118 protein-coding genes and 1 pseudogene (2 of these 119 running past the window's edge) are annotated in these 115,343 nt (G+C 49.9%); 62 read left to right on the top strand and 57 right to left on the bottom strand.

From position 1 onward, the window contains the following. A protein-coding gene (locus tag AWQ23_RS15685; RefSeq protein ID WP_071884897.1) for a glycosyltransferase crosses the window boundary here: on the bottom strand, positions 1–832 show its 5' portion. The gene continues 344 nt to the left of window position 1, outside the view; 832 of the gene's 1,176 nt are visible here — the first part of the coding sequence; it begins with the start codon at positions 830–832; the stop codon falls past the left edge of the window. A gap of 219 nt (positions 833–1,051) precedes the next feature. Here AWQ23_RS15685 and AWQ23_RS02180 point away from each other — a divergent pair, with 219 nt between their 5' ends. The 9 genes and pseudogenes from AWQ23_RS02180 (at position 1,052) to AWQ23_RS02140 (ending at position 11,400) form a co-directional block, all read left to right on the top strand. Continuing rightward, positions 1,052–2,311, top strand: coding sequence for a folylpolyglutamate synthase/dihydrofolate synthase family protein (locus tag AWQ23_RS02180; protein ID WP_315862679.1), 1,260 nt, complete (start codon positions 1,052–1,054; stop codon positions 2,309–2,311). Beyond that, on the top strand, positions 2,295–2,684 hold the full coding sequence (locus AWQ23_RS02175; RefSeq protein WP_062432073.1) for a hypothetical protein: 390 nt from the start codon (positions 2,295–2,297) through the stop codon (positions 2,682–2,684). The genes AWQ23_RS02180 and AWQ23_RS02175 overlap by 17 nt, the downstream gene beginning before the upstream one ends. Before the next feature lie 6 nt (positions 2,685–2,690). Beyond that, positions 2,691–3,641 carry an ADP-ribosylglycohydrolase family protein gene (locus AWQ23_RS02170; protein WP_062432071.1) on the top strand — a complete coding sequence of 317 codons (951 nt, stop codon included), beginning with the start codon at positions 2,691–2,693 and terminating at the stop codon, positions 3,639–3,641. A gap of 218 nt (positions 3,642–3,859) precedes the next feature. Next, the gene (gene urtA / locus AWQ23_RS02165) at positions 3,860–5,176 is read left to right on the top strand and encodes an urea ABC transporter substrate-binding protein (protein WP_012306032.1); all 1,317 of its coding nucleotides are present in this window, start codon (positions 3,860–3,862) and stop codon (positions 5,174–5,176) included. A gap of 99 nt (positions 5,177–5,275) precedes the next feature. Then, positions 5,276–6,454, top strand: a complete 1,179-nt coding sequence (gene urtB, locus AWQ23_RS02160; protein ID WP_062436464.1) for an urea ABC transporter permease subunit UrtB — start codon at positions 5,276–5,278, stop codon at positions 6,452–6,454. Between the two features lie 36 nt (positions 6,455–6,490). Next, a complete protein-coding gene (gene urtC, locus AWQ23_RS02155; protein WP_062432069.1) occupies positions 6,491–7,660 on the top strand; it encodes an urea ABC transporter permease subunit UrtC in 1,170 nt (389 codons plus the stop codon). A 9-nt stretch (positions 7,661–7,669) separates the two neighbouring features. Continuing rightward, positions 7,670–8,404: pseudogene (urtD, locus tag AWQ23_RS16465) on the top strand (urea ABC transporter ATP-binding protein UrtD); the annotation flags it as partial. Between the two features lie 471 nt (positions 8,405–8,875). Continuing rightward, positions 8,876–9,742: an ATP-dependent sacrificial sulfur transferase LarE gene (larE, locus tag AWQ23_RS02145; RefSeq protein WP_062432065.1), complete on the top strand. Its 867-nt coding sequence runs from the start codon at positions 8,876–8,878 to the stop codon at positions 9,740–9,742. Positions 9,743–9,762: 20 nt separating this feature from the next. Beyond that, positions 9,763–11,400, top strand: coding sequence for an ABC transporter substrate-binding protein (locus AWQ23_RS02140; RefSeq protein ID WP_062432063.1), 1,638 nt, complete (start codon positions 9,763–9,765; stop codon positions 11,398–11,400). A gap of 34 nt (positions 11,401–11,434) precedes the next feature. Here AWQ23_RS02140 and AWQ23_RS02135 read toward each other — a convergent pair whose 3' ends face one another. Together AWQ23_RS02135 and rpsN are read right to left on the bottom strand one after the other, a co-directional pair. Beyond that, complete coding sequence (locus tag AWQ23_RS02135) at positions 11,435–11,683, bottom strand: hypothetical protein (protein ID WP_062432061.1); 249 nt, start codon at positions 11,681–11,683, stop codon at positions 11,435–11,437. 226 nt (positions 11,684–11,909) lie between these two features. Then, positions 11,910–12,212, bottom strand: a complete 303-nt coding sequence (rpsN, locus tag AWQ23_RS02130; protein WP_012306025.1) for a 30S ribosomal protein S14 — start codon at positions 12,210–12,212, stop codon at positions 11,910–11,912. 165 nt (positions 12,213–12,377) lie between these two features. On the opposite strand from rpsN, the gene tsaB reads away from it, so the two are divergent. Together tsaB and AWQ23_RS02120 are read left to right on the top strand one after the other, a co-directional pair. Continuing rightward, positions 12,378–13,037, top strand: a complete 660-nt coding sequence (gene tsaB / locus AWQ23_RS02125; RefSeq protein WP_062432059.1) for a tRNA (adenosine(37)-N6)-threonylcarbamoyltransferase complex dimerization subunit type 1 TsaB — start codon at positions 12,378–12,380, stop codon at positions 13,035–13,037. Next, the gene (locus AWQ23_RS02120) at positions 12,965–13,669 is read left to right on the top strand and encodes a TIGR04282 family arsenosugar biosynthesis glycosyltransferase (RefSeq protein ID WP_232308946.1); all 705 of its coding nucleotides are present in this window, start codon (positions 12,965–12,967) and stop codon (positions 13,667–13,669) included. The genes tsaB and AWQ23_RS02120 overlap by 73 nt, the downstream gene beginning before the upstream one ends. Here the strand turns inward: AWQ23_RS02120 and AWQ23_RS02115 are convergent. From AWQ23_RS02115 to AWQ23_RS02045, 16 genes are all read right to left on the bottom strand, one after another. Continuing rightward, positions 13,650–14,519 (bottom strand): fructosamine kinase family protein, encoded by an 870-nt coding sequence (locus tag AWQ23_RS02115; protein WP_062432055.1) that lies wholly within the window; start codon positions 14,517–14,519, stop codon positions 13,650–13,652. The two genes, AWQ23_RS02120 and AWQ23_RS02115, sit on opposite strands and share 20 nt — an antisense overlap. Before the next feature lie 38 nt (positions 14,520–14,557). Beyond that, the gene (glyQ, locus tag AWQ23_RS02110) at positions 14,558–15,439 is read right to left on the bottom strand and encodes a glycine--tRNA ligase subunit alpha (protein WP_012306021.1); all 882 of its coding nucleotides are present in this window, start codon (positions 15,437–15,439) and stop codon (positions 14,558–14,560) included. Between the two features lie 199 nt (positions 15,440–15,638). After that, positions 15,639–15,917: a DUF1816 domain-containing protein gene (locus AWQ23_RS02105; RefSeq protein WP_062432053.1), complete on the bottom strand. Its 279-nt coding sequence runs from the start codon at positions 15,915–15,917 to the stop codon at positions 15,639–15,641. Positions 15,918–16,047: 130 nt separating this feature from the next. Then, positions 16,048–16,938, bottom strand: coding sequence for a 23S rRNA (guanosine(2251)-2'-O)-methyltransferase RlmB (gene rlmB / locus AWQ23_RS02100; protein WP_062436462.1), 891 nt, complete (start codon positions 16,936–16,938; stop codon positions 16,048–16,050). 497 nt (positions 16,939–17,435) lie between these two features. Continuing rightward, on the bottom strand, positions 17,436–17,831 hold the full coding sequence (locus tag AWQ23_RS02095; protein ID WP_062432052.1) for a Mini-ribonuclease 3: 396 nt from the start codon (positions 17,829–17,831) through the stop codon (positions 17,436–17,438). Between the two features lie 14 nt (positions 17,832–17,845). After that, positions 17,846–18,202 (bottom strand): STAS domain-containing protein, encoded by a 357-nt coding sequence (locus AWQ23_RS02090; protein ID WP_041443323.1) that lies wholly within the window; start codon positions 18,200–18,202, stop codon positions 17,846–17,848. A 151-nt stretch (positions 18,203–18,353) separates the two neighbouring features. After that, the gene (locus AWQ23_RS02085) at positions 18,354–19,412 is read right to left on the bottom strand and encodes a ribonucleotide-diphosphate reductase subunit beta (protein WP_012306016.1); all 1,059 of its coding nucleotides are present in this window, start codon (positions 19,410–19,412) and stop codon (positions 18,354–18,356) included. 219 nt (positions 19,413–19,631) lie between these two features. Continuing rightward, positions 19,632–20,123 carry an IS1 family transposase gene (locus tag AWQ23_RS15835; RefSeq protein WP_397428306.1) on the bottom strand — a complete coding sequence of 164 codons (492 nt, stop codon included), beginning with the start codon at positions 20,121–20,123 and terminating at the stop codon, positions 19,632–19,634. Further along, the gene (locus tag AWQ23_RS16520) at positions 20,042–20,341 is read right to left on the bottom strand and encodes a transposase (RefSeq protein ID WP_071884895.1); all 300 of its coding nucleotides are present in this window, start codon (positions 20,339–20,341) and stop codon (positions 20,042–20,044) included. The genes AWQ23_RS15835 and AWQ23_RS16520 overlap by 82 nt, the downstream gene beginning before the upstream one ends. Before the next feature lie 85 nt (positions 20,342–20,426). Further along, positions 20,427–21,239: a TPM domain-containing protein gene (locus tag AWQ23_RS02075; protein WP_030006154.1), complete on the bottom strand. Its 813-nt coding sequence runs from the start codon at positions 21,237–21,239 to the stop codon at positions 20,427–20,429. 132 nt (positions 21,240–21,371) lie between these two features. Next, positions 21,372–22,178: an aminotransferase class IV gene (locus tag AWQ23_RS02070; protein ID WP_232308944.1), complete on the bottom strand. Its 807-nt coding sequence runs from the start codon at positions 22,176–22,178 to the stop codon at positions 21,372–21,374. Between the two features lie 66 nt (positions 22,179–22,244). Continuing rightward, entirely contained in the window at positions 22,245–22,808 is a 564-nt protein-coding gene (locus tag AWQ23_RS02065; protein ID WP_062432046.1) for a cyclic nucleotide-binding domain-containing protein, read from the bottom strand. Between the two features lie 169 nt (positions 22,809–22,977). Continuing rightward, positions 22,978–23,226, bottom strand: a complete 249-nt coding sequence (locus AWQ23_RS02060) for a DUF3146 family protein (protein WP_012306012.1) — start codon at positions 23,224–23,226, stop codon at positions 22,978–22,980. A 110-nt stretch (positions 23,227–23,336) separates the two neighbouring features. After that, a complete protein-coding gene (locus tag AWQ23_RS02055; protein ID WP_062432044.1) occupies positions 23,337–24,074 on the bottom strand; it encodes an SDR family NAD(P)-dependent oxidoreductase in 738 nt (245 codons plus the stop codon). Beyond that, on the bottom strand, positions 24,074–24,772 hold the full coding sequence (locus AWQ23_RS02050) for a hypothetical protein (RefSeq protein WP_062432041.1): 699 nt from the start codon (positions 24,770–24,772) through the stop codon (positions 24,074–24,076). Before AWQ23_RS02050 ends, AWQ23_RS02055 begins: the two co-directional genes overlap by 1 nt. Positions 24,773–24,826: 54 nt before the next feature. Beyond that, complete coding sequence (locus AWQ23_RS02045) at positions 24,827–25,201, bottom strand: cytochrome c (RefSeq protein ID WP_012306009.1); 375 nt, start codon at positions 25,199–25,201, stop codon at positions 24,827–24,829. Between the two features lie 182 nt (positions 25,202–25,383). Between AWQ23_RS02045 and petG the strand changes: the two genes are divergently transcribed. From petG to nadC, 10 genes are all read left to right on the top strand, one after another. Further along, positions 25,384–25,500, top strand: coding sequence for a cytochrome b6-f complex subunit V (gene petG, locus AWQ23_RS02040; protein ID WP_012306008.1), 117 nt, complete (start codon positions 25,384–25,386; stop codon positions 25,498–25,500). Positions 25,501–25,610: 110 nt separating this feature from the next. Continuing rightward, positions 25,611–25,739 (top strand): hypothetical protein, encoded by a 129-nt coding sequence (locus AWQ23_RS16410; RefSeq protein ID WP_255355995.1) that lies wholly within the window; start codon positions 25,611–25,613, stop codon positions 25,737–25,739. Continuing rightward, positions 25,729–27,669: a transglycosylase domain-containing protein gene (locus AWQ23_RS02035; RefSeq protein WP_062432039.1), complete on the top strand. Its 1,941-nt coding sequence runs from the start codon at positions 25,729–25,731 to the stop codon at positions 27,667–27,669. Before AWQ23_RS16410 ends, AWQ23_RS02035 begins: the two co-directional genes overlap by 11 nt. A 51-nt stretch (positions 27,670–27,720) precedes the next feature. Further along, on the top strand, positions 27,721–28,671 hold the full coding sequence (locus AWQ23_RS02030; protein ID WP_062432037.1) for a glycosyltransferase family 2 protein: 951 nt from the start codon (positions 27,721–27,723) through the stop codon (positions 28,669–28,671). A 325-nt stretch (positions 28,672–28,996) separates the two neighbouring features. Next, positions 28,997–30,382: a GAF domain-containing SpoIIE family protein phosphatase gene (locus tag AWQ23_RS02025; protein WP_339374416.1), complete on the top strand. Its 1,386-nt coding sequence runs from the start codon at positions 28,997–28,999 to the stop codon at positions 30,380–30,382. Beyond that, positions 30,372–30,572: a hypothetical protein gene (locus AWQ23_RS02020; RefSeq protein ID WP_012306004.1), complete on the top strand. Its 201-nt coding sequence runs from the start codon at positions 30,372–30,374 to the stop codon at positions 30,570–30,572. Before AWQ23_RS02025 ends, AWQ23_RS02020 begins: the two co-directional genes overlap by 11 nt. 97 nt (positions 30,573–30,669) lie before the next feature. Continuing rightward, on the top strand, positions 30,670–31,461 hold the full coding sequence (locus AWQ23_RS02015) for a hypothetical protein (protein ID WP_157072182.1): 792 nt from the start codon (positions 30,670–30,672) through the stop codon (positions 31,459–31,461). A gap of 16 nt (positions 31,462–31,477) precedes the next feature. Next, positions 31,478–32,788 (top strand): lipid-A-disaccharide synthase, encoded by a 1,311-nt coding sequence (locus AWQ23_RS02010; RefSeq protein ID WP_045441450.1) that lies wholly within the window; start codon positions 31,478–31,480, stop codon positions 32,786–32,788. 143 nt (positions 32,789–32,931) lie between these two features. After that, the gene (locus AWQ23_RS02005; protein WP_062432033.1) at positions 32,932–33,243 is read left to right on the top strand and encodes a DUF2973 domain-containing protein; all 312 of its coding nucleotides are present in this window, start codon (positions 32,932–32,934) and stop codon (positions 33,241–33,243) included. 5 nt (positions 33,244–33,248) lie between these two features. After that, positions 33,249–34,112, top strand: coding sequence for a carboxylating nicotinate-nucleotide diphosphorylase (gene nadC / locus AWQ23_RS02000; protein ID WP_062432031.1), 864 nt, complete (start codon positions 33,249–33,251; stop codon positions 34,110–34,112). Positions 34,113–34,137: 25 nt separating this feature from the next. Here nadC and priA read toward each other — a convergent pair whose 3' ends face one another. Then, positions 34,138–36,555 (bottom strand): primosomal protein N', encoded by a 2,418-nt coding sequence (gene priA, locus AWQ23_RS01995; RefSeq protein ID WP_062432029.1) that lies wholly within the window; start codon positions 36,553–36,555, stop codon positions 34,138–34,140. Between the two features lie 660 nt (positions 36,556–37,215). Here priA and AWQ23_RS01990 point away from each other — a divergent pair. Then, complete coding sequence (locus AWQ23_RS01990) at positions 37,216–38,313, top strand: RpoD/SigA family RNA polymerase sigma factor (protein ID WP_030006142.1); 1,098 nt, start codon at positions 37,216–37,218, stop codon at positions 38,311–38,313. A 225-nt stretch (positions 38,314–38,538) separates the two neighbouring features. Here the strand turns inward: AWQ23_RS01990 and moeB are convergent, their stop codons facing one another. Continuing rightward, a complete protein-coding gene (moeB, locus tag AWQ23_RS01985; protein ID WP_062432027.1) occupies positions 38,539–39,714 on the bottom strand; it encodes a molybdopterin-synthase adenylyltransferase MoeB in 1,176 nt (391 codons plus the stop codon). Positions 39,715–40,009: 295 nt separating this feature from the next. On the opposite strand from moeB, the gene AWQ23_RS01980 reads away from it, so the two are divergent. Both AWQ23_RS01980 and AWQ23_RS01975 read left to right on the top strand, forming a co-directional pair. Beyond that, positions 40,010–41,425, top strand: coding sequence for an LCP family protein (locus tag AWQ23_RS01980; protein WP_062432025.1), 1,416 nt, complete (start codon positions 40,010–40,012; stop codon positions 41,423–41,425). 46 nt (positions 41,426–41,471) lie between these two features. Then, complete coding sequence (locus AWQ23_RS01975; RefSeq protein ID WP_062432023.1) at positions 41,472–43,196, top strand: FAD-dependent oxidoreductase; 1,725 nt, start codon at positions 41,472–41,474, stop codon at positions 43,194–43,196. 6 nt (positions 43,197–43,202) lie between these two features. Here AWQ23_RS01975 and AWQ23_RS01970 read toward each other — a convergent pair whose 3' ends face one another. Next, positions 43,203–44,732: a YifB family Mg chelatase-like AAA ATPase gene (locus tag AWQ23_RS01970; protein WP_062432021.1), complete on the bottom strand. Its 1,530-nt coding sequence runs from the start codon at positions 44,730–44,732 to the stop codon at positions 43,203–43,205. 78 nt (positions 44,733–44,810) lie between these two features. Here AWQ23_RS01970 and AWQ23_RS01965 point away from each other — a divergent pair, with 78 nt between their 5' ends. After that, complete coding sequence (locus AWQ23_RS01965) at positions 44,811–45,332, top strand: TolB family protein (RefSeq protein ID WP_062432019.1); 522 nt, start codon at positions 44,811–44,813, stop codon at positions 45,330–45,332. A gap of 35 nt (positions 45,333–45,367) precedes the next feature. Here AWQ23_RS01965 and AWQ23_RS01960 read toward each other — a convergent pair whose 3' ends face one another. Next, positions 45,368–45,985, bottom strand: a complete 618-nt coding sequence (locus AWQ23_RS01960; RefSeq protein ID WP_198158681.1) for a hypothetical protein — start codon at positions 45,983–45,985, stop codon at positions 45,368–45,370. Between the two features lie 140 nt (positions 45,986–46,125). On the opposite strand from AWQ23_RS01960, the gene AWQ23_RS01955 reads away from it, so the two are divergent. Further along, positions 46,126–47,538: a DNA cytosine methyltransferase gene (locus AWQ23_RS01955; RefSeq protein ID WP_062432015.1), complete on the top strand. Its 1,413-nt coding sequence runs from the start codon at positions 46,126–46,128 to the stop codon at positions 47,536–47,538. On the opposite strand, the gene AWQ23_RS01950 is transcribed toward AWQ23_RS01955, so the two are convergent. The 8 genes from AWQ23_RS01950 to AWQ23_RS01920 form a co-directional block, all read right to left on the bottom strand. Further along, positions 47,501–48,040: a SinI family restriction endonuclease gene (locus AWQ23_RS01950; protein WP_315862677.1), complete on the bottom strand. Its 540-nt coding sequence runs from the start codon at positions 48,038–48,040 to the stop codon at positions 47,501–47,503. The genes AWQ23_RS01955 and AWQ23_RS01950 overlap by 38 nt on opposite strands. Next, positions 48,031–49,131, bottom strand: a complete 1,101-nt coding sequence (locus AWQ23_RS01945) for an IS4-like element ISSysp2 family transposase (RefSeq protein ID WP_062432013.1) — start codon at positions 49,129–49,131, stop codon at positions 48,031–48,033. Before AWQ23_RS01945 ends, AWQ23_RS01950 begins: the two co-directional genes overlap by 10 nt. After that, positions 49,118–49,441, bottom strand: a complete 324-nt coding sequence (locus AWQ23_RS15970; RefSeq protein WP_157072181.1) for a SinI family restriction endonuclease — start codon at positions 49,439–49,441, stop codon at positions 49,118–49,120. Before AWQ23_RS15970 ends, AWQ23_RS01945 begins: the two co-directional genes overlap by 14 nt. 19 nt (positions 49,442–49,460) lie before the next feature. Next, entirely contained in the window at positions 49,461–49,961 is a 501-nt protein-coding gene (locus AWQ23_RS01940) for a type IIL restriction-modification enzyme MmeI (RefSeq protein WP_062432005.1), read from the bottom strand. 129 nt (positions 49,962–50,090) lie between these two features. Next, positions 50,091–51,278 (bottom strand): GNAT family N-acetyltransferase, encoded by a 1,188-nt coding sequence (locus AWQ23_RS01935; RefSeq protein ID WP_062432002.1) that lies wholly within the window; start codon positions 51,276–51,278, stop codon positions 50,091–50,093. 78 nt (positions 51,279–51,356) lie between these two features. Beyond that, a complete protein-coding gene (locus AWQ23_RS01930; RefSeq protein WP_041443738.1) occupies positions 51,357–51,830 on the bottom strand; it encodes a phosphoribosyltransferase in 474 nt (157 codons plus the stop codon). Between the two features lie 2 nt (positions 51,831–51,832). Further along, entirely contained in the window at positions 51,833–52,411 is a 579-nt protein-coding gene (locus AWQ23_RS01925; RefSeq protein WP_062432000.1) for a metal-binding protein, read from the bottom strand. A gap of 3 nt (positions 52,412–52,414) precedes the next feature. Continuing rightward, a complete protein-coding gene (locus AWQ23_RS01920; protein WP_062431998.1) occupies positions 52,415–54,562 on the bottom strand; it encodes an IMS domain-containing protein in 2,148 nt (715 codons plus the stop codon). A 278-nt stretch (positions 54,563–54,840) separates the two neighbouring features. On the opposite strand from AWQ23_RS01920, the gene pdhA reads away from it, so the two are divergent. From pdhA to gcvH, 4 genes are all read left to right on the top strand, one after another. After that, on the top strand, positions 54,841–55,872 hold the full coding sequence (pdhA, locus tag AWQ23_RS01915; RefSeq protein ID WP_062436458.1) for a pyruvate dehydrogenase (acetyl-transferring) E1 component subunit alpha: 1,032 nt from the start codon (positions 54,841–54,843) through the stop codon (positions 55,870–55,872). A gap of 158 nt (positions 55,873–56,030) precedes the next feature. Next, positions 56,031–57,356: an aminopeptidase P N-terminal domain-containing protein gene (locus AWQ23_RS01910; RefSeq protein WP_062431996.1), complete on the top strand. Its 1,326-nt coding sequence runs from the start codon at positions 56,031–56,033 to the stop codon at positions 57,354–57,356. A gap of 15 nt (positions 57,357–57,371) precedes the next feature. Beyond that, positions 57,372–57,494 (top strand): hypothetical protein, encoded by a 123-nt coding sequence (locus AWQ23_RS16405; RefSeq protein WP_254903472.1) that lies wholly within the window; start codon positions 57,372–57,374, stop codon positions 57,492–57,494. A gap of 179 nt (positions 57,495–57,673) precedes the next feature. Further along, positions 57,674–58,072, top strand: coding sequence for a glycine cleavage system protein GcvH (gcvH, locus tag AWQ23_RS01905; protein WP_012305985.1), 399 nt, complete (start codon positions 57,674–57,676; stop codon positions 58,070–58,072). Here the strand turns inward: gcvH and AWQ23_RS01900 are convergent. After that, positions 58,051–59,088, bottom strand: a complete 1,038-nt coding sequence (locus tag AWQ23_RS01900) for a DMT family transporter (protein ID WP_062431994.1) — start codon at positions 59,086–59,088, stop codon at positions 58,051–58,053. The two genes, gcvH and AWQ23_RS01900, sit on opposite strands and share 22 nt — an antisense overlap. Positions 59,089–59,474: 386 nt before the next feature. On the opposite strand from AWQ23_RS01900, the gene ftsH2 reads away from it, so the two are divergent. Further along, complete coding sequence (gene ftsH2, locus AWQ23_RS01895) at positions 59,475–61,361, top strand: ATP-dependent zinc metalloprotease FtsH2 (protein WP_062431992.1); 1,887 nt, start codon at positions 59,475–59,477, stop codon at positions 61,359–61,361. Between the two features lie 137 nt (positions 61,362–61,498). Continuing rightward, on the top strand, positions 61,499–61,594 hold the full coding sequence (gene petL / locus AWQ23_RS16460; protein ID WP_099240448.1) for a cytochrome b6-f complex subunit PetL: 96 nt from the start codon (positions 61,499–61,501) through the stop codon (positions 61,592–61,594). Positions 61,595–61,768: 174 nt separating this feature from the next. Here petL and nblB read toward each other — a convergent pair whose 3' ends face one another. The 4 genes from nblB to purM form a co-directional block, all read right to left on the bottom strand. Continuing rightward, positions 61,769–62,425: a phycobilisome degradation protein NblB gene (nblB, locus tag AWQ23_RS01890; protein ID WP_062431990.1), complete on the bottom strand. Its 657-nt coding sequence runs from the start codon at positions 62,423–62,425 to the stop codon at positions 61,769–61,771. Between the two features lie 31 nt (positions 62,426–62,456). Next, positions 62,457–62,921: a CBS domain-containing protein gene (locus AWQ23_RS01885; protein ID WP_062436455.1), complete on the bottom strand. Its 465-nt coding sequence runs from the start codon at positions 62,919–62,921 to the stop codon at positions 62,457–62,459. A gap of 87 nt (positions 62,922–63,008) precedes the next feature. Further along, positions 63,009–63,455, bottom strand: coding sequence for a hypothetical protein (locus AWQ23_RS01880; protein ID WP_062431989.1), 447 nt, complete (start codon positions 63,453–63,455; stop codon positions 63,009–63,011). A 52-nt stretch (positions 63,456–63,507) separates the two neighbouring features. Next, on the bottom strand, positions 63,508–64,533 hold the full coding sequence (gene purM / locus AWQ23_RS01875; RefSeq protein WP_062431988.1) for a phosphoribosylformylglycinamidine cyclo-ligase: 1,026 nt from the start codon (positions 64,531–64,533) through the stop codon (positions 63,508–63,510). A gap of 333 nt (positions 64,534–64,866) precedes the next feature. Here purM and AWQ23_RS01870 point away from each other — a divergent pair, with 333 nt between their 5' ends. Continuing rightward, positions 64,867–65,733 (top strand): septal ring lytic transglycosylase RlpA family protein, encoded by an 867-nt coding sequence (locus tag AWQ23_RS01870; RefSeq protein ID WP_062431987.1) that lies wholly within the window; start codon positions 64,867–64,869, stop codon positions 65,731–65,733. Positions 65,734–65,752: 19 nt separating this feature from the next. Next, on the top strand, positions 65,753–67,279 hold the full coding sequence (locus tag AWQ23_RS01865) for a bifunctional pantoate--beta-alanine ligase/(d)CMP kinase (RefSeq protein ID WP_062431986.1): 1,527 nt from the start codon (positions 65,753–65,755) through the stop codon (positions 67,277–67,279). A 3-nt stretch (positions 67,280–67,282) separates the two neighbouring features. Here AWQ23_RS01865 and AWQ23_RS01860 read toward each other — a convergent pair whose 3' ends face one another. Beyond that, positions 67,283–68,032, bottom strand: coding sequence for an RNA methyltransferase (locus AWQ23_RS01860; RefSeq protein ID WP_083500678.1), 750 nt, complete (start codon positions 68,030–68,032; stop codon positions 67,283–67,285). Positions 68,033–68,070: 38 nt separating this feature from the next. On the opposite strand from AWQ23_RS01860, the gene AWQ23_RS16400 reads away from it, so the two are divergent. Further along, a complete protein-coding gene (locus tag AWQ23_RS16400) occupies positions 68,071–68,193 on the top strand; it encodes a hypothetical protein (RefSeq protein WP_255355993.1) in 123 nt (40 codons plus the stop codon). A 291-nt stretch (positions 68,194–68,484) separates the two neighbouring features. After that, a complete protein-coding gene (fusA, locus tag AWQ23_RS01855; protein ID WP_012305975.1) occupies positions 68,485–70,572 on the top strand; it encodes an elongation factor G in 2,088 nt (695 codons plus the stop codon). A gap of 157 nt (positions 70,573–70,729) precedes the next feature. Here the strand turns inward: fusA and AWQ23_RS01850 are convergent, their stop codons facing one another. Continuing rightward, positions 70,730–71,335, bottom strand: coding sequence for a HupE/UreJ family protein (locus AWQ23_RS01850; protein WP_030006116.1), 606 nt, complete (start codon positions 71,333–71,335; stop codon positions 70,730–70,732). A 164-nt stretch (positions 71,336–71,499) separates the two neighbouring features. On the opposite strand from AWQ23_RS01850, the gene pbpC reads away from it, so the two are divergent. The 3 genes from pbpC to gloA all read left to right on the top strand — a co-directional run bounded on the left by pbpC (position 71,500) and on the right by gloA (position 75,992). Then, the gene (gene pbpC / locus AWQ23_RS01845; protein ID WP_083500677.1) at positions 71,500–73,818 is read left to right on the top strand and encodes a penicillin-binding protein 1C; all 2,319 of its coding nucleotides are present in this window, start codon (positions 71,500–71,502) and stop codon (positions 73,816–73,818) included. A 642-nt stretch (positions 73,819–74,460) separates the two neighbouring features. Beyond that, entirely contained in the window at positions 74,461–75,549 is a 1,089-nt protein-coding gene (locus tag AWQ23_RS01840; protein WP_232308942.1) for a transporter substrate-binding domain-containing protein, read from the top strand. 47 nt (positions 75,550–75,596) lie between these two features. Continuing rightward, positions 75,597–75,992, top strand: a complete 396-nt coding sequence (gene gloA, locus AWQ23_RS01835) for a lactoylglutathione lyase (RefSeq protein ID WP_062431983.1) — start codon at positions 75,597–75,599, stop codon at positions 75,990–75,992. Positions 75,993–76,082: 90 nt separating this feature from the next. Here gloA and AWQ23_RS01830 read toward each other — a convergent pair whose 3' ends face one another. After that, positions 76,083–77,012 (bottom strand): putative selenate ABC transporter substrate-binding protein, encoded by a 930-nt coding sequence (locus AWQ23_RS01830; protein ID WP_062431981.1) that lies wholly within the window; start codon positions 77,010–77,012, stop codon positions 76,083–76,085. An 83-nt stretch (positions 77,013–77,095) separates the two neighbouring features. On the opposite strand from AWQ23_RS01830, the gene AWQ23_RS01825 reads away from it, so the two are divergent. Continuing rightward, complete coding sequence (locus AWQ23_RS01825) at positions 77,096–78,736, top strand: rhomboid family intramembrane serine protease (RefSeq protein WP_062431979.1); 1,641 nt, start codon at positions 77,096–77,098, stop codon at positions 78,734–78,736. Here the strand turns inward: AWQ23_RS01825 and AWQ23_RS01820 are convergent. The 5 genes from AWQ23_RS01820 to malQ form a co-directional block, all read right to left on the bottom strand. Then, complete coding sequence (locus AWQ23_RS01820) at positions 78,722–79,639, bottom strand: nuclease-related domain-containing protein (protein ID WP_062431977.1); 918 nt, start codon at positions 79,637–79,639, stop codon at positions 78,722–78,724. The genes AWQ23_RS01825 and AWQ23_RS01820 overlap by 15 nt on opposite strands. Positions 79,640–79,675: 36 nt before the next feature. Beyond that, complete coding sequence (locus tag AWQ23_RS01815; protein WP_062431975.1) at positions 79,676–80,368, bottom strand: Rho termination factor N-terminal domain-containing protein; 693 nt, start codon at positions 80,366–80,368, stop codon at positions 79,676–79,678. Continuing rightward, the gene (locus AWQ23_RS01810) at positions 80,368–81,783 is read right to left on the bottom strand and encodes a ParA family protein (protein ID WP_062431973.1); all 1,416 of its coding nucleotides are present in this window, start codon (positions 81,781–81,783) and stop codon (positions 80,368–80,370) included. Before AWQ23_RS01810 ends, AWQ23_RS01815 begins: the two co-directional genes overlap by 1 nt. A 64-nt stretch (positions 81,784–81,847) precedes the next feature. Next, on the bottom strand, positions 81,848–82,231 hold the full coding sequence (locus AWQ23_RS01805; protein ID WP_062431972.1) for a DUF1818 family protein: 384 nt from the start codon (positions 82,229–82,231) through the stop codon (positions 81,848–81,850). Next, positions 82,232–83,749: a 4-alpha-glucanotransferase gene (malQ, locus tag AWQ23_RS01800; RefSeq protein WP_030006105.1), complete on the bottom strand. Its 1,518-nt coding sequence runs from the start codon at positions 83,747–83,749 to the stop codon at positions 82,232–82,234. A gap of 236 nt (positions 83,750–83,985) precedes the next feature. On the opposite strand from malQ, the gene fbp reads away from it, so the two are divergent. The 3 genes from fbp (at position 83,986) to AWQ23_RS01785 (ending at position 86,988) form a co-directional block, all read left to right on the top strand. Further along, positions 83,986–85,035 carry a class 1 fructose-bisphosphatase gene (fbp, locus tag AWQ23_RS01795; protein WP_012305963.1) on the top strand — a complete coding sequence of 350 codons (1,050 nt, stop codon included), beginning with the start codon at positions 83,986–83,988 and terminating at the stop codon, positions 85,033–85,035. 53 nt (positions 85,036–85,088) lie between these two features. After that, entirely contained in the window at positions 85,089–85,307 is a 219-nt protein-coding gene (locus AWQ23_RS01790) for a DUF5818 domain-containing protein (RefSeq protein ID WP_062431969.1), read from the top strand. A gap of 115 nt (positions 85,308–85,422) precedes the next feature. Next, the gene (locus tag AWQ23_RS01785; RefSeq protein WP_030006102.1) at positions 85,423–86,988 is read left to right on the top strand and encodes a B12-binding domain-containing radical SAM protein; all 1,566 of its coding nucleotides are present in this window, start codon (positions 85,423–85,425) and stop codon (positions 86,986–86,988) included. An 89-nt stretch (positions 86,989–87,077) separates the two neighbouring features. On the opposite strand, the gene AWQ23_RS01780 is transcribed toward AWQ23_RS01785, so the two are convergent. Beyond that, on the bottom strand, positions 87,078–88,334 hold the full coding sequence (locus tag AWQ23_RS01780) for an acetylornithine transaminase (RefSeq protein ID WP_062431967.1): 1,257 nt from the start codon (positions 88,332–88,334) through the stop codon (positions 87,078–87,080). 245 nt (positions 88,335–88,579) lie between these two features. On the opposite strand from AWQ23_RS01780, the gene AWQ23_RS01775 reads away from it, so the two are divergent. The 3 genes from AWQ23_RS01775 (at position 88,580) to AWQ23_RS01765 (ending at position 91,958) form a co-directional block, all read left to right on the top strand. Continuing rightward, positions 88,580–89,581 carry a TrkA family potassium uptake protein gene (locus AWQ23_RS01775; protein WP_045441446.1) on the top strand — a complete coding sequence of 334 codons (1,002 nt, stop codon included), beginning with the start codon at positions 88,580–88,582 and terminating at the stop codon, positions 89,579–89,581. A 120-nt stretch (positions 89,582–89,701) separates the two neighbouring features. After that, positions 89,702–90,391 carry a ribulose-phosphate 3-epimerase gene (rpe, locus tag AWQ23_RS01770; protein ID WP_012305958.1) on the top strand — a complete coding sequence of 230 codons (690 nt, stop codon included), beginning with the start codon at positions 89,702–89,704 and terminating at the stop codon, positions 90,389–90,391. A 154-nt stretch (positions 90,392–90,545) separates the two neighbouring features. Next, positions 90,546–91,958 (top strand): hypothetical protein, encoded by a 1,413-nt coding sequence (locus AWQ23_RS01765; protein ID WP_157072180.1) that lies wholly within the window; start codon positions 90,546–90,548, stop codon positions 91,956–91,958. 108 nt (positions 91,959–92,066) lie between these two features. Here AWQ23_RS01765 and psbU read toward each other — a convergent pair whose 3' ends face one another. Further along, complete coding sequence (gene psbU, locus AWQ23_RS01760; RefSeq protein WP_012305956.1) at positions 92,067–92,483, bottom strand: photosystem II complex extrinsic protein PsbU; 417 nt, start codon at positions 92,481–92,483, stop codon at positions 92,067–92,069. A 130-nt stretch (positions 92,484–92,613) separates the two neighbouring features. On the opposite strand from psbU, the gene AWQ23_RS16125 reads away from it, so the two are divergent. Continuing rightward, entirely contained in the window at positions 92,614–92,787 is a 174-nt protein-coding gene (locus AWQ23_RS16125) for a hypothetical protein (RefSeq protein ID WP_198158680.1), read from the top strand. Positions 92,788–92,790: 3 nt separating this feature from the next. Continuing rightward, a complete protein-coding gene (locus AWQ23_RS01755) occupies positions 92,791–93,426 on the top strand; it encodes a peroxiredoxin (protein WP_030006099.1) in 636 nt (211 codons plus the stop codon). Between the two features lie 118 nt (positions 93,427–93,544). On the opposite strand, the gene lpxC is transcribed toward AWQ23_RS01755, so the two are convergent. From lpxC to purC, 3 genes are all read right to left on the bottom strand, one after another. Beyond that, on the bottom strand, positions 93,545–94,372 hold the full coding sequence (lpxC, locus tag AWQ23_RS01750; RefSeq protein WP_062431963.1) for a UDP-3-O-acyl-N-acetylglucosamine deacetylase: 828 nt from the start codon (positions 94,370–94,372) through the stop codon (positions 93,545–93,547). Between the two features lie 45 nt (positions 94,373–94,417). Continuing rightward, positions 94,418–96,589, bottom strand: coding sequence for a BamA/TamA family outer membrane protein (locus tag AWQ23_RS01745; RefSeq protein ID WP_062436449.1), 2,172 nt, complete (start codon positions 96,587–96,589; stop codon positions 94,418–94,420). A gap of 174 nt (positions 96,590–96,763) precedes the next feature. Further along, entirely contained in the window at positions 96,764–97,516 is a 753-nt protein-coding gene (purC, locus tag AWQ23_RS01740) for a phosphoribosylaminoimidazolesuccinocarboxamide synthase (protein WP_062436447.1), read from the bottom strand. Between the two features lie 127 nt (positions 97,517–97,643). Here purC and coaD point away from each other — a divergent pair, with 127 nt between their 5' ends. Further along, entirely contained in the window at positions 97,644–98,180 is a 537-nt protein-coding gene (gene coaD / locus AWQ23_RS01735; protein ID WP_012305950.1) for a pantetheine-phosphate adenylyltransferase, read from the top strand. Beyond that, a complete protein-coding gene (locus tag AWQ23_RS01730; protein WP_030006094.1) occupies positions 98,105–98,818 on the top strand; it encodes a hypothetical protein in 714 nt (237 codons plus the stop codon). The genes coaD and AWQ23_RS01730 overlap by 76 nt, the downstream gene beginning before the upstream one ends. On the opposite strand, the gene AWQ23_RS01725 is transcribed toward AWQ23_RS01730, so the two are convergent. Then, positions 98,800–99,945 carry a Gfo/Idh/MocA family protein gene (locus AWQ23_RS01725; protein WP_062431961.1) on the bottom strand — a complete coding sequence of 382 codons (1,146 nt, stop codon included), beginning with the start codon at positions 99,943–99,945 and terminating at the stop codon, positions 98,800–98,802. The two genes, AWQ23_RS01730 and AWQ23_RS01725, sit on opposite strands and share 19 nt — an antisense overlap. 73 nt (positions 99,946–100,018) lie before the next feature. Continuing rightward, entirely contained in the window at positions 100,019–101,152 is a 1,134-nt protein-coding gene (locus AWQ23_RS01720; protein ID WP_062431959.1) for an extracellular solute-binding protein, read from the bottom strand. A gap of 222 nt (positions 101,153–101,374) precedes the next feature. On the opposite strand from AWQ23_RS01720, the gene AWQ23_RS01715 reads away from it, so the two are divergent. Next, positions 101,375–101,761 carry a hypothetical protein gene (locus AWQ23_RS01715; RefSeq protein ID WP_030006091.1) on the top strand — a complete coding sequence of 129 codons (387 nt, stop codon included), beginning with the start codon at positions 101,375–101,377 and terminating at the stop codon, positions 101,759–101,761. 54 nt (positions 101,762–101,815) lie between these two features. Here AWQ23_RS01715 and lspA read toward each other — a convergent pair whose 3' ends face one another. The 3 genes from lspA to bioB form a co-directional block, all read right to left on the bottom strand. Continuing rightward, complete coding sequence (lspA, locus tag AWQ23_RS01710) at positions 101,816–102,322, bottom strand: signal peptidase II (protein WP_012305945.1); 507 nt, start codon at positions 102,320–102,322, stop codon at positions 101,816–101,818. A 66-nt stretch (positions 102,323–102,388) separates the two neighbouring features. Continuing rightward, positions 102,389–103,003: a biotin transporter BioY gene (locus tag AWQ23_RS01705; RefSeq protein WP_232308941.1), complete on the bottom strand. Its 615-nt coding sequence runs from the start codon at positions 103,001–103,003 to the stop codon at positions 102,389–102,391. Between the two features lie 30 nt (positions 103,004–103,033). Next, entirely contained in the window at positions 103,034–104,137 is a 1,104-nt protein-coding gene (bioB, locus tag AWQ23_RS01700; protein WP_198158679.1) for a biotin synthase BioB, read from the bottom strand. A 203-nt stretch (positions 104,138–104,340) separates the two neighbouring features. Between bioB and AWQ23_RS01695 the strand changes: the two genes are divergently transcribed. From AWQ23_RS01695 to nadB, 8 genes are all read left to right on the top strand, one after another. Continuing rightward, on the top strand, positions 104,341–105,078 hold the full coding sequence (locus AWQ23_RS01695; protein WP_012305942.1) for an SDR family oxidoreductase: 738 nt from the start codon (positions 104,341–104,343) through the stop codon (positions 105,076–105,078). Next, positions 105,071–105,433, top strand: coding sequence for a dihydroneopterin aldolase (gene folB, locus AWQ23_RS01690; RefSeq protein ID WP_012305941.1), 363 nt, complete (start codon positions 105,071–105,073; stop codon positions 105,431–105,433). Before AWQ23_RS01695 ends, folB begins: the two co-directional genes overlap by 8 nt. A gap of 5 nt (positions 105,434–105,438) precedes the next feature. Continuing rightward, positions 105,439–105,990: a 2-amino-4-hydroxy-6-hydroxymethyldihydropteridine diphosphokinase gene (folK, locus tag AWQ23_RS01685; protein ID WP_062431955.1), complete on the top strand. Its 552-nt coding sequence runs from the start codon at positions 105,439–105,441 to the stop codon at positions 105,988–105,990. Between the two features lie 125 nt (positions 105,991–106,115). Continuing rightward, positions 106,116–106,595, top strand: coding sequence for a DUF4079 domain-containing protein (locus AWQ23_RS01680; RefSeq protein WP_062431953.1), 480 nt, complete (start codon positions 106,116–106,118; stop codon positions 106,593–106,595). A 442-nt stretch (positions 106,596–107,037) separates the two neighbouring features. After that, the gene (locus AWQ23_RS01675) at positions 107,038–107,358 is read left to right on the top strand and encodes a hypothetical protein (protein ID WP_012305938.1); all 321 of its coding nucleotides are present in this window, start codon (positions 107,038–107,040) and stop codon (positions 107,356–107,358) included. A 50-nt stretch (positions 107,359–107,408) separates the two neighbouring features. Beyond that, on the top strand, positions 107,409–108,230 hold the full coding sequence (locus AWQ23_RS01670; RefSeq protein WP_062431951.1) for a ChaB family protein: 822 nt from the start codon (positions 107,409–107,411) through the stop codon (positions 108,228–108,230). A gap of 193 nt (positions 108,231–108,423) precedes the next feature. Continuing rightward, complete coding sequence (locus tag AWQ23_RS01665) at positions 108,424–108,915, top strand: Dps family protein (RefSeq protein WP_012305936.1); 492 nt, start codon at positions 108,424–108,426, stop codon at positions 108,913–108,915. Between the two features lie 323 nt (positions 108,916–109,238). Further along, the gene (nadB, locus tag AWQ23_RS01660; protein ID WP_062431950.1) at positions 109,239–110,915 is read left to right on the top strand and encodes an L-aspartate oxidase; all 1,677 of its coding nucleotides are present in this window, start codon (positions 109,239–109,241) and stop codon (positions 110,913–110,915) included. Between the two features lie 12 nt (positions 110,916–110,927). Here nadB and AWQ23_RS01655 read toward each other — a convergent pair whose 3' ends face one another. Continuing rightward, positions 110,928–111,509 carry a glyoxalase-like domain protein gene (locus AWQ23_RS01655; RefSeq protein WP_062431948.1) on the bottom strand — a complete coding sequence of 194 codons (582 nt, stop codon included), beginning with the start codon at positions 111,507–111,509 and terminating at the stop codon, positions 110,928–110,930. A gap of 82 nt (positions 111,510–111,591) precedes the next feature. On the opposite strand from AWQ23_RS01655, the gene AWQ23_RS01650 reads away from it, so the two are divergent. Genes AWQ23_RS01650 through AWQ23_RS01640 form a run of 3 tightly spaced genes read left to right on the top strand, consistent with a single transcriptional unit; the run spans position 111,592 to position 113,160 of the window. Further along, positions 111,592–112,257, top strand: a complete 666-nt coding sequence (locus AWQ23_RS01650) for a hypothetical protein (protein ID WP_062431946.1) — start codon at positions 111,592–111,594, stop codon at positions 112,255–112,257. Between the two features lie 54 nt (positions 112,258–112,311). Then, positions 112,312–112,482 (top strand): NAD(P)H dehydrogenase subunit NdhS, encoded by a 171-nt coding sequence (locus tag AWQ23_RS01645; protein ID WP_012305932.1) that lies wholly within the window; start codon positions 112,312–112,314, stop codon positions 112,480–112,482. Between the two features lie 18 nt (positions 112,483–112,500). Beyond that, positions 112,501–113,160: an HAS-barrel domain-containing protein gene (locus AWQ23_RS01640; RefSeq protein ID WP_062431944.1), complete on the top strand. Its 660-nt coding sequence runs from the start codon at positions 112,501–112,503 to the stop codon at positions 113,158–113,160. 83 nt (positions 113,161–113,243) lie between these two features. Here AWQ23_RS01640 and trpB read toward each other — a convergent pair whose 3' ends face one another. Both trpB and AWQ23_RS01630 read right to left on the bottom strand, forming a co-directional pair. Further along, positions 113,244–114,497 (bottom strand): tryptophan synthase subunit beta, encoded by a 1,254-nt coding sequence (trpB, locus tag AWQ23_RS01635; protein WP_062431942.1) that lies wholly within the window; start codon positions 114,495–114,497, stop codon positions 113,244–113,246. 83 nt (positions 114,498–114,580) lie between these two features. Beyond that, positions 114,581–115,343, bottom strand: partial view of an ATP-binding protein gene (locus AWQ23_RS01630; protein ID WP_062431940.1) — the 3' portion only. It continues 410 nt past the right edge of the window; only the last 763 of its 1,173 coding nucleotides appear in the window; its start codon lies beyond the right edge, outside the window — the gene reads right to left on this strand; its stop codon occupies positions 114,581–114,583.

Here is a 115,343-nt window from a genome sequence, read left to right as displayed (position 1 = left end):
CCCGCGTTCTTTGTCCTAAATATTGGATTTTATAATTATCAGAGGCATATTGTTCCACTACTGACTGTAAACCACCACTGCCGACAATATATAAAGGATATTCAGATTTTAAATTTTGATATGCATTTAATAAGTTTAGAATTCCTTTTTCTGTTTCTAGTCTGCCAACAAAAAGATAATATTTTCCAAAATCAATAGTTTCAGGCTGTTGGGTTTTACCTTGAAGAAAATTGGGTTTTAAATAAATTTTTTCCGCAGGAATTCCCATCTCAACAAGCTTATTTCTAACGAATGGACTTACCGCAATATAGGCAGTTATAGTTTCTGTCCAAGTTCTCAATAAACGGTGAACTTGTAACATCAATGCAACCGTTACTGTCTGCAATCTTGAATCTCGATAACATTTATAGTAAACACTAAATAATAAAGATTTATTCAGGCATATCTCACAGGTACTATTATTCCGAAAAAAAGTTCCTTTAGGGCAACTCAAACGGTAGTTTTGAATAGTAACAACCGTTGGAATTGTTCTCTTTTTAGCTGCATAAAAAATAGATGGCGAAAGCAATGGCAGAGTATTATGAACGTGAATGATATCTGGTTTAAAATCATCAATAATCGCTAAAAGCTCCCTGTAAGATTTGCTAGACCATATTGTACTAAGTGCTAATCTTATGGCATCTAAAAAATCACCTACGTCGATGTCTTTATTGTCCTTCGTCCAGACTTGAATAGAATGATTGCTCTGTTGTAATAAAGCAACTTCTTGATCAAAAGTAGAGTCTTCTCCTGCTCTATTACGATATCTATTATGAATAACTAAAATTTTCACTTGGCTTTTTAGTCAGAAAATTACAGCTTAAAGTATTTTTTCACATTCTTCCCAAACAGCCAGGCATCGACCAAGGCTTATCAGTCGGTCTCTGTGAGATCGAGCCAGTAGCGGAGTTCCGTAAAACAGCATTAACCCAGATTTTGGAAATTTCCCATACACAAATACATTATAGTCTGGGGATATTGTCCCAAATTTTTGATATTCACCATGAGCCAAGTGGCGATCGCCAATCTCCTTGAAACCTTTGAACGCTTTGGCATTAACCTCGGTTTAAAGCGCATTACCCAACTATTGGCGGGCCTCGGCCATCCAGAACGCCAAGTACCGATTCTCCATGTGGCGGGTACCAATGGGAAAGGGTCGGTCTGTGCTTATTTGTCTTCTATTTTGGCGGCGGCGGGCTATCGGGTCGGGCGGTTTACGTCACCCCATTTGGTGGACTGGACGGAACGGATTTGTTTGAATAATCAGCCAATTCCTTCCGAGCAGTTACTGACGGTTTTGGAACAGGTGAAAGCAGCCATTGATCCCAACCAAGAAACACCGACCCAATTTGAGGTGATTACGGCGGCAGGATTTTTGTATTTCGCCCAGGAACAGGTAGATATTGCCGTGATTGAGGTGGGGTTGGGGGGACGCTTGGACTCGACAAATGTTTGCGATCGCCCCCTCGTTTCTGTCATTACCTCCATCGGCATGGATCACTGGCAGCGCTTAGGTAACAGCTTAGATAAAATTGCCGGGGAGAAAGCGGGAATTTTAAAACAAGATTGTCCGGCGGTGATTGGGGAAGTACCGGAGATCGCGGCGAAAGTGATTCGTGAAAAAATTAGTGAGTTAAATTGTCCTGCTACCTGGATTCAGCCTGCCCAAGCCATTCATCCCTCTTCGGGAGAGGGGCCGGGGGAGATCCGCGCTAAATACGGTGAGCTTGAATATGCGTTGCCCCTTTTAGGCGAGATCCAACTGCACAATTCGGCGATCGCCATTGAAACTATTTATGCGTTGCGCAAACAAGGTTGGCAAATTTCCGATCAACAATTGCGCGACGGTATTGCTAAAACCCGCTGGGCTGGACGTATTGAATGGCACCAATGGCAGGGGCAAAAAATCCTCATTGATGGCGCTCATAATGGTGTGGCAGCGGCGGAATTACGCAAATATGTAGACACCCTCCCCCAACCCGTCACTTGGGTCATGGGAATGCTCTCCACCAAGGATCACCAAAATGTCCTCGAAGCCCTCCTACGAGACGGGGATCACTTGCATCTTGTACCAGTGGGGGGCCATAGCAGCGCCGATCCCCAGAGTTTAGCAATGTTGGCCCAGGTGATTTGTCCGGCCCTCGCATCCTGTCAAACCCATGAAACCTTATCTGAAGCCCTTGATCAGGCGATCGCCACCCCCCACACTAGGGTGTTATGTGGTTCGTTGTATCTTTTGGGAGAATTTCTAAGTTATGCAGCCAAAATTTAAAACCCGTAAAGCCTGGAATCAGGCCGAAATGCTGCTCCAACCGGCCTTTATTCGGGTCGTCGATAATTTCCGTGCCCAGTTAGAAGATTCCCCCTGGACTGGGGAGTACGAAGATATTCAAGACCCCTACCCTGGCTATGTTTTGCGCCTCAAGAAAGACCACATCGAAACGACAGTCAATATCTGGGATCTCTGTTATCAGATCTGTTTTGTCGCCTATCCCACCGGAGCCCTCGTGGAAAATGGCTGCACCGTGGAAATCGATGAAACCCTGTTCGAGGCGTCTGGGGCCGTGGATTGGCAAAAACTAGAAGCGAAAACCCAACAGTTGATCCACAATATGTTTGAGCAATTTGATCACTTAGGGGGGTAATCGTTGATGGTCACGCAAGTGCAGATTCACGGGGGATTATTGGGGCTTTGTGTGGGTGATGCCCTGGGCGTGCCTGTGGAATTTTCTGAGCGTAGCGCTCGACAGCAGGACCCTGTGACAACGATGCGGGGCTATGGCACCTACAATCAACCCCCTGGCACTTGGTCGGATGATAGTTCCCTCACCTTTTGTCTGGCCGAGGCGATCGCCGAGGTGGGTCTGGGCGAAGAACTCCCCGAACATCTGGGCCGCAAGATGGGTCTCTGGCTCAAGGAAGCTTACTGGACACCCCACGGCGAAACCTTTGATGTGGGCAACACGACTGCCGCCGCAATTCATCAAATTTTAGCGGGTATCAATCCCCTGGAAGCAGGTGGGATCGGGGAGCGGAGTAATGGCAACGGCTCCTTAATGCGTATTTTGCCCCTCGCCTTTTGTGGTGAGCGACTGCCCTACGCCGATCTTTTGGATCTCGTGCACAACATTTCCTATCTGACCCACCGTCATCCCCGTTCCCTCATTGCCTGCGGCATTTATATTTCCATTGCCCTGGAACTGTTACACGGAAAAAGTATTGAAATTGCCTACCAGCAAGGGATACAACGGGCCGAAGAGTTTTATCGCGATTCCATCTATAAGCCGGAACTCAGCCACTACCAGCGTATTTTTGACGGAAATTTAGCAACATTGCCCATCCATGAGCTTCAATCGAGCGGTTATGTCGTCCATGCCCTCGAAGCCGCCCTCTGGTGCTGTTTAAACCATGAAAACTATCAGGATACGGTGTTGGCAGCGGTGAATTTAGGGGACGACACCGATACCACAGCGGCGATCGCCGGGGGGTTGGCCGGACTTTACTACGGCCTCGACAATATTCCCCCTGATTGGCTGGCGCAAATTCCCCGACGGGATGACATTCTCCAGTTAGGCGATCGCCTCTTCAGGGCTATCCGCTGACCGAGCAGGGGCAAGCAGTCCATTTTCTTTAATGTAAAGTTAAATTAATTCTTCTCCATTAACAAACCCTTGAATCAAGCGCATCGGCACTTTGTATCAAGTGTCACATTTTTTTAGGGGCGGGACTTTTACACTGCAAAGCTTAAACACGACTTAAACTTTAAGCTTCTTTCCTCCCACACACTATCCCAAAGCCCCTTGAGAAAATCGCATTAACCATGAGTAATCTCGGAAGACGTAAATTTATTCTCTACAGTTCCGCCGCCCTCGGTTCCAGTATTCTCCTCAAAGCCTGCGGCCAACCCACAGAAACCCCTGATACCCCCGATAGTGGCAGCACAACCTCAACCCCCAGTGGTGACACGATCAAAGTTGGCATTCTCCACTCCCTCAGTGGCACCATGGCCATTAGTGAAACCACAGTGGTCGAAGCCGAACAACTCGCCATCAAAGAAATTAATGCCGCCGGTGGCATCGATGGCAAACAAATCGAAGCCATCGTCGAAGATGGTGCCTCCGACTGGGATGTCTTCAAAGAAAAAGCCGAAAAACTCATTGACCAAGATGGTGTCGCCGTCGTCTTTGGCTGCTGGACGTCTGCCAGCCGAAAAGCGGTTAAAGATGTCTTTGAAGCAAAAGACCACATGCTGTTCTACCCTGTCCAGTACGAAGGCCAGGAATGCTCGAAGAATATCTTCTACACTGGGGCCGCCCCGAACCAACAAATCGAGCCCGCTGTGGATTGGCTCCTCGAAAATAAGGGCACAGAATTTTTCCTCGTCGGTTCTGACTATGTATTCCCCAGAACCGCGAACACCATTATCAAAGCCCAATTAGAAGCCAAAGGTGGCACCACGGTCGGCGAAGACTATCTCCCCCTCGGTAACACTGAAGTGACGCCGATTATCACCAAAATCAAAGCAGCGCTTCCCAACGGCGGCGTGATTTTCAACAGCTTGAACGGTGACAGTAACGTTGCGTTCTTTAAGCAAATTCGTGATGCGGGCCTCACCCCGGAGCAATATCCGGTAATGTCGGTGTCGATCGCCGAAGAAGAAGTCCGTCAGATTGGCCCCGAATACCTCACGGGTCACTATGCGTCTTGGAACTACTTCCAAACCGTAGAAACCCCCGAAAATGAAAAGTGGGTGGCAGACTTTAAAGCAGAGTACGGTGAAGACCGGGTGACCAATGACCCCATGGAAGCGGCCTACATCATGGTCTACATCTGGAAGCAGGCGGTAGAAGCGGCGATCGCCAATGGGGCGACCGATGCCTATGACCTCGAAGCCGTGCGGAGTGCCGCCATTGGTCAAGAATTTGCGGCTCCCGAAGGCCCGGTGACGATGAATGTTAACCACCACCTCTCAAAGACCGTGCGCATCGGCCAAGTACGGGAAGACGGGATGTTCGACATCGTCTGGGAAACCGACGGCCCCATCGCCCCCCAAGCCTGGAACCAGTATGTTGAATCCACCAAAGGATTTGCCTGTGACTGGAGCGACCCCACAAAGGGTGAAAAATATGCCATCTAGGGTTTAACGCCCAGATGTTTTCCGGGAAAGCTGGGATTCCGCCCTACAGAATCCGGCTTTCTCGCGGTTTTATTGCGCGTATTGTGGTGGGTTTACCTTGTGACAGAACTTTTAATCGGTATTTTTAACGGAGTCAGCATTGGATCTGTGCTTTTGGTTTCGGCCTTGGGTTTGGCGATCGCCTTTGGTTTGATGGGGGTGATCAACCTGGCCCACGGCGAATTGATGATGCTGGGCGCCTACACAACCTTCGTGGTCCAAAATGTATTCCGGGGGTTCGGGGAACCTTTTTTTAATCTCTACATTATCTTTGCGATTCCCCTGGCTTTTTTTGTGGCCGCCGCAGTGGGCTTTGGCCTAGAGCGGGGCGTAATCCGCTATCTCTATGGCCGTCCCCTAGAAACCCTCTTGGCCACCTGGGGGGTCAGCCTGATTTTGCAGCAGTTTGTCCGCAGTGTGAACTGGGCGATCGCCTTCGGGGTCATTGCCTTTCTCCTTAAAGATGTGATCCGCTGGGCTGTGCTCCAAGCTTTAAATCTCGCCAAGATCCAAGCCGTGGCCCTAAAAACGTGGCTGGATAAATTAAACGTGATTGCCGCCTTTGCCCTTGGTTTTGGGGTGATTTTCGCGGTCAATCTGACGAAAAATGACGCCCTCACAAAGCCGTGGTTTAGTGCCCGAAATGTGGATGTGACTGCGCCCAAATGGCTCCAGGGGGGACTTTCCCTGGGTTCCGCCCAACTGCCCTACAGCCGCATTTTTATCATCATCTTGACCCTGATCTGTCTGGGGGCAATGTACTGGTTTTTGAACAAATCCAACTGGGGCCTCCGAATCCGTGCCGTTACCCAAAACCGCGAAATGAGTTCTTGTCTAGGGATTCCTACCGCCCGCGTTGATGCTTTGACCTTTGCCCTGGGGTCGGGTTTAGCAGGGATTGCCGGGGTGGCGATCGCCCTGTTGGGTTCCGTCGGGCCAAATACCGGCCAAAACTACATCGTCGATGCCTTTATGGTGGTCGTGGTGGGGGGCGTTGGTAATTTGCTCGGCACCATTTTGGCGGCCCTCGGTTTGGGGATTATCAACTATCTCATTGGTTCTGGCACATTTGTTACCGTTTTTACCTCTCTCCAAGCCCCACAATTTCTCTTGGATTTGGCCACTTTTTTTGCCACCACCAGTATGGCGAAGGTGATGACCTTTGTGATTATTATCGGCTTCCTCCAATTCCGGCCTGCGGGTCTCTTCCCGCCGAAAGGCAGAACCGCAGAACTATAAGCCCTTGTTCCGATAGCCCAGCCCATAAACAGCACCATGAATGTAGGTTTAACCCGACGTGACCAGCGCAAACAACAGCGCACCAAACTTCTCATTGAGGGAGCAATCATCCTTGCTCTGGTGATCATTACGATGGTCATCTTGCCCTTGATTTTGCCGGAATTTCGCCTCAAACTCGTGGGGCGTTTTCTCTCCATGGCGATCGTCGCCCTGGGGATCGACCTCATTTGGGGCTACACTGGCTTGCTTAGTCTTGGCCAAGGGATTTTCTTTGCCCTCGGTGGCTATGCCCTGGCGATGCACCTCAGTTTGCAACTGCCTGATGGTGCCATTCCCGAATTTTTTATGCTCTATGGCGTCGAAAAATTACCCCTCTTTTGGCAGCCTTTTTACTCGCTACCCCTGACTCTGCTTGCCATGGTGCTGGTGCCAGGGATCGTTGCGGGGATTTTGGGCTATCTTGTCTTTCGCAATCGCATTAAGGGGGTCTATTTTTCGATCATTACCCAGGCGGCGCTGTTGGTCTTTTTTAACTTTTTTAATGGTCAGCAAAAGCTGATCAACGGCACCAACGGTCTCAAAACAGATACCGCCGTTTTCCTGGGGCAGCGGGTCGGGGATTCAGGAATTCAGTTGCTGTTTTATGAAACAACGATTGTGGCCTTGCTGTTGGTTTATCTCCTTTGTCGCTGGCTAACGAGTGGTCGCTTTGGCCGGATGTTGATCGCCATTCGGGATGATGAAACGCGGGTGCGGTTTACGGGCTACGATCCCACCTGGTTTAAGGTAGTTGTCTTTGCGATCGCCGGGGCGATCGCCGGAATTTCCGGAGCCCTTTATACGGTACAAAGTGGGATTATCACGCCGAACTACATGGAAGTGGCCTTTTCCATTGAGATGGTGATCTCCGTGGCGGTGGGAGGCCGGGCGACCCTGATCGGCGCAATTATCGGCACGATTTTGGTCAATTTTGCCCGCATCTATTTAAGTGAAAGCTTCCCAGAAATTTGGCTCTTTTTCCAAGGAGCGCTGTTTTTAATCGTGGTGACGGTGCTCCCCGACGGCATTGTGGGCTGGGTGCAGGATGTCCTCTGGGTCAAAGTGGCCCATCTGTTGGGTATTGGACAACCAGTCAGTTATCCGGCGATCGCCGACGATCCCGATGTGCAAAATATCCAAGAAGACCAATTAGTGACAAAGGAGTAGGGCGAGACCATGGAAAATATCTTGGAAATTGAGAATTTGACCGTCAACTTCGATGGCTTTAAGGCCCTCAATAACCTCAACTTCCGCATGGGTAAAGGGGAGCTACGGGTGATCATTGGCCCTAATGGTGCGGGGAAAACTACGTTTTTGGATGTGATCACCGGCAAGGTTAAACCCACCATAGGTAACGTCAAATTTAAAGGCAAAACCATCAGCGGCCTCCCGGAACACAAAGTGGCCCGCCTCGGCATTGGTCGCAAATTTCAAACGCCTAGGGTCTACCAAAATTTAACGGTGCGCGAAAACCTAGACCTCGCCTGTAATCGTCACAAAAACGTTTTACCTACTCTTTTTGGGGGAACCAAGGCTACGGAAAGAACCCAAACCCTAAGTCTTTTGGAAACCATTGGTCTCACCGAAAAAGCCGATATTCAAGCGGCTTGGTTGGCCCATGGGGAAAAACAGCGTTTAGAAATTGGTATGCTGGTGGCCCAGTCCCCGGATCTGTTGTTGGTGGACGAACCCGTGGCGGGCTTGACCGATGAGGAAACGGAAAACGTCGGTAATTTACTCCTCGCCCTCGCCGAAAGCCATTCTCTGATCGTGATTGAACATGATATGGAGTTTGTGCGCCAGATTGCGCGACAAGTGACGGTGCTGCACCAGGGTTCTGTGCTCTGTGAAGGCAACATGAATCAGGTACAGAACGACCCCAAAGTGATTGAGGTTTATCTGGGAGAAGCACCCACCATCACACCGGAGCAAATGAACTTGATTCGCATCGCTGCGAGTATGGCCTGGGCCGATGGCAACTTTGCCCCGGAGCAGAAACAGGTGATCCTCAGTCGCTTGAGTGAGCAATTTACCAACGACAGTCAGCACCAGGCCCAACTGCAAGAGGAACTGGAAAATTACCTAGCGAGCAATCTTCCCCTAGAGCAGCTGACAGATACTCTGACCACGGACACTGAGAAAATTACCGCCCTAAGGCTTAGTTATGAGGTAATTCGGGCCAACGAAGTCAATGAATTGGAGAGTATCGTTTACCAGCAACTCCTGGGGCGGTTGGGACTTCCCCTAGAGGTGGTGCGGGAGATCGAGGCCGAGATTGATCAAACCTATGGTGGCTAGGGAAATGGCGATCGCCTTGGGGCCAAAAGCACTAGAGCAATCTGTTAAGATCCCAAGCTAAACCTTCAGTGAACGCAGCGACCCATGGCTTGGCAAGAAAAACTTACGGCACTGCAACATTTTTTCCAGGAAACGGAACGGGCCTTAATTGCCTATTCTGGGGGCATTGACAGCACTCTGGTGGCAAAGGTAGCCTATGATGTTTTAGGTGATCGCGCCGTGGCGATGACTGCCGTTTCACCATCCCTGTTACCCGAAGAATTGGAAGCGGCGATCACCCAGGCAAAAACCATTGGCATTGTCCACGAACAGGTGGAAACCCACGAAATGGACAACCCTAATTACGTCAGCAATCCGGCCAACCGCTGCTATTTTTGCAAAAGCGAACTCCACGACACCCTTAAACCCCTGGCCCTAGAACGGGGCTATCCCTACGTCATTGACGGGGTTAATGCCGATGATCTCCAAGATTATCGTCCGGGGATTCAAGCGGCGAAAGAACGGGGGGCGCGATCGCCTTTGGCAGAAGTGGGGATCACCAAATTAGAAGTGCGGGAAATTTCCAAACAGTTGGGGTTGCCCTGGTGGGATAAGCCTGCGCAACCCTGCCTCAGTTCCCGGTTTCCCTATGGAGAGCTGATCACCACCGAAAAACTCCAGCGGGTCGGTCGGTGTGAAGTTTATCTGCGACGTTTGGGCTGGCGATCGCTGCGGGTGCGTTCCCAGGGTGACACGGCTCGCATTGAGTTGCCCCCCGAACAAATTCGCGATTTTGTCGTCCAGGTAGATCTCGATGCCCTGGTCAAGACGTTCCAAGGCTATGGGTTTCTGTACGTCACCCTAGACCTAGAGGGCTACCGCAGTGGCAAGCTGAACCAAGTCCTCGATCCCCAAGCCCGGTCTGTCCAACAATATTCGGGGTCAAATCCCGCTATGATCAAGTCCACCTAGTCCTGTTGTCCAAAAGCACTATGATCCATTCCCGGCAATTTTATTCTGTAGCGGCGATCGCCCTTTGTTTTGGTTCCCTTCTGGTGAGCTGTAATCCCAATCCCAACGGCACCACTCCCAACAGTGAAACGACCACCATTAGCGCCGATGTCAATAATCGTTTGGCCCTGGGCACCACCGCCAAACCCCGCACCATCGATCCCGCCGATAGCTACGAAATTGCCGGTTTAAATATCATCTACAACGTCACCGAAAGTCTCTACACCTACGAAATCGGGACCACGGAGATCAAACCCCTCCTGGCCGCAGCGCTGCCCACCATTAGCGACGATGGCCTCACCTATACAATTCCCCTGCGGGAGGGCGTCACTTTCCATGATGGCGAACCCTTTAACGCGGCGGCGATGAAATTTTCTTTAGATCGCTTCATGGAAAACAAAGGCAAACCCTCCTTTTTACTGGGGGACATCATCGAGAATATCGAAGCGACCGGGGAATATGAACTGACCATTACCCTCAAGCAACCCTTTGCTGCTTTCCCTGCATTATTGGCCTTTGCTGGGGCTAGTGCTGTTTCCCCCGCGGCCTACGAAATCGGCGAAGGTGCCTTTAACCCCAGTCAACTGGTGGGCACTGGCCCCTACAAGCTAACGGCCTTTACGAGTGACACCATTACCCTCGACCGCAATGACGATTACTGGGGCGAGACCGCGAAGAATGCCGGGGTTGATATCCAAATTTTCAACAGCAATGCCGCCAATTTATTTAATGCACTCCAGACGGGGGCCGTGGATATCGCCTACCAATCCCTGGAGCCGGAACAGGTGAGTAATCTCCTCCGGGAGGCAGAAAGCGGCGAAATTCAAGCCCTAGAAGCAGAGGGGACAGCGGTGAATTTTATGGTGCTAAACCGTAACCAAGCCCCCCTCGATCAGCTCGAAGTCCGCCAGGCGATCGCCGCTCTCCTCGACCGCAACCTGATCAACGAACGGGTGCTTAATGGTCAGGCTGATCCCCTCTATAGTTTGATTCCGACTTCTTTTCCGGCTTCGCAGCCCTTGTTCCAAACCACCTATGGTGATGCCAACATTGAACAGGCCAAAACCCTCCTCACCGAAGCGGGCTTTACCCCAGAAAATCCGGCTGTAATTCCCCTGTGGTATCCGTCCGGCTCCACCACCCGTGGCATTATCGCCACAACCCTCAGGGAATATGCCAACCGCGAACTGGAAGGCTTGTTGCAATTTGAGCCCAGCAGCGTCGAGGGAGCGACTTTTTTCCAGAATATTGCCCAGGGGATTTATCCGGCGGCCCTAGGGAACTGGTACCCAGACTTTTTAGATGCGGATAATTACATTCATCCCCTTTTAAATTGTGAAGTGGGATCCCCAGAAACGGGCTGTGAATCCGGGGGCGCACAAAACCAAGGGTCTTTTTATTGGAATGAAGCGATGAACCAATTAATTGATGCCCAACGGACAGAGACTGACCCGACAAAACGCCTCGAAATTTTTACGCAAATCCAAGAACAAATGGTGGCAGATGTGCCCTATATCCCCATTTGGCAAGGGAAAGAATATGTTTTTGCCCAGGCTAATATTCAAGGTTTGGCCGTAAACCCAAGCCAAAGTTTACCCCTCTGGCTAGTGGAAAAGTAGCGAAAAGATCGCCGCTATGATTCTCCAAAAAAGACTAAGCTTTGTTCTCCTCATCGGGGAGTTCAAGGCTTTTGCGGGTACTTTTGAGGGTTTTCCAAAGGTTTTTTATTTCTTGATAGGCTTGCTGTGATGAAATTTTGCCGTTCGTTTCTAAGTTGCAGATAAAATTTACCCGCTGGGCAAACTCCTGTAGGTTGGCATTAAAGAGGACTTTCTCCATTTTGAATTCGCCTCGGTAGCTCTCAATGGGAAATAGAAATTTTTCTTTTTCGGATTCAGACATGGCGATCGCCTTAGGTAACTCCAATGAGGTTTGAATCAATACAAAACACCAAGAGATGTCTCTAGTGTAACGAAAGAATTTCTTCAGGGGAGGTGACAATTGCTGCTTTTTTGAAAATTGCCCATCTCCCATCGCCACAAAAAAAGGTAAAGCTAAGCCTTACCTCGAAAAAAAATATAAAAAATAATCGCTAAATCGTCTTAACCCTTGGGGCCGAGACCAGTCACTACCAACTGGATTTGACCACACCAGGGAGCAAGCCTTGGTGGGCCCAATCCCGGAGGACGTTGCGGCACAGACCAAAGTCACGGTAGTAGCTGCGGGGTCTGCCAGTAATTTGGCAACGGTTGCGCATCCGGGTCGGAGAGCTGTTGCGGGGAAGATTTTGGATTTTGCGGTGGATTTCGAGTTTTTCGAGGGGATCAGCTGCGTTATTAAAAGCTTCCTTAAGGGCAGCTCTTTTTGCGGCGTATTTTGCCACCATGCGAGCACGTTTCTTGTCGCGCTCAATCATTGATTTCTTGGCCATGAAATTTAGTCTAAAAATTCTATATAAAGACAGCATTTTCTATCATAGCTTAAATGGCCAAAATTCCTAATCCCTAAGGCTAAATTTATGGGGCTACCGTTGGGTAATCGGCAGGCGATCGCCTAGAATGAAAGGCCTGTTATTTGTGGCAATTTGCAGACATCTATGGCGATCGCACCGGAGCCCACCTTGGGTTTAGCACTCCACACCACAACCCCCCAGTTAGGGCTGAGTTTACGGAACTTGGTCACAGGGGAACAACGCACGGCCCTGTGGGAACTGGGACGGGATTTATCAGCCCAACTCCATTGCTATCTCCAGGAGTTTATCCAGCCCCATGCTTGGCAAGACATCGCCTTTTTAGGGGTGGCAAAAGGGCCTGGGGGCTTTACGGGCACTCGGTTAGGCGTTGTCACGGCCCGCACCCTCGCCCAACAGTTGAGCATACCCCTCTATGGCATCTCGACCTTAGCGGCGATCGCCCAGCGATCCACGACGGGGTGCGCTTTTCGGAACCGAGAAAATTGTCTGGGTCAAACGGTGGCTGTGGCTTTGCTAGCGCGACGGGGCGCGGTCTTTGGGGCCATTTATCAAATCACGGCGACAGGGGCGATCGCCCTCGTGCCGGATCAGTTATTTACCCCCACAGCCTGGGCAGATTGTCAGGGCAATTTTCCTGATTTGCAGGTGATAGATCCTCCAGAAACGATTGGTGATACTGTAACTGAAGTTTTAAGCCTTGCCCAATCCCAATGGCAAGCAGACCCCCAGGGGCCTTGGGGCGCGGTTGTACCGTTCTATGGGCAACACCCCGTTTATCAGTAATGTGTCATAAAGCAGCTCATCTCATTATTTTCACCCGCTATCCGGTGCCGGGCCAGACAAAAACCCGTTTAATTCCTGCTTTAGGGGGGGAGGGGGCCGCAACACTACAACGCCACCTGACGGAACATACCCTGAAAACCGTAGAAGTTTTGAAAAATATCGAGATTTCGATTTACTTTTCCGGTGGTACAACGACCCAAATGGCAGCCTGGCTGGGGGAACAGTGGCATTATCAAGCGCAACAGGGTCAAGATTTAGGTGATCGCCTGATTCATGCTTTTCAAACCAGTGAGCAACAGGGTTATGCCAAAACCGTGGTGATTGGTATCGATTGCCCAAGCATTACCGATGAAATTCTCGCAGCGGCCTTTGATAAACTCGATGCGGCTGAAGTTGTCCTTGGCCCAGCAGTGGACGGCGGTTATTATCTGATTGGTCTGCGCCAAAATATTGCTGCTCTCTTTACAGAAATGCCCTGGGGTACAGCTCAAGTTTTCTCGGAAACTGAGGCCCGCTGCCAGCAGTTAAATCTAAGCCTTGCATTACTGCCAATACTCCAGGACATTGACGAACCCGCCGATCTCAGGGTTTGGGACAACCTTAAAAACACCCTTAAAAAAGCTGCTGAATAATTCGCTTGGCTTGGTTGCCATAGCCCCCACCAAATAAATTGAAGTGATTGAGCACGTGATAGAGGTTGTACAAATCGCGGCGATCGCCATAGCCAGAATCCAGGGGCCAAGCCTCGTTATAGCCCTGGTAAAAACGTCCCGGAAAGCCACCAAATAGCTCTGTCATCGCAATATCTACTTCGCGATCGCCATAGTAGGCCGCTGGGTCAAAAATAATCGGTTCTCCCTGGGCCGTCACCGCGGCATTTCCTGACCAAAGATCCCCATGGACGAGGGAAGGCTGGGGCTGATGATCCCGCAAAATTCTTCGTACTCCTTCAATGATCCGCTGTGGCTCCGGAAAATCGCCCCCTTTTCGCCTTGCAAGACGCAGTTGATAGCCAAGGCGTTGTTCCGCCCAAAATTCAGCCCAATTGCTTTGCCAGTCATTCATTTGAGGCGTAGAACCAATGGTATTGGAGCGATCCCAGCCAAATTTTTCCGCCGTACCCCAACGGTGAAGTTCTGCGAGGTGGCGGCCCATGGCTTGCCAAGCTTCACCACTACCACCACCGAGGTCGATCCATTCCAGGACGATATAACTATTACTCTCGGTTTCCCCCCAACAGATGGGCTTTGGAACACGGATAGTTTGGGTTGCGCCCATTTGCTGGAGGGCCAAGGCCTCTGCGGCGAACATTGCCGTCTGATTTGGACGATTGAGCTTTACAAAATACCGCTGGCCAGAGCCTGCCAAACAGTAGCCCTGGTTAATGCAGCCGCCCCCCACGGAACGCTGCTGTTCGAGGGTGAACGGTTGGCCAGTGGTTGCCGCAATGTGCTCGGCAATGGCCCCTAGGGAAGTACGCATCGCAATACCTCAATTCGTCGGCGGAGTCTATCTCCAGCTTAGGCGATCGCCTTTTGTAACGGAAAGCCCAATTCTTCCCGTTGGGCAAGGTAAAGGTGGGCCACCTGGCGGGCCATGTGACGAATCCGCCCAATGTAGCGGGTACGTTCGGCCACGGCAATTACCCCCCGCGCATCGAGTAAATTAAACGTGTGGGAACATTTCAGCACATAATCAAGGCTCGGCATCACCAACCCTTTCTCAATGAGTTGTTGGGCTTCTGCTTCGTAGAGCGAAAATAGCTGAAACAACATTTCCGGATTAGACGCTTCAAAATTGTAGGTGCATTGCTCAATTTCACTTTGCAGGAAAATATCTCCGTAGCTGGTGGTCTCATTCCAGCGGATCTTGGTGATCGCATCCACTTCCTGGAGGTACATTGCCAGGCGTTCTAGGCCATAGGTGATTTCAATACAAACCGGGCGACAGTCAAGGCCACCACATTGTTGGAAGTAGGTAAATTGGGTGATTTCCATGCCATCAAGCCACACTTCCCAGCCCACGCCCCAGGCACCGAGGGTCGGCGACTCCCAGTTATCTTCTACAAAGCGGATATCGTGATCTTCCGGCTGAATGCCCAGGGCTTTGAGGGAGTCTAAATAAATCTCTTGAATGTTGTCCGGTGACGGTTTGATGATCACCTGGTACTGGAAATAATGCTGTACCCGGTTGGGGTTTTCACCATAGCGGCCATCGGTAGGGCGACGGCAAGGTTCGACATAGGCAACGGACCAAGGTTCAGGGCCAATCGCCCGCAAAAAAGTGTGATGGTTCATGGTGCCGGCCCCTTTTTCGGTGTCGTAGGGCTGGGCAATTAGACAACCACGATCCCGCCAAAATTGATTGAGGGTGGCGATGATTTCTTGAAAATTTAACGACACGCTATTTTGCCTCGAACACTTGCTAGGAAATGGACAGAATTATAGATTTTGTTCCCTAATGAAGATATCACAAGACTTCTACCCCTGTGGCGTCCTGGTTTCAGGGAAGCGGCTTCGCAACCACGACAAAAATCCCCATTATGAATAGCGCCGGGGCACACACAGAAAATGGGGATTACCAGGGGGAATAATTCAGAAGCTAGTGGCTAAAGCTAAAGATGGGCATCAGGGTTTTTTTTGACCCAGAGTCATCAAAAATAGTGAGCTCTTTGGGGGTACGACACCGTTGTAGGTTTACGTCGATGTTCTGGGCTCCTTCGTTGGTAAGGTCTTCGAGGAAACCGGGCTGGGCGGCGATCGCCTCTTTGCGACTGAGGTAAGGACCAAAGTAGTAGGTACACTCCGGTTGCTCAGTGGTAATTTCAAGCCAATAGGCACGACCAATGGTCTCGAAGAGCTTGAGCAAAAGTTCTTTCATATCTGTCCCTGTGGTGGTGAAGTTTGAGGTATGGGTCTACTGGAAAAATACTTGTTGTTGAAGATAGCTTGTCTGGATTCAAACCAACAACTCTTGTTTTATCCCGAAAGCGCTCACTTTGCATACTGCCTTAGGGGGTATCCGGGAGGGTGATTTGCACCTGGCGTACAAGCTTTTGTCGGTACACTTCATATAAGGCGATCGCCGCAGCGACGGAAGCGTTTAGGCTAGGGGTTTTCCCGGTCATCGGAATTGCAACCAGTTCATCACAATGCTTTTGCGTCAACAAACTAAGACCTTGTCCTTCCGAACCGATAACTAATCCTATCGCACCTTCAAATTTGATATTGTGTAAGGCTTTACTGGTTCCGGCGGCAGTGCCATAAATCCAGAAACCAGCTTCCTTGAGTTCTTCCATGGCCCGACTAAGATTGACCACCCGCGCGACCGGGAAATGTTCAAGGGCACCAGCGGCCACCTTCATCACCGTTGAGGTCACCCCCACCGCTCGCCGTTGGGGAATAATCATCCCTTGGGCACCAATCGCTTCGGCAGTACGAATAATCGCCCCTAAATTATGGGGATCGGTGATGCCGTCGGCAATCACGACCACGGGGGATTCTGTTTTGGCCTTCGCTTGCTCAATGAGATCCGGCAACTCCATATATTCATAGGGAGCCGTCTGCACAGCGATGCCCTGGTGGACGCCCCGGTTGGTCAGATAGTCTAGGCGGGACATACTCACTTCGTCGATCACCGTGCCTTGGTTTTTGGCAGCCTGGAGGAGGGTATGGAAACGATTGGCGTGGCGCAGGCGAGAGGTGACCCAAATTCGGTTGAGGGGACGTTCGCTCTCCAGCACTGATAACACCGCATGTTTGCCGTAGATCAAGTCATTATCTTCTTCTAGGGTGACTGCTTCGGTAGCTTCCTCTGGGGCGGTTTGGGGCGTGAGTTCAGGCGCATCTTGGGGGATGAATTCTGGCCCTTGGCTACGCTGGGGTTTAGGACGGTCTGTAATGGGGCGTCTTTTATTCGGGCCAGCACCTTGGCTGGTGCGTTTATCAAAGCGTTTAAAGGAGCGCTCTCCTCCTTCGTCTCGTCGGGAAAATTGACCCTTGCGCCGGGGGGCTGGGCGATCGCCCCGTTCAAATTTACCGCCATCTTCGCGGCGATCAGAACGTCGATCCCGATCAAAGGAAGAAGCTTTTCCATACTTTTTGCTCGGCTTGCGGTCTCTTCCCCCAGCAGCTCTACCGTATTTTTTACCCGAATCGGATCGATGTGGCTTGTTCATAAAAAATCAGTCTTTGGTCGTTCAGATGTATTAACTTGTCAAGGAAAATCAGTTGTAGGGGCTGGGGCGATCGCCTAGGTATGACTCCGGTTATTTAAAATCAACAAAGTCACCTTTTTCAGCCAACCGTTAAATCAACACAAACATATTTTGTCTTACCTCAGGCGGGGCGCTCCCTAGGGGAAAAAGCCCCAACGAAACACAAAAGAGAGTCGATCATATCAGACCCCAGACCGTTCTTGGGGTAAATAGGTAAATAATTCGGCCAAACGCTGTGGGTTTGTGAGATAGAGATATCCGACTAGAGCTTCAAAGCCCGTGGCCTGCCGATAAATAGCTAAGCTCAGACGCCTTGGTTTTCCGGTGGCTGCATTGCGCCCCCGGCGAACAATGTCCTGTTCTAGCTCGCTTAAATGGGATTCTAGGAGAGTTAAATATTGGGCTTGGGTTTCTGCCCGCACCTCCGCCACCACCTTACCGTGGTAATCCGCGATGCGACAGGGGGGCAACAAAAAATAACAGCGGCTGTAGAGTTCATAAACAGCATCCCCCACATAGGCTAAGGACGCGGGGGATAATTGTCGGAGCTGATCAGCGGTAATGTCAGGGACAAACAATGGTTTTCTCGTCCCTATTTTTTCTCGTCTAGGTGGGCGATCGCCTCATCAATGGAGTTCCGTAGAGACAAAAACTTCTCTAGGCGAACTAACTTCACCGTTTGGGTTACCCGTGGATTGGTCACCACTTGCATCGTTCCCCCAGCATTTTGGGTGTGTTTTACCAACTGCACCAGGGCACCGATACCAGAACTATCCACAAAATCAATTTGGGCTAGGGAGAGGATAATATCGTGGGGGCCTTCATTAATGCGGTTTTTGATGGCTGTACTAAACACAGGCTCGGAAAAAGCATCCAATAACCCAGTTAAGCGGAAAATTTGATATTTGTTGTCAATGACTTCGTAAGTTCCTCTCAAACTTACAGTCAGATTTAGCGGTTCAGGAATAGTCCTCTCCTCCTCAAACTGAACGGATATGCAACGCTAATTTTAGCTCATTGCGACTGCGGGCAGAATAAGGGACGAAAAACAGTACAACAAACTACAGATTTTTTTCTGCATTATCGCCCCCAGTGTCTGTTTAAAATTCATCCCAGCCTGTAATTCCCGATGACATCACGTAGCTGGTCACCCCGGCCTCAAAGAAGTTGGCTTTGGTGTTACCTTCTTTTTTTGTGTCTGAGAATCGTTCGAGGTGACGGTAGGGGCTTTTCTTGTATTGATCCCCTTTGTACAACGGTTCGAGGCCGATGGCTTGAAGACGAATATTCGCCAAATACTTAGTGTAAATCTCGGTGCTTTGTTCTGTAATGCCAAGGATATCGTTACCGACAATGTGGTTTGTCCATTGGCATTCGTACTGTACGGCTCGTTCCACCATTTCATAGATGTGATCGACAGAGTGATCAAAGGTGGCCATGGCCTCTGGGATCAGTTTTTGGAATAGGCGCACGTGGCTGAGTTCGTCCCGGTTAATCATCTTAAAAATATCCGCAGAACCGGGCATCAACATCCGCGAGGCGAGATTGTAGAAGAACACAAAACCATTGTAAAAATACAGCCCTTCTAGCAAATAGTCGGCGACAAGGGTCGTAAAGTAATTTTCTGGGGTGGGGTTGTCAATGTAGCGCTGGTAGTTGCTGGCAATGTACTCACAGCGATCGCGTAAGACTTTATCCGTGCGCCAAAAATCATAGACGGCACTGCGGCGATCGCTAGGGATGATCGTCTCAATCATGTATTGATAGGACTGGTTGTGCATCCCCTCCTGGGAGATCTGCTCGGCAATGCAGAGGCTAATTTCTGGGGCCGTAATCGAGCTTTTGATGTGAGGAAGATTACAGGTTTGGACAGAATCAAGGAAGGTCAGGTAACTGAGGATTCCGTCAAAGGCGCGGCGTTCTGAATCTGTCAGGTTGTGGTAGTCGGTGACATCCTGGGTAATGTCCAGCTTCTGGGGAATCCAAAAGTTTTCCCGCATCTGTTGGTAGAGTCCCACCGCCCAAGGGTAGCGAACATCGTTCAGTTGCATCAGGTTAGTGGTTTCCCCGAACCAAATGGAACGGTGGGCGATATCGTCATTCCCATCGGGATTAAAGATGGGATTGGTGGGCATCCGGTCAAGGAGAGATTGTTGCATAGTGGCTGGGGCCGCGTAGAGGATACAAATCTTAAAAGGTCTTAGTTTAGTTTAAAAGAGTTTGCTGAGAGATACCACACCAGTGATGGGTGCAGTTGGAATGATTGTCCCCCAGAAAGCACTATTTATAGTCTGATTGCAATTTTTGTTTTTTCTGGGCGAGCAGATAAAAAAGCCTCCCAAGGAACTGAGAGGCATCAGGTTGAATTTGAGGTAGTACTAAAGGGGTAATGATGAATTGTAGTGATGGATGAAATTCCACAATAGTCCAATGTGATTGAATACACACTTGGAGAAGGCTAGACTGTGTCTCACAAACCGTGACATCCTTTGCCTCACAGTACAATTAAAGCGCTCAATATAACTGGTTTTACCACTCTGTTTGCTAACCACCCGATGACGCTTTGAAGGGAATACACCACGGTAGGCTTCCCACTCATCCGTGTAGAAGACTCCACATTGCCGATATACCCCAGGCAATGATGCCCACAGTGCTTTTGCACTCTCTCGACCACGGCAACCAACGTGCAGGCCAATAATTTCTCGGGTCTGAACATCAAGGGCCAGCCAGACCCACTGTTTATTGCCTCTGTGGTCAACAAAAGACCAGAGTTCGTCACACTGCACCTTTAAAGACCCCTTTTTTTGGGGACAACATTGGCCCTCCTTGGTACTTGTGCTGCTTTCATATTGACGTAATCTTGCAGCCATTGTTCGGAAACTTGCACGGCTCTGGCAATACCAGCCAGAGAGAGACGTTCGAGAAGCAGACGGTCAATCAGAGCACGGGTCTCGGCATCAATGAGTTTATTGGTGGGATGTTCAACGAATTGACGACCGCATTGCTTGCAGAGAAAGCGCTGTTTACCGTTGTGGATGTGCCCATTTTTGACGGTGTGTTGAGATTGACAGCTGAGACATTGGGGCATGGGTCGGAGTCAATGACTTCCGTTCTACCTTAACAAAACCGTCATTACCCTTTTAGTACCACCGAATTTTACAAGGGGATAAGCTTTAGGATTCAGATTCGGAAGGATTCGGTTGATTAAACATCGGCGCAATAAATGCCACGATCGCCCCCATCATGAAGCCGAGGATATTGCGAAATAGGGGTAACCAGTCGGAGGTGCGAGTGACAACGGGGCCAACCCCAAAGGCGAGAAAGAGGATGCCCCAGAGGGGAGACATGATTAAGGCCCACTGCCAGGCAAAGGCTTGACCTTCTTTGCGGGGAATGGCAGCAAAGCCACAGATAACGCCCCCAACAACGGAACTAATGAGGGTGAGTAGCCACTGTTCACGGGGTAAGCCAGGCACAACAATACAGCCACCTTCTTTGGTGACACAGACTTTAACGGTTTCTAGGGCATCGGCGATCGCCTGATTTTCGCCATGTTCACGAACGTAGTACATATTACCGAAGCGAGTCTGGAGTTCGATCCAGAAGGTGCGGGGCATCAGTTCATAGACATCATCACCAATGCTAAAGGCTAAGAGGTTGCCCCCCCGACCATCGGCGACGAGCAAAATGCTTTTATCATCGAGGCCCCAGTATTCCTTTACTGCCCGTCCGGGACTGCGGTCAAATTGAGTTAAGACGCGCATTTTCCAGCCCGTTTCTGCTTCAAAATTGTTCAGATCCGTCACGAGATTTTCTTCCTGGAGCTGGGGGAGGAAGTTCGCCAAATCCACGACCGGCGTTTCATAATCGGGGAGCAGTTCAGGGTTGTTAACGGCGAAGGCAGCGGGGGCGATCGCCCAGGTCATCACCGCCAAACAGACCGCGAAAAGACTACGGAGCAGGGGACGAGGCAAGAAATGATTCATAGAAATTTCTGAAAATAATGAAGCCAGCAGGGGCCGCTAATTATGAAAATTAATCGCGTTTTTATTACGGCTTGTTACTTTATTTTAAGTATTTTAAGATTTTTCTCAATGCTTTTCGAGGATTTACCTGGATTACACGACCAGTTGACCGCTCAAATGCTGGAGGTGGCGCAGGGCTGGATGGTCGATCTGGAGAGCGTTTAAGGAAAAATCAACTCCCTGAATCGCCTGGAACGGAATCAAGCCCACGACGCTGTTACTGTAGGCGATCGCCTCGAAGGTTTGGATCAAATCAATGTCCCAAGGAATTTCCTGGACGGGGAGTTGCTGATTTTGCAATTGCCCTAGGAGGTGCGATCGCATCACCCCAGGCAAAATTCCCCCCAGGGGCGGCGTGTACCAAGTGCCTTGTTTAAAACCCCATAAATTTCCGGTGGCGGTTTCGAGCCAGTGGCCGCTGGGATCTTGCAGAATTGCTTCTCCAGTCCCCAAGGTGATCGCTCGTTGACGGGCCTGCCAGGCGCTGAGGTAATTGCCTGTTTTAAAATCCGCCTGGGGTCTCTGGAAATAGGGGTCTTGGGCCAACCAACCTTGGATTCCTTGCTGTTGATGTTGGGCTAAATGTTCCGGCAGTGGACGACCGAGGATCAGTTCGCGGCCATCATGGAGAATCGTTATCCGCACCACAGGGGCGACGGTGGCCACTTTTTGGGCTCCCTGGCTAACGCGCCCCCAATCGGGTGCTGGCCATTGCAAAGTTTTGATGCTGTGGCGGAGGCGATCGCCATGGTGAGACCACAGACTGCGGGGATCGGTGAGGGAGTCCTGGTGAACTCGGAGCGTCGTAAAGAGGGTCGCCCCAAATAAAAAACTCGGATCACTAACCGGGAGAGTCAGTTCTGTCCCCTCGTACCAAGCCCCCGCATACCAATAGCCCATGACCATAAGATCCTAAAAATTTTTCATCACACCATACTTCAAACTGCTTTGACCTGGCGGAGAGCATTAAACAGGATTTTCCGGAGCCGTTTGGGATTGTACCCGGCGCAGCAACCAATCGAAGCGGGTGGTAGCGACATTGAGATTTTCTTGAATCATGCTGGGCGCGGCTTCGTTGGCTCGGCTTTGATTAAACACAAAATCTTTGTCCTCGCCGAGGTGACGCACCGTATTCCGGAGACGACTCGCTAAAAAGGTGGCGATCGCCCGATTAAATCGCGCCGAAAAACCAATATCTTGATTCAGGCGGTCGGAAATTTTGTCTTGGGATACGGCCAGTAATAAGCATTCACCACAGGTTTTGACACTGGCACTGGGTAACTGCTGATCAATAAAAGACAGTTCCCCAAAAACTTCCCCACTCTGGAGCACCGCAATATCCTTTGTCACTCCCATGAGGTCAATGAAAACCGATACCGAGCCATCGAGGAGAATGTAAAAATTTTCCAGAGGTTGATTTTCCTGGATTAAAATTGTTTGCGGCGGAATTTTGGCAATCTTACCGGCAGTGATGAGCCAGTCAATATCATCATCATTTAATTCTCCAAACAGAAATAATACTTTCTGCATTGCCAATGTCCTTTAGCACGAATGGTGCGGTCTGTGGTTATTTTACCCCGGATCTCCAAGGGACTTAGACCGCTGCGGCGATGTGTAACAAGATTTTTTGATTGGGTTCAGTGTCACTATCTAAATTTCAGTCTCCCCACAATTAATCCGAAAGGGAGTTGGAGGAACTTTATAGCCGTGACCGGAGGGTGAACTGATAATCGCCACCTGGTTCCAGACGATAATCACTCTGCTCCAAAAATCGGCCCAGGGGTTCGTAAATTAAGGCGCGGCCGAGGGTCGGATGTACCCGCAATTTTCCCTGGCGGAAATGCCACTGAAATTCCCATTGGTAGGAACCCGCTTGCACTTCGCCAATGATTTTGCCCTGCTGCCAGGACTGTTGCAAAATTCGCACATGGGCCGGGGTTTCAGGCACAACAACAACCTTAATTTGGTGCTAAAGAACGTTCCCTATTGTGGAAGTTTTTGCCGCAAAACGCACCATCATTTCAGCATTTCATGGCAAAGTCGTCCCACTTTCTGTCGCTACCAGGGCAAAGGCTCACCATCCCAGTTAAAAAAGTTACCCGTATCCTGGGGGTGTAGATTGGCAATCACTTGGCGCAATTGGCTCACTGTCCGTGTGGGCGAAAAGAGCTTTTCCGGGGGGACATTTTTCTGGAAAGGCTGGGAGAGATCGGTAGCCGTTGTCCCTGGGTGCAGGGCCGCCACAATGATATTTGGGGCAACGCGACTCCATTCAATGGCGATATTTTTCAAAAACATATTCAAGGCTGCTTTCGAGGCACGGTAGCCATACCATCCCCCTAGGCGATTGTCTTCGATGCTGCCGACTTTAGCGGAAATAGCAGCAAAAATTGCGGGTTCTGGGTGACGGAGAAAGGGGAGGAGATATTTGGCCCAGAGGACGGCACCGATGGCATTGACTTGAAAATAGGTCAGTAAATTTTCTGTTTGAATATGGCGGAGACTTTTTTCCGGTTGGAGGGTTTGGTGATGCAGAAGACCGACGCAATAAATTACTTCATCAAGGCGAGAGGTTTGGGCTTTGAGGGTGGCGATCGCCGCTGTGATCTGCGCTTCCTGGGTCACATCCACGGGGATTAGTTGGAGTCGATCAGGGTAGCGCTCCTGTAACGCCAGGAGATCGGCGGAGGGCTGGCGGTAGGTTCCATAGACCCGCTGATACAGATCTGAGACGAGGTATTGCCGGACAAATTCTAGACCGATGCCGCGACCAGCACCAATAACAAGGGCTTCCATTATGGACGACTCACCTCCGCAGTATTTAAGGTCTGACTGGGAGCCGCAGGGTTTTTGGGAGCCTCTAGGGTGGGGGGACGTAGGGCAAGGTATAAAGCAGCACCAAGGGGAGGGGTAAAGGCGATCGCCCACAGCAACCAGTTTTGCTCCCCAAGGCCACGGCGGGCTAAATCATCTTTAATTAGGGTCGGGAACAGAATCGCCAGCAGACAAAAATCTAAGCTCATCACGTGGATAAAGCGATCGCCCCAAAATCTGGTGCCAAAATCCCCCCAATCCCCCGCACTGAATCCGTAAACCAGGAGTCCCACCAGCGCAACCAAACAAAACAAGCCCAATAGTCGCGAATCCTGCCACCGGAGCCACCAATTTTTCTGCCCCGTAAAGGTGGGATTATCACGCCGCAATGCTAAATAGGGCAACAACGCAAACGCACCGAGGAAAAAACTGCCTGTCGCAAAGACCCAAGCGGGTAACTTTTGGCGATCGCCATCGAGAAACAAGAGCGCCCCATACATGACCGGGAAAATACCCATGATGTTAAACAGGGCAATGATCAACGGGTTGATGCCGTCCCACTGTCCACTGGATAAAGCGGTAATCAGTTCTAGGGTTTCCGGCTGACTGGATGGTGCTCCTAAAAAGGCATACAACACAAAGGCAAGCCACAGGGAACCAAGGAAAATCGAGCGGGCCATAGCGAGTGAACTCCTAGGGACAGGAAAGAATAATAAATTAGGCCATTGAAACAACTAAAGGGTGCGGAGGTAACTCAACAGATCCGCCATTTCCTGGGGGGCCGGCTGGAATTTCGGCATGGGGGGTGTTTTCCCGCTGATGACCTGTTGAATCAAACGCACGTCGGATTTTCGCTGGGCGACAGCCCGTAAACTTGGCCCCACGTTGCCATCCGCCTGGGGGCCGTGACAGCCAGCACAATTAATTTGAAAAATGGCATTGCCCCGCAGTTCATCCCCTTGGAGCGCTAAAACCTGTTGAATGTAGGGGTCACTGGCCTGGGTACTGTACACGCCAAAGATCCCCAGGGCAGCAATGGCCAGCACCAGGATGATTACGAAGAGGAGCTTCGAAAAATTTGGGACGGAAAGCTCGGAAGAATTAGCCACGGGGTTTGCTGTAGAGGAGATACAACTTTGTTGATATTACGCAATTTTTCTTAATGGTTATCCTACTGCGATCGCCTAAGAATGTCGAATCAAATCCCTTTGCACGGACTTCCTCCATCCCATAGAATGATTAAAAATCTTTAACAGTTAGCTTTAATCTGCCGCCATAAGGAGAAACCCCTGTGATTGAACCCCTCTTACTCGGTATTGTGTTGGGCCTGATCCCCGTAACCCTCGCTGGTTTATTCGTCGCTGCCTATCTCCAGTACAAGCGTGGTAATGACCTCGGCATGGAGTAACTAGCCATCTACGGCTTCTATCCCAGTAGCGATCGCCAATCCTTGCTTTTTTTGGAGCAGGGATTATTTTTTACAACACAAGGCACCACGGGTTTAAAAGGGAATTTCCCTTGTTAGAATTTTGGGCAGAAACGTTGGTGGGCGACACCGTTGCTGTGGGCGATCGCTCCCCACCCATGGTTTGGACTGTTTCAACTTACCTTCTCAAGTCTTTAGAGGTTAGCGCCATTGTCATCTAGTACCGTTCGGCACAAAACGAAAAAAGCCCTTGCCCGTCAGTCCAAAGAAAGGCGATCGCCCCAAGGTTTCTTGCGGGGAGTTGCCCAAAAGGCCATGGGAACGGTGATTGGTTGCACCATGCTCGGCAGTGCGATCGCTGCTGGGGGGTTAGTGGGTCTTGCCATTAGTTTCCGGAACCTGCCCGATGTGCGGACCCTAAAGACCTATGTGCCCACTGAAACCAGCTATATCTACGACATCAACGGCAAAGTCCTCCTGAGCCTCCATGGTGAAGCCAACCGAACCAATATCGAACTCAGTGAAGTTTCCCCCGAACTCAAGATGGCCGTCCTCGCCATCGAAGATAGCCATTTTTACCAACACAACGGCATCAATCCCACCAGTATTGGTCGAGCAATCCTCTCCAACCTTGAAGCAGGCGGCATCACCGAAGGAGCCTCAACCATCACCATGCAATTGGTGAAAAACCTCTTCCTAGCCCAAGATCGTACCTACAACCGTAAACTTGCTGAAACCGTTCTTGCCCTCCGCATCGAACAGATTTTCCCCAAGGACGAAATCCTGGAAATGTACCTCAATAACATTTATTGGGGCCACAACAACTATGGCGTCGAAACAGCCGCCGAATCCTATTTCAATAAATCCGCCGCCGATCTAACCCTGCCCGAAGCCGCCGTGATGGCCGGGATGATCCAAGCCCCCGAAGACTACAGCCCCTTTCGAGATTACCAAGCCACCAAACAACGGCAAAAAATTGTCCTGAATCGCCTAGAGGATCTCGGTTGGATTACCCCCGAAGAAGCCACCGCCGCCGCCCAAGAACCCCTTTTGGTGGGTCAACCAACTGCTTGGAAAGCCAGTGCCTCCCCCTATATCACCCAAGCCGTAGTGGAAGAGCTCACCCAACGCTTTGGCGAAGAATTAGTTCGCAAAGGCGGGATGCGCGTCCAGACCACCGTGGATCTCAATATGCAACGCCGTGCCGAAGAAACGGTACAAAAAGCCTTTCAGCAGGCCCGCAGTCGGGGGTTACGGGCTGACCAGATTGCCGTAGCTGCCGTTGATCCGCGCACCCATTTTGTCAAGGTTTTGGTGGGGGGCAGAGACTACGAAGAAAGCCAATTTAACCGGGCGATCCAGTCTCAACGTCAGCCAGGATCAGCCTTTAAACCTTTTGTTTACTACACTGCCTTTGCGAGTGGCAACTATACGCCCTTTTCGACCATCGACGATAGCCCTGTGAGTTACCCCGATGGCAACGGTACCTATTCACCCCAAAACTATGGGGGATCTTTTTCTGGCACCGTGAGTTTGTATGACGCCCTAATCACTTCCAAAAACGTTCCCGCTGTCAAACTTGGGAAAGCAGTGGGCCTCGAAAAAGTGATTGAACTATGCCGTTTATTGGGAATCGAGAGTCCGCTCCAACCAGTTATTTCTCTGCCCCTCGGCGCAGTGGGGATCAGCCCCCTAGAAATGGCTAGCGCCTACGCCACTTTTGCGAGTAATGGCTGGCAAAGTGAAACAACTTTGATCTTGCGGGTCACCGATAGCCAAGGGAATGTTCTTTTGGATAATACACCCCAGCCACGTTTAGTTTTAGATCCTTGGGCTACGGCCTCCCTGACAACAGTCCTCCAAGGAGTTATCAATGGCGGCACAGGTCAGGCCGCTAATTTAGGCGATCGCCCCGCCGCCGGAAAAACTGGCACTACCTCCTCAGAACGGGATGTGTGGTTTGTGGGCTATGTACCCCAACTGGCAGCAGCGGTTTGGATTGGCAATGATGACTATCGGCCTATGGGCACTGGTACCACTGGCGGCGGCGATGCGGCTCCCATCTGGCGCGCCTTTATGCAGGAAGCCCTTAAGGGAGAAGAACCCCAATATTTCCCGGCAGCGTCTAAGTATCCCCGCCCTAAACCGTAGGGGTATCCGGCATAATAGGACAGTCTTTTTCCATTTCCTTGGGTTAAAACTTTGGTTTACATTAGTGTCGTTATTCCCACCTATAATCGCAAACCCATTTTGACAAAATGCCTCCAGGCCCTAGAACAGCAACAGGTGCCGGAAGAGCTAGAAAATGGAGGCTACGAGGTGGTGGTGGTGGACGATGGCTCCACCGATGGCACAGTGGATTGGCTCCAGACCGAAGCGGACCAATATCCCCACGTGCGGCTCTTTGAACAGGCCCACAAAGGGGCGGCGGCGGCCCGAAACCTCGGCGTAGAAAAGGCCCAGGGGGAGATTATTATTTTTATTGACAGTGATCTGGTGGTCACAGAAACTTTTTTGGCAGCCCACCTAGAGGGACTCCGCCGGGGTAAACGCAAACTCAAAAGCGATCGCCTATTTACCTACGGACGTGTGATCAATACTGCCAATTTTGAAGATCCCACCAGCGAACCCTTTAAGGTGACAGATTTTTCGGCGGCCTACTTTGCCACGGGAAATGTGGCGATCGCCCGCAAATGGCTCCTCGAAGCTGGCTTATTTGATACTGGCTTTCAGCTCTATGGTTGGGAAGATTTAGAACTGGGTGTCCGTCTCAAAAAACTGGGTCTCACCCTGATTAAATGCCCCGATGCCGTCGGTTACCACTGGCATCCCCCCTTCAGTTTGGCGCAAATCCCTCAGCTCATTGATCAAGAAATTCAACGGGGCAAAATGGGGGTCATCTTCTACAAAAAACACCCCACCTGGGAAGTTCGCATGATGATCCAAATGACCTGGCTCCACCGTTTGCTCTGGGGCATCCTTTCCCTGGGGGGCTGGCTCAATGAAAAACGCCTAAAACCCCTTTTAGGTTGGCTAATCCAGCGAGGAAAATCACAACTAGCCCTCGAAATTGCCCGGATTTTTCTCAATTGGTATAACGTGCAGGGGGTCTATGCTGCTTACCGGGAAGATCAATTGGCCCGTCGATCTTGAATTGCGCAAAAATTATCTTGACAAGATCATGGGGATTGAGCTATGAATTAGCAACCGTAAAAAATCAATCTCTTTCAGTTCTTAAAAATTGAGTATTTTTTTCCTGAAAAAAGCTAACTTCTTGTTAGTTACAGAATCTGTCTCAGGGTTGATTTTTTAACAATTTTATTTGTACTAGGTCTATTTCTCTACACATCCCACGAAAACAACGATTGTGACTCCTTCTGCCTCTAACTTTGCCACTCCCAAGTATTTTGACCCTGCCGCCCGGGAGTCAGAGTTGCAGCTCGTTTCCGGCAAGCCAGACTCCCGCTTAGAAACGGCCATTGGCGAAGATGTCGAATTTTTGCGGGCGCAAATTGCGAAGCTCAGCCGAGAGCAAACGAAGGTTCAAGATCTGTTGAGTTCCTTGGGTTTTGCCCTCAGAAGCTTTAACAACCTCAACCAATTTCTTGAGTTGACCCCCTTAATGTCTGCGCGGGTGGTGGATGCTGATGGTGGTGCTTTGGTGCTGTTTGATGCCCAGGGCCAGGTGCAGCTCGAAAAATTTTATTGTGGTGAGGGGGGAGATTGTCAGTTTATTCGACAAGCATTTACGCAGCTTCAGACGGGATCGCGGACCACAAACCCAGAGGCAGCGACCTGTACGGCCCAGGAAGCGTTGCAGTTTGACGAAAAACTCCAGGCCCAGCTCGGCGAAGAAATTCGGGTTTGTAGCACGCCCATCCTTGTCAAAAATGTGACCCGTGGCAAGCTCTACGTATTTAGTCGTGATCCCCAGTATGGCTGGGATATTACCCGGCGAAAATTGGTGCAACTGGTGGCGGATCAAACGGCGGTGGCGATCGCCAACAATGACCTCACCAGCAAACTCCGGAGCAAAGAAAAGCAAGACCGGGAACTAGAAATCGCCTCGGAAATTCAAAACCATCTTTTACCCAGTGAATGTCCGCAAATCAAAGGTTTGGCGATCGCCGCCGATTATCGCAATGCCTACCGGGTGGGGGGCGACTACTACGACTTCATTCCCAGTAACTACGACCGCATCCGCCGCCAGGATGATCCGAAGCTTGTGCAATGTGTCCCCTGGAGTATCGTCATTGGCGATGTCATGGGGAAAGGCGTCCCGGCAGGTTTGATTATGACCATGACCAGGGGGATGCTCCGGGCCGAAGTGCTCAACCGCCACAGTCCCGCCAAAATCCTTGAACACCTAAACCGGGTCATGTACGCGGATCTAGATAATTCCCACCGATTTGTGACCCTATTTTATTCAGAGTACGATCCGAAAACCCGTACCCTGTCCTACAGCAATGCAGCCCATCACCCGCCGCTACTGTGGCGCGCCCAAACCCAAAACATCGAACCCCTCGACACCCAGGGCATGTTGATTGGTCTGGATCTAGATTCGTCCTACGAAGACGCTAAGGTGGTGCTGGAGGTGGGGGATATCATTCTCTACTACACCGATGGGTTTACCGATGCCGTCAACTCCCACGGCGATCGCTTTGACGAAGAAAACCTTGTGCGCGTCTTTCAAAATGCCTGCCAAAATTGCCAAACGCCGGAAGCAATCGTGCAGGAACTTTTTACCCAAGTGGAAAAATTTACCTATCCCAAAGTGCGTGGCGGTGATGATATGACCTTGGTTGTTGTGCAGGTACAATCAGAAGCAATTGAGTCCCATCTGTGTCAACACCATGACTGCTAAATCTCCTTTGCCCTTACCATCCGTAGCATCTGAGCAAATTGTGATCGCCCAAACGGGCTATGTCGAAGATCCTGATATTTTGGGTCAAATCCGTGATGGCTTTCAAAATTTCGTCGATAGTGGTCAAATGTGGGCCTTGATCTTAGGTTTTGTCCTCGGTTATTGGTTTAGTGGCATCCGTCGCGGTTAAGGGATTTCTCTCCTCTGATAAGTACGGTATGCTTAAAAGGAATTTTTCCTGCTTTGGAAAGATTTCTGTCGATATTACTAGCCCCTAGACTGTTTTCGTGTCTAAGTCTTTTCGCTTACGATCATCTCCTGCTTTGATTGCGAAGGTGCGCCGTTTCAGTCAGCGCCCGCGTCGATGGTTTGCCCTCAGTCGGTCTGTGGATTGGCTTTGGGTGGGCAAAGTTGGCGGATTGGGGGTCGGCATTACTAGTCTTTGGCTCTGGCAATGGCAACTGCTGGTGGCGATCTCCTTGGGAGCTGGGGCAATGGCCGCGATTTATCTTTTTGAAGCTTCGCCTTGGCAGAAATATTTAGAAGAAGGTTATCGACTCTGGCATAGTCGCCACCGACGGTTACTCCTGGCGGGTATGGGCGGCAGTCTCACGGTGTTACTGAGTTATGGGGCGATCGCCTTTTGGCAATCTATGGCAAACCACTGGCTGACCAGTGTAATGCTCATTCAAGGGTTAATGATTAGTGCGATGTTTGCCCTGATGTTCAGTCGCCACTGGCAGTATCGATCGCCTCAACAACAATTCGAGCAAGCCCTGGAAAATTTAGGCGATCGCAGTAGTATCCGCCGACTCTATGCGATTCGTCAATTGCGGCAGTTATTACAAGAGCAACGATTGACGGCAGAACAGCGCCACACCCTCCACACCTTTTTGCAATTAAGCTGGCAACAGGAACGGGAAAAGCCCCTGCGGGAAGCTCTTCTGGGAACACTGCGCCTCTACACCAGACCCCAAACCCCATCTCCCCAGCCCCTCCAACTCCAAAAATCCCGCCCTCCCCTTAACTTGACCAGGCAGCAGCAAACCCGCAAATCTTTAGTCAAAGAGCAGGTCTAGGGGTTTTTGAGCGACAATGGCCCAACCCTTTGATCTGATTATCCTGACCAATGGCCCCGGTGAAGTGACCACTTGGCTCCGTCCCGTCGTGCAGGCCGTGCGTGCCCATTGGGGAAGCCTCCCGCGCATTTCTGTGGTCTTGGCTCCCTGTTCCCACAGCACGGGTCAAGAAGCGGCGATCGCCCGCAGTTATCCTGAAGTTGACCGGGTTCAGGCCGCCAAGCATTTTTTCCCATTTCTGCTCTGGGGAAAAACCGCTGAATCTTGGTCTTGGTTTTCCCAGGGGGTGGTGCTCTTCCTCGGTGGGGATCAATTTTTCCCCCTGGTGATTGGTAAACGCCTAGGCTTTAAAACCCTAATTTACGCCGAGTGGGAAGCCCGCTGGTGGCGCTGGATTGATGGTTTTGGGGTAATGAATGCCCAGGTTTTAGAAAAAATCCCTCCCAAGTACCAGACTAAATTTCAAGTGGTCGGCGATCTGATGGTGGATATCTCTCAGGAGGCGCAGCAGACTAGCACCACACCGATCATCGGCCTATTACCAGGCTCTAAGGGAATGAAACTCGCCCAGGGAGTCCCTTTACTCGTGGCTACCGCCAGTGTGATCCGCCGCCAGCGCCCAGCGGTAAAATTTTTGCTCCCCGTGGCCCCGACCATCACTGTGCAAACGCTACTACGCTATGGCGATCGCCAACGAAATCCCATGGTAAAACGCTTTGCTGCACCTGCCATTGAGCTTTGTCACACCGGGGATCAGCCCTATTTACGAGTCGCCGATGGCACGCAAATTCAACTGATCACTGACTTTCCTGCTCACCAGGACTTAAGGCAATGTCAACTTTGTCTCACCACCGTTGGCGCAAATACCGCTGAATTAGGCGCTTTGGGTTTGCCGATGCTGGTACTTTTGCCCACGCAACAGTTGGACGCGATGCGTGCCTGGGATGGCATTCCCGGTCTCATTGCGAAAATTCCCTGGTTGGGAACCTGGTTTGTGCGCTGGCTTAATCGACGCATTATTACCCATACCCGCAAACATCGAGTGCGTTATGCTTGGCCAAATATTTGGGCGAAAAAAGATATTGTGCCGGAGCTATTGGGGGAACTAGATCCAGAAACCCTAGGAGCTTTGGTCTTAGATTATTTAGACCATCCTGAAAAACTTAAGGCGATGCAAGCCTCTCTCCAGGCTTGTCGTGGCGAGGCGGGGGCCGCCCACAAATTAACGCTGATGATTGGTGATCTGTTGCACTTAACGACGGTGGATTTAGGCCATCAGCAGCCGCCAGTACACCCTCAGGGTTCCCGCTTAAACCAGGGAGAATAGTTAAGGATAAATACTTAACCTTTGGGGATCAAAGGCGATCGCCCTTTGCCAGACGGGAATTTTTTCGAGATAATAGACCTAAGCATAGCGTAGCCCTTTTTTTGCACCGAATTGCTGCTATTGAAGCGAGGCACAGATTAATAATGTTTCATTTCTTGTTTATTTTGGCATTTGGAATTATCGCCACCATCGCAGCGGTGAACTTGGTGCGCAGCTTTATGATGCTGAGTAATGAAACAAGGGTCTACCCAAATTTTCAGAGTAATACCCAAGGAACGCAATCCCAACGGCCCCGGCCGACCCCCCACCCAGAAATGGTTGACGACTTGGGCCAACCGATTAATGAACCGTTATTGGTCGTGCGATCGCTGGATGTAGAAGACGCGAGGCAACGCCTAGATAATTTATACAACTCATCGCCGAATGGTGAAAATAACCAAGAAGAGGATGCCTAGAACCGATGGCAACCTTACCCCCTTGGCTCATCATTGATCCCCTCCTCCAACAATGGTTACAGGAGGATCTCGGACGGGGTGATCGCACCACCCAAGCTTTATTTACGGATACCATCGCGCCCCTCGGCCAGGCGAAATTGATTTTAAAAGCCGACGGTCGGGTTACAGGTTTACCTTTGGTAGCGCGGGTTTTTCAGTTACTTGATCCCCAGAATTTTAAACTTGAAACGGTTTTACCAGAAGGTTCTTCGGGACAGCCCCAGAGTCTAATTGCCACGATGACCGCTCCCCTCGATATTTTGCTCATGGGGGAACGGGTCGCGTTGAATATTTTGATGCGCCTGAGTGGGATTGCCACGATGACGGCGCAGTATGTGGATAAAATCGCTGACTTGCCGACGCAATTGGTAGATACCCGCAAAACGACTCCTGGCTTACGTCTGCTGGAAAAATATGCCGTGCAGGTGGGTGGCGGGCAAAACCATCGTTTTGGGCTAGATGATGCGGTAATGATCAAGGACAATCATATTCAGGCGGCAGGGGGCATTTCCCAGGCGATCGCCCTTGTGCGGCAAAATATACCCTATCCTCTAGCGATTGAAGTGGAAGCCGAAACCCCAGAACAAGCCTTTGAAGCAGTGACAGCGGGGGCCGATATTTTAATGCTGGACAATATGTCCGTGGCAATGATGGCGGATCTGATCCCCCCACTGCGGGCCAAAAATCCCCGTTTGAAATTGGAAGCGTCGGGCAATATTACCCTGGAAACCTTGCGGGAGGTGGCGTTGACGGGGATCGATTATATTTCCACCAGTGCGACGATTACCCGTGCGCCGTGGCTCGATATCAGTATGAAAATTACGGCTTAGTTTTTAAAAATTTTTCGCTGAATGGCTAATCGATATACAACGGGTCAACATTAATCGCAAGGCTTACCGGACGCGGGCAAAATTCCCGCAAAAAAGTTAAATCGGGGATCTCCGTTTTACTCTGGGGAAATTTTAAAACCACCTGCCAACGGTAACGCCGCGCCACTCGGAGAATATTTGCTGGAACGGGGCCAAGGAGTTCGTCTTCGGGTTCAAGCAGTGGAAAACATTTTTCGGCGATCGCCTCGGCAGTGTAACGCACCTGATCCTGTTTCTCTCCACTAAAACGCAGTAAAACTAATTTGCCAAAGGGAGGATAATCCAATTCCTGGCGCTGACTTATTTCCTGTTGAGCAAAGGTCAGATAATCATGGGTTTTCACCGCTTGAATCACCGGATGCTCTGGGGAATAGGTTTGAATGATCACCTGTCCCGGTTCATTACCCCGACCCGCCCGACCCGCCACTTGGGTGAGGGTTTGAAACGTTCTCTCGGCGGCCCGATAATCGCTTTGATGCAACAGACCATCGGCGGCAATTACCCCCACTAGAGTGACCTGTGCCACATCTAAACCCTTCGTGAGCATCTGGGTACCCAGTAAAATGTCTGCCTCACCCCGGGCAAATTGACCCAGTAAATCGCGGTGCGCCCCTTTTCGACGGGTCGTGTCACTATCAAACCGCAGACAACGTAACTGAGGAAATTCCTTGGCGATCGCCTGGAAGACCTTTTGGGTGCCGTTCCCGAAAAACTTGAAATAGGGGGAGTTACAGCTAGGACAATGCTTGGGTTGGATCTGGCTATGATCGCAATAATGACAGCGCAATAGGGGCAGACTTCCCTCCTGGACATAATGGTAGGAGAGAGACACATCACAATGGGGACATTCCATCACGTAACCGCAACTGCGACAGGAAACAAAGGTGCTGTGACCGCGACGTGCAACGAATAAAATGCCCTGCTCATGGGTCTTGGCGATGCGTTCGAGGGCTTGCCGGAGAGACTGGCTAAACAGGGAATAATTGCCGACCCGTAGTTCATGGCGCATATCAACAATTTGAACAGGGGGCAGCGGACGGGCATATACCCGCTCAGGTAGGGAAATGTAATGGTAATTCGAGTTTTGGGCCTGGGTCGTTTGAAACTTCACCCAGGTGTCTAGGGCCGGGGTCGCAGAACCAAGAATCAGAGGGCAATTTTCCTGTTGCGATCGCCACCGGGCAACGGTGCGGGCGTGGTAGGTGGGGGCGGGCTGATCCTGTTTGTAGCTGCTATCGTGTTCTTCGTCGAGGATGATCATCCCCAGATTGGGCAGGGGGGCAAAAACGGCGGAACGGGTGCCGATAATAATTTGGCTGTCGGGGCGCAACATTTGTCGCCAGGTATCGTAGCGTTCCCCTTCTGATAAGCCGCTGTGATAAGTCAAAACGCGATCGCCAAACCGTGACCGAAACCGATCCATTAGTTGCGGTGTGAGACCAATTTCTGGCACGAGGACAAGGGCAGATTTTTGCTGGGATAACAGGGGGGCGATCGCCTGGAGATAAACCTCTGTTTTCCCTGAACCCGTCACCCCATGTAACAAAACTTCCCCGTATCCCTGGATGGCTTGAATGGTGTTTAAAGCCTGTTGTTGGGCGGCAGTTAGGGTTTTTGCTTGATCTGAATTTTGATCCGGGGCGCGGTGTAGGCGTAATTTTTCCCGTTCGGCGATCGCCACACAACCGACCTTTGCCATTTTCGTCACCGTTGCCGCCGTTGTTTTCGCCACCCCCACCAATTCCGAGAGCCACATTTCGCCCCCTTCATGGCGCAACACCAACAAAATTTCCCGTTGTCGTTTGGTGAGCCCTTCCCGTTCGCCCACGTAACTCACCCACTTTTGCCGCTGCCCGTGGATGACCTGGGGCGTCGCTAAATATCGTTCTGCGAGGCCCGCCTTTTCCAATTCCTGTATCCCCCGATAGACCGACTTAATCTGTCGTTGGAGGTACTTCACACTGTAGTCCTGGGTTGATCCCCGCTGGAGTAACTGGAAAAGTTGTTGGGCCGTCGGTGGTAAAGAGTCGATGTCGATGGAGGCGAGATCGGTTTTCAAAAGCCGAACACGGGGTTGCGATCGCCGCAATAAACCCGGCGGCAAAGCCATTCGTACCACCGTCATCATATCCGTTTGATGGGCCTGGGCAACCCGCAATAAAAGCTGCCAATAGTGGGGCGAAAAAAAGCCCCGCGCGATGATCCCCTGCACCGGACGGATTTGCTCAGGATCCAGTCCCTGGGGGAGCTTTGCAATGAAGCGAATGGCGATCGCCCCCACCTGTTGCGCCCCAAACCCAACCAATACGATATCCCCTGGCACTACCGTTAATTCTGGCGGCACTCCATAGGTAAAAAGCCCCTGAGTATAACCACAATCAACTAAGACCTCAAGCCAATCCAAATCCCTAATCTCCTAAGATTCCCAAAACTCACTGCAAAAGCACTATACCCCATGATTTTTTATCAATTCAAATAAGCATAATTATTTTTCTCTATATACAACCCTAGGTAGAGTGAAGTAAGAAGTAAATTATGAGAGTTTATCTTTACTAATCAAAACTAAATTTTCTTGAAATTTCCTGGATTACATCACATTAAATAATCCTTAAAAGAAGTGTCGCTGATAATGCAGATGCCGCCAGTCTGCTATGTCAAGCTATTTTGATGAGCAACCGATCTTTTTGGGCTTGGCAAGTGATTTAAGAAAAATTTACACAACTTCCCTGGGCAAAAGATCCACTCAACAAAACCTTAATTTTGTATTTAACAAAACCATATTCTACTCAACCATCTGCTACATTAATTCTGAGAAAAGTCTCGGATTTTTCCCAGAAACCTTTACTAATTGCTGCAATTGTTGATTTTTATTAAAAGCTTATTTACATTCCCAGAGCTCAAACAGGTATAACAGTTCTAAGGAATGAACTGTCTGCTCCTTGAAATTGTTTTAGCTGCATCCTGATAAACGATTATTTGGTATTGAATTCTGCTTATTTTTGTTTTTCTTTAGCTAATCCTCGCTTCCCACCACACATCCCCTGACTCTTTATTTCGTAGGATTATGTTCGACACAACCACAACCAACAGTCTTGACCCTGTGTATGCTCAAGATAGCCATCAAGCCACTGAATTAGAATCGAGCAATTCAATGGTTGAAGCGGAATTTTCAGAGACAGAACTCACAAATTTGCGGGGAGTCCGTAGTCGCAATGAGGATACTGTCGGTGCTTTTTTTAAAGAGATGGCCCGCTACCCTCTCCTCAAGCCAGACGAAGAAATTCAACTGGCCCACAGTGTTAAGTTCCTCAATGATGCCGAAGAGCGTCGCCTTGAACTTCAGGAACAATTGGGGCGATCGCCTACCAATGAAGAATGGGCGAGTGTCCTTGGCCTCGAAACGGTTAAACAGCTCAACTCTGCCCTGTACAAAGGCCGGGTGGCTAAGCGGAAGATGATTCGCTCCAATCTGCGTCTTGTGGTCTCCATTGCGAAGCGCTATCTCAACCGGGGTGTACCGTTTCTAGATCTGATTCAAGAGGGGGCGATCGGCCTTAACCGTGCCGCCGAAAAATTCGACCCCAACAAAGGCTACAAGTTTTCGACCTATGCCTATTGGTGGATTCGCCAGGCGATTACCCGCACCATTGCCAATGATGCCCGGACAATTCGCTTACCGATCCACATCGTCGAGAAGCTCAACAAACTCAAAAAAGCCCAACGGACGCTCAAACAAAGCCTGCAACGGAATCCAACTGAAGCGGAATTGGCCCAAGAACTCGATATTACCGCTGATCAACTCCACCAACTGCTTCAACTCCGGCGTCAATCTCTCTCCCTGAACCATCGGGTGGGTAAAGGCGAAGACACGGAACTGGTTGATCTCCTTGAAGATGATGGCCTTCAACTTCCCGAAGAACGGATGAGTGAAGCGATGATGCGCCAAGAACTTTGGGATGTCCTCGGTGACGTGCTCACTGACCGTGAAAAAGAAGTCATTGCTCTCCGCTATGGCCTCTCCTCTGAACAGCCCCATACCCTCGAAGAAGTGGGTGGGATGTTTAATCTATCCCGGGAGCGGGTACGACAAATCCAAAGTAAAGCGATGCGCAAGCTACGGCGTCCCCAGGTGGCCCGCCGCCTCAAAAGTTGGCTGTATTGATCCCCTAAATTAATCTTTGCTGGATTTGGCGATCGCCAACCTAAATTATTCCTCCTTTCGCTTTTGCCCCCGTAGCCCCTCTGTAATATTTAAGAGGGGTTTTTTCTATGGTTTATTGCTTTTGTCCCCACAAAAAAACCCGCTTGGTGCGGGCGCGTTTTTTATGAATTAATCATTTCAACGATTTTATGTGGTTACAACCTGTAGCTTCATTCCCAAAACTGTCTAGTACAAGGGAACGTTAGCATCAACTTCTTCACTCCAGGCTTTGATCCCACCTTTGACGTTGATGCCTGTAATGCCTGCTTCCTGGAGAATACCGAGAGCTTTCGCTGAGCGGCCGCCCATTTTACAGTGGGCAATTAACTTTTTCCCTTCCGTCAGTAATTCCTTGACCTGATCAACCCCATCCCCTTGCTCAATATCAGGTAGAGGGATCAGGGTCGCCCCCGGAATTTGGGCAATGTCATATTCGTGGGGATTACGGACATCGATCAAAACATAATCATCAGCATCACTGTCTAATAATGCCTTGAGTTCTGTAACTGTCATTTCTTCCATAGCTGCCTGCTGTTCTGCCTCCGCTGCCTTTGCTTGGGGAATGCCACAAAACTGTTCGTAATCAATTAATTTTTCGATTACAGGACGTTCTGGGTTGGGGCGTAATTTCAATTCCCGGAATTTCATATCGAGGGCATTGAAAAGTAAAAGTCTGCCACTGAGGGTATTTTTTGCCCCAAGAATGATCTTGATGGTTTCTGTGGCTTGGATCGTGCCAATGATTCCTGGCAATACACCGAGGACGCCGCCCTCGGCACAGGATGGCACCATGCCTGGTGGTGGAGGTTCGGGATATAGATCGCGGTAGTTGGGGCCGCCTTCATAGTTAAAGACGGTGGCTTGGCCTTCAAACCGGAAAATCGAGCCGTAGACATTGGGCTTATTTAAAAGCACACAAGCATCGTTCGTGAGATAACGGGTGGGGAAATTATCAGTTCCATCCACAACGATGTCGTAATCTTTAATAATGTCGAGGGCATTGCTCGAATTAATCTGAGTCTCGTAGAGATCGACTTGGCAGAAGGGGTTAATTTCCAGGATTCGGTTTTTGGCCGATTGGATTTTGGGCTTGCCGACCCAAGAAGTGCCGTGGATGATTTGGCGTTGCAGGTTAGAAAAATCTACAATGTCGAAATCGACCAGACCAATCCGACCGATTCCCGCAGCGGCAAGGTAGAGCAGTAATGGCGAGCCGAGACCACCACTACCGATACAAAGGACACTGGCGGCTTTAAGCTTCTTTTGTCCATCTACGCCCACTTCCGGCAAGATTAGGTGCCGTGAATAGCGTTCGTAGTCATCCTTTGTTAGTTCTATAGTGTCTAAATTAGGATTTAACATTTTTGGGTGTTCTGAGGAAATGTTTTAGAGTCTGCGGTCTGGGGTCACGACCAAGAACACGATTGCAGTCTCTTAGTCTACTGCGTTGTGGGGTTAGATTCTAGGTTAACTTAAGGGATTGTGCCTTGGGTAGAAAATATTTTGCTCAGAAATAGGCGACGATTGATAAATTTATTGGTATTTTTTGAGGAAAGCATTGTGCAACACTGCGTCAAATTATATTGACAGGGTATAGTCGCTTTTAGGATTCACTAAGCGGGATAATTTTGTATTAGTCCCTAGGAGAAACGGTCTTATGGTTCATGGTCAGGAAGTTACGAATGGGGATCACCCCCGCAAAGGCTCCACGAAGCTTCTTCGATCACCGCGCCACAATCTCTCCCGCCGCCATAAGCCAAAGTCTAAGGTTTTTTCGCCTTTCGTGCGGGGACTGTCATGGGGGGTTGGGTTTATGGGCACGATCCTCCTATCTGCTTCCCTGGGGACGGCGATCGCCGTTTATACACCCATTGCTCAACTGGTATTGCCTTTTCTACCAGCTCCCCTGGGCAATCTTGCCACCGATGGTTTACGGCAATTAGGGACTTATAGCTTGGGTCGCCCTGTAAATGTCCTTGTGATGGGGGTTGATCGAGTGGAAGGCACTGAGAATTCGGACGCTGAATTTAATGGACGCAGCGACACGATCCTTTTGGTTCGCTTTGAGCCAGAACAAGGGCAAGTCAATATGCTTTCGATCCCCCGGGATAGCCAAGTCAGAATTCCCAATGTGGGCATTACAAAAGTTAATGAAGCCAATGCTTACGGTGGTGGCCCGTTGGCGGCCCAGGTTGTAAGTGATGCCCTAAATGGTGTGACGGTTGATCGCTATGTGCGCGTAACCACCGACACCTTTAAAGAGTTGGTTGATGCTGTGGGGGGGGTCAACGTATTTGTCCCAGCGGATATGCAATACACAGACCAGACCCAGGGCCTTGAGATCAACCTCGAAAAAGGCTGGCAAGTGTTAGATGGGGAACAGGCAGAACAGTTTGTCCGCTTTCGGCAAGATCAATATGGTGATATTGGCCGGGTACAGCGCCAACAGGTACTCCTCAAAGCACTCCGGGAAAAAATCCAATCCCCGGCGATTATTCCCCGTCTCCCGGCTTTGATTGGTTTAGTACGTGAACACATTGATACGAATCTAACCTGGGAAGAAATGCTGGCGTTAATGAATTTTTCGCGACAACTGGAACAGGAAAATTTCCAGATGGTGATGCTACCAGGGCGTTTTAGTGATGTTGGTGAATATAACCGCAGTTACTGGATTATTTCTGACCAGGGCAAAAATCAGGTGATGACGGAATTTTTTGCGGTGGAATCGCCTATCTGGTCAACACCAGACGAAAATGACGGCACCCTAACGAACAACGTGCGCATTGCGATTCAAAATGCCTCTGGTTCTCCGGGGATGGCGCGGCAGGTGTCAGAATTTTTGCAGAGCCAGGGCTTCACGAATATTTATTTATCGAGTGATTATCCAGACCGCCTAGAGCAAACCCAGGTGATTGCCCAACAGGGAAATATTTCTGGAGCAAACCAACTGTTAGCAAACCTTGGTACGGGAAGGGTTGAAGCGTCTTCCATCGGCGAAATTGAATCGGACTTTACGATCCGTGTGGGCCAAGATTGGCTGGAACGATCCCAGGAATCGTTTGTGTCCAATTAATTTGAAATTAATTGAATCGATTAGAAACTAAAAACTAAGCAAATTAATGGAAAACTTACGGACGCAGGTCTTGGTGGTCGGGGGCGGCACCGGGGGGACAGCGGCAGCACTCCAATGTACGCGACAAGGAATTAAAACAATTTTGGTGAGTGAGTTTCCCTGGTTGGGGGGGATGCTAACTGGGGCAGGGGTTGCGGCACCGGATGGCAATGAACTCAAGGCCTGGCAGACGGGACTTTGGGGTGCTTTTCTCCGGGAGCTACAACGGCGACATCAGCAAGCAGGCTTGGATCACAGTTGGGTGAGTATGTTCACTTTTGATCCGCGAGTTGGGGCTGAGATTTTTGCAGATTGGGTTAAAGCAGAGCAGCAGTTAACCTGGATTGCAGGACAAATCCCCCTAGAAGTAAAAAGGCAAGGCGATCGCCTTTGTGCGGTTCGTTTCCCAGATTATTGGATTGAGGCAGACATTATTCTCGATGGGACAGAATTAGGGGATCTACTGGCCCTGGGGGAGGTACCCCACCGTTGGGGTTGGGATTGGTCAGAGAAATTTAAGGAACCCAGCGCCCCCACTGCCCCCAACGAAATGACACAAACCTACCCGGTACAGTCGCCCACCTGGGTTTTTTATCTAAAGGAAAAAGGGGTGCAGCCACCGCCTAGCCATGGCGATTTTTCGATATTCCAAGGGGCTTGGGAAAAATATGGCCTGGAGCAATTTCTGAATTATGGGGGCTTGCCCAATAGCCACTACATGATCAACTGGCCCCTCGCTGGTAATGATTTTGGTTTGGGGGGCGATCGCCTTTTAGATCCCCAGCAACGCCTTGATTTTTACCGAGAAGCCCAGGCTCACAGTTTGGCGTTTGCGGATTACATTTACCAAGCATCTGGCGGCAAATATGGCCTAGCGACGGGCGTTTTTCCCCATGACTTGTATGGCGGCAGTTTTGCCCTAATGCCCTATTTCCGGGAAAGTCGGCGCTTGATCGGGACGGAAACCCTCACGGAACCACAGATTTTACCCCAGGGTACTGTTGCGCCTTTGCCTTTAAATACAGCCGGGGAAGTCCAAGCAATTGCCGTTGGGAATTACGCGAATGATCACCATTATCCGGGCTTTGAATTTCCCCTCACGCCAAAGTCGATTCCCTGGGGCGGCCGCTGGACAGGCACTCCCTTTACGATCCCCTACACGGCTCTGTGTTCGGCGACAGTGGAAAATTTAATCGCCTGCGAGAAAAATATTGCTGTTTCTCACATCGCTAATGGGGCAACGCGCTTGCAACCCCTGGTCCTCAATCTTGGTCAGGCAGCAGGCCAAGCAGCGGCCCTGGCAATTCAAAATCGGTGCGCTCCAAAAGAGATTGATGTCCGGCAACTCCAAGAAAAATTATTGACGGATAACGTCGCGCCCGCAGCAGTGATCCCTTTGTATAATTTGGCCTTTGACCATCCCGAATGGCTGAAATGGCAACGATTTTACCTCGATCATCCCGAACAATATCCTGAAAATGGTTTATGCGATCGCAGGCCGTTTGTCTCAGCACCCACACCCCAGGCAAAACTCTACAGCGGTGAAATTTTTCCCCAAGGTAATTGCCAATACGCGATCGCCTTACCTGATCAGTCGCAACCAATTCAGGTGGTAACCCTTGATCCCCAGATGCACCAATGGCTGGGAAATTTGCAGACTCCCCAAAAAATCCAGGCGATCGGCAGAATTAACAAGGCCGCCCCTTGGTTTGTCCTTGAGGACATTGCCTAAAACCTGCTACTGCATTCGGTCAATGGTGCGGTATTGAATCGCTTCGGCAATGTGGACTGTTTGGATGGTGGGAGCGGCGGCTAAATCGGCAATTGTCCGGGATACTTTCAGAATCCGATCCATGGCCCGGGCCGATAACCCCAACTTGCGGATCGCCCCTTCGAGTAAATTACGACTGCCTTGGTCAAGGTCACAATGTTGCCGCAAATCCTTCGTCGTCATCTCCGCATTACAGTGCACTTGGGGGTGATCCTGGAACCGTACTTGGGCAATCTGTCGCGCCTGGTTAACCCGTTCTGCGACCGTGCGAGAATCTTCACCCACACCCTGTTGCATCATTTCCTCTGGCTTTAGGCGATTGACCGCCACCTGGAGATCGATGCGATCCATCAACGGCCCGGAGAGTTTCGCCCAATATTGTTCGCGAGCGCGGGGACTGCAAGTACAAGCCTGGATCGGGTCGCCAAAATAACCACAGGGGCAGGGATTTGTACTGGCAACAAGGGTAAATTGGGCCGGAAATTCTACCGACTGACGGGTGCGGGAAATGGTCACAAAGCCATCTTCGAGGGGTTGCCGCAAAAATTCGAGGACATTGCGTTTAAATTCGGTCAACTCGTCGAGAAATAATACCCCCCGGTGGGCCAAAGAAATTTCCCCAGGGCGCGGAAAACTACCACCACCCACGAGGGAAGGGCCAGAGGCGGAGTGGTGGGGACTGCGGAAAGGACGTGCTGTCACTAATGTGCCACGATCTTTGAGTAAACCAGCGACGGAATGAATTTGCGACACTTCTAGGGCTTCATCGAAGGACAGTTTCGGCAAGATACCCGGTAATCTTCGAGCCAGCATCGTTTTTCCGCTACCGGGTGGCCCCACAAAAACGAGATTATGGCCCCCAGCGGCGGCAATCTCCAGGGCGCGACGGGCCAGGGTTTGGCCTTTGACATCTTTGAGGTCTGGTACGAGGTGGGCGGCTTTGGCGATCGCCTCTCGGATATCGATTTTGATAGCTTGATGCTTATGGGGTGCCCCCAACAGATCCGCCACTTCCTTTAAATTTCCACAGCCGTAAACCGTTAGGCCATTCACAACTGCCGCTTCCTGGGCGTTGGCAGTCGGCACAACCATCCCCTTAAAGCCTAACTTTTGGGCAGCAGCGGCGATTGGTAAAACCCCTGCCACAGGCCGGAGGGTGCCATCAAGGGATACTTCCCCCAGGAATAAAAAATCCTCTAGGAGCGTTGTTTCAATTTGTTCCGTCGCGGCCAAAATGCCCACACTAATGGGAAGATCGAAACTAGGGCCTTCTTTGCGGAGATCGGCGGGTGTGAGATTGACTAAAATTTTGCGCACGGGGAACCCAAACCCAGAATTTTTGAGGGCGGCCTTAACCCGTTCCCGGGATTCTTGTACGGCCGCATCCGGCAGTCCGACCACCATCATTTTCGGTAAGCCGCCGGAAATATCCACTTCCACCCCGACCCTGAGGGCATCGACCCCGACAATGGTGGCACTCCAAATTTTTGCTAGCATTGCTCTGTTTTAGTGTGCTGTTAGGACAATATTATAGAAAAATTGGCGATCGCCCGCCCTTTGATTTTCCTTTGACCTATGCGCTATGTTTCTTTCCTACGCAGTTTGTTCCTCGGTAGCCTTGGTTTGCTGCTCCAGAGCTGCGTTGGTTATCCGCGCATTGTCAATTTTCCCGTTGATCCCGGTGGCCGCAGTTTAAATAGTCGGGCCCTTGAATTTGACCCGGCGATCGCCGAACCTTACCTCGTTTTTGCCTCAGACCGCAACGGCTCCCAGGATATTTACCTATTTGATACCAGTACCCGCCAAACGATCCTGTTACCGGGGCTCAATGCCCTGAATGAAATTGCCTCCCATCCCGCCGTTTCTGAAGATGGTCGCTACATTGTCTTTGCCGTCAATCGTCGCGGCGAATCTGACATTTATCTCTATGATCGCGAGTTTGAACAAAAACGGAATTTAACCGATAACTTAAACCAAGAAGTGCGTAATCCAACCATTAGTGCTGATGGGTCTAAAATTGCCTTTGAGGCCGCTGAAAATGGCCAGTGGGATATCCTCGTTTATGATCGCAATGGCCGCCAATTAGATGTCGAATAATATCTCCTGACAGCTAATGCAACACCAACTGATCACTAGAGGGTAGCGTAGTAGCACTTGGTTTCGGTTTCGGTGTGACTCAAAATGACGCCGAGGTCTTCGAGGATTTCTAGGCAGTTTTGAATTGTTTTTAATTTCTTTGCGCTTGTGCCTTTGAACTGGGCGGCAATTTGGGTAATTGTCCATTCGCCGCCTTGGGTACGCAATAAATCTCGGATCGCGGCGAGTTGGTCTTTGAGTTTTGTCGGGAATTTTTGTTGTTCAGGAGGGGCAATAACGGCTTCTTTTGTTTCCTCTTCTACGCCAATACCTTCAATGACTTTCTGGGTGACGACTTGATCGGGGGCTTGGTATTCAGGACGGAGCCAACGGACAAAACCGTTTCGTTCTTCTTCGGCGCGTTCTGCATTGAGATCGACTAATCTTTGCAGGATGGTTTGTTCGAGTTGTTCTTTGTGTTCACTGTTGTTGGGTTCGGTTTGGGTTTGTTGCCACTGGGGGATTAAATCGTCCCAGTTGTAGGCTTGGAAAACGAGGCGATCGAGGTCGTCGTGGATTTGTTTGAGAGTCGTGATTAGGGCTTTGTTGTTAAATTCTCTGTCTGCATCGGTGAAGGGTTCGCCACTGCGCATTTTTTCGAGGCAGTTATACATGGCGGTGATGGTGACTTCGGGATGGGCGCCTTGGACTTGTTTGTGGTGGCTGTCTAATCCAATACTCTTGAGTTATGTCATCACAAGCAACATTCCTTTTATGCTAAAGTGGGTACGCATTTTGAGTTTCGACAAAGAACATGTCTATAGGTACCCATACCCAGTACACAATCAAAGATGCGGCTAGGAAATTAAAGGTCAGCGAGCAAAGAGTAAGAACTTTATGTCGTACTGGAAAGATAGCGTCTAGAAAGATCGGAAATATGTGGTTCTTGGATGAAAATAGTGTACGAAGTTATGGATTGCGTTCTGGTAATTTATTGGCAGAGAATCATCAAATATATCGAATTAACTCTTACCCTAAACCAATTGCCCTAAGTTTCTTTTCTGGAGCAATGGGGCTTGACTTAGGAATTCATAAAGCTGGCTTTGATGTTCGTTTAACTTGTGAAGTGGATAAATTTTGCAGGCAGACTATTAGCCTCAATAAGCCTGATGCAGCATTACTAGGCGATATCCTTCAATACAATGCCCAAGAAGTCAGATCTGCCGCTGGCTTAAAAAAAGATGATGATATTGATTTAATTGTTGGTGGCCCGCCATGTCAGGCTTTTAGCACTGCGGGAAAACGTCAAGGGTTTAATGATAGTAGAGGAAATATTTTCTTAAAATATATAGATTTGTGCTTAGAGCTAAACCCTAAATATTTCGTCATCGAAAATGTTCGAGGCCTATTATCTTGTCCTTTACTACATAGGCCCCATGATCAGAGAGGAGATAAATTCCCACCACTTCATAAACATGAACAGAAGGGAAGTGCACTCAGCTTTATTCTCAAAAAAATAGAAAAATCAAATTATTCTTTTTCATTTAATTTATATAACGCAGCAAATTTTGGAACCCCGCAAATTAGAGAAAGAGTCATCATAATTTGTTCAAGAGATGGGAAAAGACCTCCTTTTTTAGTGCCAACACATTCTGAAAATGGCGAATTCAATTTGCCAAAATGGAGAAGTTTTCAGTCTTGTACTATGGGAATAAAAAAGCATCATCATTTAAATTTTCCGGAAAAAAGATTGAAATATTATCGATTGCTCGAACCAGGTCAAAATTGGAAAAATTTACCTCTTGAATTACAACAAGAAGCGATGGGGAAATCATTTTATTCAGGTGGTGGAAAAACAGGTTTTTTACGTCGTCTTTCATGGGACAGGCCTTCTCCAACTCTTGTAACACATCCGGCAATGCCAGCAACTGATTTAGCTCATCCTACAGAGAATAGACCTCTTTCTATTGAGGAATATAGAAGAATACAGGAATTTCCTGATGACTGGGAACTATCGGGATCTTTGATTCAGCAATACAAACAAGTTGGTAATGCCGTACCAGTTGGTTTAGGTTATGCAATTGGAGTTTTGGTTTTTAATTTACTTCATGGAATTAAAAATAAAAGTTTAGATGGTTTTAAATACTCACGTTATAAAAATACAAGTGATTTAGATTGGAATAAAGAATTCAATTCTCAAGTTCAGCTCGCATTGAATTTAGTTTAGCCTTCTCTGCGTCAAGATATGAAGCAACAAATCTTTTAAATCCATTCTCGCTTAGCCCGTATCCTTGCATTGCATTGGGAAGCTGATCCCAACGAGTAAAGCTCGTTCTTCTCTTTTTAGTATCTTTCGAGAAAGAACGAAACCATTTTTGAATGCTGGTACCATCTCTTATTGCACTACTAGAAGAATTTTCAGAGTTATCTCTATTTTTTATTTGAAGTAATATCCAGCTACTATCATCTTGCCGATAAATAAAATCAATGGCTCGAACAAAATCACCACAACACCAGCTCCAGCCATAATCTTTTAGCTGTTCATGGATATAACGTTCAAGCAAGTTGCCGACACAATTTTCTGCACACATAGAATATTGGTGCTCAATTTTGATTTCTTGACATTTTTCGGGACTATAACCATAAGCTTTTTCCATAATAAAAGAAACCATTTCATCTGGAACAGTGCTGGGGGCTGTCGGAAAATCAGATCGTCTATCTAAGTACAGGACAAAAGTTGTATGGGGTGAAACTCTGACCCAAGTAGAGATTGGGGAGAAGCGGTAAAAAAGCGACGCAATAAGTCAAAGCCATAGCGAAACAAACTCCGAGCTCGACGGCCATGGGCCTTGATGATACGAATCGGCTTTTGGATATGTCGCCATAAACCCGCTTTCATCGCCCAAACAAAGCCAATGGCCAACAGAGCCAGCAGCTTCGACAAACGCACCTTATCGGTAAAATGGGTCGATTCCAAGCAAAAGCCACGGGTCTTAAGAGCTCCAAACAGGGTTTCAATTCCCCAGCGACGACGGTAATCTGCTAAAGCATTTTGAGGGTCATGGGTGGTGATGATAATCAGAAACTCATCCTCATTTTTACTAGCTCTTCGTTTCGAGTCGAGACGAGTGCCCATGACATAGACCTGACGACCCCAGACCCACCGTTTTCCTGGCAGTATTCTTGTTTCGCCAATGGCTAAGGAGCGAAACAGATGTGACCCCGCGATGGCGGGTTGACCTTTGCCTTTACTTATTTTGTCGGTCTGACGTAGGCGCAGACGAAAGGGAATAGGCTTATCGAGCATCAGATACGATAACCAGGGCTTGCCGATAAACTCTCGGTCTCCCGTGAGATAGGCAATCTCGATATTGGGAAATAAGGTTTCAAAGCGTTCGAGCAAATCCATCCGCTCTGTACTATTGCTGTTGCCCCTCTTCTTTTTGAGCATCGTCCACATCAATGGATAGCCGATACCCTCATGGACGACGCACAGCATTAGGATGTTGAAGTCAGTTGTCCCCAATGACCAGTTGGTGCGGTCGATGCTTAAGACCCAAGGTTGCGGGATAGCCGCGATATTCATTACCATCCTGGCGATTTTGTCCATGTTGACGTCAAAGGACTGAAAGAATCGCTGCATGCGTTTGTAATTAGACTCTTCTGCTGCATTGCCTCCCCAGACGGTGGCGAGTTCGGCGAGATTGACGGTTTTAGCCCGGAACAGTGCCACCAGGAAGAGGGCGATAAATGACAGTCTGGCTCCATGCCATCCGAGATGAGGTCGCAATTGGCGGCGAATTTCGCTAATCTGATTCATGAGGGCTTGATTGATTTGTGCTTATTTCCATCAAACCCTCTCCCTCTATCCTTTTCAAGCTTTTTGTCCTGTACTGAGATCGTCTATATGCAGAAAAATAGCAAGAAGCTAATACATTAAGGCCTTCTTCTTTATTTACATCTGGCTTTTCGGGATTTTTTTTACTTGTCCTCCATGACAATTGATCGGGAAATTCAGATAAAAAAGTACAAATATCGATAAATTGACGAACTAATGCTTGTTCTTTGTCATCATATTTATCAAGCTCATTTTCTGCTATTGTTTTAGCAAGTTGTCGATTAAAAACCAATTTTGACTCACCTCATCTATCAGTTGGAAAATTTTAAACTATTATCTTCCAGATCCGTAAACGGAATTTTCGGCACACTGTCGTAGGTTCCGTAATTCCCGTTGGCACTGAGCCACGACTCACTAAAATCCTGCCAAATCCGAAAATGATCGCCGATGTCACAGGTAATCAAAAAAGGAGGTTTCGGCTCCACAAACCGCGCATATTTGAGCGCCTGCCCAAACGCCTTGTTCATCTCCTTGCGGTAGCGTGTCCCATGACCCTTGTTGCTGGTATTGCTGCCCTGCTTCGTCTCTAAAACGAAACACCCTTCCTTGTAGAAATCAATAAAATTCGTCGTTGCCGCCCCACTCGGCGCAATAATTTTCACATCCCGATCAAAACAATAGCGATTATTCCCTTCTCCCTTGGGTGGCGACTTTTCTACCCCCAAAAACTCACAAAAATCATTTAAAAAGCTCTGGTAATTTGCCCGTTCATTCCCTTCTGAGCCAGCCCACTTCTGAATAAAATTCGTCATACTTTGCACACATACTGAGGCGATCACCCCTTAATTTTACTCCATACACTAAGAGAGTCCCCTCTGCCTTTAGCATCTCCCCCAAGGGAGTGGGTTTTTGGAGGGCGATCGCGCTTTTGGCTAGTGAAGCTAGGAAATTTTCAATTGAACTTCCTGCCGTTTAAAGGGAATGTCTGCATTGATCGCCTCGATTTCCTGCTGCTCCATGGCATTAATTTCATCAATATAAGCGTCTAAAACTTGGCCCATGCGGGGTTGATAAAAACGGTGGAGGCTATAGTTTGGGGTTGCCGGGAAACCGCGTCGTCGCTTATGTTTTCCGCCAGCACCCGGATCGTACATCGTAATTCCCTGCTCGATTGCCCATTGGATCGGTTTGTAATAGCAGGCTTCGAAATGGAGACAATCATATTCATCAAAAGCCCCCCAATAACGGCCATAGAGATAATCATCTTTGCGGATACAAAAAGATAAACCGACGGGATGTTTATCATCTTCTGGGGTGTAAGCAGCGGCCAAAACAACCCGATGGCGATAGGTGGATTCTAAGGTTTCAAAAAAGGGTTTACGGAGATATTTACTGCCCCAAAAAAACTTGTCACAGGTGCTGCTATAAAAACGATAAATGAGTGGGAAGTAATGGGCGGGAATTTCGTCGCCTGTCATCATCTTGAGGGATAAACCTGCCTTATCAACGGCTTTGCGTTCGCGTTTAATGTTTTTGCGTTGGTTGGAGGTAAAAGCACCGAGATAGTCGTCGAAGTTGCCGAAATTCTGGTTACTCCAGATGTAGCCATGGTGGAGCCAAGCCCGGAAGCCGAGTTGTTCCATGGTTTTTTGCCAGGTGGGATCGACAAACAGAAAATTACAACCAGAGAGTTGTTGGCGATCGCAAAATTGATCAATGGCAGCGACCATGACCTGAGAGAGGGTCAATTCATCTTCGCCGGGGGCAATGAGAAAGCGATAGCCCACGGCGGGCGTAAAGGGGGTCATCCCCACGAGTTTTGGGTAGTATTCGTGGCCCAAGCGGTAGGACAGATCGGCCCATTGGTGGTCAAAAACAAATTCGCCGTAGCTATGGCCTTTGATGTAAAGGGGGGCCATGGCAATAAATTCTCCATCCCGCTGCACCGATAGATGGCAGGACTGCCAGCCGGTTCGGGGGCCGACACTGCCGGAACGTTCAATATTATGGAGCCAATCCCATTCTAAAAAAGGCGTTTTCAATGGCGCGGCGATCGCATCCCAGGCAGCTTTGGGGATTTCCGCGATTTCACTGTGCCAAGTAACGGTAATTTGCGACGGGGCAACCATTGATTTAGGCAAAATTTAAGAATTTTTTATACCTTAATGGATCTCGTTTGATTTTGCATGGCTCTCCCTGGGCATGGCTCACCATTTTTCGTAATGCTCAAAGGGTTGCTGAATCCAAGGATTATCGGGCAAATGCTGGACAAAGTAATCGGGCTGAAATTGGGAATGGCCTTTGTACCAGAGGACGGCGGTACGAATTTCTGTAATCTGGGGGGCTTGGGTTTGGAGCCAGGTCTGGGTTTGCTGGAGACTCCGCCCCGAATCAACTAAATCGTCTACCAGTAAAAGGCGATCGCCCAGAGGCCCAAAGTTCGTAAAATGTTCCGCAAACAAGAGTTTTCCACGTTCTCGATTGCCTGTGCCGCCGTAGCTAGCCACATTGAGAATTGCCAAGGGTTGATCGAAAATGCGCGCCAAAATGTCACCAATTCTTAAGCCACCTTTCGCCAAACAGAGAATTTGGTTGAATTCCCACTGGGATTTTTGAATTGTAGTGGCCAATTGTTCAATTAAAGCGTGGTATTCGGCCCAACTGATCTTGAGGTCTGCTATGGTCATCCTCGGGAGGAACGGGGGGATTTACGACGTTTTTTGCGTTTTTTCCGAGAAAAGGAAGAAAATAAGCCTTGTTTCTGGGATCGTTTAACCATGGAACCAAGCCAATCGCTGACGGAATGACTCATTGCTCCAATTTCTAACCCCACAAAGAGCGCTAAACTTTCCGCCCAGTAGTGTTGTTGCCACTGTCGCTGGACGTTAAGAAAGGCGGTACGCCAATTCCAGGAAAAATCAAACATTAATTGGGCGATCGCCACGCCAACCATTGTGACCAACAGCAGAATCGTCCCTAGATAAAGAACGCGAACAATTGTACCAATTAAAAACCCGTGGGAAAGGGCTGAACGATGGCGGAGATTTTTTTGATAGGGGAGCCAAATCCAGCGGAAGATCCCCCAACGCTTAAACTGCACGGAATGAATATCTAAGTCTGGGCCAAACATTAAACCGCTAAACAGATAGGCCAAACTCAGAATGAGGGCCAATTCCCACCGCCGCAGCAGAAAAAAACCAAGGCCCACCACGACGGGCAGCCCCCAGAAGGTGATCTGATCGTGGGTACGTCCAGAAGGCATCGGCTACAGGGTTTGGGAAGAACGAATCAACCAGCGATCGCCTTGGCGCACCAAGCTATAGCGGACACGCAGGTCAGAATCATAGGACTGGCCGGGATCGCGTTCCCCATTCGCCCGATAATAATCTGCCTTTTCCTGCACCTGGGCCTCCACGGTCGCCACATTGGGTTGGTCTGAGTTGAAGCTCACCGTTTCAATCGTCAAACTGTGGTCATAGGTGCGGTAGGTACCAGCGCTGCGGACGGCCTGGGCACTACTGCGCCAGCGGGACAGGGACGGTTCTGCCAAAATATTTTCTAGGGCCGCCAAATCACGGTCTTGGCCAAAGGCTCTAGCTTTACTCTCAAACCAAGTTTGGATCACCTCAGCGGCGATCGCCTCATTGATCAAGGGTGTTGTTTCCGTCGTTGTCCCGTTATCAGAATTATTGCTTGGTGCGGCAGGATCGAGGCTGGGGATCGTCAGGGGCGGCTCACCATTGAGGGTGACCTGTAGAGGTTCCTGGGTGGTTAGGCCAGACAAAATTCGCACCAGGCCCACAACCAGCAAAACACTCCCCACGATAGCAACGATCGCCCCCCAAGGCCCGATAGACTTTTTTGACGAAACTGGTTTTGACGAAGCGGAAGACGCTTCCGGGTCTGGGTTTAATGCCGCAGTTACGGGTGCTACACCAGGAGAAGGCGGTGCTGGGGTAACTGTAGCGGGAGTTTGAGTGACGAGATCCTCAAAGGAATCAACCTTGGCGGGACGACTGGGGTGCGGCGAAACAACGGTTTCTGACTGTAATGTTTCCGGTGGCCTTTCTACCGGGGCTGCTGTACTTTCTGTGTCTGAAGGAGGTGTGAGTGTGGGGACAGCCTCCGTGAGGAGATCGTCAAGATATTGCTGCACTTCAGGATCGGCGAAGTAAGCCGTCAACGAAACAGAGCCATCCTCACGCCGCTGCCGGAGATCGCGAAAATGGGAAAAGACCTCCGTCTTCAGCCACTGTTCTCCATAGAGACACAAGCCTGGGAGTAGATCCGGTGCCCCCGCAGACTGCTCGCGAATGTAGGCGATCGCCTCCTGTTCCTGGCTTTGTTCTAGCAGTTGATTGGCTTCCGTTGGCTGCCCCAAAAGTAACGCACAGATCGATTGCTCTAAATAAACATCCTGGCGTTTACCGAGCCGTTCTAATAGAGTCTGGGCTTGGACAACTAAATCTGGTTGCCGTCGCGAAAACCCGGCCGCTAAAAGGGCATATACCGCGAGATAGGCTGCTGCAGCTGAAGGTCGCTTTGATTCTGCAACAAACAAATCCAACTGTTCTTGAACCGTTAGATAACTGCGCAACTGTTGGATGAACCGTAAAAAATCATCAATGCTGAGACCCGATTGATCATCCCCCTGGCCGTCAATCCCTACGCGGGCGCTCAACATCTCCTGGAGTAGTTGTAAACCCCGTTGTCGCTCTCGGGCTTCCGATTCTGGTCGGGCTAGAAGTTCTAAGACTTGATAAGGTCTGAGTCGATGGAGATCTGCTTGGATCTCCTGCTGGAGGTCCTCAAATTGCGCCGTATCTACCAATAATTCTTGACTCTTCTGACCTGATATGGCGGCCTGTTCGTAATGTTGCTGGAGCCACTGTTCCCGGCTTAATTCCCAATGGGCTAGGGCCAGACAAAGCCGCAGTTCCTGCTCAACGATTTCGACGGCCCCAAATTTTCCTTCTTTGACCAGCTTGCCTTTGCCCTTGAGGTAGGGGGCAGCCCACTTTAGCACTAATTCGTACTCCCCCAGGTCTAGGAGCAGCAGTAGTCCCCCCAGTAAATCTTTTTCTGCGATGTCAATGGTTGGTTGGTGGGCCGTCAGGGCTTCTAACTCTGCGTCACTGGAGGGGCGATCGGGAAAAGGCAGTTTCGGCCGGCTGGGGACGAGGGAACGAAACATATTTCCCGACAGCTCATGGTCGTAGATGGCGCGGGTTTCTGTTTGGGATAACACCTCGAAGGCTTGCTCGATAATCCGGTTGCGGGCCTCAATGGCCAGGGCATTATGTTCGCGACGGGGAAATTGGGAAAGGCGATCGCGATAGGCTTGGGTAATTTGGGCAGTGGTTGCCTTGGCGGGGACGCATAGGATGCGGTAATAGTCGAGCGGAATGCGCACAGTTTACTTTCCTATCAGCAAAAGTCAGGTCAATTAAGGTTATATTAACCAAAGAATTTTAAACACCATAGGTTGCACGCTGTAGCGTTATTGAGCCTAGCAGTCCGTAGAACATTGACCTCAGACTCCGTGTTTTCTGGATTGCTGGGCGATGGAACCGATGATGCTTTGCTTCTATGGAAGTCAATTTGATTCTAAACTGTTACTGCAGATTTCACACAGCCCTTGCGCCGCGTGATCGACTCATAAGACTAACCGAAAAATCCTGAATGTTAATGATGCATAAAGAACGGACAGCCCCAGAATTTGATAGTTCTTCGGTAGAGATCACCAAAGAAGAAGCCCTCATGCTCTACGAAGATATGACCTTAGGACGCTTGTTCGAGGATAAGTGTGCTGAGATGTACTACCGAGGCAAGATGTTTGGCTTCGTCCACCTCTATAACGGTCAGGAAGCGGTTTCCACTGGGGTGATTCGCTCAATGCGGCAGGGGGAAGATTTTGTTTGTAGTACCTACCGTGACCACGTCCATGCCCTCAGTGCCGGGGTGCCCGCGCGGGAAGTGATGGCGGAACTGTTTGGCAAAGAAACAGGCTGTAGCAAGGGTCGGGGTGGCTCGATGCACATGTTTTCTAAAGAACATGGTCTCTTGGGAGGCTATGCGTTTATCGGGGAAGGGATTCCGGTGGCGGCAGGGGCAGCCCTCCAAAGTAAATACCGCCAGGAAGTGATGGGCAATAAAAATGCTGATAATGTGACGGCTTGTTTCTTTGGGGATGGCACCTCCAATAATGGTCAGTTCTTCGAAACCCTGAATATGGCAGCCCTCTGGAAATTGCCGATTTTATTTGTGGTGGAAAACAACAAGTGGGCGATTGGTATGGCCCATGAACGGGCAACGTCCCAGCCGGAAATTTATAAAAAAGCAAGTGTGTTTGGGATGCCCGGTTATGAAGTGGACGGAATGGATGTGCTGGCAATGCGGGATGTGGCCCAAAAAGCCGTGGCCAGAGCCAGAGCCGGAGAAGGGCCAACTTTGATCGAAGCACTAACTTACCGCTTCCGGGGTCACTCCCTCGCCGATCCCGACGAATTGCGGTCTGCTGAAGAAAAAGAATTCTGGGCCCAGCGGGATCCAATTAAACGCTTTGAAAAATTTGTCACTAATCGGGGCTTGGCTACCGCCGAGGAACTAAAGGCGATTGAGAAGAAAATTCAAGAAGTTGTAAATGAGTCTGTGACCTTCGCTGAAAGTAGTCCCGAACCGAATCCGGCAGATCTGCGCAAATACATTTTTGCCGAAAGCTAAAACGGATCTTTAGAGATCTAAAAATTAAGGTTGGCGATCGCCTTTGGGGTAGGATCGCCAACCTTTTTTCATGGGTCAATTTAAGGGGCCAAATTCGGGGGCAAAAAAGTTTGCTACCATTTTATTCACTCAAAACAAGCGCAAATCGATAAAAATCAATGGGCATTACACCGCAGGAATATCAACAGCGTCGCCAAGCATTCATGGCCGAAATTGGTCAGGGAACCGCCATCCTACGCAGTGCGCCCCATGCGGTGATGCATAACGATGTGGAATATAATTTCCGCCAAGATAGCGATTTTTATTATTTAACGGGTTTCAATGAGCCCAATGCGGTGGCTGTGTTTGCCCCCCACCACCCAGAACATCAATTTATTCTGTTTGTGCAACCAAAGGATTTGGCCCAGGAAATTTGGGTCGGCTACCGGGCCGGAGTCGAAGGGGCCAAGGAAAAATTCGGCGCGGACATCACCTACTCAATTCAAGAATTAGACGAAAAACTGCCAGAATACCTCAAGGGTGGCGATCGCCTTTTTTATCACCTGGGCCGGGACGAAAAATTCAACCAAACGATTCTGCAACATTATCAACGTCTCCTGGCAACCCGCTCGAAGCGTGGTACGGGCCCCACGGCCCTTGAAGATCCGGGGCAAATTTTACATCAGATGCGCATGGTCAAAAGCCCAGCGGAACTAGATCTAATGCGTCGGGCCACAGCCATTTCTGCCAAAGCTCACCTCTGGGCACTGGAATATGCAAGACCTGGACTCTATGAATATCAAGTTCAAGCCGAAATCGAACACCTTTTCCGCCTCGAAGGGGCTGCCGGCTTTGCCTATCCTTCCATTGTTGCCGGGGGCGCCAATGCTTGTATCTTGCACTACGTCGAGAATAGTGCCCAACTCCAGGACAACGAATTACTTTTGATCGATGCAGGCGCTTGCTATGACTACTACAACGGCGATATTACCCGCACCTTCCCCATTGGTGGCCAATTTACCCCGGAACAAAAAACCCTCTACGAAATCGTCCTCGAAGCACAAAAACAAGCCATCGCAGCCGTCAAACCCGGACATTCCTACCAAAGCTCCCATGCCGCGGCAGTACGGGTCATCACCCAGGGGTTATTGGATTTGGGATTACTCCGGGGCGATCTCGAAGAATTGATCGAAGGGGAGAAATATAAGCCTTTCTTTATGCATGGCACGGGCCACTGGTTGGGGTTAGATGTCCATGACGCAGGGATCTACAAAATCGGCCCGGAAAAGGATGCTTGGACGAATTTTGCGGCGGGCAATATTGTCACCGTTGAACCGGGTATTTACATTTCCCCCTACATTGAACCGGCCGAAGGTCAGCCGGAAATTCCTGACCACTGGAAGGGCATTGGTATTCGCATTGAAGATGATGTTCTAGTCACAGATACAGGCCATGAGGTTTTGACGGCGGCTGTCCCCAAGGAAATTAAAGATCTAGAGCAGTAGGGAGGCATTTTCGAGATGCAGCGTGATTTGCTCGGCTTTGGGCTGTTTTTTCTGGGCTTAACCCTCTATCTTTTTTGGTCGGCGAAAACGGAAATGGGCACCAAGATCGGTCAAAAAATAAAAGGCGATCGCCGCTAATGGGCCTTGAGGCGTTGCGGCCATTGTGGCCATAGCTCAGAAATCGTAACAAATTTCTGGTTAAGCCTTGATCTTGCCAAAATTCCAGAATAAAGTAGCCCAAGGGTTGTACAGACTTGACACATCCATGGCGATTTTCTGTCTGTGCCCTGCAACCTTCCAGCCTAGAGAAATTGACTATGGAACTCGAATATCCAGATGACCTCCGCTATTTAGATAGCCACGAATATATTCGCCTCGATGGGGAAATTGCCACCATTGGCTTGAGTGCCCATGCCATCGATGAATTGGGGGATATTGTGTTCCTAGAGTTACCGGAGGAAGGGGATGCAATTGTTGTGGGTGAAACCTTTGGCAGCATTGAATCGGTCAAAGCCGTCGAGGATCTTTACGCGCCGATTTCCGGCACTGTCATTGACCGTAATGAGGCGTTAATCCAATCCCCAGAGATGGTTTCCGAAGACCCCTACGAAGAAGGATGGTTTATCAAAGTGCGGGTCGATAACCTCGACGATGAAATGCTCGCCGAGACGATGACCGCTGAAGAATACCGGCTTCAGGTGGCAGGCGAAGAATAGGATTGGGTGGCAGCTTGGGTTTGGGGCTTTTGGGTCTGGGCTGATTTCGCCAGGTAGATCCCCCCAAGCACCCCGCAAAAGGCGATCGCATTGGTCGGCGTTAAAGTTTCACCCAAGAGCCCCCAGGCAAACACCGCCGTAATAATTGGCTCCAAAAGGAGAAAAATCGCCACAAAGCCAGACGAAAACGTTTTGAGACTATAGACCACTAATCCCTGGCCAAAGCATTGACATAAAATGGCCAAACCAATGGCGGCTCCCCATACCGGTAGCGATTGAGGAAACAGATGGTCTTCGGTGAGCCACACAAAGGGCAACAGTAACAGACAACCGAAACCGCAGCGCCAGAGCAAAATTTGGCTTGCCCCCAGGCGATCGCGCAGATTTTCTACCAAGAGTAAATTCACCCCATAACAAAGAGCTGACAACAGGGCCAGCAGATCCCCAGTTAAATGCTGCCAGGCTAACTGGAAATCGGTCACCCCAATGGCGATCGCCCCGCCCATGGCCACCACCAGGCCCCAGAGAAAACGTCGGTCAAAGCTTTGGCGTAACCATAACCAAGCCCCCAGGGTCGTGAATAGCGGCGTCAGATTCCGCAGCACTGTCGAATTCGCAACACTCGTCTCGGCGAGGGAGAGCGCCCACAACACCACTGAACTCGAAGAAACAGCCCCCACCAACAGCAATAGGGCATAATCTTTGCCGGTGATCCGCGGGGCGATCGCCGTAACGTTGCGATCATTCGCCCTGGGTTTTAACAGCTCCCACAAGCCCAAAACCCCCGTCGCCAACCACAACCGATTAAAAACCGTGGCTCCGGCCCCTAGCTCCGTACTACACCAACGGATAAAAATCGCCGCAAACGATACCGCCAGCAACGCCAAAATGAGCAAAAATAAAGTCCATTGCAAGGGCGACTGGGTTGATGAAGATGAATCAGGAGAAACTGGGTCATGGGGAGCCGCCGCATCGGCGGTCAGAGAGTCTTGGGGAACAGGGGAAGGAGAGATCACAGCAAAATCACGTTGAAAATCTAAAAAATTGAATTAAATATTTAACCTTAACCAAATCTACAGTAGAAAACGATCAGTCCTCCCTTTGCCTGGGAAACGCAGCCAATCATCGGCAGACTCCTCACCCAGCGAAAAGCAGCGATTAACCCTAAGAAAATCCCAGAAAGTTGCTATCAAAATGAGAATTAAGTTAAATTTAGTTAAGACATCGTCATAAAAACGCCAATTTATAGGCAAAGTCCCTAAGCAACGCTTTCTTTTTATACTGCTAGTAAGCGCGAAAACCTTTGCTTCGTGGTGCGCCCTTCGGGATTGCAAAGATCGGTGGCCCCTCGCTACTTCTCTTCGCATCCACTTATTGAATCAAACATAACAAAGATTAACCCATGAAACCATCTTGGAAAACCGCTGTCCTCTGGGCACTTCCCCTACTCGTGATCGGCTTTTTTGTTTGGCAGGGAGCCTTTTCGGCGAATCCTTCCAACCTCGTTGGTAATAGCGCCAACATCCGCATGAGTTATGGCCGCTTCCTTGAATATTTAGATGCTGGCCGGGTAACAAGCGTTGATCTATATGAAGGGGGCCGCACAGCGATCATTGAAGCGGTTGACCCAGAACTAGACAACCGTGTGCAACAAATCCGCGTTGATTTGCCTGGCAATTCTCCTGAACTGATTAGCAAACTCCGGGACGCCAAGGTAGACTTCGATTCCCACCCCGTAAGCAACAATGGTGCTGTGTGGGGCATTCTCGGAAATCTAATCTTCCCAATTCTCTTGATTTCGGCATTATTTTTCCTCTTCCGTCGCTCTAGCAATATGCCCGGTGGCCCTGGCCAAGCGATGAACTTCGGCAAGTCTAAGGCGAAGTTCATGATGGAAGCGCAAACGGGAATCATGTTCGATGACGTTGCTGGCATCGAAGAAGCAAAAGAAGAACTCCAAGAAGTTGTCACCTTCCTGAAGCAGCCAGAAAAATTCACAGCAGTGGGTGCCCGAATTCCTAAAGGGGTTCTCCTTGTTGGCCCTCCTGGGACTGGTAAAACCCTCCTCGCGAAGGCGATCGCCGGTGAAGCGGGCGTACCTTTCTTCAGTATTTCTGGTTCTGAATTTGTCGAAATGTTCGTTGGAGTCGGTGCATCCCGTGTCCGTGACCTCTTCAAAAAAGCCAAAGAAAATGCCCCTTGCTTAATCTTTATCGATGAAATTGACGCCGTTGGTCGCCAACGCGGTGCAGGCATCGGTGGCGGTAACGACGAGCGGGAACAAACCCTCAACCAGCTTCTAACGGAAATGGATGGTTTCGAGGGTAATACTGGCATCATCATCATTGCCGCAACCAACCGTCCCGACGTGCTAGATTCCGCGTTAATGCGTCCTGGTCGTTTTGACCGTCAGGTGACGGTGGATACCCCCGACATCAAAGGCCGCTTGAGCATCCTCGAAGTTCATGCTCGCAACAAAAAACTAGCGGATGAAATTTCCCTTGATGTGATCGCCCGTCGGACACCTGGTTTTAGTGGTGCTGATCTCGCTAACCTCTTGAACGAAGCAGCAATTCTCACAGCCCGTCGCCGCAAGGAAGCAATCACCATGGCGGAAATTGATGACGCCGTAGACCGAGTGATTGCTGGGATGGAAGGGACACCCCTCGTTGACAGCAAGAGTAAGCGTCTGATTGCCTACCATGAAGTAGGCCATGCGATTGTCGGCACCTTACTCAAGGATCACGATCCGGTGCAGAAAGTGACGCTTATTCCCCGTGGCCAAGCCCAAGGTTTAACCTGGTTCACCCCTAACGAAGAACAGGGCTTGACGACGAAGTCCCAATTAATGGCCCGCATTGCTGGTGCCCTCGGGGGCCGCGCCGCCGAAGAAGAAATCTTTGGCCATGATGAAGTGACTACTGGTGCTGGGGGTGATCTCCAACAGGTCAGCGGTATGGCGCGCCAAATGGTGACCCGCTTTGGGATGAGTGATCTTGGCCCGTTGTCTCTAGAAAGCCAACAGGGTGAAGTCTTCCTTGGTGGTGGCTTCATGAATCGCTCGGAATATTCTGAAGAAGTTGCTTCGCGCATTGATGAGCAAATTCGGATTATCGCCGAAGAAGCCCACCGCCTTGCCCGCAAACTGGTGCGCGATAACCGGGAAGTCATTGATCGTCTCGTAGATCTGCTGATCGAACGAGAAACTATCGATGGAGAAGAGTTCCGGCAGATTGTAGCGGAATACACAACCGTTCCCGAAAAGGAGCAGTTTGTGCCACAACTCTAAACTCATAATTTGAGATTAATCTAAGGATCAGGGGGAGCCAGTCAGTGACTTGTTCCCTCTTTTCTTGGGGCAACTTTTTGGGGCGATCGCCCTTTCCTTTATAATGAGTGGCAATGTTTTTATTAGGACTACATCAGATGGCTGCCATTATTCCTTTTGCGGGTTATATCGTCGTTTTCACTGGTATTGCCCTTGCTGGCTTCCTTGGTCTACGGGCCGCAAACATTATCTAGAGAATTGATTTTTAGCGCGATATTTCGTTAGAAACTCATTCTAAAAAACTGCCCCAGGAGAAATCATTGACATGAAAAATCCGAGGCAGTTTTTTGTTGCTTATTCAGTTAAAAACGAATGCTATGGTTAAGCAGAAAAAATTTAAAAATAAGCCCCTTTGATTACGATAAAACCTAATTAAGATGGTGCTTTGCTTCGTCGGCCACTGCCACTTGTTCATCCTGGGCTAGGGTTTCTAGGAAGGGCTTAACTTCTTCACCTCCCAGCCGTCCTAGGGATTGGGCCAAACGATAGCGCACTTGCCAATCGGGATCAGCAATAAAGGGAGTTAATAGCTCAATGGCGCGGCGATCGCCTAGATCTCCGAGGGCACTGATCGCGCTGGTGCGCACCAATTCTGTTTCTGATTTGAGGGCTTCTTTGAGTAAATCGAAGGCATTAGGATTGCCCAATTCACCGAGGGCTGCCACGATGCTGAATTGCAACAACCACTCCGAAGTGGAATGGTACACCTGGGCCAAATCATCATAGGCTTCGGCAATTTTTAAGCCGGCGATCGCATCGGCGGCTGCTGCCTTGACATCCAATTCCGAATCATTAAATAAGGCATGGCGAAGCAATGCTAAAGCCTCTGTTTCAAAGCCTTGGCCCACCGCATCCATTTGACTGACCGCCGCATAACGGACCCGTGCTTCAGGATCACTCAGGAGGGGCTGAATCAGGGGAAACGCATCCTGGGACGAAAAAGCCCGGAGCTGATTTAAGCCGGAAATGCGATCGCCAAAGCTATCGGAAGAAAGCAGTTGTCGGACGGATTCGAGGGAAGCCATGAAGATGTTTTACCAAATGAAACAATGGAATTTAAGAGGCCTGGGCCATTGCTCGAATAATATCACCTTGGGTAATGATCCCAATGACTTTTTCGCTGTCCTGGGCAATGACGGGCAAACGACCCACGTGTTTCTCGTGCATTAAGTGGGCCGCTTCCCGGACAATTTTTTCGGGGTGAATCGTGTAAACTTTTTTGCTCATGACTTCCCCCACCGTTTGGCCGAGGGCCTTGTGAATCTCAGCGTCGTGCTTGGCGGGATTTTGCAGATAAATCACACTATCCAACAACATGATGTAGGGGGGCGTATCTACCCCTGTTTCTTGCCAGGTGAGGTCACTGTCTGAAATGATCCCCACCAATTTTCCCTGACCATCAACAACGGGAAGGGCGCTAATTTTTTTCTCCACAAGGAGGGCGATCGCCGTTTGGAGCGAATCATTTGCTTTGACCACGGCGGGATCGGGGGTCATGACTTCGGCAACGGTTTTGGTAATCATGATGCCAGCTTAGGGGATTTTTAGGATTTTCTGTCTTTATTTTAGGAAAATCTCGCTTTATTGTGGGGTTCTCGTAGTAGATCGTTACTTCGAGGCCGATTCAAGCTGGATAGATTCAGCCATGGCCGCTTCTAAATCGGCAATCAACTGATCCAGATCGGGGCCATGGGTTTGCCAACAGGTTTCTGGGCTGGGGTCAGCTTGGTAATATACCAGTTTCACCTGCCCATCACCAATGCAGAGGATAATTACTTCCTGCTCAAAGTCTGCCCCGGCAATGATCCCCAGGATTTCCTGGAGACGCCCCCCCACCCGTCGATTCAAGGTCTGGAGGGTTTCTGGGGAGCAGGGCACAAAATGGGGCTGGGGTTTGAGGTCAATGCCGAGGATCGTGCCGTCGTGGTGCCATTCCTGCTGGAGCCCCCAGGCGAGGGCCGTCAGTTGAGAGCGGTAGTCTTGGACGAACCAATCCACGTGCGATCGCCATTTTTCCCTGGGTTGCGGGCCTTGATTGTCGAAGGAGGAAAACATGAACTCAAACCCAATATCAGTAACTATTAATTGTTGGCAAGGATGACCGTAGCTATTGTAGCCCGAGGACTTCCCCTTGACCTGCGACCACCGTACCCACTTGCCAAGCCGCGATCCCCTGGGCCTTAAACCAAGCAACATTTTCCGCCGCTTTGGGGGCCGGCACAATCACCACATAGCCCACCCCCATATTGAAGGTGTCCCACATGGCCGATTGGGGGACATCACCCATGGTTTGCAGCCACTGGAAAAGGGTGGGGATTTCCCAGGTGCTCGGATCAATGGCCATGGATTGATCGGCTTGGAGGCACCGGGGCAGATTTTCGGGGAGGCCGCCCCCGGTGATGTGGGCCATACCGTGGATCTCCATGTTGGCCTTGAGGGCACCTTGGATCGCCTGGACATAGATTTGGGTGGGCGTGAGGAAGACTTCACCGAGGGTTTTACCCTGAAATGCTGCGGGCTTGTCGTCCCAGGACAATTGATTCATTTCAATGATTTTCCGCACTAGGGAAAAACCATTGCTGTGGACACCGCTACTGGGTAAGGCGATCGCCACATCGCCGACCTGCACTTGGGAGCCGTCTAAAATTTCGCTCTTTTCGACGATCCCCACGCAAAAGCCCGCAAGATCATATTCCCCTGCTTGGTAAAAACCCGGCATCTCCGCTGTTTCGCCCCCCAGAAGCGCACAACCACTCTGCTTACACCCTTCAACAATTCCGGCGACCACCTGGGCCAGTTGTTCAGGTTCGAGCTTGCCCGTTGCTAAATAGTCGAGGAAAAAGAGCGGTTCGGCCCCAGAGGTGAGGATATCGTTGACACACATTGCCACCAAATCAATGCCGACGGTGTGGTGCTGATCGGTCTGGTGGGCGATTTTGAGCTTTGTGCCCACCCCATCCGTACCGGAAATCAACACCGGTTGACGATAGCCAGCGGGAATTTCAAAGCAGCCACCAAACCCTCCGAGGCCACCCAGTACCCCCGGTCGGTATGTGCTTTCGACGTTATCCTTGATGGTTTTGACGAAGGAACGCCCTGCTTCGATATCTACTCCTGCTTGTTGGTAGTCCATGCGATAAAAATTCTTTATGAATTGGTCAAGGGAAATTGTCGAGTCTGACAAAACTCGAAAAGCAGATTTTACCGTGCTTTAACTTTATTCGTTGCCATTTATTTTGACCTGAAACCCCATTTTCGACTCTGTGTATACGGATGTGAAGCCGAAAAAGCCTGTGTTACTGTATGTCGGCTTAAGAAATGTAACGTGATCACAACGTTCTGACTTAGGTGTGGGTAAGCGCATTTTTTGGATGCAACGGCCCCTTTGACCAAAGGAAACCCTCTACTGTCAATTGTTTTTTGGTGAGGCATGGTTTTCGGCGGTAGTTGAATTCAATTTTTTTTCATGACCTTAAAACGTAAACATTTGCTCGCTTTGTCTGCTGCCTTTACGACCTTTGCTCCCTTGAGCTTGACCGCAGCACCAACCCTAGCAAATACGGATACGTCTCCTCGTGTTCTGGCCCGTACTCAAGTGACCGCTGCGGCAGAACGTTTAGAACCAATTACGACGTTGTTTTCTTATCCCCACGAAGAACGGACTGCTACCACCCTCTACGTCAACCAACTCCCCGTTCTCACGTTTCTCAATTCCGGTGATGCCGCCGATGATGAGGCCCAGGCGATCGCCCAAAAAGTTTCCCAAGAATTAAATACCCTCGTTGCCCAAGCGGACTTTGATGCCACGAAATTTTCTGCAAGTTGGCAGGCCGCAGGCAAATATGACTTGCTCTATGACAATGCACCCTTGATCACCCTAGATGATTCGGTTTTCCTCGCGGATCGGACAGGCAATGAGACCCAGGATGCTCTGATTGCGGTGAATCGCTTCCGGCGGATCCTCGGTGGTGCTGAACCCATGGCGGCGATCGCCAATGCCCCTAAAGCGAAAAATGTGGCGGGTGCTGGCCTGAAGGTACAACGCACCATGCAAGGCCGGGCCTCTTGGTATGGGCCGGGATTCCATGGCCGACGCACGGCGAGCGGTGAACCGTTTAATCAATATGCGATGACTGCCGCCCACAAGAGCCTACCCTTTGGCACAAAGGTGCGGGTAACAAATGTCCGCAATGGTCGTTCTGTGGTGGTGCGCATCAATGACCGTGGCCCCTTCACCCCTGGTCGCATTATCGATTTGTCCAAGGGTTCGGCCCAGCAGATTGGTTTAGTCAGTGCTGGCGTGGCTACGGTAAAGTTAGAGGTTCTGAACTAACGTCTCCATCCCTTAGCCGATGAAAGTTGTACGCACCCTTACTGGATTACAAACGGCGATCGCCCAGGTTGCTCCGAGGCAAAAAATTGGTTTTGTCCCCACGATGGGGGCGCTCCACCGAGGCCATGGCAGTTTGATCCAACGGGCAAGGGTAGAAACAGACTTTGTGGTGGTGAGTATCTTCGTTAATCCTCTGCAGTTTGGGGCCAACGAAGATCTTGACCACTATCCCCGGCAATGGGAAGGAGATCGCCAATTTTGTGACGACCTGGGGGTAGACCTCATCTTTGCCCCCACAGTAGCCGAAATGTATCCGGGGCCAGAACCAGTGCAGATCTTGCCGCCTCCTGGGTTGACCAGCGGGCTTTGTGGTCGCTTCCGTCCAGGCCATTTTACGGGGATGGCGACGGTGGTGGTGAAACTGTTGCAATTGGTACGGCCAGCGATCGCCTATTTCGGCGAAAAGGACGCCCAACAATTGGCGATTATTAAACGGCTGGTGCAGGATTTGCATCTACCCGTCACTGTCCGGGGTTGTCCCATTGTCCGGGAGCCATCGGGGTTAGCGCTCAGTTCCCGTAATCAATATTTATCTACTGCCGAAAAAGCCGAGGCGATCGCCCTTTCCCAGGCCCTCCAAACCGCCCAAGCGCTATTTCAAACGGGGGAACGGCACGCAGATCGGCTCATTGCAGCGGCCAAAGAAACCCTGGCTAAATTTCCGGGGGTACAACTGCAATATTTAGAATTAGTCGATCCAGAAACCCTGACGCCCCTGCCCCAGGTGCAAAAATCTGGTTTACTGGCGATCGCCGCCTATGTCGGTCAAACCCGTTTGATTGATAACACCATGCTAAAAACCCGTCAGCCGATTATTGCCATTGATGGCCCCGCCGGAGCCGGTAAATCTACCGTTACTCGCCAAGTGGCCGAGCAGCTCAAGCTTCTCTTTCTAGATACCGGGGCAATGTACCGGGCGATCGCCTATCTTGTTTTAGAAAACAATATCAATCCCCAGGATGAAGTGGCCGTTGCTGAACTCGTCAGTACCGCCACCATTACCTTAGTGCCCCCCAATGCGCCCACAGAACCCATTACCGTGTTGGCGAATAACCTTGATGTGACCCAGGCAATCCGCACGCCGACTGTGACGAAACAGGTATCTGTCATTGCCGCCCAAGCCGCCGTCCGCCAAGCCCTAGTGAAGCAGCAGCAACGCCTCGGTGAAAATGGGGGCCTCGTGGCAGAGGGGCGCGATATCGGTACCCATGTGTTTCCCGATGCCGAACTCAAGATTTTCTTGACCGCTACCCCCGCCGAACGGGCCAGACGCCGCGCCAAGGATCTCACTGCCCAGGGAGAAACCAACATTGACCTAGGACAACTAGAGGCAGAAATCACCGAACGCGATCGCCTCGACAGTACCCGCGCTATCGCTCCTTTGACCAAGGCTCCCGATGCGGTGGAATTAATTACCGATAACCTCAGCATTGAGGCGGTGGTCGCTAAAATTATTCATTTATATAAAGGTATAGATCAGGCCTAAATATTATTCAGGTGAAGCGGCGTTGGCGATCGCCCATTCCACCTGTCGTAAAATCCCCCGTAACATTGCCACCTCGCGGCTACTGGGGCTGGCACGGTGGTACAAATCACGAAATGTTTCCATCCGTGAGGCACTGGTGTGGGGATACAGAAATCCCACCTGCAACAACACCCGCTCTAGGTGCTGGTAATAGCCCTCTAATTCACTGAGATCGGCCAGATCCGGGGTGACTGTGGTTATTTCTCTTGGGGCAAAAGTGGGTTTTTCGGTGGCTAAACTGCGCAATTCGTAGCCACAAACAGCGACCGCCTGGGCCAAATTCAAGGATGTATATGCATCCCCTGTGGGAATGCAGACCAGCCTTTGGGCTTGGTTTAATTCGCCATTGCTTAAGCCGTGGTCTTCCCGGCCGAAAATTAGCGCACTGGGTTGATCATCCTCTAAAAACCAGGGCAAAGCTGCCTTGGGGGTTTCCACGGGCATCGGTAAACTGCGCTGGAGTCCAGTGGTGGCGATCGCCTTTTTGCAACCCGTCAATGCCGTTGTCAAATCAGGGACAACCACAGCCCGTTCGAGAAATTCCCGCCCATGGACTGCCATTAAAAAAGCCTCTTGGCCTAAATGGTTACAATGGGGATTCACTAAGAACAATTGCCCTAAGCCCATATTTTTCATCACCCGGGCAATGGAGCCAAGATTTAGGGCCCCTGCAGGTTCTACAACCACAATCCGAATATGCGTCAAACTCGCCAAGCTATTTTCTCCATCGCAGTGCAACTCCCCATTGTGCCGTGAGCGTGACCCCAAAAAAACCCTGGCGATCGCCAAATCTCATTCTGATTCCATCGGCTCAATATTTGGGTCATGGTTACCTCACCCATTGGCGATCGCCCCCCAAGATCCTTTTAAGTTGACCGCAAGATAATTTACAATCTGTAATGTTGCCATCGTGCCCCGCAAGGATTTTAATATTCTTTGCTGTAGCAAAATATTCAGTTTTCCCAAGACTGGAGCGGCAGCTTATACGAACCAAGCGCGTGACACTTACAATACAAATTAGTCCCTTAACGACTCACCATAAACCACATCGGTTTTAGATTGGCTCAAACAAGACCGAGACGTTTTCAGTTGTACGTCTAATTGCACCGAGTGATCACCCTAGTAAAAATAGTAGTACTTAAATTTTATCGAGCGAACATAAACCTATGAAAGACCTGACCAAATATCGTAATATCGGTATCTTCGCTCACGTCGATGCGGGTAAAACCACCACCACCGAACGTATCCTGAAGTTAACCGGAAAAATCCACAAATTAGGTGAAGTGCACGACGGTGCAGCCACCACTGACTTCATGGAGCAGGAGCAGGAGCGCGGGATTACCATTCAATCCGCTGCCACAAGCTGTTTCTGGAAAGATCACCAGCTCAATATTATCGATACTCCCGGTCACGTCGATTTCACCATTGAAGTTTATCGCTCCCTAAAAGTACTCGACGGTGGTGTCGGTGTATTTTGTGGTTCCGGTGGTGTAGAACCCCAATCCGAAACCAACTGGCGTTATGCCAACGACTCTAAGGTTGCGCGACTGATCTATGTCAACAAATTAGACCGGATCGGTGCTAACTTCTACAACGTTGTGAAGCAGGTAGAAAACATCCTGGCGGCAACCCCCCTGGTAATGACCCTGCCGATCGGTACAGAGAGTGAATTTAAGGGCGTTGTTGATCTGCTTACCGAAAAAGCTTGGATTTGGGACGAATCTGGCGATCCGATGAACTACGAGATCACCGATGTCCCCGAAGACATGAAGGATCAAGTAGCAGAATACCGCGAAGCCCTCGTCGAACTCGCTGTCGAACAAGATGACGAGATCATGGAAAAATACCTCGAAGGCGAAGAAGTCAGCATTGACGAAATCAAGGCTTGTATCCGGAAAGGAACCCGTGAACTGGCGTTCTTCCCCACCTACTGTGGTTCTTCCTTCAAAAACAAAGGGGTACAACTAGTTCTCGATGCGGTTGTGGACTATCTCCCCAACCCAATGGAAGTCAATCCCCAGCCGGAAACAGACATTGAAGGGAACGAAACAGGCAACTTTGCGATTGTTGATCCCGAAAAGCCCCTTCGTGCTTTGGCCTTCAAGATTATGGACGACCGTTTTGGGGCCTTGACCTTTACCCGGATTTACTCTGGGATGCTCAAAAAGGGTGACACTGTTCTCAACACGGCCACGGGCAAAACTGAGCGCATCGGGCGGATGGTAGAAATGCACGCCAACTCCCGTGAGGAAATCGATGAAGCCCAAGCGGGTGACATTATTGCCATCGTCGGGATGAAGAACGTCCAAACGGGTCACACCCTCTGTGATAAGGACAATCCGGCGACCCTCGAACCGATGGTTTTCCCGGATCCGGTAATCTCCATTGCGATCGCCCCCAAAACCAAGGGTGGTAACGAGAAAATGGGGGTTGCCCTCAGCAAGATGGTGCAAGAGGATCCCTCCTTCCAGGTAGAAACCGACCAAGAGAGCGGTGAAACCATTATTAAAGGGATGGGTGAACTTCACCTCGATATTAAAGTAGACATCCTCAAGCGTACCTACGGCGTGGAAGTAGAAGTGGGTAAACCCCAGGTTGCCTACCGTGAATCGATCACCAAGGTCATCAACGACAGCTACACCCACAAGAAACAGTCTGGTGGTTCTGGTCAATTCGGTAAGATTGATTACACTATTGAACCCGGTGAATCCGGTAGCGGCTTCCAGTTCGAGTCCAAGGTCACTGGTGGTAACGTACCCCGTGAATTTTGGCCCGCCGTTCAAAAAGGTTTCGAGCAATCCATCGAGAAGGGTGTACTGGCTGGCTTCCCCTGTGTTGACCTGAAGGTGACTTTGACGGATGGTGGTTTCCACCCGGTTGACTCTTCGGCGATCGCCTTTGAAATCGCCGCCAAGAGTGGCTACCGTCAAACCCTACCCAAGGCTGGCCCCCAAATCCTCGAACCGATCATGAAGGTGGATGTCTTTACCCCCGATGATTACGTTGGGGATGTAATTGGTGACCTCAACCGTCGTCGCGGCATGATCGAAGGTCAAGAATCCGGTGCCACTGGGATCCGCATCAAAGCCAAAGTGCCCCTCAGTGAAATGTTCGGTTACATCGGCGATCTGCGTACCATGACCTCTGGCCGTGGTCAGTTCTCCATGGAGTTCTCTCATTATGATCCTTGTCCGAAGAATGTTGCGGATGAAGTGATCAAGGAAGCTAAAGAACGGGCGGAAGCAAATAGCTAACCCTTAAAACGACGCTCTCCCACTGGGCGAGATTAGAACCAAAAAGCCGATTGGTAAAAATGCCAGTCGGTTTTTTCTTTGGTCGCCATCAACCCATTAAAAAAACTCTCCACTGAAACCCGGAGAGTTCTTTGATCAAGCCTGTCAGTATCGCTGCTTAAATGCTTTGGGCCAAGACCGCCACACCAGCGACCACCATCATCACCCCAGCAATGCGGAAAAATTGAATCTGTTGACGACGCAAGGCCAGAAAAGCCGTTCCCATGCCGATGAGGTGTAGGCTCGCAGTCCCCGCCAGGAAACCGAGGGCATATTGAAGACCTTGGGCATTGGCAGGCATTTCAGCGCCGTGGGCATAGCCATGAAAAACGGCCAGCGCCCCAATAATGAGACTACTCCACAGCAACGGCAGACGGGTGCCAAAGAAAACAAAACAACCTAACAGTAAATCGGAAAAGATAATGCCAACCTCGATCCCTGGTACGGTCATGCCGACCATGCCGAGCAAACCGCCCACCAACATCAGTCCCAGAAAACTCAGGGGGAGTAAAAAACGCCCTTGCTTTTCTTCGACTTGAACGGCCCAAATCCCCACTGCTAACATGGCAACGAGGTGATCGAGGCCCCCAAGGGGATGTTGAAAGCCATGCCAAAAGCCAGCGGTTTCGTGGCCGCCAACGTGGGCGATCGCCACCGATGGCAGAAAAACGCAAAGCATCGCCCCAAGAAATAACAAACCGTGCCGAATGTGACGCTGACCCATGGTGTCGCTCCTTTGAAACATTCCAATTTTAGTGAACAATCCCATGGGTAATATCGCTTTGGTGATGAGTCTTAAAGATTCGCTTTATTCGGTAAAACTGCAAAATATAAAATATTAAGCCTTTGGGCGATCGCCCCAGAAAAGGGCTACAACTACGAAAAGAGATGAGGCCCAAGCTGCCTGTGTTGCTGCATGACTGGCTCCTGAAAATTTGGCGACGATCGCCCCTCCCCCTAAAAATGATCGCTGTCCTGGGGGCGATCACCTTGGTGGTGCGTTTAACGCCCTTCCTGATGCCCTTGCAAGCAGCGGATATTGCCCAAACCGATCAAGCCTTTCGCTTTTATGACCGCAATGGTTTGTTTTTGGGGACAGTCCTCAGCGCCGACCAAGAAAATACCTCTGTTGTCAGCCTCGATGAAATTTCGCCCTATTTTCAGCAGGCGATTATCGCGGCGGAGGATGGTGATTTTTACCACCATGGCCCCCTGGATCTCCAGGCGATCGCCAGGGCCACTTACCAAGCCATCAAACACCAAAAAATTGTCAGTGGGGCCTCGACGATTACGATGCAGCTTGCCCGGATGTTAGGCGATCGCCCCCGGACTTTGCACGCGAAACTCCAGGAAATTTGGGTCGCCTGGCGTTTAGGGGCGGGCATGAACCGCCAAGAAATTCTCACCGCTTACATTAACCGTTTACCCATGGGGGGCAATATCTACGGCGTTGAAGCGGCAGCTCAGATTTATTTTGGTGTGGCGGCGGCAGATCTTAATGTGGCCCAGGCGACTCTCCTCGCGGCCATTCCCAACAGTCCCACCTATCTCAACCCCTATCACTATTGGGACAATCTCAAACAACGGCAGCGGTATGTGTTGGAGCGCCTCGTCGCTGAGGGTGAACTTTCTCCAGAACAGGCGGATCGGGTTTTTCAGGAAGCCGTTACCCTGCAACCGCGTCACCAGGGCATTCTCAGTGCGCCCCATTTTGTTTTTTGGTTAACAGAGCAATTAGATACCAGCCAAAACCCCGTGATTCGCACCAGCTTAGATAAAAATCTCCAGGATTTTGTTGCGGCACAGGTGCGCCAGACCGTTTTAAATTTAAACCAACATCATGTCCACCAAGGAGCGGCGATCGCCATTGAGAATCAAACCGGTGAAATCTTGGCCTATGTGGGATCTACGGATTACTTTACGCCCCAAGGCGAAACCGATGGGGTACAAGCCCTCCGGCAACCAGGCTCTACCCTCAAGCCCTTCCTCTATCAATTGGCCCTAAAAAACCGCACCATTCGCCCCAATACGATTTTGGCGGATATTCCCACCTACTATGCCATTCCCGACGCCAAACTCTATGAACCTACGGACTACGATGAAAAATTTTTAGGCCCGGTGCGGGTGCGTCTCGCTTTGGGAAATTCCCTCAATATTCCGGCGGTGCGGGTTTTAGAAAAAGTGGGTGTTGAGGCATTTTTACAACGTTTGCACCAATTGGGTTTTCAGCATCTAACCGAAGACCCCGACTACTATGGCTTGGGGCTCACCCTGGGGAGCGGTGAAGTAACCCTGATGGAGTTGGCCAATGCCTATCGCACCTTGGCCAATGGCGGCAAAAAAAGTGATTTGGTGAGTCATTTTGCTCATCCGGAATCAGCCATAACATCTCTCAGTGACTCCTCAACTTGGCAACTGATTACCCAAATGCTGAGCGATAAACAGGCCAGGGCGATCGCCTTTGGGGTCGATTCGGCGTTAAATTTACCATTTCCAGCGGCGGTCAAAACGGGAACATCCTCAAATTATCGTGATACCTGGGCGGTGGGATTTAGCGAAAAATACACTGTTGCTACCTGGATTGGTAACTTCGATGGCACACCCATGCAGCAAGTTTCAGGGGTGGCAGGGGCTGCACCGCTCTGGCGCGAAATTATGTTGCACTTGCACCATCAGCGGGAACCATTGCCATTCCCGGAGCCAGCGGCCATGGTCAAACGTCCTATTTGTGCCCTGTCTGGCAAAAAATCCACGGGCCTTTGTCCAGTCATCGTCCAGGAATATTTTTTCCCAGAAGATCTAGCCGAGTACGAAATGGATTTAGATGACTTTTACCAGGAAATTAACGGCGAGATTCGTCTCGTGTTGCCCCCCGAATATGACCGCTGGCTGGCGACCCAAATGACCTTGGCGATGCCCCAAAACGGTTTAAAAATTCTGTTTCCCCAAGATGGCGATCGCCTCCTGAGCGACCCCAACAATCCCGGCCAACTGGTAATCCAATTTCAAACCAAGAACCAAGAGCCTGTGCAATGGCGGCTCAATGGCAATCCCTGGCAACCGGATGATCCCCAGAACCCGAAGTTACGCCTGACCCCTGGCCCCCAGACCTTAGAAATTCGTCAAGGCGATCGCCAGGATCAAGTCAACTTTTCCGTAGAAGTAGCCCCGTCCCAAACCACGAAGCGGGGATTTTCAGTGAATTAAATGCTGATGTTCTGTCCCCAAAAAGATTCTAAATCTCTTGTAAGTTGGATGATTCATCGGCAGCTAGCCCAAAACAAACTGATTTTACTGACTGTGTTGTTTTTTGAAATTGCTTTCAAAGAAAATTAAACAATGATGTCAGTACTTATTTTTTGATCTCTAGCATTTCCCATTGCCAAAAATCAGCGCATATCACCTTAGAAATGCAGCATATCGTTGCCCCAGAGATGGCGTTCAATCATTTTTAAATACAAAAAAGGCTCCAGAAAATAAATCTGTAAGCCTTGACAGTACTCAAGTTTTGGTGATCTCAACAACCAGCTTGAGCATTTAATGATGTGTGGGAAGAAACATTAGCTTTACTGTAAACAAGCCAGGGGAAGTAAAGGCCATCGTTACAGAATATGCAACTGCTGTCGTCAATCTACAGGCGAGAAAATCAGGTTTTAAACAGAGATTGATTTTACAAAGTGCTTCACTTCTGTCTAAAAATCAGCTCACCAATAGAATATTGCCAGTGACTACAATGGCACTGTCGTTATTTGAATAATCTTAGGAATGGTTAATGTAAAAAAAGTAGGTGATTTTTTTTCGATCAGGGAACTTAGGCAGAAGGGCCTACAAATTCTTGGCTTAATTGGCTTGTCCATCTTGGCCGAAGCACAGATCCAAGTCGGATTGGCCCAAAGTCCTGATAATTTGCCAGACGATGAAGCGGCAGAAATTCTCCAGGTTGGCATTGGCGGCACCCCTCCTTTTTTAGTGGAGTCGGTCAACGGTGACTTTCAGGGGATTGTGCCGGATATCTGGGAAACCATTGCCTTCGTAAATGGCTGGGAATATGAGTTGATTTTGCAAACGGAAACACAAGCCGCCTTGGATGCCGTGGCCACCGGGGAATTAGACCTCCTGGTGGGGCCGTTTAGTATTACCGCCGAGCGTTTAGAAGCAGTTGATTTCACCCAGCCTTTTTTCATTTCTGGACTAGGAGTTTTGCTGCCCGAAGAGTCGCCCCCCATTTGGGAACGGGTACGGCCTTTTTTCACGCGCACGGCCCTCTCCTCGGTGGGGGTTTTGCTAGTGTGTTTATTCTTAGTGGGTAATGGCATGTGGCTCGTGGAGAGACGCCATAATCCAGAGGAGTTCCCCAACCAGTATCTGCGCGGCGTGGGCAATGGGATGTGGTTTGCCCTGGTGACTCTGACGACGGTGGGCTATGGCGATCGCTCACCCAAAACCCCTTGGGGGCGGTTTATCGCCGGAGTTTGGATGTTGATCTCTTTGATTGCGGTTTCTTCTCTAATCGGGGGATTGGCCTCGGCTTTTACCCTTGCCCTCGCTAAATTGCCAGAGGATGCAATCCGTGATCCTGGGGATTTACGCGGCACCCGCATGGCCGTTGTCCAGGGCACAACAGGGGAAGCTTTGGCCGCCGAATATCGTGCCAAAGTTGTGCAACGCCCTAGCTTAGAAGAGGCGATCGCCTTAATGGAAGCCGATAAAGCAGACGGTGTAATTTTTGATCGGCCAACCCTGGAGTATTACCTCAGTCAGAATCCTGACTTACCCTTGCGGGTTGCTGACTTTAACCTAAATACCGAAAATCTGGGTTTTGTCCTACCTTACGATAGTCCCCTAGCTCTGCCCCTCGATGTGAGTATCGTGGCCCTCGAAGAAGACGGTACCCTCGTCCGCACTGCCCAAGACTGGCTCCAAGGGAACTCAATTTAGAATAGACACTAGAGATAATTTGTTACCAACGGAGAAAAACAGCCCCTATGAAAATGCTTCACACCATGATTCGGGTTGGCAATTTAGAAGAATCCCTCAAATTTTATTGTGATGTTCTGGGGATGAAACTCCTGCGCCAAAAGGATTACCCCGGCGGCAAATTCACCCTAGCCTTTGTCGGTTATGGCGACGAAAAAGAGAATACCGTGATCGAGCTAACTCACAACTGGGACACCGACAGCTATGACCTCGGCAATGGCTTTGGTCACATTGCTCTGGGTGTGGATGATATCTATGGCACCTGCGAAAAAATCCGCGAGCTGGGCGGTAAAATTTCCCGGGAACCCGGCCCCATGAAGCACGGCACCACAGTAATTGCCTTTGTCGAAGATCCCAATGGCTACAAGATCGAATTGATCGAAATGAAAAAGGCCGCCGCTTAGAGCTGATTGATAAAGCCCCCCGGCCCCCAGTCTGGGGGAGATTTTAGGAGGCAGATCAACAGACTTCTTCGCCTTCAAGAAAACCTTCGTTTATTGGATCTTGCCAATCTGGCGGCCCACAGCTTCGATTTCAGCGTAGTTTTCGTTGCTGGTCTGAATAAACTGGGTCGCCCCAAACAAATCAAGAATTTCTTTGTGGTCAGGATTATTGGGATCGAGTTGGAGCAAAGCCTGTTGCACTTTATCCCGGAAGCCTTCCCCATAGCGTTCGTCCACGTCGGGGGAAATGACCCAGTGATAGTCGTAGTAGGCGGGCGATCGCCAAATCACTTTTACTCTATTGGTATCTACTTCCCCGGCTTCGACGCGACTATTCCACACCTGCTCATTGAGCATTCCCAGGTCATAGGTACCCGCTTCGACCAGTTGGATGGTGGCATCGTGGGAGGCCGAAAAACCCACTTCCCCTTGGAAATCTTCAAGAGAGACTCCGGCTTGTTCTAGGTAGTATTGGGGCATCAGGCGGCCAGAGGTGGAGGATTCGCTGCCAAAGGTGAGAGTTTTGCCTTTGACTTGGGTTAAATCTGCGTCACTGGCTAATTCCCCTAGGCCACTATTCACATTTGCAATCAGTACCGAGTGAAATTCGGCGTCAATATCCCGTTGGGCGATCGCCTCAGCCCCAGGGACTTGCAATCTCGCTTGGACACCCGTCAACCCACCAAACCAGACTAAATCTAAATCTCCCACCTTAAAGGCTGTGACCGCGGCGAGGTAATCGGTGACGGGTTTATATTCCACAGGTACTCCCAGTTCAGCACTCAGATAATCCGCCAGCAGGCCATAGAGTCGCTGTAATTTTTCAGGATCTTGGTCGGGAATCGCCCCAGTCACCAAGGGTTGCACTGCCGTTGTCGAGGTTTCATTTTCAACGGGACTAACATCCGTAGTCGATGGGGCGGTACAGCCAAAAACACTGAGGGAAAGCAGACAGAGGGCAGACAGGAGCCGTTTTTTCATGGGTAATTTCTCAAGGGAAAGAAAAAGATTTATTCCCAACTTAAGATAGCAATTAATGTTTTCTCCCCCCAATGGCTTTCGTAATGGCATCTGCTTTGTGGCCCCTAATTTGGTTTTACGCTGTTTCTTTTTCCTGCGGGGTTTTGATGCTCCGTATTTGGCGATCGCCGCGCCCCCGTCCTCTGGGATGGTTCTGGGTGGCGGGGTTTGTCCTCGTCCTCACCTGGGGAATGAACCTGATTTCGATGGCTTGGGCTGCTTGGTGGGGCGGTATCGCTTGGTTGCTGTTGATCCTCGTGCCATCTTTGGGCTTGCGGCAGATCCAGGGTCTTTTGTCCCGGCAAGATTTTCAGCGGGCCTACCAATGGGCTTTGTATTTGCGATATCTCCATCCCTTTGATGGTTGGTGGGAACAACCGCAGATCATTCGCGCTTTAATATTGAGTCAACGGGGCCAACTCACCCCAGGCTTAAATCTTTTAGAAAAATACCAGGATCACCCCAGTTTTTTGGCCCGTCAGGCGATCGCCATGGATTATGCGATGCGGTTTGATTGGCCTGGACTGCTGACTTGGCTCCGGGGAATGGCGCAAACCCCCCAAGAACCTTTGCTTTTGGTTTACTATTGCCGCGCCCTGGGGGAAACGGGTCAACTGCCTGAACTCTTACAACTGGTGCTGAAACCAGAAACCAAAGCGCAACTGTTGCGGGGGAGCGATCGCCGTCAGTGGCATTTGGTATTGCTATTTACGGCGGCTTTTTGTGGCGAAATCAAGACGGTGCAACGGTTATTGACAGGCCCTCTCCGGGATTATGCCAAAGAGATCAAGGGTTTTTGGCTGGCGATCGCCCACTACGGGGCCGGAAGTGTCTCCCAAGGAAATGCCATTTTACAGACCCTCCAGGAGGACTCAAATAAACGTTTCCGCAATGCCGTCCAGATGCGCCGCCAACATCCTCCCCGACCAGCCCAATCGCTCCTCCCCATAGACGCTTATCCTGATCTGGCCCGCCTCAGTCGCCTGGTACGGCAAGAAACCCAAGAGCAGCTTTATCAATCCCTCGTGGGCCAACCACCTGCGGGGCAAAAGCAACTTTCGGTGAATTCTGTTTTAGTTGCCGTCAATTGTCTCGTATTCCTGGGGGCGATCGCCGCTAGTAATCCCGAAAATCCAGAAGCGGTTCTCCAGGGTGGTGGTTTCATTCCCAACCAAGTGTTGCAGGGGGAATGGTGGCGCTTGTTTACGGCGAATTTTATCCATGTGGGGCTGGCCCATCTCTTGATGAATATGGCAACCTTGGCGTTGCTAGGCCCCTTTGCCGAAAAACATCTGGGGCGATCGCGTTATCTCCTCGTTTATTTAGGTAGTGGTTTCGGGGCGACGGTAACGCTGTTTGGGTTGGTGCTGTTGGCCCAGGGCTTTGACTATGAGGCGTTTCCGGCGTGGTTGGCCTATCTCACTACAGAAATTCGCTATGGCTACCAGGTGTGGGTCGGGGCTTCTGGGTCGATTATGGGCATGATCGGGGCGATCGCCGTGGTGTTGTGGCAGGGGTGGCGACGGTTTCACCTCGAAGCTGCAGGCAGACAATTTCGCCTGATTTGCTTAATTATTGTGATCCAGTTTGCGGTGGATCTGAGTTCCCCCAATGTCAGTTTTTACAGCCATTTACTGGGCCTCTGTTGGGGAGTTACCCTAACCCTTTTGTTAAGAAGACTTTAAGGGGAATTGCTTTTGGCAATCGAAACAGTATGCTTTTCCGTCAAAGCGAATTTTATTATTAAAACAAAACATTGCGACTTTTTTGGAAATAGGTTGCTTACAGCAATAGCAATAGTATTTTGTTTTCTTTGTCTGTTCTATTGAAACGGGGTGCTGATTGTCTCTTTCTCTAGAAATAGAAAATTTTTTATAGTAATCAAACTGGGAAGGTCGATGATAACTGACTAGGTTTTTCGCTATTTGCTGCAATGATTCGGATGAAATTATTTTTGTGATTGAACCAAGGGTTGTCAATATACTTTCATTATTGAGATTGTCTCGTGTTTGTTTATAAAATTCGTCTGACTTAATGACAGCATCTGTTTTAAAATCTTTTGCCTTGGGACGAATCACGCGAGATTTTGGCGAAACTAAAACATAGGCAAGAAAATGGGGTTGTAATGGTATTCCCAATCTTTTAGGTAGTATTTCTTCACCCTGGAGAAGGTTCTTTAAAACTTTGATGTGTCTTTTATTTTGCTCAATGGGAGACTCTATTGCCCTGTAGCTTTTCTGGAATGAAACTAAAAATTCGCCATGTTCTGTGATTTTGATACTACGGGCATAATGTTTTGTTTCTAAGATATAAAAATCAAGAAATCTATTGATTAAGATATGGTCAATTTGAGCAACTAATCCATTATGCTCAATTCTAAGATCGTGAATAATCGCCCAGTTTGGTGAATTTTTATAATAAAAATCAATAAAATAAGCAGAATCCTTTTCTCCTTGATTACCAGAGGTGAGTCTCTTTAGCTCTGTTTTTGCCCGCAAAACTTTTGCTTCGGATAGATTAGGTAAATTGATAATCGTTTTTAACTGCTCTATGTTTGCATCAATGGGAGCTTTTTCTTTAATGATCATTTAGAAATAGTTTGAATCTTGTAATTTTACTTCGGATTAACCTTGCTCAGTAAGTAATTTTACTAGAGCACTCTTTTTTAGCTTACTATATCCTTTTAAGCCACGTTTTTTAGCCATTTTTTGGAGCTCTGCCTGGGTAAAAGTCGTAAGAAACTGCGGATCAATAATTACGTCTGGCAGAGGTTCAGGGGTTGTGTAAAAAATTTCTTTGAAAATATTTAGTTTTTTCCCTCTGGTAATGCCGCATTTTATTTTTGTGACATCCATTAAATTTTCTTTCCAATATTGACGCGGAGCATTTTCAATACGTTCAACTGCATTGGCGAGCTTAACGCTACCCAATTTCAGGGGATTAATTGGACGCTTCATTAGATAGTCCAGACCCACTTTGATTTCCTCCCTAGTTGCTGTTGCGAGGTTAATCTTAGCAAGCTTTTCTTGAGTAAGAATGCGGGCCGATTCTTGAGTTTCTGGGGAATCATCAGCAACAATACACCAAACTTTCGTCAATCCTGCTTCTTCGGCGGCAGCAAAAACGAAGCTATTCGCAATCACTTGATAAGATTCAGAACCGATTTGTTTGACAATTAAAGGAATCCAATTTCTATTTTCAGCATCATTAATGGCTTTGGCTGCTCCTTGAATCAAAAAATCATGGACTTGTGTATCTATCCCTGTACTGATTTCATCGAGATAGAGATGTAATAATGCACCTACTTCTTGTTTCATTAAATAAAATACTCCCGAACTAAATCACGATAATATTCACGTGCTTTTTTACTTGTAAAAACTGCTGGACGATTAGAAAATGCAGCGGATGCAATGTGAGCATAGCTAGGCATCTCAAATATTTCGAGATTTTTGTGAGCTGGGCGATATTTAGGAAAAAAGAAGCGCATCAAATCAATTTGCTCTTCTTTTTTAGCTTGTTTAATGATTTTAGTAATTGCCTCTTGTGCTTGCCTTTTTTGAGTTGGAGTAATTGCTTCTCCATTAAAGAAAATTGGTAGGGGAACTGGGTCTGATAATTCTGAAGCGATTCCAAATCTTTCAGCATCTACGTCAAACTGCCTGCGCGATTCCCCCAACATAGGAAAAATTGTTTTCATGGCAGTAGCTGCATTTTTAAATGAAGCAATACCATTGTGTTTAGATGGCATCAGGATAACGTCGGCAGCAGCGATCGCCTCTTCGGTAAATCTATTTGTACCGGGAGGAGAGTCGATCAAAATATAATCATAATTATTTTTCAAAGGATTTAAAGATCGCCGCAAAAAGCTCTTGGTTAAATATTTAGTATATTGAGTTTGCTCTTGATGTAACTCTTCATCTACTGGGATTACATCAAACCCATATTCTTTTCCGCTTTTTGTTTTCAAAGTATATCTCGAAATAACATCTTGGATGTCATGGTTTTTATGATCTTGGAGATATTCTGAGAGTTTAAGTTTACCTAGTTTAACATCTAATAAATCTGTCAAGTCTTTCTGGTTAGGGTCAAAATCTACAACCAAAACTTTCTTGTCAAATCCAAGAGAATTGTCTGGCTTTCCCTGGGGGAGCGATAAAATACCTGCAAGGTTGATGACAGTCGTTGTTTTCCCGACACCGCCTTTATTATTGTAAATAGCAACGAACAATGAGCGTTTTTGATTATCGATATAATGCTTAATAAGCTTAATTTTTTCATCGATATTATCAGCCGTTAATTTTATATTTTTGGTGTAGGGATAAACGACTTTTCCGTGCCGTCGAAATAATTGAATATATTCTGCGTTGGTAATGATTCCCCATTTAGCAGAATGGCAATGTTTTGATTTTGGATGTAAATAACCCTTGAGTTGACTGACTGTTTTTTTATAATCGTTAGAGCCAAAACTTAAATCAAGTTGTCTTTTTTTTAGTTCAATGAGTAATGATGGATTTGCTTTAGTATGACAAAAGATATCATCCCCATAATTTTTGCGAGCCGCTAAGTCAACTTTTGCTCCACCATTCCCGACTAAGTATTGGCTCTCAATTTCATTTAATTCAAATCCCAAAAAAGGTAAAATTGCGGGTCTCATTAACATTGCTTCAATTTGCGGCTCATTTGCATCGGGAGCTAATGACAACCAAGCATCTTTGAGATTGAGATTTGACATAAGACAGCATTATATTTTGAGGCTCAAGTGATTATCTTATCAGACTTTAAATGTTGGGATCTCATCACAGCGGCAACTCATGACTTTTATGAAAAACATGACTGCATTGCACCAACTGCTGCACAGCTTCCGGTTGCCAATTTCCCTCAATGTTCCGTTGGGTGAGGACTAACAAACGCAGGCTATAGCAGGCTGGAAATCCTTCAATCTCTAGCCAGACCAAATCACTTTCTGCTTCGATGGCAATCCGTTCCTCTGGCATCAATTCCGAGGCAATACTTTCGACCGTATCGGCTAACTGCACCAACAAGCGACAAAAATCTTCAAATTCTGCTGCGGTTAATTCCACAGCCCAATCATCGGCTCCAACCAAGCCCTGGAAAGTCCGGGTGGGGTCAGGATCCCAGCCTAACCGCCAACCCGTTCCTTTTTTGAGCGATCGCCCCATTTATTCGCCTCGATACTCTGGTTCACGCCCGTAAAGATAGACGAGGTAGCGCAATTTGCCAATGAGGTCATCACTCAGCATTTCCGGCTGGTAGCGCCAAGTCCAGTTACCGGCGGCCACCCCAGGGGTATTCATCTTGGCCTCAGACCCCAAACCGAGCAGATCTTGGAGGGGGAAAACTGCCAGATTTGCCACGGAACCCAAGGCCAGACGGATCAGACCCCAATGAATTCCCTCATCGCAGAGGCAACCGAGGTAATCCGTGACCCGTGCCTTTTCTTCGTCACTGCGCTTGTCAAACCAGCCCACAGTGGTGTCATTGTCGTGGGTACCCGTGTAGACAATACAATTGCGATTGGTGTAGTTGAACGGTAGAAACGGATTAGCGCGATCGCTATCGAAGGCAAAGTGCAAAATCTTCATCCCCGGTAAGCGATATTTATCCCGTAGAGCCTCCACGTCCGGCGTGATTACCCCCAGATCCTCAGCGACGATGGGCAATTCACCGAGTTTATCTTTGAGTAACGCAAAAAATTCGTCACCCTTAGCCTTAATCCAGCGGCCATTCATCGCCGTTTTTTCCCCTTGGGGCACCGCCCAAAACGCTTCAAAACCCCGGAAGTGATCGATACGAACAATATCGACATACTCCAGCATGGTTTTAATGCGCTCGATCCACCAGGAATAGTGACGGCGCGAAAGGTTACGCCAGTTGTAGACTGGGTTGCCCCAGAGTTGGCCCGTTTCGCTGAAATAATCCGGTGGGACTCCCGCCATCCACTTGGCAGCCCCGGTTTCATAATCGAGACGGAAAATTTTCGGATGGCCCCACACATCGGCGCTGTCGTGGGCCACATAGATCGGCAAATCCCCAAAGATTTGGATGCCCTTTTCATTGGCATAGCTTTTTAGGGTTGACCACTGGCGGAAAAATTCCGATTGGACGTATTTGTGGAAAAAGATTTGATCGGCGAGGATCTCTGTCTGCTCGGCGATCGCCTTTGGGTCACGCCAAGCAAGGGCTGCATCCCAGTCATACCAGCTTTTGCCATCGTGGGCTTCCTTGAGGGCCATAAAGAGCGCATAATCATTGAGCCAATAGGCCTGCTCTTCACAAAAGGTTTGAAATTCTTGTTTTCTCTCTGGGGTCGCCACCGCCTGGAAGCGTTTACAGGCTTTTCTCAGGAGGGGCATCTTAAAGGCGATCGCCTGATCATAGTCCACCTGGTCTCCAGGACAACTCGGACAGGCCGCCAAATCAGCTTCTTCTAATAAATCTTCTGAAGCCAGCCATTCCAAATTTAACAGCATCGGATTGCCCGCAAAGGCCGAGTAACACAGATAAGGAGAATTCCCAAACCCCGTTGGCCCCAGGGGTAGAACTTGCCAAACCTGCTGTCCACTATCGGCAAGAAAATCAATAAATCGATAGGCTTCTGGCCCTAGATCGCCGATTCCAAATCGACCCGGCAAAGACGTAGGATGCAACAGAACACCACTAGCACGACGTTGAAACATACGCAGATTACAAGCTCACAATTTTTCTCTACTGGCCATCCTAGCAACCGTTTCCCGTACAGCCGGAGATTGTGACGATTTTTGACAGCTTAAGGTCAAGGTTTGCCTATATCCCGCCCATTCTGCCCAAATACTTTCCTTTTTTCCTTGCTTTTCCATTAAGTAATCCTTTAGCAAGAGCGCATCCCCCAAACACAGTCGTTACCATTGGGGCAGACCCATAAAGGAAAAAGCCTATGCCAGATCACAATAACGACATTACCCAAAGTCCCAGTCTTGACCGCGACTGCACCACCCTCTCCCGCCATGTTTTGCAACAGCTCCAGAGCTTCGACACGGCGGCCCAGGACATCAGCGCCATCATGAATCGTATTGCCCTCGCCGGAAAGCTTGTTGCCCGTCGCCTCAGTCGCGCTGGCTTGATGGAAGGGGTTCTCGGCTTCACAGGCGAAGAAAATGTCCAAGGAGAATCTGTCAAACGGATGGATCTCTATGCCAACGATGTCTTTATTTCCGTTTTCAAACAAAGTGGCCTCGTCTGTCGCCTCGCCTCCGAGGAAATGGAAAAACCCTACTACATTCCTGAAAACTGCCCCATCGGTCGCTATACACTGCTCTACGATCCGATTGATGGCTCCTCCAATGTCGATATTAATCTCAACGTGGGGTCTATCTTCTCCATTCGCCAACAGGAAGGCATGGATCTTGACGGAGACGCCGCCGACCTCCTCCAAAATGGCCATAAACAGATTGCTGCTGGTTATATTCTCTACGGCCCTTCGACCATGTTGGTTTACTCCATTGGCACAGGGGTTCACTCGTTTATTCTCGATCCCAGTTTGGGGGAATTTATCCTCGCCGAAGAAAACATCACAATGCCCAACCATGGCTCGATCTACAGCGTCAATGAGGGGAATTTTTGGCAGTGGGAAGATTCGATTCGGGATTATATCCGCTATATGCACCGCCACGAAGGTTACACGGCCCGCTACAGCGGTGCCCTTGTGGGAGATTTACACCGCATCCTGATGCAGGGGGGCGTATTTCTCTATCCTGGTACGAAGAAAAAACCAGAGGGCAAACTGCGCCTCCTCTATGAAACAGCGCCATTAGCCTGGCTCATTGAACAGGCCGGGGGAAAAGCCAGTACAGGTACCATGCCGCTCCTGGATTTTGTGCCGACCTATCTCCACCAGCGCACCCCGACGATCCTCGGCAGTGTGGAAAATGTGGAATTGGTTGAATCGTTTATCCAAGAGGCAGAGCGAGAAACCGTCGGTGTTTAAGCATTGAGAGGATGTGGCAAAAATTCGGATCGACAACTGTGAGGTGAAGCTGAATGCAAGAGTTAACGGGGCGCATTGCCCATCAATCCTTGGGTGTTGGCGTATGGGTTCTCGAAACAGCAGCGGGGGTCAACTATGAACTGCGGGATTTGCCCCAGGTCTATCAGCAGCCAGGGCTGAAAGTTACTGTAACGGGAGAAGTCCTCGCCGATACGGTTTCTGTTGCCATGGTGGGGCCAATTTTCGCCGTGGGTACTGTTACAAAACTTTAGCGCTACACTGAAGGCACTTGTACGCTTACCTGACATCAGTCTTGATGATGGTCGGCGATCGCCTTCTAAAAATCAGCCTTTTTAAAACCCTTTCATCATAAAACTCTTAAATACCATGCGTGTCCTCCTCATTTATCCGGTTTTTCCGCCCACCTTTTGGTCCTACGAAAAAATCCTTGAACTGGTCAACCGCAAGGTGCTGCTGCCCCCCTTGGGCTTAATTACTGTGGCGGCGATTCTACCCCAAGAATGGGAATTTAAGCTGGTTGACCGCAATATCCGTGCTGTCACCGAGGCGGAATGGGAATGGGCCGATCTGGTCTTGATGTCGGCGATGATCGTCCAAAAGGATGACCTGCTCGATCAAATCAAAGAAGCCAAAAAACGAGATAAATTAGTGGCCGTTGGTGGCCCCTACCCGACGTCGGTACCTGAAGAAGTCCAGGATGTGGGGGCGGACTTTTTGATCCTCGATGAAGGGGAAATCACCCTGCCGATGTTTGTGGAGGCCGTTAATAATGGCGCAACCTCAGGCACCTTTCGGGCTGAGGAAAAACCCGATGTCACCACCACCCCTGTCCCCCGTTATGATCTGCTGGAATTGGATCAGTATGATTCGATGTCAGTGCAATTTTCCCGGGGCTGTCCCTTCCAATGTGAATTTTGTGACATCATCGTTCTCTATGGGCGCAAACCCCGCACCAAAACCCCAGAGCAGCTTCTTAAGGAGTTAGATTGCCTCTACGAATTGGGTTGGCGACGGAGTATTTTCATGGTGGATGATAATTTCATCGGCAATAAACGCAATGTCAAACTCCTCCTCAAGGCCCTCAGGGAATGGCAACGGGAACATCAATATCCTTTCCGCTTTAATACCGAAGCTTCGGTGGATCTCGCTGACGATCCAGAACTGATGGATTTGATGGTGGAATGTTTCTTTGATGCGGTTTTCCTGGGTATTGAAACCCCTGACGAAGAGAGTTTACAACTGACGAAAAAATTTCAAAATACCCGCAGTTCCCTCGCTGAATCCATTGACAAAATTATTCAAGCGGGATTGCGACCCATGGCAGGCTTTATCATCGGTTTCGATGGGGAGAAAAAAGGGGCAGGCGATCGCATTATCAAATTTGCAGAACTGACGGCGATCCCCACCACCACCTTTGCGATGCTCCAGGCGCTACCGAATACGGCTCTCTGGCACCGCCTCGAAGCAGAAGGGCGACTCCGGGCGAAAAAGGACGGCAACATCAACCAAACGACCCTGATGAATTTCATCCCCACCCGTCCCCTCGAAGACATTGCCAATGAGTATGTCCACGCCTTTTGGCAACTCTACGATCCCCACCTTTATTTAGACCGCATTTACCGTTGTTTCCTGAAATTGGGCGCGCCCAAATGTCATCCCCCGGCCAAGTTGCCCAGCCTGGTCGATCTCAAGGCATTGGCGATCGTCATTTGGCGACAGGGCATTAAACGGGATACCCGCTGGCGCTTCTGGCACCATTTATTTGGTATTTTGCGCCACAATCCGGCAGTTTTTGAGCATTACCTCACCCTCTGCGCCCACAACGAGCATTTCCTGGAATATCGCCAGATCGTCAAAGACAGCATCGAAACCCAGTTAACGGAATTTTTAGAACAGGAAGAAACCTCTACTCCCACCCCCGTTACGGTGTAATTCCCACTGGGCCAAGCATGTAAAAATAAAACTCCCCGATTTTTTAACAATGGGGGAGCTTTTTATTGCTTTGGGCAGGATAAAGAAATTTAGAGAGCCATGGCAGCGAGGGTCTGGTCTAAAAGGGCGATCGCCTCATTGATTTCTGCGGCGGAAACAATCAGAGGCGGCACAAATCGGATTACCTTCGGGCCAGCGGGAGCCAACAGTAAACCCTTTTCCATCGCTGCTTTGACCACTTCAATGGAGGTGAGTTCGAGGTCTGCTTTAATTTCCATACCATTGATCAAACCCCAGCCCCGGACATCGCTGAAGTAGGGATATTTTTCGGCCAGGGTCTTTAAGCCCGCCCGGAGCTGCTCCCCACGGGCGTTGACATTTTCGAGTAGGTTTTCCTGTTCGAGGGTTTCAACCACCGCTAGGGCCGCCGCACAGGAGAATGGGTTACCGCCAAAGGTGCTGGCGTGTTCCCCAGGGTTAAAGACCGCACAGGAATCCTTGCACATCATCGCGCCAATGGGGATTCCTCCTGCTAATCCCTTCGCACTGGTGAAAATATCCGGTTCAATGCCGAGGTTTTCGTAGCCCCAGTATTTGCCAGTTCTCCCAACGCCAACTTGCACTTCATCGAGGACAAGGAGAATTCCGTTTTCGTCACAAATGCGCCGCACTGCTTGGAAATATTCCACATCACCAGGCCGGACGCCCCCTTCTCCCTGGAGGGCTTCGAGCATAATGGCGGCGACGCGGCGGTTCCCTTCATCGATGTCGGTGATCGCTTCTTCGAGGGCGCGAATGTCGTTGTAGGGCACGTAGGCAAACCCATCGGGGAGCGGGTCGAAATGTTTTTGGTATTTGGGTTGTCCGGTGGCGGTAATCGTTGCAAGGGTACGCCCATGGAAGCTCGATTTCGCCGAAAGGATCACGGGTTGTTCGAGGAAATCTGAGACGGTATGGGCATATTTACGGACTAATTTAATTGCTGCTTCGTTGGCTTCGGCCCCGGAGTTACAGAAAAAGACTTTATCGGCACAGGAATGTTCGACGATCCACTGGGCTAAAGCACCTTGCTCTGGGATGTAGTAGAGGTTAGAAATATGGTGCAGTTTTTGAATCTGCGCACTGACCGCTTGGATCAGGGCTGGGTGGGCATGGCCCAGGGTGCAGGTGGCAATGCCTGCGACAAAATCGAGATAACTTTTCCCTTCGGTATCCCACAGACGACATCCTTCCCCCTTGGCGATCGCCACCGGAAAGCGCCCATAGGTATGCATCACATACTGATCGAACTGAGTTGGGTTAAAGCTTTGGGCTGGGGAATGGTTCAGTAGCGTTTGGGGACTCACGGGTTACTCCTCTTCGATGGCGAGACTCAAAGTTAAATTTCAGTTTAGCCAATGGGTAATCTTTTTTGCTAAATACAAGGGGGGAATGAGCTAAAGAAATTCTATGTTTTTTTAGCTTCCTACGGGTCGGCTGAAATTGTCTGCAACTTTCCTTACAAACATCAGACTTATCTTGAGGTTCATCGGTGTACAGCATTGAGCAAAAATATAGACGCCTCAGGGGGCAACTGCAATTGGGTCTGCTGATGCTTGTGGCGCTGTTTCTGCTGGGGACAAGTTGGTTTATTGTCGTGGAGCAGTGGTCATGGGTAGATGCGGCCTACATGACGATGATCACCTTAGCCACGGTGGGCTTTGGGGAAATTCATCCCCTAGGCGATCGCTCTCGGATATTCACCATTATTCTGATTTTTTTGGGCTTGATTGCGGTTGGTTATATCGTCAACCGTTTCATCGAAGCAATGATTAGCGGCTATTTTCAGGAGATAAAAAAATTGAAACAGTATCAGCAGCAAATTAGTCGTCTCAATAACCATTACATTGTTTGTGGCCTCGGTCGCACAGGGCAGCAGGTGGCCCGGGAATTTCTCGCCGAAAATATTCCCTTTGTCGTCATTGACCAAGATCCCGACATTATCGAAGCCGCTCAGGATCAAGGCTACATTTGCATCCAAGGAGATGCCACCCTCGATCAACATCTCCATGAAGCGAAAATCGACCGGGCAACTTGTTTGGTGGCGGCCCTCAGCTCCGATGCAGAAAATCTCTATACGGTACTCTCTGCCAAAACATTGAATCCAAAAATTCGGGCGATCGCCAGGGCCAGTACCGAAGAAGCCGTGGAAAAATTACGCCGTGCCGGAGCCGATGCCGTTGTTTCTCCCTACATTACCGGGGGACGTCGCCTGGCCGCCGCTGCCCTTAGACCCCAGGTTATGGATTTTGTTGATGGCATTTTGACTGGCGCAGAACGGTCTTACTACCTCGAAGAAATCCGTGTGGATAGCAATTGCGGCGGTTACATTGGCAAAAGCCTCAGTGAAGCTCGACTCAGGGTACAGTCCGGCGCCCTCGTCCTCGCCATTCGCCGTCAAGATGGCAGCCTTATTCCTGGGCCGACGGGTGATACCTTACTGTTATCTGGGGACTTTTTAATTTGTATGGGCACAGCTGAACAACTGCGTAAATTAAATAGTATTTTGATCCCTGTACAAACCGATGGGCCTCTACGCCCCCCCCAGCGCTAGGTCAGTGTTTCCTGAAACAATGCTCCACCCAGGCTAGGCCACAAAAAATATTGATACAAACTTTTGTTAATATTGATACCAACTTAGAATTCTTGAGATAATAAGAGGAATCCACCCACCATGACTGACAAGAAAATTGTAGTTTCCCCGTCCATTCTTTCAGCGGATTTTAGCCGCCTTGGTGAAGAAATTAAAGCAGTCGATGAGGCTGGCGCTGATTGGATCCACGTCGATGTCATGGATGGTCGTTTTGTCCCGAATATCACCATTGGGCCGTTAATCGTTGAGGCGATTCGTCCCTACACCAAAAAGCCTTTGGATGTGCATTTGATGATCGTTGAGCCGGAAAAATACGTGGCAAATTTTGCTAAAGCTGGCGCTGACATTATCTCCGTCCACGCCGAACACAATGCGTCTCCCCATCTCCACCGCACCCTCTGCCAGATTCGTGAACTGGGTAAAAAATCTGGGGTTGTGCTGAATCCTTCTACGCCCCTTGACATCATTGAGCACGTCCTTGATGTTTGTGACCTGATTTTGATCATGAGCGTAAACCCTGGGTTCGGCGGCCAAAGCTTCATTCCTTCGATGGTAAACAAGATTGAAAAACTCCGGGCCATGTGTGATGAGCGCGGCCTGGATCCTTGGATTGAAGTCGATGGTGGGATCAAGCCTGCTAATGCGTGGCAAGTGATTGATGCGGGTGCGAATGCGATTGTTGCAGGCTCTGCTGTTTTCAAAGCCCCCAGTTATGCTGAGGCGATTGAAGGGATTCGTAACAGTAAGAAATCAGAAGCGGTTGCGGCCTAGGACATCCCCCTAAATCCCCCTTCAAAGGGGGACTTCACACCAAAATTACTTCACAATAAATAATTGGGGAAAGACGAAACTGTTTTTCCCTATTTTTGTGGCCAAGGGAGTCTGGTGGCATAATCGAAATGCTCCCCTCCAGAATGGTTGTGCTGTGAAAGAGTCGGATTTGCGTCGATTGGCGGAACAGGGAAATCCCCAGGCGATCGCCCAGGTGTTAAGGCAAGCGTTTCAACCCCACCAGATCCGGGTGATGCTCAAACGAGTGACTGATAAGCACCTCAAAATTCAACTCGAAGGTTTTAATGTCCCCGACCAGGCGATCGCCAAACAAATCCTTACCCCTTGGCAGAAAATCTGGGAGCACACGATCACAGAAACCTTTACTGTTGAAGGTATTCGATTTGGGGAAGTTACCCCCGACTGGGAATGGACAATTGTAGCGGGCTTACTCTCCCCAGCCGAACGGGAACCCTCCCCGGAAGCACTCAGTGCCCAAGAATCACCTAAAAAGGCAGCCCTCAAAAACGATGATCTCACCCTGAAACTCCGGCAGCTACTCGCTGCTTATCTATGGAGTATCAAAGTTACCCCTTCTGCTGGGGCCTTGGTGATCAAGTTAACGGTCATTGACCAGCGCGATCGCCAAGATTATTGCCAGATTATCCAGCAGGCTTTGCAGCATTTCTCCCTGGACGATGTCGAAAAAGTTTACCTCAATGTCTACCATCGCCAGCAACGACAATACCTCCTCAAAACCTGTTTTTCTCTCCATGGTGCTCTGCCGTCCCAAATCCCCAACCAGCGCCCCCGGTCACGGCAACTGCCTCCGGATACCCCCCAGGCGCTCCTCATTGGCGGTAGTCTGGGTCTGATTCTCTTTTTGCTGCCCCCCAGTCGCTTTATTCTGAATACCTTTCTCACCCTCGTCCATGAAATTGGTCACGCGATCGCCTTTTGGCTGTTTGGCTATCCCGCTGTGCCGAGTTTTGACTTTATCTTTGGGGGTGGAATTACCCTCGCCCTCGGCCGCGCCAGCATTATTTTGTGGCTACTCTACGGGGCGATCGCCTATCTCGCTTGGCAATACCGTCGCAATCGCGGCACCCTAATCACCTTGGCAGGTCTGACTCTCCTGCAAATCCTTTTGATCCTGACGGGTTGGGATCAAATCGCCATTATCGCCATGGGCCATCTCTTAGAAATTGCCGCCGTCTTTATTTGCTTGTACTTTGCCCTCGGCAAATATTTTTGCCATGTCTCCGGTGAACAAACTCTCTATGCCCTGTTGGCCAGTTTTAGCTTTCTGGAAAATGGTGCCTTTTTCGGGCAGCTTATGACCAGCGAAACGTTCCGTATTGCCTACCGGGTCGGGAAAGGGGGCCTCCTCGACCATGACCTGGTGCGTCTGACCCAAGATTTTTTCGCGATGTCCCTGTCAACCCTGGCGGGTTGCTTTCTGCTGCTGACTCTCCTCGCGCCCGTGCTGGCCTTTGGGGCATTTTATTGGGAATCCCGCTGGGTACCTCAGTTTTATCGACTGTGCCAACCGAGCCCCAAACCTTAAAAATTGCCGTAAAAAAACCTATCCCTCAGGAATAGGTTAATTGCCATTAAAAATTTAGGTTTGACTTACAAACATCTTCCTAAACGCATCAAGATTTCGTTTGTATTTTTAATAGTCACCGGTGTTTAGACGTTGGTCACCATCAATAAACACATCGGCAGGCGGTGTTACAGTGAAACGCTCCAAATTTTCCTCTAACCGTGCCAGTTGCTTTTCGCTGAGGTCGGGGATATTCAATACATCTTCAACGCTGTCATAGGGGGCATTTTCGATGATGCGTTTGGCCAACGTGGGATAAAATCCACGGAGCTCGCGGAAAAGACGGACGCTGGCGTTGTTTAGGTCGATTTTCTTGCCATATTCTGACTCAAGCACCTTGTCAGCGGGATTAACACGCTCACCGAGCACGGCTGCAGAAACAAAGCCATTGCTTAAATCGAGGGCTTGGGCTTGGGGCTGAACGCTAAAGAACGCGCAACCGAACATGAGGACGAGCCCCATTAATGCACTCACAACTCTACTCATTATGATTGATTCCTCCTAGGCTTTTCCCAGCTTTTTTTGATGATTCTTAGATTTATGTAAAATACCAAGCTTCAGGCGGCCTGAAACTACTAACGTAAAAAATTCTGGCTTATTATTTCATTTTTCCGGCTTGATTGTCACCCTCGGCTTTTTTGATTTTGAAGAATGGCAACAAAAGTTAATAAATATTGCGCTGTGTGACGGCAGCTTATCATTTTCCGGTGGCGATCGCCTCCCTTGGCATCTTCCCAGGGAGATGGGCCATAATGATCCTTTGGTAGTTTATTTAACATCAGGAGTTTAGTTTATGTCTCTCCGGTTAGGCGATGTGGCCCCCAACTTTACCCAAGATTCCACCATTGGGGAAATTGATTTTTACGATTGGGCCGGCGACAGTTGGGTTGTTTTGTTTTCTCACCCCGCTGACTTTACCCCCGTGTGCACCACCGAATTGGGCGAAGTGGCTCGGTTAAAGGGAGAGTTTGAAAAGCGCAATGCTAAGGTAATTGCCCTCAGCGTTGATGACACGGCCTCCCACAATGGCTGGGTGGGTGACATTGACGAAACCCAGGGGTGCGCTGTCAATTACCCGATTTTGTCCGACGCAGATCAGAAGGTCGCTACCCTCTACAATATGATCCACCCCAATGCCAACCCGAAGGTGACGGTGCGGACAGTTTTTGTCATTGATCCTGAGCGGAAGGTACGTTTAACCATTACCTATCCCCCCAGCACTGGTCGGAATTTCCAAGAAATTTTGCGGGTTTTGGATTCGCTGCAACTCACAGACAACTACAGCGTAGCGACCCCTGTCAACTGGCAGGATGGTGAAGATGTCGTGGTTTCTCCGGCAATCTCCACTGAGGATGCGAAGGTGAAGTTTCCAAAGGGCGTTAAGGAAATCAAGCCTTATCTCCGTATGACCCCCCAACCGAATAAGTAGAGCCTCAAGTCCTAGGGGCTGGCAATCTCCGAAAAAGGCGATCACCAGCCCAAAAAAATAGCAATACGGGTCAAACTATTGGCGTTATCCTTCACCCAATAGCAGCTTGATTAGAATTTTAGAAAAGCGTTGCCTGTAAGGTTTTAGCAAGCTGGGTATGGAGTTTATGGCTTGCTTTATAGGCCAGGTAATGGGCCGTGGGGATCGTACCAAGCAAACTCAAATCCCCGATTAAATCAAGTAATTTGTGGCGAGCCGGCTCATTGTCAAACCGGAGCGGCGGATTGAGCCATTTTTCCTGATCACAAACGAGGGCATTATCAAGACTGCCTCCTTGAATTAAACCAGCTTTTTTCAATTGCTCAATTTGATCGGCAAAGCCAAACGTCCGGGCCGGGGCGATCGCCTGGGCAAAGGGCTCTGTTGCGGGGCTCCAACTGTGCCACTGGTTGCCAATGGGCTTGTAGGTGAAATCGATGCCATAGGTAAACCGCAGTTCCGGTGAGGGTAAGGCTGCCACAAACGCGTCATCTTCCCGGAGCCAAACGGGTTCTGCGACCACAGGAACGGCGATCGCTTCATCCGTGAGGGTCTGGGTGCCTGCCTTGGCGATCGCCTCTATCCATTGCGCTGCCGAGCCATCCAACAGGGGTAACTCCGGCCCATCTATTTCGAGGCGCACAACATCGATCCCAAGACCCACCAACGCCGCTAACAAATGCTCTGTGGTTCTGACCTTGGCCGTCCCCACTGCCAATTCCGTAGACAAAAGGGTTTGATCGACGGCCTCAATGCGGGCCGGGATCTGGGGTTGCCCTGGTAAATCTGTACGCACAAAATAACGACCCTGGTGGCGATCGCCAGGCACGAGCCTTAGGGTGACCCGTTGCCCCGAATGGAGACCCACCCCAGAACATTCAACGGTTGTTTTTAACGTTTTAACCATCACAAAAAAGGGGGTTGCCCCCCACGAAATCAGACCGATAACACCCTAGAAACGCTCACCAATACCAAAGTGAATACGACTGTCCCCTTGGTCGTTAAGCCCATAATCCACCCGGATTGGCCCCAGGGGAGAATTCACCCGCACACCGATACCATAGCCGAAACCATTACCGGGCTTACCACGGGTTCCCGCCGGATCTCCAGGCACATCATCCCCGGAACCGAGGTCTGTGGCATAGTCAGCAAATAACGCGCCACCAACCGCCGAGAAAATGGGGAAGCGATATTCTGCTGTCGCTTGGATGTAGTTACGGCCACTGCCGAGGTCTCCTTCTTCAAAGCCCCGAACCGAGTTACTGCCCCCAAGGGAGAAGGCTTCGTAGGGGGGTAAATCCCCGATAATTGCGCCCCCTTGGATATTGAAGGCCAAAGTATGGGGTTTCTCTTCACTGCCAAAACTGGGGAGTTTAATCGGTGAATCCATATAGATACTGTGGCTGGCCCGGAGTCGGTTAAAGAGAATACTGCCGCTACCAATGGGAATGGTCTGGTCGGTGCCGAAACGGGTAATGGAGCCGCGGGTTGCCCCATCGAAGCTCGTCCGTTTATCGCGCACCACATTTAGACTCAGGGCAAAGATATCGTCAATACCATTGTCAGAGAAACTGAGTTGGTTCCCAGCTTCGTCGATAAACTCTGTATCACCATCGGCATTGGTAATCCGGACGCGATTGTAGTCGAAGCCGAGGGAGGCTCGCCATTCAGAGGGGCCAAAAACATCCTTCGATAAAGGACGACTAAAGGTCACCCCACCGCCAATCCGGTTAATTCGGGGGCGATCGCCGCTGTCTTGTAAATCAACATCATTTTCCCCACCATCAAAGATCAGTGAGATAGAACGACGGCGGAAAGCATTGACCGAATAGGACGTCCGGTAAGGATCGCCGGCAATCCAAGGATCCGTAAAGGATAGGTCGAACAGAGCATCCCGTTGTCCTAATTGGAATTCGGCTGCCAGACGCTGGTTATTGCCGCCCAGGTTTTGTTGTTGGTAGCTCACACTCCCAAAGAAACCGCTGGCGGAGCTAATTCCCCCACCCGCAGCGATGGAGCCTGTATTTCCTTCAATGACATTTAGATTGAGGACAGCCTGGGTCGGATCTTCGGTGCCTGTGGTGAAATCTAACTGGACATCTTCAAATAACCCCAGACCAAACACCCGCTGAAGATCCCGTTGGGCGACATCCCGCCGGAAAACGTCTCCTGGCTTGAGTTCCATTTCCCGCGTGATGATAAAGTCTCGGGTCTTGCCATCAACGGATTCATTGTCGGCGTTGATGAAATTGACTTGGATATCTTCGATCACCCCTTCAACGACGACGAGGGTCACAACCCCATCGGCACTGGGTTCATCAATACCGATCACTTTCGCTAAATCGTAGCCATTGTCTTGGTACCACTGCTGGAGTTGTTGCAGCTTATTACTGCCCTCTTGGAAATCATTGAGGTTGATAATTTCGCCATAGCGATCGCTAAAAATATTATCGACAACTTCGGGAGGGGTAATATTTTGACTGCCTTCTAGGGGCAATGCCTGCACGACGATATCGGTCAAAACGGGGTTGGGCACCACGTCAAATGTCACCCGTACCCCAAGGGGTGTATCTTCCGGGGTGGCGACTACATTGGCAAACAAACCTGTCGCATAAACACGGTTCACGTCATTACGGATTTGTGAAACCGTCGTCGGCCGCCCGGCTTGGGTTTCAATGGCGCGGATAATTCTTTGTTCCAGTTCGACGTTGTCGCCCACACCATTAATCTGAATTTCTGCGACCAATACCCTAGGCTCGTTGGGGTTGGCTTGCTGGGCATTGGAATTTCCCTGCTGCTGGGCGTAGAGTTGCGGCAGATTACTATCTTGGGGAGCTTCTTGAGCCTGAGCAACGGGAGAAGTAACAGCTTGGGTTGATGATTGGGCCAGGTTTTCGGACTGGGGCGCTGGCGTCTGGGAAGCTGGTGCTGCTGTGGGGGCTACGTCCTCTACGGGCAGAGCTGGCACAACAACTTGGGTCGCCGTTGGCACCAGGGGATCGGAGTGACTCCCTTCTGATCGGGGTTCGGCATGGGCCGGAGACATCACACCCAAAGAGGCGATCGCCGCCCAAAGTGCGAGGGCCTGGGGGGAAAAATAGTCTAAATTTTGTTGTTTCTGCACGTCCAAACACCAGATCAAACGAAAGTTATCAGCACTATATTTATAAGTGCTTTTTCTGTAAATCGGCCAACATGAGTAATTTACTCTGCTGGATTGTACCAGAGTCGAAGACGGGGAAGCGTTGCTTATGTTTCCATGTCTAGACCCCGTAATTTAGCCTTGGGTCGGGAAAATTTAGGCGAGGGATTGCAATTGCTGCACCTGGGCCAAGACCCTAGCCTGGACAGTTTGATAAGCGTTTTCGATGTTACCGAGGTCTTGACGGAAGCGGTCTTTATCCATCACCCGCAGGTTGGGGTCTGTTTCGGTTTGATCCCACAGGCGGCAGGTGTCGGGACTAATTTCGTCGGCCAAAAGAATTGTCCCTGTTTTGTCGGTGCCAAACTCGATTTTAAAATCCACCAGGGTAATCTGACAGCGCGCAAAAAAGCCTTGCATCAGACCATTGATCCGCAGGGCATAGTCCTGGAGTCGGGCCAGTTGCTCGGCGGTGACGATCTGAAGCAGCATAAGGCGATCGCGGGTCAAGAGCGGATCACCGAGGTCATCATCCTTGAGATAAAACTCCACGAGGGGTTGGGGGAGAACTGTGCCCTGGGCCAAACCCGTTTGTTTACAAAGACTACCCGCCGCAATATTGCGCACAACCACTTCTACCGGCAGAATTTTAACTGCTTTAACGAGCATCTCATCAGCTTTGGTTTGTTCGATAAAGTGGGTCGGAATGCCCTGGGTTTCCAGCCATTGGAGGAGGGCAGCGGCAATGGTGCAGTTCATTTCCCCTTTACCCTGGATGGTGCCTTTTTTCTGGGCATTGAAGGCGGTGGCGTCATCTTTAAAATAAGTGAGGAGAACATCAGGGTCAGCGGTGCTGTAGAGAATTTTTGCCTTACCTTCGTATCTTTTTTCCGGGTGGTGCTCGCTCATAAGCTGGTTAAAATCGTGGATAAAATCATTCTCCATTGTAGGGGCTGATGTCCCTGGGTTTGCCTAGGGGCTTGGGGAAACAATATGTCACAATAAAGCCGATCTCTTCTGTGTGGCGCTGTATTTTGTGATTGCTATTTATCCTGGAAGCTTTGATCCGATCACCCTGGGTCATCTCGATATTATTGAGCGGGGCGATCGCCTCTTTGAAAAAGTAATCGTGGCGGTGCTGTGCAATCCCAGTAAATCGCCGATTTTTAGTCTCGAAAAGCGCGTGGCCCAGATTCGCCGCTGTACCCAACATTTACCTAACGTGGAAGTGGCGAGTTTCACGGGTTTAACCACCGACTACGCTCGGCAACGTAATGCGGGTGTATTACTAAGGGGACTACGGGTGCTATCCGACTTCGAGAAGGAGCTACAGATGGCGCATACAAATAAGACGCTTTGGGATAATATCGAGACAGTATTCCTGGCGACCTCCAACGAATATAGTTTTCTCAGCAGCAGCGTCGTCAAAGAAATTGCTAAATTTGGTGGTTCCGTTGATCACCTCGTTCCTGACAATGTCGCTGAAGATCTTTATCAATGGTACAAAGTTCATCCTCCCCAGGTAAGCCCACCGACAATAATGCCAACTCCCCAACCCTTTATCGAGGGGTAGACTTGAATGTGCAGGAACAGCTCACCCATTTAGAAGAAGTAATTTTTGAAGGCTTTCAAATTCCCCTCACGGGACTAACCCTCGTTAAAGACAACGATGTTTTAGACCAGCTCGATGCGGTACGGGCCAGTGTTCCTGAAATTATTGAGCGGGCCGTCGAAGTGCTCCAATACAAGCAACACCTCGTTGAACAGGCTGAAGCCGATGCGGATCGGATTGTCACCAGTGCCAAGCAGCAGGCCGCCCAATACTTAGACGAGATGGCCCTCACCCGGCAAGCTGAGCAACAGGCGGCCCAATTGCGCTACACCACAGAGCAAGAATGCCAAGCCCTCCGCCAAAGTACCCTCGCCGATCTAGAGGCCTTTCGACAGCAGGTGTCCCAGGAAGTGCAGCAAATGAAAAACCAGGCGATCGCCGAGGCCCAGGCCATCCAACAAGATGCGGATCAATATGCCCACAATCTCCTTGGCCGCCTTGAGGTGAATCTCCGGGAGCAACTAGAAATTGTTCAAAACGGACGGCGACAACTCCAACCACCACCATCCTCAAATAATGGGTTAGCGCCCCAGGCGACTGGCCAAAATCCCCAGGGACGGCGTACTTCTCCCCAACCGCGTCAGCCTAGATCGAGATAGGTATCGAGATCCGGCACCGTTAACCAACGGCCTTGGGTATGGGCCTGGTGGGTTAAATCCATTAGCAACTGAGAATAGACCCCTTCCCGGAGCGTCGGGGCGATCGCCACTGGATCTTCGGATACCTCTTGATTTTGTTGACAGCGGTCGATGGCTTTGACCCAATGATTAACGACCCGGATAAAGGGCGCAAGGCGGCCATCGGCAAAGGTTTGGGGAAATTCAAGGCGCTCTGGAATGGCCACAGGTTGCAGTGTTTCACCCGCCTGGCCCGCCTGGAGCGTAAAACCATGGACATAATCCTTGAGGTTGCTGCTCCCCAAAACCAGGGAACCGCGATCGCCATAGACTTCAACCCAGTGGCCCCGACCGTGGTGACTGACGGAAGTGATATTAATTTGGCAGGGTGTGCCGTCGGCCAGTTCTAGCATGATCAAGCAGGTGTCATCGGCATCGACGGGTTTAAGGCGATCGCCATCCTTGGGGTCGGGTCGCTCTTTAATGGCGCAACTGAGATGACCCGCCAAACGTTTCACAGGGCCAAACAACCAATGGACATAATCAAAGGCATGGGAACCCACCGCCCCCAAAGCACCGCCCCCTTGATCTTTGCGGGCATACCAATTCCAAGGTCGGTCTGGGTTGGCTCGACTGGTCACTAACCAGTTGATCGTAATCAGGCGTTTTTCACCAACAAAACCTTGTTGTAGATATTCCGCGAGACATTGCCAAGCAGGGACAAAGCGAAATTCAAAATCTGGGGTTACGACCAAATTTTTTTGGGCTGCCAGATGGTAAAGCTCCCGCGCCTCAGCCCCATTCAAGGTCATGGGTTTTTCTAATAAAACATGTTTCCCCGCTAGAAGAGCTTGTTTGGCCATTTCATAATGCAAAAAAGGGGGCGTCGAAATGGCAACGGCGGCAACGGCAGGATTTTCTAGGAGGGCATTAAAGTCGCTGGCACTTTCGGCAATTTGATGGGCCGCGGCGATCGCCTGGGCTTTGTCCGGATCGCGATGGTAAACCGAGACCACTTCGGTGCGGTGGTGGTGTTGGAGGCCGGGAATGTGAATTTTTTGGCCAAAACCGGTACCGGCGATCGCCACCCCAATGGTGTCGTGGGTCATGGGAACTCCTCAATCGATGATCTTCCTCCGCATTATCCAGAACAGCGGTGGGCAAAATCAAAATTTTTCTGGTCTAGCCCTGGCGCACTGCTTGCCAAACCTGTTGATACTGGGCCGTCACCTCCGGGTTTAACATCTCGATAATTTCACTGGCCCGGAAGGTATTTTGATCGAGGTAAATTAACGGATTATCAGTGATGGCAGGGTCTAAATTGGTTGCCGCATAAATTAGTGGAGAGGCCCCGTGACTACTGCGGGAAATCTGCTGAATCGCCGCTGGTTCCCAACAAAAATCTAACCAAGTTTTTAGGGTCTCAAAAGAAGTTTGGCTGCGTTGGGGCTGCACCCACAGATCACACCAGAGGGCCGTGCCACTGGCGGGAATCACTGCCCCTAAATTGCGGTAGCGTTGCAGGAGCGGCAAAATATCCTGGGACCACCCCTGGGCAATCCAAGTGTCGCCCATGTTGAGGGGCTGGAGATAGTGGGTGGAACTATAGAATTTGACCTGGCGGTGGAGGGTTTGGAAATCGCTCTCTAAATTGGCGATCGCCTCTGGATCAGTTTCGTTGTAGGATTTCCCCTGTTTTTTCAGTAAAAGCCCCAACACTTCCCGCGATTGATTCAGCAGAGAAATTTTTCCCTGTAATTCTGGCTGCCATAGATCTGCCCAATCCGTCGGTGTCCACCCCATATTTTTCAACTTATCCTTGCGGTAGACCAGCATCGTCGTGCCCCAGCGGTAGGGCTGCCCCCACAGTTGCCCTTGGGGGTCGATCTCGCCCTGGACATTGCGGCGCAAAAACCGTTGCCAAGGTTCCCCCAACTCTTCCCACCGCGTTAGTTCCTCCAGAGATAACGGTTGAACAAATCCCAAGGCGATCGCCTGTTGATACCAACCATGACCCAGGGTCAGCAGATCCGGCACCGCTGCCGAGCGATTGAGGAAATTTTCAGAAGTCTCCGGCATCTTCATCGCCGCATCCTGCAACACCTCAAATAATTCTTGGAGCTGTTCTAGGGGTTTGAGATCTAAGCTGACCGTTTGCCCTTGGTTTTGCCGAAACAATGTCAACAGTTGTGGCGAGATTGACCCCCGTAATGTATTGATTTGTAAAGTTGTCTCCGAGGTTCGTTGACACCCTCCCAAACACCCAGCAAGGGCATAGAGTGCGGAAATAGTCAAAAAATGGCGGCGATTGGGCATAAATCTAAATGTCGTTTCCCCTGGGAAATATCTTTTCAAAAAATAGCAAATTTAGCCTTTAATCAAGTGCAACCTTGGCCAGGACAATTGCAACTTTATCCTTGGAGATACAAGGTTTTCTTAAGGTTTTCTAAGAGAATCTTAAATATATCAGGATAAATATTCACAGCCTTGGGGTTGGTACTAGCATGGGACAAAGACCCGACTTTAGGCTGACAAAATATGAGTGTTCAAGGCTATATCAACGAGTTGAAACATCAGCTTGATCTGTTGTATCAAACCGTCGAACAAATGCAGCAGGGGCTAGGCCCAACGGGACAATCCTTGTCGGAAGCAGATTTGATGACAATGGTTCCCAAAATTGATCCAGCGGTCTTTGGCTTAGATTTTCGGGTCGGGGGAGAATCCTTTCACCACAAAGATGTTTTATTTGATGAAACCCTAGGCTTAGAAGGGCGTTCCATGGACGAGAAGCAAATGAGCCCGGAATGGCAGATCAAGCGACTCACGGCCCAGTTGACGGTGGCCTACAAACGCATTGCCCAATTAGAGGAACAGTTGCTCTCGCAGCAAAACGAACACAATGGCAGTGAATATATCTATTCTTGATATTTTCTGAGAATCTATAACGGCGATCGCTCCACCCTCCAGATTATTAAAAGATTACTTAGAGTTAGGGGGCGATTCTGTTTGGGCGAGGCGGTAAGAAAACCATAAATTGAGCAATAAACAGGCGATGCCAATGTTGATACAGACATCGGCAATGTTAAACACGGGAAAATTAATCAGGCGAAAGTCGAGAAAATCGACCACATAGCCAAATAAAAAGCGATCGACGCCATTGCCCATCGCCCCCGCAAGAATAAATCCGTAGCCGCCTTGTTCCCAGAGCGTTTGGCGATCGCCAAACCAAGCCAAGGCCATCAAACCCACACTGACTCCCAAGGACAACCACCGGAGCCAATGTACGCCATCGGTAAAGATGCTGAAGGCAGCCCCAGTGTTTTGCACATAGGTGAAATGGAAGACATTCGGCCAGAGGGCAAAGGTATCACCCACCTCCGGCAAGGTCTGGAGCACAATGGTTTTTGTTAGTTGATCGAGGACTAATCCGAGGAAGGCAACAAGCCAAAACCAGCGATTTTTCAGTAAATCTTGGCGCAGATCCATGGAGAGAGAGTTTCCGTTTCGCTAAAAAGAAAGAATATCAAGCCCAATACTTTGGCCTAATTTGGCCTAATAGAACAAAATCCGTCGTACCCCATAGGCCAACACGGCCACACCACAGACTAGCATTAACTGACTCGGAAAGGGAGTCACACTATAGAGGGCGATCGCCTGGAGCAAACTCAGTTCCGTCGCCTGTAATTTTTCCAGGAGGGTCAGCCCCACCAGATAAAGAATGCCACAACTGTGGAGAGCGATCAGACCACAAAAAGCACTGAGGGCGAGGGCTTCTAAACTCAGCACATACCGAAAGGCAAGCCAACCACAAATGCCCGCCGCTGGGATAAAGCCGATGATATAACCAAAGGTGGGTTCTGTCAGATATCCCAGTTTTCCCCCTTGGGAGAACACCGGCAACCAAAACAAGCCGATCAGAATATAGGCAATCTGGGCGATAATCCCCGCATTTTTGCCCCCCAAACAGCCCGTGAGGAGAACAGCAGCCACTTGACAGTAAATCCCCAAAGACTGAGTTTGTAGTCCCGCCGTTGACCAGTCCCAAGGGAGATTGAGCCGGTGGGCCTCGATGAAGGTGCCCCCAATCGTCAGGGATACACCGATCAATGCCCACAGGAGTTGGTTAAACCAGTTCGGGCCAGTGGTGGCAGTTTGCTTTGGGGACAAGGATCTGGGGAGGGCTTTCGCTTTCAAGGGTTATTGGGCGGCGGAATATTGGCCAGGAATCGGTGCTTCACCCCCTTGTAAGCCGAGAGATTCGAGCATCGCTTGATCCTGTTCGGGGGGTTGGCCCATGGTGGTGAGGTAGTGGCCGATGAGCATCGCGTTAATGCCTGCCTTCAGGCCGAGGTGTTGTAGTTCACCCATTACCGCTTCGCGACCGCCAGCATAGCGGATAATTTGTTCGGGCAAGATGAACCGGAAGATTGCCATGCATTTGAGGGCTTCGTAGACATCGAGACGGTCATTGCTTCCGAGGGGAGTTCCCTGACGGGGATTGAGGAGATTTAAAGGCACAGATTCGACTTCGAGATTCCGCAGGGCGATCGCCAAATCAACCCGGTCTTCCCAACTTTCACCGAGGCCCATGATGCCGCCGCTGCACGCCTGAATGCCCGCTGCTTTGAGATTTTTGATGGTTTCGACCCGGTCTTGCCAACTGTGGGTGGTGACGATATCGGGGAAGAAATTTTCCGAAGCTTCGAGGTTGTGGTTGTAGCGGGTGACGCCGGCTTCCCGGAGCTGTTGGGCTTGTTCTGGGGTGACTTCGCCGAGGGCACAGCAGGGCTTGATCGCTGTTTCTGCCTGGATACGGCGCACGGTTTCTAAAATTTGCTCAAATTCATTGTCTCTGGGGCTGTTGTATTTAATGCCCCGGCCTTGGCTAACGAGACAAAAACGCTTTGCCCCAGCGGCTTCAGCGGCTTTGGCCTGTTCAATAATTTCTTCGGCGGTTTTGAGGCCATACACAGGGGAATCATCACCGGGATGGTGGGCGGACTGGGAGCAAAAACTACAGTTTTCGGAACAGCTCCCGGATTTCACGTTCACAATACTGCAGAGGTCAACGGTATTGCCACAGCATTCGTGCCGGATCAGATCCGCAGCGGCACAGAGTTTGAGGATATTTTCGGGGCCAGTGATGGCGGTGAGACGGAGAGCTTCGGTACGGGTGAGGCGATCGCCATTAATAATCCGCTGCGCCCAGTCATTTAACCAAGCTTCGAGGGCCGGGCCATTGGGAATTGCAGTGGTGGGGGCGGGGGTTTGCGGGGTGGGCTTGATCGGTACTTGAACCACGTTGACCTTCTCTCTCTTTCACTAAAAAAGTATTCCAAATTTTATCATTCCCGTTTCCCTGGCTTAAAGGTTCTCTGTACATCTGTTACATCTTGGGGCGGTGGTGGCGGATCTCTCGGTTGGTACACATCATCCGGGTCACGCTTGCTTTCTCCAGAAAGAATAGGTTAACTTCTATGGGTTTTAATTGCCGAACGGGAACCATGAGTCAACAAACCGCTTTAATCACAGGGGGAGCAAAACGCATCGGTGCGGCGATCGCCCGGACCCTCGCCCAGGAAGGAATCAATCTCATCCTCCATTACCGCTCTTCCCAAGCCGAGGTAGAACAACTGGCCGAAGAACTTTCAGCTTTGCCAATTTCGGTGGATATTGTGGCGGCGGATCTGCTCCAGCGGGACAGTGTGGAGGCGATGATCGAGACGGTGAAAGCGAAAACGCCCCAACTAGACATCTTGATTAATAATGCCTCGATGTTTAATAAGGAAAGTTTGTTTGCCCTGAGTCCAGAAAATCTCTGGGACAATATTCAGGTTCACGCCCTGCACCCTTTTTTGTTGACGAAAGCGTTCTTTTCTAAAGAATCTAGCCACGGGAATGTGATTAATTTCCTTGATACGCGTATCTACGGCTATGACCATGAGCACGTGCCCTATCACCTGAGCAAAAAGATGCTCCATAGTTTCACGAAGATGTTAGCATTTGAGCTTGCCCCCAATGTTCGTGTCAATGCGATCGCCCCAGGCCCCATCTTGCCACCAGTCAATGCGGAGGGAGATGAGCGGGTGCAAGCCGTGATTGCAAAAACCCCCCTGGGACGGTTTGGTGATCCACGCAATATTACCCAAACGGTACTGTTTTATTTAAAAAATGACTTCATCACTGGCCAAGTCATTTGTGTTGATGGTGGGTTTCACCTAGGAGAAAATTTCTATGTCTAAAAGCCTCGATAAAATTTACATTCGTGACCTGCTGTTGCGCTGCATTATCGGCATTTTTCCGGAAGAACGCACCAAAAAACAGGATGTGGTGATCAATGTGGTAATGCACGCGGATCTCACCAAAGCGGGCCAAACGGACAGTATCGATGACACCGTTGATTACAAACGAATCACCAAGGCAATTTTGGCCGCCATTGAGCCTTCTAGCTACAATTTGATCGAAAAAATGGCCCAGGTCGTCGCTGATATTTGCTTTACCGATGCCCTTGTCGAAAAGGTAGAAGTCACCATTGATAAACCCGGCGCCCTCCGTTTTGCCAAGGCTTCGGCGGTTACCATCTACCGGGAGCGTTAAAAGCCATGGCCCAGAATCGTGTCTACCTCAGCGTCGCCTCGAATATTCAACCGGAAGCCAATATCTTGCAAGCGATGACGGAATTAAAGCAGTTCTGTCAGCTCAAAGCGATATCAAGGTGTTTTGTGACGGACGCGATTCCGGCCCCAGGCCAAGCCCCCACCAAGGATCTGCCCTATTACATTAACTGTGTTGCCTTCGTCGAAACAGCGTACGAGGCGACAGCATTTAAGTTTGATGTGCTGCGATCGCTCGAAACAAAGCTCGGCAGAGTCCGCACTGCTGATAAATATGCCCCCCGCACCCTGGATCTCGATATTTTGCTCTTTAATGACGCGGTGATCCAGGCGGAAAATTTGGTCATTCCAGATCCGGATATTAAAAAGCGTTGGTTCCTCACCCAGGGCATCCTCGATATCAACCCAGACCTTTCCCTCCCCGATGATGCCCAGCCGCTCCGGGTTTATCTGCAGCCCCTCTTGGATGATTTGGCAGCCACCAACCAGACCTTCACCGAAGACCAAACGCTCCGGGAAAAAATTTTGGCGATCGCCTAACCATCACCTCACCCAACCATTTGTGATCCATTGGCCATATTTCCTCTCGCCGAAAGTCGTGGGCGGTTTAACGAATCCTCTAAGATAGAGAACGCAAACTTTTTAAGAAAATTTTTAGAAATAACATGGGTGAGTTCATTCGTCCTTATCTAGAACCAATTGCCGCTTGGTTCAACACCTTACCGATCCCAGAAATCGTTACCCACTGGGGGCATCCCTTGATGATGGGCATTGTCATCGTGGCTGTTGGTGGTTCTGCGGCCGTTAAGGGTTGGCAGATTCGCCGCAGTGAAGATGTTAGCGACAAAAACGAGAGTGCCTACTGGCACAAAAAAGCAGCGCTCTGGCTCACAACCTTTATCAGCCTGGGTTGGACAGGGGGTGTTCTTTCTCTAGTCATGCAGGGAGAGCCAATTTTTGAAAGTCCCCACTTCTGGACAGGCACGATCGCCATTGGGATGTTGATGGCCAACGGTGCGCTATCGATCACAAAATTTCTCGGCAAAGATTCCCTGCGCACGGTGCATGCCTATGTGGGGTCAGCGGCGATCGCCCTCCTTGTAGTCCATGCTGCCCTCGGTATTAATCTCGGTTTATCCTTCTAAATCAACAGCTTAAATTTTACGCCTAAAAAGAAAATTTCTGGGGGTCGTCATCCGGGCGGCCTCTTTTTTATTGCATCCACCCAGATGTTTAGTGGCAGCTTGCTAAAATTATTTGGGAGCAAAATTAAGCAATAAAAGATTATGGTTAAAGTCTCTTTTTCGCAATTCAGAAAGACTTCCAAAAAACGGTTCGGTTTAGGTTCGGGAAACCGAATAAATATTGCAAAAACAATACCTTTGAAATTTGAAACTCTTGATAAATAAGCGTTTCAGGAGCGATCTATGTCTATCGATAGATGTACTCAGTCGGAATATTTCATAATATTAAAAGTGTAGTCAAGCAAAAACAAATTCGATTTCAAAACAACATTTTGAACTTTGGATCTGATCCGTGCTTGATTTTTTGAAGAACACATCAACAAGGAGGTTTAAGCCTTACTTTATGGCTAACCAACTAAACAAAACCCTAGAACAAAACGCAGAAAATCAAAAACGCTATAAAGAGAAAGTCAAAGCGCAGATTGATAAAATCGACGCCCGCATTGATGAGTTCCGCGCCAAAGTTGATCAAGCAGAGGCAGACGGCAAACTCAAATACCAAAATATGCTCGAAGAGCTAACCGCCAAGCGGGATGCTGCTCAACAGAAATTCGACGAACTTCAGAATGCCAGCGAATCAGCCTGGGATGACTTGCAGAAGGGCTTTGAAAGCGCTTGGCAAGAGTTAGACCAATCCTTCCAGAAAGCTGTCAACAACTTCTAATCCTCTGTCTCACCACGCAACACGAACAAGAGACAATAGGAGGATAATCCATGACTACGGCAACCCTTGATCAGAACCAAAACAATCAACAAACGGCTGATCTCCAGACCAAAGTACCCTGTACTGTTTCCGCGATCTTTGAGGATCGCCAACAGGCAAACAAAGTACTAAGGCAGTTGCTCGATATGGGGGTGAAACGAGAAGACATCTCCATCATCGGTAAGAATTTGCAGTCAGAAACCCAAATCACTGGTTTCTTCGGTCGGGCAGATTTCATTAAAGAAGGTCTGCAGTCCGGCGCAATCTACGGTGCCCTCTTCGGAACCCTGTTTAGTGCCCTGAGTGGCTTCGGTGTCCTATTTGTTCCCTTCATTGGTACGGTGGTCGCGGGTGGCCCCATCGGTGCGGCCCTCCTCGGCGCAACTAGCGGGGCGATCGCCGGTGGTGCAGGTGTCGGACTCATCTCTGCCCTTGTCAGCCTCGGTATGCCCAAAGAAAAGGCAGCCATCTACGAAACGAAGATTAAAGCAGGTGGCTTGATGCTGACCGCCGAAACGAGCCAGGGTACTGCCACAGAATTAGAAAGCCTCTTCCAGGCGGAAGGCGGGACAGACATTCTCTCCTGTAAAGACTTCTTGCTCTCTCGCTTTGATACTGGAAAAGTCAGCTCAACCGAAGATTTGCCGGAGTCTGTGCGCTCACGTCTTGCTGATGCGGCCCAAGAAACCTTTGTCGAGGTTTACAACCAGGTCTACGCAGAGAAGCAAAATCAACACGTTGCTGCCTACCGCGCTTGGATGCGGGTCGAGGATGAATATGAACAGAACAGCCAGGGCATCTGGGCAAAACCCAAAACCCTACAACAGGCCTAGGTTAAACCTTGACTCACAGTGAGCACGCTGAAGCATTTAAGAACCATGAATTCTAAAAAACCTTAAAGCAGAGTTTGTCCTAGAACACAACTCTGTTTAGCCCAAGGGTCGGAGCGAATGACTTCACCCTGTTAACCGGGCTTCTCTAACCCATTTACCAAATCCCTTTAACAACTTAGGAGGAAAATATTTTATGGCTACGACTTTACAAGCCCCCACCACTGGTACAACGACCCAAAACCAAGAGGCATCCTTAACGATCGCCCAATCTCTGTCCCACATTCTGGCAGATACCTATTTGCTTTACCTAAAGACCCAGAATTTCCACTGGAACGTCCAAGGGAACCTGTTTTACGGTATTCACAACCTACTTGAAGAGCAGTACCAAGCATTGGCGATCGCCGTAGATGACATTGCCGAACGTATCCGGGTCTTAGGCTTATCCGCCCCTGGTTCCTTCCATCAATTCCTGGAATTGAGTTCTCTCAAGGAGGCCAGTGGTTTAGCCAGCGCCGAAGAAATGATCGCCGAGCTATCGAATGACCACATCACCCTGACCGAGAAGCTGAAGGGCGTCCTGCAACAGGCAGAACAAAACCACGATGTTTCTACAGTGGAACTCCTCAGTGGCCGGATCCGCGATCACGAGAAACAAGCTTGGATGCTCAGTAGCATTGTGCGATAAATCGAAACTTTCACTAAAAATTTGTTGATTTCGGTTAATTTTGCCCATGATGTTCATCTACTGCGGCTATAGCTTCAAGTTATTTTCCCAATGGCTGACTTCTCGTTAATTTCAGCCAGGAAAATTTCCCAACACCCCGAAAAAAAGCGAGTCCCTCCGTTCTGGGGGGATTTTTTTTGTGAATTCAATGGCAGAAATGTTTTTCTTTTGCGCCATCGCCTTGAAATTAACCAGGTGTCATGGGTAGTCAAGGACAACTCACAGTTCGCTGCGGTTTAAAGCTATAGTGATTAGAATTTATTGCCCACCCACTGTCCAAAGGAATGACCAGCGTGACCAATTTGCCGACTCAATTTGATGTTGTTGTCATTGGGAGTGGCGCAGCGGGCTTATATGCGGCCCTGTCTTTGCCGAGTCATTTACAGGTGGGTCTCATCACGAAGGCAAAGCTACGCACTGGATCAAGTAAGTGGGCCCAGGGCGGTATTGCGGCGGCGATCGCCCCGATGGATTCCCCAGAATTACATTTCCAAGACACCCTCAAAGCTGGGGCAGGCCTCTGTGATCCGGAGGCCGTTCAGTTTTTAGTCAACCACGCGAAGGAAGCCATTGATCATCTGGTGGCCATGGGCGTTGCCTTTGACCGCAGGGATGGGGAACTGGCGATGACCCTGGAGGCTGCCCATTCCCGCCCCCGGGTGTTACATTCTGCCGACACTACCGGCAAAGCAATTATTACCACCTTGATCGAGCAGGTGGTTGAACGTCCGAACATTCACATTGTTTCCCAGGCCTTCGCCCTCCAACTCTGGCGTAATGAAACGGGCCGATGCCAAGGGGTCAGTGTCTTATTTGATCATCACATCCAATGGATTGCCGCAGGAACTGTAATTTTAGCGACAGGCGGTGGCGGCCAAATTTTCGCCCAAACCACAAACCCCACCGTCAGTACCGGGGATGGGGTGGCCCTTGCCTGGCGGGCAGGTGCCCAGTTGCGGGATCTCGAATTTTTTCAGTTTCATCCCACGGCCTTAACGAAACCGAACGCCCCCCATTTTTTGATTAGTGAGGCGGTACGAGGTGAAGGGGCGCATTTATTGGGGTTTAATGGCGATCGCTTTGCCTTTGACTACCATCCCGACGGTGAACTCGCCCCCCGTGATGTGGTCAGTCGCGCTATTTTTAGCTACCTAGCCGAAAATGCCGGTGATCCGGCCAATGCCCATGTTTACCTTGATCTGAGTGTGATCCCCGCCGAAAAAATCCGCCGTCGTTTCCCGAACATTATTCGGATGTGTGCCGAGTGGGGGGTGGATGTTTTTACGGAGCCGATTCCTGTGGCCCCCGCTGCCCACTATTGGATGGGAGGCATCACCACCAATACAGACTGTGAAACCTCGATTCCAGGGCTCTATGCCATTGGCGAAACCGCAAGTACGGGCGTCCATGGGGCGAACCGTCTCGCGAGTAACTCCTTGCTAGAATGTCTGGTTTTTGCGGCGCAACTGCGGGATCTCCAGCCAAAACCAGCGGCCCTAGCAGTACAAGATCCTGAGATCCAGACCGTCACCGCAAGCTGGAAAAAATTATCCGTTAAAGTGCAAACGATCCGGGCCGATCTCCCCCTATTGCTCTGGCAAAGCGCTGGTATTTGTCGAGAACAAAAAATTTTACAGGAGGCGATCGCCCAGGTGAGCACCTGGCAAAAACAACTCCAGCAAATGCCCCTGGCGCAATTTCTCCAGAGCCATCCCCCACAGCAGATCCACCTAAGCCATCCCGATGCCGAGCCGCAAATTCGTCTCTACGCAGAAACCTGTAATCTCACCGATGTCGCCCTCTTGATCCTTAAGAGTGCCCTCTGGCGTACCGAAAGCCGTGGTGGCCACTATCGCACCGACTATCCCAACGCGGAAGTCCCTTGGCAAGTGCATACTCTCGTCAAGGGGGAAACGTTGCAACGTTCTGCATCGTCGCGCCTGGAGCCATTACAAGAATAAACTTGTAGCGAGTTAATTAATGACCTCTGCGAGTTCGATCACCCGTTCATCCCAGTCTTTAACCAGAAAGTTTAAGGGTTTTTCCTGGCGAATTTTATATTTGAGGCGGCGGGCTTGGATACGGAGCAGGAGCGCTTCTAAACAATCTTTATCGAAACAAACGTGGCGTTGGCGATTTTTTTTCCCAAGGCTCGCCCCCGACACCACATGGAGTTGGGTATTTTTTTTCAGTTGATACCATAATCCGTCTGCCCCCCCCAAGGTTTCAGTGCGGCCCATTGCCATGGGACTAGCTCCCATATACATCGGGTCAAGGCTCGCGGCTCCTAGGGTTTGTTCATAGTTGTAGTAGTAGTGGAGGGGGACATCGGCGACGGGGAGCTGCAAAATCCCTTCATAAAATCCCCGGGCCACTTCTAGATCCGAGACCATAATCGTGTGGACTTTGGGGGCTGTGGTTAGAAACATCCACATGGCGACCCCATAGGCACAGAGCAACATCACCATGATGCCTTGGGTAGAAAACAGGCTATCGAAGGCGGGGAAAAATGCCGCCATTGAGGGATGGGACAATGCAGAGAAAGCAACGGTCATGGAACAAAAGTTGGGAGGTGAATCGCTTATGATTAAAATCAAGTGACGTCGCACAGGCACTTTTTAGGCATTATTGCAGGACATGATTCAGATTCCGAGTTTTTCTGAAACCAATCATCCACTGATTTTGGCCCTCAACCATTATAGCGATTCGGATCTGCTGACTTTTTGTCAACGCTATTTGGATCAAGGGAAATACTTCACAGGGATTTTTTGTCGATACGCGCCGTTGGTTTATACTCTCGTTGGCCATGGGGGGCGATCGCCTGTGCAGACGGACTATCTTTTTGCCCTAACCTGGCGGCAAATTTTCCACGAGATGCGCACCCTCGATTTAGAGGCCCAAGGGTTTCAATCTTTACAGCAGTGGCTTTTGGAAGTGGCAACGGCCTACCAGGATCAGTTTGAGATTCCGCCAGTGGCCAGCATTAACTATGACATTAAGCGGACAACGCCGCCCCTGTGGTGTTACCTCGAACAAGCCTTGGATTTAGTTCCGCCACTGCCCCGGTTGATTGTGGTGCTCGCGGATCATTTTCACTGGAGCTCGACCCGCATTTCTGCCCATCTCCAGGCCGAGAGAGAGTATTTAACCGTTGAGGACGTGGAGGATTGGCTTAACCAAGGGCGTCAATTGGTTTTAGAAGAGTTGCCAGCGGATATTCGCACGATCTACTTTCCAGAATCCCTACCCCAACTCAATAACGAAGGCGATCGCCTGACAGATTCGACGAGTAACGCCAATTGAACGCGCTATGATAGGTAAAATTTCTTAGTCATTTCAGTAAAAGGTTTGGAAGCGATGATTCTCCCTGGTAGCACGGTGCGCGTAATCAACCCCGATGACACCTTTTATCGGTTTAAGGGCCTCGTCCAACGGGTCAGCGATGGTCGGGCGGCAGTTCTTTTTGAAGGGGGGAACTGGGATAAACTGATTACCTTTAACCTCGCGGAGCTTGAAGTCACGAAATAAGTCCCTTTGGCTCATCCTATGCGTCTGCCCTTACCTCAATTTTCCCCTGGCGATCGCCACCCCGATCACATTGCCGAGGTCATTGAAACCGCCACCACTGAGTTCACCGCCCAATGTTTGGAGCCAGAAGATCTCAGCTTTCCGGTGATGCCTCCCTTTGGCAGTTGGGTAAAATCCTATGACGAAGAATCGGGCAATATCGTCTATGGGGTGGTTACCTACGTCACCACTGCCCCCATTGATTCAGTTCATCGGGCCAGAGCCTTAGGGATGAGCCTTGAGGAGTTGCGGGAACAACAGCCACAAATTTTTGCAATGCTCAAAACGGAGTTCCGGGCGGCCATCGTCGGCTTTGAAATGCCTAGTAATCGCCGGAATGGTCGGCGGGGGGAAGTGTTTCAATATTTACCGCCCCGTCCCCCTCAAATTCACCAATCGGTCTACCATTGCGAGCCGGACGAAATTATTCACTTCACAGATAGATTAGAGTTTCTCCGGATTCTCTTGCAGGTGAATTGGGTTCCCCCAGAATCTCTGATGGCGGCGGCAGTGCGGGAAGTCTACCGACTCCGAAAAGGCGATCGCCAATGGTTAATCGATGTGGGTCGCATGATCAGCACCCTCCTCAAAGACGACTACGACCGACTCCGCTACATCCTGAGTCAGATCCACTGGTAGCCACAAAAAAAAGAGGGATTACCTTGAACCCCCCTCGTCATTTACCGCAATTTAGACTTTTATCTCAAAAATCTCGAAGTTTTTTAATCCCAACCGTGGCGATCGAGATATTTTGCCACCGTTTGTACATCCTTATCACCCCGACCAGAACTATTGATCACAATGCGCGGACTGCCCGACAACTGGGGACACAGGGTTTCTAAATAAGCAAAGGCATGGGACGTTTCCAGGGCGGGAATAATTCCTTCTAACTCGGACACCCGTCGGAAGGCAGCCACTGCATCTTGGTCAGTGACACTGTAATATTCAGCCCGACAAGTATCTTTGAGGTAGCTGTGTTCCGGGCCGACGCCAGGATAATCTAAGCCAGCACTGATGGAATGGGCCTCGACGACTTGGCCTTCGGTATCTTGTAGGAGGTAGCTCATGGCGCCATGTAAGACCCCTGGTTTCCCTTGGGTGAGGGTGGCGGCGTGGTGACCACTGGTGATCCCAGACCCTTCGGCCTCAACGCCAATCAAGCGCACGGTGGCATCTCTAACAAATTCGTGGAAAAGCCCCATGGCATTGGAGCCTCCCCCCACACAGGCAATCAGAATATCCGGCAGACCACCCCATTTTTCTTGGCACTGTAGCCGAGTTTCGGTACCAATGATCGCGTGGAAATCTCGCACCATCATCGGGTAGGGGTGGGGGCCAGCTACGGAACCGAGAATATAGTGGGTTGTCTCTACATTTGTTACCCAGTCCCGAATAGCCTCGGAGGTAGCATCTTTGAGGGTGCCGGTACCTGCTTCTACGGGTTGGACGGTAGCTCCTAATAATTTCATCCGGAAGACATTGAGGGCTTGGCGTTCCATGTCTTGCACCCCCATATAAATAATGCATTCCAACCCAAACCGAGCACAGACCGTCGCTGTGGCAACACCATGTTGACCCGCACCAGTTTCGGCGATGATGCGTTGTTTGCCCATGCGTTTGGCGAGGAGGGCCTGGGCGATCGCATTATTGATTTTGTGGGCACCTGTGTGGTTGAGATCTTCCCGTTTCAGGTAAATTTGCGGACCAGAACCATCGGTGCGAGCATAGCGAGCCGTCAGCCGTTCCGCGAAATAAAGGGGGCTGGGACGACCAACATAATCCTTTAATAGTCCAGCTAATTCTGCTTGAAAAGTCGGGTCGTTACGATACTGGGCATAGGCCGCTTCTAATTCAGCCAAAGCGGGCATTAAGGTTTCAGGCACATATTTACCACCATATTTCCCAAAACGCCCAAAGGCATCGGGTTGATTGGGGTTAAAGGTGGTGTCTTGGGGAGAAATGGGAGAAATAGTCACGGTGTCTGTATCAGGTGAAATCAACTAGGTCTGGGTCAGCTTTATTGTAACTTGATCAAACTCCCTCGCAGATACCCTGGTTCCTAAGCGTTGTCCTCAGGGGAAGACTGCATCGGAAAGGAAAAGTAAAAAGTAGAGCCTTCACCAAAGGTAGAAGTCAACCAAATTTCACCACCATAACGGCGCACAATTTTTTTACAGACGGCGAGGCCAATGCCTGTCCCGGAATATTGACTCTGGGAATGGAGGCGTTTAAAAGCGTAGAAAATTTGCTCAAAATAATCGGCTTCAATGCCAATGCCATTGTCGTGGCAGCTAAAAACCCAGTGGTTATCGTTTTGGACGGCACTGATCCGAATCTGGGGGGGCACCTCTTCCCGGCAATATTTGAGGGCATTTTCGATTAAATTTTGGAAAATTTGACTGATTTGTAGAGGATTTCCCTGAATGGTGGGCAAGGAATCAATGGTGAGCTTGGCGCTTTGTTGGGCGATCGCCGAACTGAGTCGATTACAAACCTGATGGACGATCAAATTACAATCCACATCCACCGCCGTATTTTCTACTCGATCGACCCGCGAATAGGTTAAAAGATCTTCAATGAGCTGGGTCATCTGGCGCACGGAATCTTGGATCGCATTGAGGTAACTACTCCCTTTTTCATCCAGACAATTGCCGTAGCGCACCTGGAGCAGTTGAGACCAAGAGTAAATACTCGCTAAGGGTTGCTTCAAATCGTGGGAGGCAATGTAGGCAAATTGTTCAAGCTCCTGGTTGGATTGTTCAAGTTTGAGCTGCATTGCTTCGCGGGCCTTCATCTCTTGCCGGAGTCGCTCGTTGGCTAAC

It is taken from the genome of Picosynechococcus sp. PCC 73109 (genome assembly GCF_001521855.1).
In the GTDB taxonomy this organism is placed as follows: domain Bacteria; phylum Cyanobacteriota; class Cyanobacteriia; order Cyanobacteriales; family MRBY01; genus MRBY01.
Note: the sequence above shows the minus strand (reverse complement) of the source record. Positions and strands in the feature narration are given on the sequence as shown.

Excerpts from the sequence above, each read along its gene's own strand:
- AWQ23_RS02175 (WP_062432073.1), top strand. The coding sequence starts at position 2,295 with ATGCAGCCAAAATTTAAAACCCGTAAAGCCTGGAATCAGGCCGAAATG.
- AWQ23_RS02170 (WP_062432071.1), top strand. The coding sequence starts at position 2,691 with ATGGTCACGCAAGTGCAGATTCACGGGGGATTATTGGGGCTTTGTGTG.
- urtA (WP_012306032.1), top strand. The coding sequence starts at position 3,860 with ATGAGTAATCTCGGAAGACGTAAATTTATTCTCTACAGTTCCGCCGCC.
- urtC (WP_062432069.1), top strand. The coding sequence starts at position 6,491 with ATGAATGTAGGTTTAACCCGACGTGACCAGCGCAAACAACAGCGCACC.
- larE (WP_062432065.1), top strand. The coding sequence starts at position 8,876 with ATGGCTTGGCAAGAAAAACTTACGGCACTGCAACATTTTTTCCAGGAA.
- AWQ23_RS02140 (WP_062432063.1), top strand. The coding sequence starts at position 9,763 with ATGATCCATTCCCGGCAATTTTATTCTGTAGCGGCGATCGCCCTTTGT.
- AWQ23_RS02135 (WP_062432061.1), bottom strand. The coding sequence starts at position 11,683 with ATGTCTGAATCCGAAAAAGAAAAATTTCTATTTCCCATTGAGAGCTAC.
- rpsN (WP_012306025.1), bottom strand. The coding sequence starts at position 12,212 with ATGGCCAAGAAATCAATGATTGAGCGCGACAAGAAACGTGCTCGCATG.
- tsaB (WP_062432059.1), top strand. The coding sequence starts at position 12,378 with ATGGCGATCGCACCGGAGCCCACCTTGGGTTTAGCACTCCACACCACA.
- AWQ23_RS02120 (WP_232308946.1), top strand. The coding sequence starts at position 12,965 with ATGGCAAGCAGACCCCCAGGGGCCTTGGGGCGCGGTTGTACCGTTCTA.
- AWQ23_RS02115 (WP_062432055.1), bottom strand. The coding sequence starts at position 14,519 with ATGCGTACTTCCCTAGGGGCCATTGCCGAGCACATTGCGGCAACCACT.
- AWQ23_RS02105 (WP_062432053.1), bottom strand. The coding sequence starts at position 15,917 with ATGAAAGAACTTTTGCTCAAGCTCTTCGAGACCATTGGTCGTGCCTAT.
- AWQ23_RS02085 (WP_012306016.1), bottom strand. The coding sequence starts at position 19,412 with ATGCAACAATCTCTCCTTGACCGGATGCCCACCAATCCCATCTTTAAT.
- AWQ23_RS15835 (WP_397428306.1), bottom strand. The coding sequence starts at position 20,123 with ATGGCTGCAAGATTACGTCAATATGAAAGCAGCACAAGTACCAAGGAG.
- AWQ23_RS16520 (WP_071884895.1), bottom strand. The coding sequence starts at position 20,341 with ATGCCCCAATGTCTCAGCTGTCAATCTCAACACACCGTCAAAAATGGG.
- AWQ23_RS02075 (WP_030006154.1), bottom strand. The coding sequence starts at position 21,239 with ATGAATCATTTCTTGCCTCGTCCCCTGCTCCGTAGTCTTTTCGCGGTC.
- AWQ23_RS02070 (WP_232308944.1), bottom strand. The coding sequence starts at position 22,178 with ATGGGCTATTGGTATGCGGGGGCTTGGTACGAGGGGACAGAACTGACT.
- AWQ23_RS02065 (WP_062432046.1), bottom strand. The coding sequence starts at position 22,808 with ATGCAGAAAGTATTATTTCTGTTTGGAGAATTAAATGATGATGATATT.
- AWQ23_RS02055 (WP_062432044.1), bottom strand. The coding sequence starts at position 24,074 with ATGGAAGCCCTTGTTATTGGTGCTGGTCGCGGCATCGGTCTAGAATTT.
- AWQ23_RS02050 (WP_062432041.1), bottom strand. The coding sequence starts at position 24,772 with ATGGCCCGCTCGATTTTCCTTGGTTCCCTGTGGCTTGCCTTTGTGTTG.
- AWQ23_RS02020 (WP_012306004.1), top strand. The coding sequence starts at position 30,372 with ATGACTGCTAAATCTCCTTTGCCCTTACCATCCGTAGCATCTGAGCAA.
- AWQ23_RS02010 (WP_045441450.1), top strand. The coding sequence starts at position 31,478 with ATGGCCCAACCCTTTGATCTGATTATCCTGACCAATGGCCCCGGTGAA.
- AWQ23_RS02005 (WP_062432033.1), top strand. The coding sequence starts at position 32,932 with ATGTTTCATTTCTTGTTTATTTTGGCATTTGGAATTATCGCCACCATC.
- nadC (WP_062432031.1), top strand. The coding sequence starts at position 33,249 with ATGGCAACCTTACCCCCTTGGCTCATCATTGATCCCCTCCTCCAACAA.
- AWQ23_RS01990 (WP_030006142.1), top strand. The coding sequence starts at position 37,216 with ATGTTCGACACAACCACAACCAACAGTCTTGACCCTGTGTATGCTCAA.
- moeB (WP_062432027.1), bottom strand. The coding sequence starts at position 39,714 with ATGTTAAATCCTAATTTAGACACTATAGAACTAACAAAGGATGACTAC.
- AWQ23_RS01980 (WP_062432025.1), top strand. The coding sequence starts at position 40,010 with ATGGTTCATGGTCAGGAAGTTACGAATGGGGATCACCCCCGCAAAGGC.
- AWQ23_RS01975 (WP_062432023.1), top strand. The coding sequence starts at position 41,472 with ATGGAAAACTTACGGACGCAGGTCTTGGTGGTCGGGGGCGGCACCGGG.
- AWQ23_RS01970 (WP_062432021.1), bottom strand. The coding sequence starts at position 44,732 with ATGCTAGCAAAAATTTGGAGTGCCACCATTGTCGGGGTCGATGCCCTC.
- AWQ23_RS01965 (WP_062432019.1), top strand. The coding sequence starts at position 44,811 with ATGCGCTATGTTTCTTTCCTACGCAGTTTGTTCCTCGGTAGCCTTGGT.
- AWQ23_RS01960 (WP_198158681.1), bottom strand. The coding sequence starts at position 45,985 with ATGTATAACTGCCTCGAAAAAATGCGCAGTGGCGAACCCTTCACCGAT.
- AWQ23_RS01955 (WP_062432015.1), top strand. The coding sequence starts at position 46,126 with ATGTCTATAGGTACCCATACCCAGTACACAATCAAAGATGCGGCTAGG.
- AWQ23_RS01945 (WP_062432013.1), bottom strand. The coding sequence starts at position 49,131 with ATGAATCAGATTAGCGAAATTCGCCGCCAATTGCGACCTCATCTCGGA.
- AWQ23_RS01940 (WP_062432005.1), bottom strand. The coding sequence starts at position 49,961 with ATGACGAATTTTATTCAGAAGTGGGCTGGCTCAGAAGGGAATGAACGG.
- AWQ23_RS01935 (WP_062432002.1), bottom strand. The coding sequence starts at position 51,278 with ATGGTTGCCCCGTCGCAAATTACCGTTACTTGGCACAGTGAAATCGCG.
- AWQ23_RS01925 (WP_062432000.1), bottom strand. The coding sequence starts at position 52,411 with ATGCCTTCTGGACGTACCCACGATCAGATCACCTTCTGGGGGCTGCCC.
- pdhA (WP_062436458.1), top strand. The coding sequence starts at position 54,841 with ATGCATAAAGAACGGACAGCCCCAGAATTTGATAGTTCTTCGGTAGAG.
- AWQ23_RS01910 (WP_062431996.1), top strand. The coding sequence starts at position 56,031 with ATGGGCATTACACCGCAGGAATATCAACAGCGTCGCCAAGCATTCATG.
- AWQ23_RS16405 (WP_254903472.1), top strand. The coding sequence starts at position 57,372 with ATGCAGCGTGATTTGCTCGGCTTTGGGCTGTTTTTTCTGGGCTTAACC.
- gcvH (WP_012305985.1), top strand. The coding sequence starts at position 57,674 with ATGGAACTCGAATATCCAGATGACCTCCGCTATTTAGATAGCCACGAA.
- ftsH2 (WP_062431992.1), top strand. The coding sequence starts at position 59,475 with ATGAAACCATCTTGGAAAACCGCTGTCCTCTGGGCACTTCCCCTACTC.
- petL (WP_099240448.1), top strand. The coding sequence starts at position 61,499 with ATGGCTGCCATTATTCCTTTTGCGGGTTATATCGTCGTTTTCACTGGT.
- nblB (WP_062431990.1), bottom strand. The coding sequence starts at position 62,425 with ATGGCTTCCCTCGAATCCGTCCGACAACTGCTTTCTTCCGATAGCTTT.
- AWQ23_RS01880 (WP_062431989.1), bottom strand. The coding sequence starts at position 63,455 with ATGTTTTCCTCCTTCGACAATCAAGGCCCGCAACCCAGGGAAAAATGG.
- purM (WP_062431988.1), bottom strand. The coding sequence starts at position 64,533 with ATGGACTACCAACAAGCAGGAGTAGATATCGAAGCAGGGCGTTCCTTC.
- AWQ23_RS01870 (WP_062431987.1), top strand. The coding sequence starts at position 64,867 with ATGACCTTAAAACGTAAACATTTGCTCGCTTTGTCTGCTGCCTTTACG.
- AWQ23_RS01865 (WP_062431986.1), top strand. The coding sequence starts at position 65,753 with ATGAAAGTTGTACGCACCCTTACTGGATTACAAACGGCGATCGCCCAG.
- fusA (WP_012305975.1), top strand. The coding sequence starts at position 68,485 with ATGAAAGACCTGACCAAATATCGTAATATCGGTATCTTCGCTCACGTC.
- AWQ23_RS01850 (WP_030006116.1), bottom strand. The coding sequence starts at position 71,335 with ATGGGTCAGCGTCACATTCGGCACGGTTTGTTATTTCTTGGGGCGATG.
- pbpC (WP_083500677.1), top strand. The coding sequence starts at position 71,500 with ATGAGGCCCAAGCTGCCTGTGTTGCTGCATGACTGGCTCCTGAAAATT.
- gloA (WP_062431983.1), top strand. The coding sequence starts at position 75,597 with ATGAAAATGCTTCACACCATGATTCGGGTTGGCAATTTAGAAGAATCC.
- AWQ23_RS01830 (WP_062431981.1), bottom strand. The coding sequence starts at position 77,012 with ATGAAAAAACGGCTCCTGTCTGCCCTCTGTCTGCTTTCCCTCAGTGTT.
- AWQ23_RS01825 (WP_062431979.1), top strand. The coding sequence starts at position 77,096 with ATGGCATCTGCTTTGTGGCCCCTAATTTGGTTTTACGCTGTTTCTTTT.
- AWQ23_RS01820 (WP_062431977.1), bottom strand. The coding sequence starts at position 79,639 with ATGATCATTAAAGAAAAAGCTCCCATTGATGCAAACATAGAGCAGTTA.
- AWQ23_RS01815 (WP_062431975.1), bottom strand. The coding sequence starts at position 80,368 with ATGAAACAAGAAGTAGGTGCATTATTACATCTCTATCTCGATGAAATC.
- AWQ23_RS01810 (WP_062431973.1), bottom strand. The coding sequence starts at position 81,783 with ATGTCAAATCTCAATCTCAAAGATGCTTGGTTGTCATTAGCTCCCGAT.
- AWQ23_RS01805 (WP_062431972.1), bottom strand. The coding sequence starts at position 82,231 with ATGGGGCGATCGCTCAAAAAAGGAACGGGTTGGCGGTTAGGCTGGGAT.
- malQ (WP_030006105.1), bottom strand. The coding sequence starts at position 83,749 with ATGTTTCAACGTCGTGCTAGTGGTGTTCTGTTGCATCCTACGTCTTTG.
- fbp (WP_012305963.1), top strand. The coding sequence starts at position 83,986 with ATGCCAGATCACAATAACGACATTACCCAAAGTCCCAGTCTTGACCGC.
- AWQ23_RS01790 (WP_062431969.1), top strand. The coding sequence starts at position 85,089 with ATGCAAGAGTTAACGGGGCGCATTGCCCATCAATCCTTGGGTGTTGGC.
- AWQ23_RS01785 (WP_030006102.1), top strand. The coding sequence starts at position 85,423 with ATGCGTGTCCTCCTCATTTATCCGGTTTTTCCGCCCACCTTTTGGTCC.
- AWQ23_RS01775 (WP_045441446.1), top strand. The coding sequence starts at position 88,580 with ATGCTTGTGGCGCTGTTTCTGCTGGGGACAAGTTGGTTTATTGTCGTG.
- rpe (WP_012305958.1), top strand. The coding sequence starts at position 89,702 with ATGACTGACAAGAAAATTGTAGTTTCCCCGTCCATTCTTTCAGCGGAT.
- psbU (WP_012305956.1), bottom strand. The coding sequence starts at position 92,483 with ATGAGTAGAGTTGTGAGTGCATTAATGGGGCTCGTCCTCATGTTCGGT.
- AWQ23_RS01755 (WP_030006099.1), top strand. The coding sequence starts at position 92,791 with ATGTCTCTCCGGTTAGGCGATGTGGCCCCCAACTTTACCCAAGATTCC.
- lpxC (WP_062431963.1), bottom strand. The coding sequence starts at position 94,372 with ATGGTTAAAACGTTAAAAACAACCGTTGAATGTTCTGGGGTGGGTCTC.
- purC (WP_062436447.1), bottom strand. The coding sequence starts at position 97,516 with ATGAGCGAGCACCACCCGGAAAAAAGATACGAAGGTAAGGCAAAAATT.
- AWQ23_RS01730 (WP_030006094.1), top strand. The coding sequence starts at position 98,105 with ATGGTACAAAGTTCATCCTCCCCAGGTAAGCCCACCGACAATAATGCC.
- AWQ23_RS01725 (WP_062431961.1), bottom strand. The coding sequence starts at position 99,945 with ATGACCCACGACACCATTGGGGTGGCGATCGCCGGTACCGGTTTTGGC.
- AWQ23_RS01720 (WP_062431959.1), bottom strand. The coding sequence starts at position 101,152 with ATGCCCAATCGCCGCCATTTTTTGACTATTTCCGCACTCTATGCCCTT.
- AWQ23_RS01715 (WP_030006091.1), top strand. The coding sequence starts at position 101,375 with ATGAGTGTTCAAGGCTATATCAACGAGTTGAAACATCAGCTTGATCTG.
- lspA (WP_012305945.1), bottom strand. The coding sequence starts at position 102,322 with ATGGATCTGCGCCAAGATTTACTGAAAAATCGCTGGTTTTGGCTTGTT.
- AWQ23_RS01695 (WP_012305942.1), top strand. The coding sequence starts at position 104,341 with ATGAGTCAACAAACCGCTTTAATCACAGGGGGAGCAAAACGCATCGGT.
- folB (WP_012305941.1), top strand. The coding sequence starts at position 105,071 with ATGTCTAAAAGCCTCGATAAAATTTACATTCGTGACCTGCTGTTGCGC.
- folK (WP_062431955.1), top strand. The coding sequence starts at position 105,439 with ATGGCCCAGAATCGTGTCTACCTCAGCGTCGCCTCGAATATTCAACCG.
- AWQ23_RS01680 (WP_062431953.1), top strand. The coding sequence starts at position 106,116 with ATGGGTGAGTTCATTCGTCCTTATCTAGAACCAATTGCCGCTTGGTTC.
- AWQ23_RS01675 (WP_012305938.1), top strand. The coding sequence starts at position 107,038 with ATGGCTAACCAACTAAACAAAACCCTAGAACAAAACGCAGAAAATCAA.
- AWQ23_RS01670 (WP_062431951.1), top strand. The coding sequence starts at position 107,409 with ATGACTACGGCAACCCTTGATCAGAACCAAAACAATCAACAAACGGCT.
- AWQ23_RS01665 (WP_012305936.1), top strand. The coding sequence starts at position 108,424 with ATGGCTACGACTTTACAAGCCCCCACCACTGGTACAACGACCCAAAAC.
- nadB (WP_062431950.1), top strand. The coding sequence starts at position 109,239 with ATGACCAGCGTGACCAATTTGCCGACTCAATTTGATGTTGTTGTCATT.
- AWQ23_RS01655 (WP_062431948.1), bottom strand. The coding sequence starts at position 111,509 with ATGACCGTTGCTTTCTCTGCATTGTCCCATCCCTCAATGGCGGCATTT.
- AWQ23_RS01650 (WP_062431946.1), top strand. The coding sequence starts at position 111,592 with ATGATTCAGATTCCGAGTTTTTCTGAAACCAATCATCCACTGATTTTG.
- AWQ23_RS01645 (WP_012305932.1), top strand. The coding sequence starts at position 112,312 with ATGATTCTCCCTGGTAGCACGGTGCGCGTAATCAACCCCGATGACACC.
- AWQ23_RS01640 (WP_062431944.1), top strand. The coding sequence starts at position 112,501 with ATGCGTCTGCCCTTACCTCAATTTTCCCCTGGCGATCGCCACCCCGAT.